Here is a 110,571-nt window from a genome sequence, read left to right on the forward strand (position 1 = left end):
TCGCCCGCCCCCGCCCCCCCGGGGGGGGCCTGTGGGGGGGGGCCCGGGGGTCCCCCCCCGCCGGCGGGGGGCCGCCCGCCCCCGGCCGGCCCCCGGGGCCCCCCGCCGCCCTGGCACCCTGGTCCTCGACAACACCGTCGAGGACGAAAGCCGAGTCATGACCACCGAAAAACTCACCGTAGGCGTCCTGGGCACCGGCATCATGGGCGCCGCGATGGCCCGCAACCTCGCCCGCGCCGGACACACCGTCCACGTCTGGAACCGCACCCGCGCCAAGGCCGACCCCCTCTCCGCCGACGGCGCGCACGTCACCGACACGGTCGCGGAGGCCGTACGCGACGCGGACGTGATCCTCACGATGCTCTACGACGGCGACGCCGTCCTGGACGTGATGCGCGAGGCCGCCCCCGCCCTGCGCCCCGGCGCCGCGTGGATCCAGTCGACGACCTCGGGCCTCGAATCGGTGGGCGAACTGGCCGCGTTCGCGAACCGGCACGACCTCGTCTTCTACGACGCCCCCGTACTCGGCACCCGCCAGCCCGCCGAGGCCGGACAGCTGACGATCCTGGCGGCGGGTCCCGAGGCCGGCCGGGAGACGGTGACCCCGGTGTTCGACGCGGTCGGCGCCCGCACGATGTGGGTCGGCGAGGACGGCGCGGCGGCGACCGCGACCCGGCTGAAGCTGGTCGCCAACAGCTGGGTCCTGGCGGTGACGAACGCGGCGGGCGAGGCGCTGGCCCTGTCCAAGGCCCTGGACGTCGACCCCCAGAGCTTCCTCGGCCTCATCGCCGGCGGCCCCCTCGACATGGGCTATCTGCACGCCAAGTCCGCGCTGATCCTGTCGGGCGGACTGACCCCGGCGAGCTTCGCGGTCACCACCGCGGAGAAGGACGCCCGGCTGATCGTCCAGGCCGGCGCGGCCCACGGCGTCCGGCTCGACGTGGCGGCGGCGGGCGCGGAACGGTTCGCGCGGGCGGCGGCACAAGGGCATGGGGACGAGGACATGGCGGCGGCGTACTTCGCCAGCTTCGACTGAGCGTCACCGTTGCGTCACAGCTGGTGCGTGGGCGAAACCCCGGGTGCGACGGACCTGTCTCTCTCCGCGAGTGCCGGTGAGAGCCGGTCCGCGCACAGTGAGTTCGGGGGACGTCATGCAGAAGAACAGCATTCGTAGGGGCGCGTTGGCGGTGGCCGCGGTGTCGGCTGCGTTGGTGATGACGGGGTGTCAGCCGGGCGACGCGGAGACCAGCTCTCCCGTTTCCTCCGGGTCCACGGGCACGTCCGGGTCCACCGGCGCGGCGGTGAAGGCCTGTGCGGCGGGCTCCCTGAAGGTGAGCGCGTACCAGGCCGCCGTCCGGCCTCAGGGCACCGGAACCGGTGCGGCGATCGTGCGGTTCACCAACATCACCGGCAAACCGTGCGTTCTCCGTGGCCACCCCACCGTCGCCGGCGCCGCGAACGGTTCCCCGGAACTCAACGTCCCGCTGAAGGTCACCCCCACCGGCTCCGCCTCCCCCGTGAAGCTCGCCCCCGGTGGCCGGGCCTGGCTGAAGCTGACGTTCGTACAGGTGCAGGGCGAGGGGGACGGCTACTGCAAGTCCGGTTCGGCGCCGGTCGTCTACCCGACGATGGTGATCGGCCTGCCGGGCTCGGGGGCACACCAAGTCGCGCTGGACGACGGGGAGTTCGCGGAGTGCGACGGCACGGTGACGGCGACGGCCGTATCGGCGGCGAAGCCTGCCTGACCGTAGGGCCACACGGGCCGTACGGGTTACACGGACCGTACGGGCTACACGGGCTGTCGGTCTCCCGCCGTCTCCGCCGCCAGCCCCCGCATCACATGTTCCAGCAGGGCGAGCAGCACCGTCTTCACCGACTCCCGGTCGCGGGCGTCGCACAGGACGAGCGGGATGTCGGGGGCGAGGTCGAGGGCGGTGCGGATCTCCTCGGGGTCCTCCTCGCAGACGCCGTTGAAGCAGTTGACGCCCACGGCGAAGGGGATGCCGCGGTGCTCGAAGAAGTCGACGGACGGGAAGCAGCTCTCCAGCCGGCGGGTGTCGGCGAGGACGACCGCGCCGAGCGCGCCGCGGGACAGGTCGTCCCACATGAACCAGAACCGGTCCTGCCCCGGGGCGCCGAAGAGATAGACCACGAGGGCAGAACTGAGCGTGATCCGGCCGAAGTCCATGGCGACCGTCGTCGTGGTCTTCTGCTCCACGCCGGCGAGGTTGTCGACGCCGACGCTGGCCTCGGTGATGAGTTCCTCGGTGCGCAGCGGGGTCGTCTCGCTGATCGCGCCGACGAGGGTGGTCTTGCCGACGCCGAAGCCGCCCGCGACGAGGATCTTGGCCGTCGCGGCATTGGGCGCGACGGCGATGGCGCGGGAGCGGCTCGCGCGGGGGTCAGATTCTGCGAATGCCATCGATCACTGCCTGGAGGAAACGGGCGTCGGGGGTACCGGCCGCGGCGGGCGGGGAGACGGAGACGAGTTCGTTGTCCAGGAGGTCATCGAGGAGTACCCGGATGACCGCGACGGGCTGGTCGAGCCGGGCGGCGACCTCGACCAGCGCGGTCGGGGTACGGCACAGCGCGAGCAGCCGGTTCTGTTCGGGCTGGAGACGCTGTTCGCGGGTCGGTGGCCGGACGGTGCTGATCAGGGTGATCAGTTCGATGCCGGAGTGGGCGGTCGGGGTCCGGCCGCCGGTCACCGTGTACGGGCGGACGAGCAGGGCGGGGTCTTCGTCCGCCCAGGGATCTTCCTCGGACCAATGTCTCATTCATGCTCACCCGCGAAGGGCGCGCCGCTGTACTCCGGGAACCGCGGGGCCGCACTGAGGAACTGCCCCACCTGCCGTACGACCATGGTCATCTCGTAGCCGACGTTGCCGACGTCCACCTCGGAGGTGGCGAGCACGGCGAGGCGGGCGCCGCCGCCGGCGGTGGTGACGAAGAGGAAGAGGTCGTCCATCTCGATGACGGTCTGCTGCACCCGGCCCCCGCCGAAGTGCCGGCTGGTGCCGAGCGCGAGCGAGTGAACACCCGAGGAAATGGCGGCGAGTTGCTCGGCGTCGTCCTGGGCGAGCCGTTCGGAGGAGCCGACGAGCAGCCCGTCCTCCGACAGGACGATGGCGTGCAGGGTCTCGGGGATCCGCTCGATCAGGTTGTCCAGCAGCCAGGCCAGTCCGCCGTGCGTGGTGTTGGGCGCGGTCATGGGGTGTTCCTTGTCGGACGGGGACGGGTGGGCAACTGACGCCGCTCGGACGAGTCCGCGGGGCGGTCGGGTGCGGGGGCTTCGTCCCGCGGGGACGAAGGCCAGACAGGCATGGGCACTTCCTCCTGGGCACGGGCCCGGCGGGTGCCGTCCCGGAGGGCGGCGAGCATAGAACGCGCCTGCTCCGGCCGCCGCTCCGCCTCCCGCGCCGGGCCGCGGTCACCGTCCGGCCCCGCCAGCCGCTCCCGCAACTGCGGCGCGAGATTCGCCTGCCGCACCCGCCGCGGAAGCCGCCCGCTACCACCGGTCCGGGGCCCGGCAGGCGGCACGGCCGCACTGCGAAAGCCCGTCCAGGACTCGGCCCCGGGACGGGAATTCACGGACGCGCCGACTCCGTCCCGGGACCCGACGGAGGACGCGGTCGCGTCGCGGCGACCACTGGAGGACGCGACCTCGTCAAGACGGCCTGCGGAGGGCGTGCCCCCGTCGCGGAGCCCTGCGGAGGGCGCGACCCCGTCGCGGAGACCTGCGGAGGATGCGCCCTCGTCACGGAAGCCAGTGGAAGGCTCGGTCCCATCACGGAAAGCCGTGGCAGGCGCGGTCCCGTCCTGGAAGCCCGGAGACGGCACGGCCCCGTCACGGAACCCTGCCGAAGACGCGCCCCCATCACGGAAGCCCGTGGCAAACGCCGTCTCGCGGGAGCGCACGGGCGCGGAACCTGTGCCGGTGCCGGTGCTGGTGCTGGTGCCGGAACCGTTGCCGGGGATCGCGGGCGTCACCGGTGCTTCCGGGGCCGTCGAGGCGGGCGCTGCCTGGGGGTGTCGTGTCGGTGTGGTGCGGGTGCGCATCGGCATCCCGCCGGTCGTCACCCCGGCGCGTGGCGGCCCGTTGACCGGGCCGGTGGCCGAACCCGTGGACGACCCGGTGACCGAAGCCAGATGCCGGTCCGCTCGCGCGTCCAGCGGCGGCGGTGCCGCGTCGGCGGCCTGTTCGGTGAGGGCGTGCGGGAGTACGACGACGGCGAGCGAGCCGCCGTAGGACGAGGCCTGCAGGCTGGCTGTGACGCCGTGGCGTTGGGCGAGGTGGCCGACGGTGAAGAGGCCGAGGCGGGGGTCCTCGCCGAGGGTGGTGAAGCTGAAGTCCTTGGGGTGGTGCAGGAGTTCGTTCGCCGCCGCGTACTCGTCCGGCGTCAGGCCCAGCCCCCGGTCCTCCACCTCGACGGCGTACCCCTGCGCCACCGGCAGTGCTCGTACCCGCACTTCGGTGTGCGGCGGGGAGAACGTCACGCCGTTCTCGATGAGTTCGGCCATGAGGTGGATCGTGTCGCCGACCGCGGGGCCCAACACCGCGATGGAAGGCAGGGGTTCGACGACGACCCGGGCGTACCCCTCGATCTCGGACACCGCGCTGCGCAGCAGGTCCGCGAGCGGCACCGCGTGCTTCCAACGGCGCCGGGGTGCCGAGCCCGACAGCACGGTCAGGCTCTCCGCGTTGCGCCGCATCCGGGTGGCGAGGTGGTCGACGCGGTAGAGATCGGCGAGGAGTTGGGGGTCCTGCTCCTTGCGTTCCATGGAGTCGATCACCGTGAGCTGCCGGTGCACCAGCAGCTGGATACGGCGGGACATGTTGTGGAAGACCAGTCGCGCCCCCTCCCGCAGCGCGGCCTGCTCCAACGCGACGCTCACCGCGGTCCGCTGGGCGCTGTTGAAGGCGTCCGCGACCTTGCCCAACTCGTCCGTGCCGTAGTCGAGTTCAGGCAGGTCGTCGAGTTCGGCGCGCTTGCCCTGGGTACGCAGCCGGGTGATGAGTTCGGGCAGTCGTTCCTCGGCCAGTTCGAGCGTCTCCGCGCGCAGCCCGGACATCCGGCCGATGAGGGACCGGGTGATGCGCCAGGACAGAACGGCCACGGCGAGGACGGCGACCAGCGCGAGGGCGCTGCCCCACATCGCCTTGACGAGCACCTGGTGGGTCCGGTCCGCGGAGTCCTTGGTGACCTTGCCCAGGTACTGGCCCTCCACGGCCCGCACCGCGGCGGACACCCGCCCCGGGGCGGCGGCACGGGCGGCCGGGACGCCGGGCACGCCGATCGTGCCGTCGTGCGCGGCGGACGCCGCACCGACGGTCTTCTCGAAGGCCGCCATGGCGGCCCAGTCCCGACCGCCCATGGCCCTGCCCAGCTCCGCGCCCAACTCCGTGGGCAGGTACGGCTCCACCTCGTTGGACAGCACGGAGACCCGGACGGCCTGGGCAGCCGCCAGCGCCGACCGCTCCTGGACGTCCGACTTCCCGGACGCGGCGACCCCGTTGAGGATCGCCTCCTCCTGCGACAGGGCCTCCGCCCCGCGCAGGAACGCCAGGGCGTGGCCGGCGTCGGCCGCGGTGGGCGCGTCGCCGCTGTCGGTGCTGAGCATGCCGAAGAGGTTCAGCGCCGACGAGACGGCGTCGGAGTAGGCGGTGTAGGCCTGCTGCCGGGTGGTCTTCCCGTCGTCGACCGCGGTCCGTTCGTCGGCCAGCCCGGTGAGCCGCTTCCGTACGGTGGCCAACTGGGCCCGGTACTGGGCCGGTCCGACACCGCCGGAGGCGGAGTCCGCCCTGCGGAATCCGGCGAGTACGGCGTCCGTCCGGCGCCGCTGTGCCTCCAGGGCGGCGGGACTGCCGTGCGAGGCCAGCAGGCTGACCGTGAGCTGCCGTTCCTTCTGGAACTCGCCGACCGCCGGCACCAGGGCGTACGTGGTCTTCGCCGCCTGCCCGACGCTGTTGGCGTTGTGCCACTGGTCGAACAGCGCGAACGAGCCGCTGACCCACAGCAGCACCATCGCCGCCGCCGGTACCACCGCGAGGGTGACGAGCGAGGCCCGAATACTGCGCCCCCGGCCGATACCCGCTCCCGCCTGCACGGACGTACCCCGATGTCTGCTCACCTCGCCCGCCGGTATTCGACGGCACGACGGAGAAGAGGAGTTGCGGTGAGGAACTGCGACACCGGCTATTTCCTTTCCGGGGTGGCGCGACGCGTCGACACGGCCAGGCAGACACGTCAACACGCCTGCATACACTGGGGAGTTGACGGCGCAGCACGCCAGGAACGCCAAGGACACCCTGCGGATTTCACGAGGGGCGCCCGAGCCCCCCGCGCAGTTGGTTAGGTATGAAACCGAGCCATCCCACCCGGGTCAAGGGACGCCACAAAAACGCCGGGCACGGAGGTTTAGGCCAGTCAGTACACTATGCGCGTAGACAATCCGACGCCCCTCGTCCCCAACACCCCGCCCACAAACACGTTTTGGCTGACTACCCACGGTGAGGTGCGGGGCAGAGGGTGGCGCGGGTGACGCCGGGGGCACCGGGCGGGCGGTGGGGCGAGGAGCCCAACACCGGGGCGGATGTGACCTAGTTCACAGCATGAACAGCGTTCGAGCACACCAACTCCACCAGCCATCAGGGCCGTTGCGGGGTCGTCGTAGAAGCAGCCCCCCCCGTTCACGCCCGCCCCGGCTCCTCCACCAGCGCCAGACTCTGGCCCCCGAGCCACGTCATCCCGTACGTCTCCGCCCCGCGTGCCGCCTCCCGCAGCAGCCGGACCGCGTGCGGCTCGCTCCCCGGGCCGCCCATGCGGCGCAGGGCGCGGGCCTGGGCCAGGCGGAGGCGGGCGAGTTCCGGTTGGGAGGAGCGGGCCGGGACGGCCGCCCGGCGGAAGTGTTCGAGGGCGGTCTCCGGCTCGCCGGCCGCCAGGGCCAGCAGGCCGCAGGCGCGGGCGGTCGGGCCGACGAGGACGGTGGGCCAGCCGCCGAGGGCGATCTGCTCGCCGTCGTGCGGCGCGAGGCGGGATCGGAGCGCGGGCAGCGCCTGCGCCAGCTCGGCCTCGAATCCGCCCTCCAGGTCCAGCGCCGCGCAGACCTCCGCCAGCAGGACGAGCGCCGGGACCGCCCAGCCCGACGGCGGGAACCGGTCGACGTCGGCGACACAGCCGAGGAACAGGTCCGCCCCCTCGGCGTGCTGCCCGGTCTCGCACAGCGCGAGCGCCAGGCCCGCCCGCCAGACGGGGAAGTAGGCGTGCCGTTCGACGTCGCCGGCCAGGTCGGAGGTGAACAGCTCGGCCAGCCTGCCCTGTTGCCGCAGCAGCCAGTAGGCCTGGCCGAGGCGGGTCTGGGTGAGGTTGTCCGCGGGCACGGCGTAGTCGGCGCGGAGCAGTTCGATGAAGTTCAGGGACTCCACGAAGATCCACTCGGCGGCGGCGTCGAACCGGCCGTGCCACAGGTCGAGCAGGGCGTCGAGGGTGTGGCGCTGCCAGCGGGCGAGGGCACTGTGGGTGTCCGCGGCGTGCTTGCGGTACTGGTTCGCGGTGGCGAGGGCGCTGTAGATCCTGCCGTTGCGCAACTGGTCGATGGCGACGGCCATGAGGGCCTCACCGCGGAAGTACGCCGAGTCCTGCCGGGCGGCGGCCTCGCGCAGCTGCTCGGAGAGCGTCAGGGACTCAGGGGCGGTCATGAAGTCGTAGCGTGCCCAGCGGCATTCGGTGAGGACCTCGCAGCGCACCTCGTCGTCGCCGTCGACGGGTAATCGGCGCAGGGTGTCCTCGGCGAGCCGCGCGCCCTCGGCGGGGCCCGCCAGTCCCGCCGAGGTGTCCTGGCTGACCGCCAGGGACATCTTCTTCGCCAGATGGGCTTCGAGACGCAGCCGCAGCCCCGCGGCCTCGGGACTCCGATCGCCGTCCAGTGCGGTCAGGCACCCCCGGAGCGACTGCAGCAGCTCACGGTCGACCTGCCCGGGATCGGACCAGCGGCGGGCCATGCGGATCACGGCCTCGGCCTGCGCCCGCGGATCGCCCTCGGCGCCGCGGTACGCGGCCGTGTAGTGCCGTTCGGCCTCCCGCATCTCGCCCGCGGCATGGCTGAGGTCACCGCGCCGGAGCAGCCGCCGGAACTCGGCACGGTCCTGCCCGGCGGCCGAACGCCCGCCCCGCCCCGGCGACTTGACCAGCTCGGCCGCCCCGCCCCGGACCGCCTTCGGCACGCTCTCGGCACCGGGCAGCGGCGCCAGCCCGGCCAACGCCCCCTTGGCGTCCAGGACTTCGTCGCACAGCTGGGCCAACTCCAGGGATCCCCTGCGGCGTCCGTTCTCCACGCGGCTCAGGAAGCTGCGGCTGCAGTACACCTTTCCGGCCAGCTCGCTCAGCGACATGCCGGCCGCGATGCGGCGCCTGCGCAACTCGGCACCGAATCCGTCGTGCTCGATGACCATCCCCCCAACGACACCCCACCCGACCGGTGTTGCCAAATACCCGCTGGCAACACCCGGCCCCTCCGACCCGGCACGATTACCGGCGAAGCTGTCTGTGCCGGAGCCTACGGGCACGGGGGCGTGCCCACCGGCGGAACGGGCGCACCGACCATGCCTTCGAGCGAACCAGGGGCGCTCGCGGCGGTCGATATGCCGGGGGCATGCGACCACCGCACTTCCGGCCGCATGCTCCGCAGGGGGCATCGAAGAGCTGAACGACGACGGGGGGATCGGGGGGTCTACGGTCCGGGGCGCGCGGGGGGCGCTCCGGACCCCGGATCCGGGCCGGCAGAGCGCCTCCTCCCCCGCGAACTGAGCGAGCATGCGCTGGAGCAGTATCTCGACGCGCAGATACAGGTGATCGACTCCCTGGACGCCACCGCGACACTCCGGGAAGTGGCGGCGGCGTTCGCCGGGCCGAGGATCCGCGCACTCGCGGCCGGCGGACAGGACCTCGCCGTGATGCGCACCGTCGCGCGCGTCGGCATCGAACTGGCCACCATGCCCGCCGAGCGGATCGAGCGGCAGCTGGTTCCGGTGGTGGTGGCGGGGCGTTTCCGGCGGGATGTCGCGGGCGGCAAGGCTTACGAGGCCGAGGAACAGCAGGGAGTTGCGGGGGCCCGGCCGCAGTGGCTCCGGGCCCCGTGCAGAGGGTGGAGGTCAGGCGTCGCCGTTGAGCATGGCGGCGGTCAGGACGTTGCCGCCGAAGCCCCAGCCGCCGTCGGCGACCTCGTCGACCAGTACGAGGGTGTTGGGGCGGGCCCGCTCACCGTAGATCTCCGCGTACAGGTCGGTGGTGCGGTCGACGATCTTCTTCTTGTCCTCGGCGGTGAGGGTGCCTGCGGGGACCTTGAAGTGGGCGAAAGGCATGGGTGTTTCTCCTTGAGTGGGTTTCTTCCGTGCGGCGGAACCGTGCGTCCGGCGCAGGTGTGCGTCCGGCGCAGGTGTGGCCGGTTGGCTGTTTCTCGACGGCGAGGCCCTCCCGGGCGAGCCGGAGGGAGACCGCCCGGCCGATGCCGCGTGATCCGCCGGTGACGACGGCGACCCGCCCGGCCTCCAGAGGGGGACGGACGGCCGCCGGAGGGGCACTGTCTGTGGGGTGGTCGGTAGAGTCATGTCCTCCACGATGCGCGGACCCGGCCGACGCAACCAGGGGATGTCGTCCCCTGGGTCGGCGACCCGGCCTGACGCAGACTGGCAGGCATGGGTTCTGTGAAATACACCGAGCTGGGAGCCTTCCTTCGCTCGCGGCGTGAACGCATCCGCCCGGCCGACGTGGGACTTCCCCACGGCCCCCGCCGCCGGGTGCCCGGACTGCGCCGCGACGAGGTCGCCCAGCTCGCCGGAGCATCGGTGGACTACTACAACGAACTCGAACGAGGCGCCGGGTCCCAGCCCTCCGCGCAGATGATCGCCGCGCTGTCGAGGGCACTGCGCCTGACCGCCGACGAGCGCGACTACCTCTACCACCTGGCCGACCGCCCGGTGCCCGCGCACGGCGGGCCGGCCTCGCACGTCCACCCCGGCATGCTCGACCTGCTCACCCGGCTGACGTCGACACCCGCACAGGTCATCACCGACCTGCATGTCACCCTCGTACAGAACCCGTTGGCGGTGGCGCTGCTCGGGGACCACTCCGTCCACCGGAACGCCCGGGCCAGCTTCGCCCACCGGTGGTTCACCGACCCCGACGCCCGGCGGCTGTACCCCGAAGCCGACCACGACGGCCAGTCCCGGGCCTTCGTCGCCGACCTCCGGGCCGCCACCGCCAGACGGGACGCCAAGGACACCGAAGCCGGCTCGATGATCAGCTCACTGCTCGACACGTCCTCCGAATTCGCCACCCTGTGGGCCGACCGCGACGTCGCGTTCCGGCGCGACGACCGCAAACGCCTCAACCACCCCGTACTCGGCCTGATCGAGGTCAACTGCCTCAGCCTGTTCAGCGAGGACGGCCGCCAGCGGCTGCTCTGGTTCACCCCCGCGGTAGGCACCGACAGCGCCGACCTCCTCGACCTGCTCGCCGTCCTCGGCACCCAGGAAGTCACCGGGTCTACAGGCTGACGACCATTCCCTTCACCGCACTCGCCGTCGCGATGAAAGCGCCGCTACGACTTGCGCGGCTCCCTTGACGGCTACGTAGGGCACGCTCCCGGGCCGTCCGGGGTCACCAGGTGTGAGCCACGTCCACCACGAGATGGTTGGCCGTCTGGAAGACCTGGAACGGCAGCCGGGCGCGGACGCCCAGTCCGGCCTGGGTGTATCCCTCGGAGCCGCCCGTGACCTTGAACTCCCGGAAGGTCCGGTACCCGGTGACGTCGACGGACGGAAGCGGCGGGTAGGGCTGTCCGGTCGCCGGGTCGTAGCGCGAGGAGAACAGCGAGATCTCCAGAATGGCGCCGCCCTTGATCGGAACCACGACGTCGCTCGGGTCCTGGTGCAGTACGTCGACGTAGCGGACCGTGTAGCCGATCGGGTCGGCCGCCGTGCCCTGGGCGTCGAAGACCAGCCGGTCGAAGCACGCGTGCTGTCCGGTCCTCACGTCGGTCAGCCGCCTGGAGGCAACGGAGTCACCCGTCTTGTCCAGACTCCCCCACGTCACGGCACAGTCCACGGCCGTCGGCGCGGCCACCGCCGGAACCGTGCCGGCCAACAGGCCGCCGCCCGCCAGCATCATCGCGGCCAGTGCAGTACCTATACGTCGCATGACTACCCCCCGGTAGCTCGCCTAGGTGTGTGTCCTTTCAGACCGGCGGCCTTCCGGAAGGTTGTGCGCAGTGGAACAGTCCCTTGCGGCACAGCGGCCCTGCCAGCATCAACTGCCCCGTGAAACCACAGGGTTTCCGCGATCGACCGCAACCTCCTTCCGCCGGATCCACACATCCAGGTCGAAGTACCGGCTACCGGCAACCCCCGCTGAGGGCTCGACGGCATCACTCATCGCCCCCACCTCCCGACATCCCTCCAAGCACACAACGCGTGCACACTCCCACGGGAACTCCCGGGAACCCCCAGGTGGAAGCGGGAAACCCCCAGACAGGACGAAGGGCCCCGACCAGCCCATAAGACCAGGTCAGAGCCCTGCCGACAGACGAGCCGGGCCGTACGCCGGGGAGAGTCACCGCAACGCTATGAACTGCACAAACGTGCAGGTCGGGCGTTTCCATGGCTACCTTGATGGCTAGGTATGGAGGCACCCCGCGCCGGAGCGTTCCGGACGGGGGCTTCACCGTTCTCAGAGAGGCCGGTTCTGGTGGCCACCGAGGCGGACGACACCGCCGACATGGCGAGTGGGGATACCTCCAAGCCGCCCTGGGCGGGACACTCACTGGAATCCGTACTAGAATCTGTACAGAATCAAGCCTCTATATGGGTACGGTGACAGCATGGAGATCCCTGAGGTCGTGACCGTCAGCGACGCGCGCGCGAGACTGTCGCGGATCCTGACCGACCTGTCGGAGTCCGGCGCGGATGCCGACCCTGTCCTGATCGGCGCCCACCGCAAGCCCCAGGGCGTCCTCCTGTCCGTCGAGGCCTTCGAGGCACTGAGCGGCCGAGCGGCACGACGTGCAGCCGTCGCCTCGGCCACCGGCTCCATCGAGGCCGAGGGGCTCCAGGCCTCCAAGGCCTCAGACCGCGACACCGAGGCATACGTGAAGGGCGACCTCGACGCGGACACCCTTGTCGCCCGCGCGATCGCCCGCCACCAACAGACTTCAGAGCGGCGGGCAGGGTGAACGATCCGTACGCCCTGCCCAACGGCGTGCTGCGCAACAAGCTCGGCATCACCGACCATCAGCCGCTCGCGGCAGCGGAGGCGGACATCACCCGGGCGCGCCTCGTCATGCTCGCCGAACGCCCCCTACCCGGCGCGTACGACCTCGGCCTTCTCCAAGCGTTCCGTGCCGCGATCTTCGGTGACATCTATCCGTGGGCGGGCGAGTTACGCACCGTGAACATCGCCAAGCGCACACCGTTCTGCCTGGCGAGAAACCTGGTGCCCTATGCCGGAGAGGTCTTCGGCCGTCTCGCCTCCTCCAGTCGGCTTCAGAATCTCCCCCGGCAGGAATTCGTCATCCAACTGGCCACGTTGTACGGCGACCTGAACGTCCTCCACCCGTTCCGCGAGGGCAACGGCCGTGCCCAGCGGGCGTTCCTGGCTCAACTCAGCGCCGACGCGGGATACGCCCTGAACTGGTCGGGCATGGACCCACAACGCAACGAGGACGCTTCAGTGAAAAGCTTCCTCGGTGACAACAATTTGTTGGAACAGCTACTCGACGAGCTGGTCACCACGAACTGACGCCCGTCACTCCGGCTGGCAAGGATCCTCGAAAGGGCGTTGCGCCCCTCCGCTCCAGGGACTCGTCAGGGACTCTCAGCTCTGCCCGAGGTACTTTTCGCCGCCTGACGCAGCAAGCCCCTTGAGATGCAATTCCCGCCGTCCGTACGGTCGTTGGCGCGACGGAGTCAGCCGAAGCACTGAAGACCGCCCCGCCCCTCGACCGGACTGCAGTCCTCGCCGAGGTCCGCGCTGTCACGGCTCCCCGGCTGGCGGTTCCCGATGTGGCCCTGCCCCCGCAAGGAGCGGGTGATACGCAGGGCTCCGTAGGCGCCCCGGGAATCGGTGTGGATCTCCCGGATCTGCCGCGCCAGTTCTTCTTCCTCATCCGCCCTCTGCTGTCGTGTCTCCTTGTTCTTGTGCCAGGTGTAGTAGCCGGAGCGGTCCCAGCCCAGGACGTCGCACATCCGCTTCACGCCATGGGCGTCCCGGTGTTCGTCGACGAAACGGAAGCGGATCACCGTGTCGTCTCCCGAGCGAAATAGGCAGCGGCTTTCCGGAGGATCTCGTTGTCCTCCTTCAGCCGGGCGTTCTCCCGCCGCAGTCGCCTGAGTTCCTCTTGCTCGCCGGAGGTCATACCGGCTTCACCCCCGCCGTCCAGCGTCCGGGAACGCCGGGTGGCGTCCTCGCGGACCCAGTTCCGCAGGGTTTCCAGATGGATACCCAGGCCCCGAGCGATGTCGGTGAGGGTGCGGTCCTTCGAGGAACGCACGAGGTCGACTGCGTCCCGTTTGAACTCGTCCGGGAAATTCCTTCGCTTTGCCACCATGGATCACTTCCCCTGGATGACGAAACATCCAGCGTCCAGGTGTCGGAATCTCGGGGGTCACTCCACCGCCCGACCACACCCGGCTGCGCCGCATGCTCATCCCCGAGTTCAGCTTCCGGCGCGTGGAGCAACTGCGGCCAGCCATCCGGCACATCACCGCCGAACTCCTCGACGGCCTCGTCAAACAGCGGCAACCCGCCGACCTGGTCGAGCACTTCACCCTGCCGCTGCCCCTCATGGTCATCTGTGAACTGCTCGGAGTGCCGTACGCGGACCGGGAGTTCATCCATCGGCAGGCCGCGGCCTTCGCCACGGTCTCGGCCGGACCGGAGGCGATGCGGGCCGGCTGGGCGGCGCTCTTCGGCTATCTGCAAGAGCTGTTGGCGGTCAAGGCGCACACTCCCGGCGACGACCTGATGAGCAAGCTGGCCACGGAACGGGTCGCCACCGGGGAGGCCACTGCGGCGGAGGCCGCCGGCCTGCTCGTCCAGATACTCATCGCCGGGCACGAGACGACCGCGAGCATGCTCTCCCTCGGCGTCGTCGCACTGCTCCACCATCCCGACCAACTGGCCGCACTGCGCGCCGCCGAGGATCTGGTACCGGGCGCGGTGGAGGAACTCCTGCGTTACCTGACCGTCGTCCACATCGGCCTGCGCCGCATCGCCACCCAGGACGTCGAGGTCGGCGGCGTCACCGTCCGGGCGGGCGAGGGCGTGGTGGTCGCCCTTCAGGCGGCCAACCGGGACCCCGCGGTCTTCGCCGACCCGGACAGCCTCGACCTCACCCGGGACACCGGCCAGCACCTGGCCTTCGGCCACGGACTCCACCACTGCCTCGGCCAGTCGCTCGCCCGGGCCGAACTCCAGATCGCGCTGCCGATGCTGTTCCACCGGCTGCCGGATCTGCGCCTGACGGGCCCCGCCGCGGAGGAGTACGCCTTCGAAGGACGCGCGGTCCACGGGGTGCGGCAGCTGCCGGTCGCTTGGTGATCCCCGCAGCGTGTCGCGGCGCCCTGCCCACGGCCAAGTGCACCTAGCGTCCCGCGAGGTACAGGTCCTCGGCTGTCCGACAACCGGACCGACCGGAGCCGACCACCAGGACGCCGTCCCCGGACAGTTGGGCCACGTTGCGGCAACGCGCGGAGTGGATCTGTTCGACGCCGACGAGCAGCCGCTCGGTCATCCGCGGAGCGGGGGGTGTGTTGCCGGGACAGGTCCGCGTTCCCGCAGGTGCGGATGGCAGCCCTGGTCGAGTGCGGCACCCATGCCGTGCTGGACGCGGAACTGGCCAGCTGCCGGACCGGTGCACTCACCCTCTCCGCCCGCCTGATGGCTTCGCATCCGGGAGCGGGCTCTGGTCCACTTCTTGTGGATGGCTCACCGACAGTGAGGTCAGAGGCATGTGGTGAGACGGCTGCGCTCTATCGGCCGCCTGGTGGGAGATCGTTCCCATGCTTGCGTACCGTCGCTGGTCCTCTGCAAGCGCGTGTTGCTGAGCCTCGGCGTCCCCACCCCCGGGTGGTGGGTGTGGTCCGGCGGGCCGATGCACTGAAACGGGCGGGCCGCGATGGTCAAACCGCCGTACGGCGGTTCCAGCATGGGCATGAGCGTGGTGCGCGAACAGGCAGATCTTCCCCAGGCGTTGGCGGACGCGGCCGGTGAAGAAGGCGATGCCGTACTGGTCGAGGACTGTCTGACCGGCGTATCCCTGACCGTGGGACTCCTCGAACTGCCGGGAGACGCGGTCGTCGTACTTTCCCCGTTGGCAACCGAGGCAACGGAGGCGGAGTTCTACGACGCCGACACCAAGCTCGACGTGGACACCGCAGCGAGTGCGAGCGCCGGCCACGAGAGGGACGAGTCCGTCACGGCGTGGTGGAGTCCTGCGGCCAGCAGCACGGCCGCCACCGCAAGACCGGCCGAGCGGGCGGGGGTGCCGGTCGCGGTGCGGTCGGGTACGAGGTGGCCGGGCATTTCCGGACCATCATGACGCGCTACGGGCCAACTCCGCTGCCGATGTGGCATTCCGATGTGCGGGAGTGACACCGGACTGCGTGTCCGTTCGACGGCGGCCGGCGGCCGGCAGTCAGCAGTCAGCAGTCAGCAGTCAGCAGTCAGGACGATCGGATGGACAGCGCGCACCGCGCCGGCGGGAAGGAACGGCGGATTTCGGGATGAGACGCCTCTTTGGGGATCCCGCCTCCGGCCAGGGCGGACGATGGCCGATGATGGGCGGGCCATGACCACGCTCAGCACGCTCCGTACTTCGACGCATCCCGCGCCGCTGCCCGTTCTGCGGGCGGCGGTGTTCGCGGTCGCCGGGACGGTGCTGGGAGTGATCGCGCATCATCTGGTCGCCGAGGGGCCCGTCCCGTGGCGGCAGAGCGCGACGGCAGTGGCGTTGCTCTTCGCCGTGGGGCTGGTCGGCACGCGGCGCCCGCGTTCCCTCGCCGCGATGGTGGCGGCGTGCGGAGCCGTACAGGTCGGGCTGCACCTGTGGCTGATGACCGCGCATGCGCACGGAGCAGCACCAATGGCCATGTCCGGCCACATGCTTCCCGGCGCCGACGCCCACGGGATGTGGCACGAGCGCCTCCAGGGTTCATCGGCCATGACGGCCGTGCACGCTGGAGCAGCCGTACTCGTCGCGGTACTGCTGCACCGCGCGGACACCGTCTGCTGGTCACTGGCGCGCGGTCTGACGACTGCGGTCGAGACGGTGCGGGATCGGATCGCCCTGGTCCGGTCGCTGCTCGGCGACCACCCGGTCGGCGCGGAGGCCGAGTTGCCGGTCTCCGCCCTCATGTGGCTGGAGCGGCCACCGCTCAAGGACGCGGTGCTTGCCGACGTGGTGGTACGCAGGGGCCCTCCCCAGGCAGGTCTCGCACTCGCCAACTGACCCTGCCGGAGCGGCGGTTCGGCCGCTCCGTGCTACCTCATGCCTGGAGTCACCCATGTTCCGTGCCATCGACAAGCACGCCCGCGTCCGCCGCCTGGCTCTGGCGTCCGCCGCGGCCACGGCCCTCGTCCTGCTCACCGCCGTACCGGCCGCCGCCCACGTGGAGGTCGAGTCGGACAAGGCCCAGGCCCTCGCCGAGAACGTCGAGATCTCCTTCGACGCCGAGTCGGAGTCTTCCACCGCCGGGATCACCCAGATCCGGGTCGTGCTGCCCGAGGGCATCGCCCCGGCCGACGTGACGTACGGCGAAGGACCCACGGGCTGGAAGTTCACCGCCGACGACGACGGCTACATCGTCAAGGGCCCGGCGCTGAAGCCCGGGGTGAACGCCGCGTACTCCGTCGTCGTCAAGCAGTTGCCGGAGGCGAAGGAGCTGGCCTTCAAGACCCTCCAGTCCTACGGCGACGGACACATCGACCGCTGGATCGAGCTCGACGAGAGCGGCGAGAACCCGGCCCCGGTCCTTGCGTTGAAGGCCGCGGCACCGGGCGCGAAGCCGACTTCTTCTTCCTCACCCAGCGAATCCGCATCTACAACGCCGACGCCGACCGCCGAGGAAACCACCGCGTCGCCGTCCACGGAGGCCGTCGCCGACACCGAGAAGGGTGATGACGGCGGCCTGTCCGCCGGCGTCTGGACCGGCATCGTCGCGGTGTTCCTCGTCGTGGCTGCGGCAGTGGTCTTCGCCGTACGGCGCCGGGGCGCCTCTCAGCAGTAACTCGACCCCGCGGCCGGAAAGGGGCCCCTGCACGCCCGAGTCGGCTCGGGTGTGCAGGGGCCCGTTCGTCGGCTCAGTCGTGCGGAGCCTTCCCGCTCACCCGGTGGTCGGCGTGGCTGAGCGCCTCCACGACCAGGCGCCGCAGATGCCCGTCGCTGAGCCGGTAGTGGATGTGCCGACCTTCCCGGCGCGTGTCCACCAGCCCGGCGAGCCGCAGTTTCGCGAGGTGCTGGCTGACCGCCGTACGCGAGGCGTCGCAGCGTTCGGCGAGCGAGCCGACGTCGGACTCCTCCTGCGCGAGCAGCCACAGGAGATGCAGCCGGGTGGCGTCCGAGAGCATCGCGAACACCCCGGTCGCCTCGGCGAGCCGCGCGCTGTCCGGATCACGCAGGTGCACACCGGCCGCAGGTGACATGGGGTGGCTTTCAGGCATGGGCCCAGCCTAGAGCCATCGGGCCGGGCGCCGGGTCGGCCAAGGACCGGCAGGCTCCCACCATCATGTGCGCAGATGCGCACATGATGGCTACACTCGTCGACACCGACCGGCCCGCTCTGCCCCGGGAGCCACCGCATGCTCGCCGTCCTGCGCAACCGCACTTACCGCCACCTCTTCGCCGCCCAGGTCATCGCCCTGGTCGGCACCGGTCTGGCCACGGTGGCACTCGGCCTGCTCGCCTACGACATCGCGGGCGCCGACGCCGGCGAGGTGCTCGGCACCGCGCTCGCGATCAAGATGCTGGCCTACGTGGCGATCGCCCCGGCCGTCGGCGCGGTCGCCGACCGGTTGCCGCGCCGGGCGCTCATGGTGACCGCCGATCTGACCCGGGCATCGGTCGCGCTGATGCTGCCGTTCGTCGACCAGGTCTGGCAGGTGTACGTCCTGGTCTTCCTGCTCCAGTCCGCCTCGGCCGCGTTCACCCCGACGTTCCAGGCCGTCATCCCCGACGTGCTGCCCGAGGAGCGCGACTACACCCGGGCGCTGTCCATGTCGCGGCTCGCCTACGACCTGGAGAGTCTCTTCTCCCCCGCGCTCGCGGCGGCCCTGCTGTCCGTCATCACCTACAACTGGCTGTTCACCGGCACCGTCCTGGGCTTCCTCGCCTCGGCCACGCTCGTCGTCTCCGCCCTCCTTCCGGCACCGGTCGCCGAACCGGTGATGCACACCGGCGGCGCCTACGCCAAGGCCACCGCGGGTACCCGCCTCTTCTTCGCCGTCCCGCAACTGCGCTCCCTGCTCGCCCTGAACCTCGCGGTGGCCGCCGCGAGCGCGATGGTCACCGTCAACTCCGTCGTCTACGTCCGCGACTTCCTGGGCCTGTCGGCGGGCGCGGTACCACTCGCGCTCGGCGCGTACGGCGCGGGCTCGATGATCGTCGCCGTCAGCCTGCCCCGCGTACTGGAGAAGGTCCCGGACCGGGCGGTGATGCTGCGCGGGGCCCTGCTGCTCGTTCTCGTCTTCGCCGGACTCGGCGCCATCACGGCCGCGCAGAGCGGGAGTTGGCGCCGGCCCGCGCTGCTGGCCGTATGGTCCGCCTTCGGTGCCGCGTGCTCGATGGTGCTCACGCCGACCGGACGGCTGATCCGCCGCTCGGCTCCGCCCGAGCAACGTACGGCCGCGTTCGCCGCACAGTTCTCGCTCTCGCACAGCTGCTGGCTGCTGACGTATCCACTGGCCGGGTGGCTCGGTGCAGCGGCCGGGCTCCAGTGGGCCGTGGCCGCCCTGGGCGCCGTCACAGTGGCATCGTCACTTCTGGCGGTTCGCCTGTGGCCCGCGCGCGGGACAGAGCACCTCAGGGGCAGGACCATGGTTTCCGGCGCCGGCCGGGAACACGTGCACAGCGATCTCGAACCGCAACACCCGCATGTGGTGGGAGCCCTGCGGGTTCCGGACGGTTGGCGACACAGTCACGGCCGTATGGCCGACTCCCTGCACGCTCAGCACTGAAGCTGGACAAGCCGCATCACAGGCGTTGCCTGTCCGGGTACTCCCGGCTGATTCGTGTCTCATGAGACACATCCAGCCCGAGCGAGTGGGTATCCGGCCGCCCTGGCCGATGAACAGGGCCAGCGGGTCCGGCCGCCCGCCGCCCGGCTCAAGTCCGCCGAACCCGACGCCCCGGACGAACAGGTACTGATCAAGCTCTCTGCGCCGCACCGGCGGATCCGGCTCACCCCGATCCCGGGTGGCCTCGCCGACGGTCTCCTCTGCGTCCTCGCGCCGCCACGGCCGGAACTCCAGCACGTCGTTCTTGGTCGCCCGCCGCAGGTCCAGGCCTCGCTCAAGGTCACCCGAAGGAGAGCGATCCGTCTCACGGCGCCGCATGGTTCCCGCGCCCGCCGCAGCCCCGCGGGCGGGCTCGAATCGGCCCCCTGGGCCGGATCCGGGCAGGAAATCCATAAGTAACAATCAAGGCATGGATGGGCAATCTACGTGAGTCACTCTCGCCTTGGTCGTCCGGCGATTCACAGTCGGCACTGAGCGCGGAGGGGAACATGATGAGCCTCGTCAGCGGGCGTTTCACGGACCTCCGGTGCCGTGTGCATCAATCGGCCTGGACGCGTGGGCGCGTGGCTCACGGTGTGCATCCGGCCTCCGAGGTCTCTCACGCCTGACCGCGTGCCGATGACCCGCGGCCGATACCCCCGCCCGGCCTGCGGTTCCTCGGTGTCGCTTTCCTGAGATCGGCCCTTTACCGGTCGTCTCTCCCACGCGTTTTCCCACGTCGGTGCCCGGCCCGCGCCTCCGCGCACATGCCGGGTCGTCCGGCGGCGTACCCGTAGAAGGACCTCCGCATGACCACTGCCCTGCCCCGGCCTGCCCTGCCCAGGGACTGCACCTTCGACCCCGACGACTGGGCGATCCTCGCCCGGCACTGGTATCCGGTCGCCCTGTCGAGCGAGATCGGCGACGCCCCCACCGCCGTACGCCTGCCCTTCACCGCGACGCTGGTCGTGCACTTTCCCGGCGGCGGGCTGCTGAACATCATGAACGCCGCCTCGCCGGTGTCGGCCCGCCGGACCCGCATGTTCGCCCCGATCGCCCGCGACTTCGACACCGACCAACCCGTCCAGGTCGTATACGACTTCAACCGCACGGTCTTCGAGGAGGACCGGGCCATCGTCGAGGTCCAGAAACCCGAGAACCTCCCCCTGGATCCCAAGCTCGAAGTGCACATCCCGGCCGACCGCAGCTCCATCGCCTACCGCCGCGGACTGCGCGACCTGGGCCTGAGCCACTTCTTCACCGCGTCGGGCCCTCAGTGAAGAGCCTCGACGTCATCGTCCACGCGATCTCCCTCGCCTCCGCCACCAGCCACAGCTACGAACTCCGGGCAGCGACCGGAGAAGCCCTGCCGTCCTTCGAGGCCGGCGCTCACATCGACGTCCGTCTCGGCCCCTCCCTCATCCGCCAGTACTCTCTGTGTAACTCCCCTGAGGACAGCGACCGTTACCACGTCGTCAGCGGCGTACTCCGCGAAGAGGGGGTCGCGGTCTTCCGGGCCTACGGCGAACGCACCGACGCCGTCGTCTACAACGCACGCGGCGCGATGGCCACGTCATAGCGTGCCCGCCGTGGGATTCCCTGGGCACAGAGGGGGTTCGTCATAGCCTCCCGGCAGGCACCCGCTCGTGGCCTCCTGGCTTCCTCCGCCCCTTGCCCCGCCTCGCAGCGCTCGTCCGGACCACGCACCGCAGCACCCGCCGGGGGCCGGTGATCCCGGCTGTGCCCCGCCTGCGGGAAACCGTGGGGACACGGGCCGGGACAAGGTGGCGCTCCTACCTCCCGACCGTCCTCCCCGCAACCGCCGAGGCCAGCCGCGGTGCCGCGAACTCCGTGCCGCAGGTGAACCTCAGCAGTGGCCCGAAGGTCGCCGCCGCCTGGATGCCGGTGAAGTACAGGCCGGGCACCGACGACTGGAGCCCCGGGTCGAGACGCGGGTATCCGGCGGTGCGGGCCAGCCGGGCGCGCAGTTCGGGGGCCAGGAAGTCCAGCTCGTCCAGGCGGACCCGGTAGCCGGTGGCGGCCAGGACGTGCTCCGTCTCCAGCGACTCGGTGCGCCCCTGATTATCCTGGGTGGTGAGGACGACCCGGTCGCCGTCGCGCCGGGCTTCGGTGATCCGCCGGCCGAGCCGCACGGGCACCACCCCGTCGAGCCGCGGCTTGAGCCACCACGAACCGAACGGCCCCAGAACCCGCCGCACCAGGTGCAACCGGGTAGCCGCCGGCAGGAAGCGGAAGGCCGCCGCCCGGTGGACGACCGCGTAAAGCGCCCACGAGCGACCCAACGGAGTGTCCGGCTGCCAGTGCGGCCCCGGCATGGGCCCGCCTCCGAACACCAACTTCTCGGTCCTGGCGAGCAGTTGGACCTTGGCCCCGGTCTCGCGCAGCAGCGCCGCGCTCTCCTGCGCCGACTGCCCCGCACCCACCACCACGACGTCCCGGCCCGCGAACGTCGCGAGGTCGGCGTGGTGCGAGCTGTGCGACACGAGCCCGTCGGGGACGAGCGGGACGAGCGGCTCGGGAACATGGGTGAACCCGTCCATGCCGCTGGCCACCACGACGACCGCCGCCCGTACCTCCTCCCCGGAGGCGAGCTTGAGCCGGAAGCCGTCGGACTGCCGGTCGACCACCAGCACCCGTACGTCCTCCACCTCGGGCACCAGTTCCTCCGCGAACCACCACCCGTACCGCACGAACATCTCGACCGGAACCTGGTCGTGGCCGGTCAGCCGGGTCTCCCCCGACTGCCGGGCGTAGTCGTCCAGCGTGAACCCCGGCTTCGGGGCGGACAGCATCGACGCGCTCGGCGGCGACTTCAGCAGCATGCCCGCCGGCATGTTCTCGGCCCAGCTCACCATCGGCGAACCGAACACCCTGACGCTCAGGCCGCGTGCCTTGAGATGCGCGGCGGTGGACAGGCCGTACGGGCCCGCCCCGATGACGACAACGGTCTTGGACATGAATTCCCCCCTGGCGCGGCGGCGTTGGGCAGCCGGCGCTGCGGCATGGCAGGTCAGAACCTCGGATACACGCCGATTGCCGCCGCACGTGACAGCCAGGGCACGACGCGGTACGCGCCGTACGACCGTCAGACCGCGAGCGGCAGGGAAGAGCGCGGCGGGCCGCGCCGGACGACCGCATCCGCGAGGAGAACCTGAAGCGGAGTACCGGGAGCCGGCCCGGGTGCCAGGAGTCGCCCGGCGTCGACCACGCTCAGGCCGAGGGGAGTGCGGACCGGCGCGAACAGCCTGCGTACCAGCTCGCGGAGGTTCTCCCACTCGCGTCCGGCCGCGTACAGCACACGCCGCCGACAGGTGTCGATGCCGCGCAGGAGCACCGCGCACAGGACAGTCAGAGCGACGTGACCGACGACCACCGGCCAGCCGGCGTGGACGGAGGACAGCCATGCGGCATGTGCCGGGACGGCGACCGCGTCATCGGCCCGCACGAACCAGTACCCCACGACCGCCTGGGCCCCGAACGCCAGCACCAACTGCCGTACCAGCGGCTTGTCCTGGCCCGCGCCCGGCAGCGCGACGCCGAAGAGCAGACAGGCGGCGAGAGCGCGCACGCCCCAGGACGGGCCGGAGTCGAACGCCAGGTGATGGACCGTGCCCGCGACCGCCGTACCGAGCACGGAGAACAGCCCCGCCCGGACAGCGACCACCGGCACCACACGCGGCACCCGGCCGCGCACACGGGACACATCCACCGAACCCCCCATGACCCGCCCATCATGGGGCACCGGGCGCGCCCGTGTCACCACCGCGTCCACGGTCAACCGGAAGGCGTCACCGGCCCGTTACGCCTTGCCGGGCCGTGTCCCTTGCACGTACCGCAGCCAGGGCCGTACGTCCCCACGCCCTCGCACCTCGAACCCGGTGTCCGTGATCAGCCCGTCCAGCAGGTCCACTTGATAGTTCGTCATGACGTGCCCGGTGATCGCGGCGACGAGATGGCGGACGGGACGGGTGCGCGGCGGCCGGAAGTCGGCGACGAGGAGACGGCCACCGGGCCGCAGCACCCGGAACATCTCGCGCAGCGCGACCGGCCGCACCTCTTCGGGCAGGTGGTGTACGGCGAGAGAGGTGACGACGACGTCGAAGGAGGCGTCCGCCGCCTCCAACGCCTCGGCGACCCCGGCCTCGTACGAGCACTGCGACGCTTGGGTCTTGCGGCGCGCGTACTCGACGACCGGGACGGACGGATCGATGCCGAGCACGGAGCTGCCGACACCCACGGCCTTCGCCATCCGGCGGCTCAGACAGCCGGTACCGCAGCCGACGTCCAGCACCCTGTCCCCCGGGCGCGCGCCGCTCAGCTCCGCCAGTCGCGCATGTTCATGGCGTGCCGCTGGGGCCACCGCGGCGGGTTCGTTATCCTGCGGGGCATGCGGTGCGGCACACATGATCCGGGGCCGCGGGTCCGGCCCGGACGGTCCCGGCAGGCGGCACGACCGCTCAGCAGGGGCCCGCGCCCGCATGTCCGCCGGCCCGGGCCGTGATCGCCCCCGCGGCCGTCGCCGCCGCCGTAGCAGCGCTGATCGCCCTTTACGCCCTGGCACTGCGCCGCACCGCCGGGCTCGCCGCCGCCGGATCGGCCCTCGCCGCACTCGCGGCCGCCGGGACCGGCGCGGTGGCAGGACTGCCCCCGTGGAGTGCCGTGGGCACCGCCCTGGTCGCGGCGGGTGGCACGGCCGTGGCCTGGGTCCTGGGCCGTTCGCAGCGGCGGCGCGGGGCCGAACGGGCCGCCCTGGCCGCGTACCGCACCGGCACGGCCGCGATTCCGCGGTTCGCCGCGCTGGCCGAGCGGGACCGGCTCGCCGTCGAACTGCACGACGTGGCCGCGCACCGGCTCACCGCGATCGTCGTCTCCGCCGCCGCGGCGCAACGGCTCGCCGACCCGGACCTGATCGCCGACGCCCTCCGGCACGCGGCCGACGCGGGCCGCCGGGCCGTGGCGGAACTCGACGAACTGGCCGACCGGAGGGACCGCGCGGGCGCCCCTGCCAGCGGCGCCTCGCTCGCCGACATCGCCGCGCTGGCCGCGGAGTTCGGCGCCGATCTCCACGCCACCCCTGGCGCCATGGACACCGTTCCCGCCACGACGTGCGCGGTCGCGTACCGCATGGTCCGCGAGGCGCTGACCAACACGGCACGTTACGCCCGCGGTTCCGCCGTACTCGTCACCCTCGCCGGCGGCCCGGAACTCCTCACGGTCACCGTGAAGGACGACGGCGGCACCGCCGCCGAACCGAACCTCGGCACCGGCCGCGGCCTCACCGGCCTGCGCACCACGGTCGGCACGGCCGGCGGCACCCTGTCCTACGGCCCGACGGCCACCGGCTGGACGGTCCACGCCGAACTACCGTCACCCGAGGCCCCGTTCCCCGCACCGCCGCACGCGGTACTGCGGGGTGCGGGTTTTCTGCGGCGCGGCCTGACTCCGACCGCTGTATGGAGTCGGGTGTGGTGGCCCGGGTCCGCGCCCTTCGGCTCGCGGACCCGTGGGACGGTCCTGCGCCGACACCCGTTCCGGCGCGGCCCCGTAGTGGCCTTCACTCCCCGCCGCCGTCACCCGCTCTGGCGCGGGCCCACTGCCCTCGACTGGGCCCTGGTCGTGCTGGCTGTGGCGCTTTCGCTCGGTGCGAGTCTGCTGTCGGACGACGTGCCCGGCTCGTTCCGCGGCGTGTTGTCCAGCCTTCCGTTCGTCCTGCTGTCGGGGCTGCACGCCGTGCCGCTGGGCTGGCGGTCGCGCGCGCCCGGCACGGGGCTGGTCACGGTGCTGTCGGCACTCGTGCTGTGGTGGGGCTGCGACCGGGCGGGCTGGACACGGCCGCCGGTCGGCGACATCTTCCTGGTGTACTGGTGGGTCGAGCTGACCTTCGTGTACAGCGCGGGCGCGTATCTGCCGGTCCGGCGCGGCGCTTGGGCCCCCGTCGCGGTGGCCGCGACCGGCGGTCTGGCACTCGCCAGCGGCAGCGGCATCACCGGCAGCCGGGCGGCGGCCTGGGCGGTGCTGACCGTACTGCTCGCGGGCCCTGCGTTCGGGCTGTGGTGGCTGGGAGTGCGCACCGCCCGGCGGCGGGAGCGGCGCAGGGCCGCCGCCGCCCGGAGCCGGGAACTGCTCGAACGGGACGCCGAAACCGCCGTACGCGATCAGCGCCGTCTGATCGCCGCGGGCCTGCTGCGCACCGCGCACCGGCACGCGTGCGACGTGGTCGCCGCCGCAGACGCCGGACGGCTCGACACCGTCCTCGCCGAGGCCCGAGTCGGCCTGGCCGCGCTCAGGGAACTCCTCGCGGACCTGCGCGCCCGCGACGGCGCCATCGCACCACCGCCCACGGTCGCCGGGATCTCCGCACTGGCTGCCCGCTACGGCGCCACCGTCAGCTACCGCGGGCCGCGTGTGGCCGAGCCCGCCGTCGTGGGCGTGGCCGCGTACCGCGTCGCCGCGATACTGCTGGCCGAAGGTGTCACGCTCACTGTGCTGCGCGGCGCCGCGGGCATCGAGGTGTCCGGGCCGCTGCCTGCCGCCCCGGACGCTCGACGGCGGGTACGGGCAGTGGCCGATGCCATGGGCGGTACGCTCACCCGGACCGCCCACGACGCGGTACGCGTCTGGCTGCCGGAGGTGTTCCCATCACGATCAGAGTGATCGTCGCCGACGACCAGGCGGTCGTACGCGCCGGGATCGCGGCGATCCTTGACGCCGAGCACGGCCTGTCCGTCGTCGGGCAGGCCGGCGACGGGGAGTCGGCCGTCGCGCTCGCTCTCCGACTGCGGCCGGACGTCGCGCTGATGGACATCAGGATGCCGGGGGGCGGCGGGCTGGCCGCCACCGCCCGGATCACCGCGGGTGCGCCCGCGACCCGCGTCATCGTCCTGACCACCTTCGATCTCGACGAGTACGTGTTCGCCGCGCTGCGCGCCGGGGCCGTCGGCTTCCTGCTCAAGGACGCGGAACCGGAGCGGGTGGTCGACGCGGTACGGGTCGTCGCCCGCGGCGCCGCGCTGCTCGACCCCGCGGTGACGGGACGGCTGATCGAGCGGTACGCCGCGGGGCCCGTGCCCGCCGACGCCGCCCGGCTGCGGCAGCTCACCCCGCGCGAGACCGAGGTCCTGCGGCACATGGCGCGCGGCTTGGCCAACGCCGAGATCGCCGCCGAGCTCGGCATCAGTCCGGCCACGGTCAAGGACCATGTCGCGGGGGTCCTGGGCAAGCTCGGCGTACGCGACCGGGTGCAGGCGACGATCGCCGCGTACGAGACGGGTCTGATCCGCCCCGGGGTCCGCTGAACCGCCTCCGGCGGCCGGTCGGCACGGGCCTCAGGGGTGTGTCGGGTCCGGGCGGTGGCCGGTGCGGGCCATGGTTTCCACGCCGAAGCGCTTGGGCGCGAGAAGTGCGGTGCGCGCCCCGGACACGCTGAACCGTCGTCCGGCGACGGTCGGCGCAGGCATGGAGGTCACGTGACACTCCGGGTACCGGCCCGAGTGGGCATGGGCCCACTCAACCACGTCCCGCAAAGGCCCCGACCGGGCTCGGGGCAGGGCCATGGCCCCCGCCGTGCGGCGGGGTCCAGCACCCCGCCGACCAGCGGATTCCGCCGCCGGACGGTCGTCCGGCGGCACGACGACCCGGCAAAGCACCTCCACCTAGCCTCGCGGCCATGGCACTCAGGATTTTCCCGTTCGGTCGGTTTCTTCCGCTCGCCCGCCGCCTGTGCGGCGGCCTTCTGCTCGCCCTCACGGTGGCGCTGACACCGGCCGCCGCGGCGGCCGGCTTCGCCGCTGCGGCGGTCGCGACCGCGAGCGTCCCGCTGCTCGTGGTCGCGGGACTGGCCCTCGCTGCGGCGGTCGCCGTACTGCTCGGCGGCGCGGCGTTCACTCTCCTCGGCAAGGGCGGCCCGCGGGCCACGGCCGCCTTCACGGGCGTCCTGCTCCTCGGCGTCACGGCCTTCGCCGCCGCCACGGTCTTCCGCCCGATGCCGACCCCGGCCGCGCGCCCGGTCCCGTCAGACGTCCGCTTCTGGAACCTGCCCACCGGCTCCCGCATCGCCTACGTCCACGCACCCGCCGTCGGCGCCCCCCGGCCGACCCCGGTCATCTTCCTGCACGGCGGTCCCGGCACCCCGGCGGAGGGCATTCCCACCGGCGGCCGGGAACTGGCAGCGGACGGCTTCGACGTCTACTCCTACGACCAGCTGGGCGCAGGCCGTTCCACCCGGCTCTCCGACATCACCGGCTACACCACCGCCCGCCAGGTCGCCGACCTCGACGCCATCCGCCGTCTCCTCGGCGCGGACCGGATCATCCTCGTCGGCCAGTCGTGGGGCGGCTCCCTGACCGCCCAGTACCTGCGGGCCCACGGCGCGCATGTGGCGAAGGCCGTCTTCACGTCACCGGGCGCGCTGTGGGGCCGGCAGTATCCCGGGTCCAGGGCCGGTGATCCCTGGAACGACCTGACACCGGACCAGCGCTCCCGGCGCGACGAGCTGACCGGCAGGCCCCGGCTGATCGCCGCGAGCCTGCTGCTGGAGGTCAACCCGCGCGCCGCGCACGCCCTGGTCGGCGACCGCGAACTCGACCAGTGGATGCACCAGATGGCGCTCCTCGGCAAGGACGCCACGTCGTGCGCGGGCGCGGCACCCACCGAGGCACACCACAACCCGCAGGGCTTCTACAGCAACCAGATGACCGTCAAGGACTTCGAACAGCTCCCCGACCCGCGTCCCGTGCTGCGTACCGTGCACGTCCCCTCCCTGATCCTGCGCGGCCAATGCGACTTCATCAAACCCGAGGTCACCCAGGAATACCGCCAGACCCTGCCCGACTCCCGGCTGGTCCGCATCCCGGGCGCGGGACACGCCATCGCACACTCCCGGCCGGCCCTCTACACCGCGCTCCTGCGGGCCTTCCTGCTGAACAGGCCCCTCCCGGCGCCCGCGTCCTGACCCGGGTCCGGGCCACCCGCCCCGGCCACGCCCAACTGGAGCGACGCGAGGTCCTGCGGCCGGCCGAAGTCCATCACGCCGGATGAAGTCGGCGAGCTCCTGATCGACCATGGCCGGCCGCTACCCACCGTACGGCGGGGCCGACGCCATCACCCGCAGGCCCGTCTCCGCAGCTGCCGGGAGCGGGCCCCGGCCGTCCAGCGCTTGGGTGATCGGCGTCATCATCACCAGGTGGCTGAACGGGGGCTCTTTCGCTGCCGCTGAAAAGAGGTGCTTGACCGGGACTGCGGGGTCTTCGGCCCGGCGTTTGCGCAGGTGCTCGCGGTAGGGATCGGCAAGGCTCGCGCGGTATTTGGGGACGCGGAGCATCCGTTCGGGCCGATCGTCGCGGGCGTAGCGTTTGACGGTGTTCAGAGCCGGCTGCAGACGGCGGGCGCGCACCGAGCAGGCCCACGCCCTGGTCGAGCAAGGCGCGGATCTGGTGCCGGCGTTCCAGGGTGGTCTGTGCGCGGGGGCCGTCGTAGAGGGGCGCGTCCAGGACAGTGGCCTTGCAGGTACTGTGCTCCTTGACCTCGCGCCAGGTATGTCAGCCCGATCCACATGATGATGCGCCGATACGGGTTCGTCGAGGACGGCCTGACGATCGAAAGGCCTGGAGACCGCGCCGGTCGTGGACGAAGTCCGCCGCAATGTCAGGTTGTGGTATCGCGTGGACGCCGCTCCCAGCCGGGGGAAGGTCGATCAGCGGTACGAGGACGGGGCGGGAGAGTCACGCGCTTCTTCGTACTGCGGCGTCGGCCATGCTTGTGAGCGCCGTGGTGACCTCCGGAGGCAGGGCGGCGGTGTCGAGTGCGTGCAGGGCCTGCCGGTGGCGGGTCAGAATCAGGGCCTCCGCCTCGTCGCGGGCCCCGGTGGCGACGAGGAGCGCCCGGATGCGGGCGGCGCCGTCCTCGGTCAGGCCCGGGTCGCCCAGCAGGGTCTGCAGGATGTGGCGCTGTTCGGGGTCGGCTCGGGTGAGGGCCAGGGCGGCCAGGGCGGTGTGTTTGCCGTCGCGGAGGTCGTCGGTGTGCGGCTTCCCGGTGGCTGCCGGGGTGCCCAGGGCGCCCAGGAGGTCGTCGCGGAGCTGGAACGCTTCGCCGAGGGGGCGTGCGTAGGCGGTCAGGACTGCCTGGAGGCGGTGGTCCGCACCGGCGAGTGCGGCGCCGATGTGCAGGGGGCGTTCGATGGTGTAGCGGGCTGTCTTGTAGTCGGCGATGCGCAGAGCCTGGCCGACGTCGGTGGTGGGGCGGCCGGTGGCGGTGAGGTCCAGGTACTGGCCGTAGACCGCTTCGGAGCGCATGGCGTGGACCAGCGGCAGGATGTCGCCCAGTCGGGCCGGGGTGAGGCCCGCGGTGTGCATGAGTTCGTCGGACCAGGTCAGGGCGAGGTCGCCGACGAGTATCGCGGCGGCGTTCCCCATGTGGTCGGCCGTGGCGGGGTCCCGGCCCTGACGGCGCAGCGCGGTGGCGATGGTGCGGTGGACGGTGGGGCGCCCGCGACGGATCGCGGATCGGTCCATGACGTCGTCGTGGATGAGGGCGAAGGCGTGGAACATCTCCAGCGCGGCCGCCACTTGCAGCACCGCGTCGGGCGGTGGTGTGTCATGGCCGCCGCAGTGCCAGCCGATCACGCACAGCAGGGGTCTGACGCGTTTTCCGCCGGCGGTGAGGAAGTCGCCGAGCGTCCGGTGGATCAGGGGCGGCAGACGGTGGTCCGCGGCCTCGTCGGCCTTCGCGCGCAGGAAGTCCGTCAGCCGGGCCTCGACCGCGCGGCGGACGGTCGCCGGGTCCAGGTCCGTGTGCCGGGCAGTCGCCGTGACACTCACCGCTCGCTCACCTCGTTCGTGACGGACTCTCCGGCACGCCGGACGGCGGCCGACAGCCGCAGCCGCCGTCCCGGTCCCCAGTCCAACCCGGAGATCGCCGGGAGGCAACACGGCGCGGACGTCGGGCTGTGCCGCAGGGCCCGCACACGCCCCCGGGTGCCTGCCCGGACCGGTTCGTGGAGAGGGGGAGGGAGGCGGAGAGCGCGGGACGCCGGCCGCCTCCGTTCGGCGTAACGGCGGTGCGTCCCGGCCGGTCGGTGAGTGACGGCGGCGGGCGGCGGGCGGCGCGCCGCGAGGGTGTTCCCCGTAGCCGCTCCTCGACTTGCGTTCGAGAGTGACCGCCATCCCACTGAGGGTGACATCCCGCTCGGGACGGCACCCCACCTGGGGTGGCATCCCGTTTCCCTCCTCCCTGGAGAGCAAATGATCAAGAAGCGATGTGCCGGTGGCCTCGTGGGCGCTTCGGCGCTGATGCTCGCCCTGGTTCCCACGGGCGGTGCCGTCGCCCTCGACACCGATCCGCGTGCGGCCTCCGCGTCGGTCACCCTCCTGACCTGCGCCATCCAGACCGACTCCACGTTCGAGCGCACCGGACACGCCGATCAGGGCCTCAACTACCAGACCAGGGACATCGGCACAGAGGCGGACACCACGACCTCGGGGACCTGCGTGGACGCGAGAACGGACAAGTCCGCGACCGGCGGCCACTCCATCACCAAGTACTCCGCGCATTCCGCGATGTCACTCGCGAACAGTACGTGCACGGCCTTCTCCGGCAGCGGCACCGTGGACGTCACGTGGACGCTGGACAACAACACCACCGTGACGAGCAGCAGGGCGGTGTCGGTGCCCCTGGGCAACGTCCTGGAAACCATCCCGAGCAGCGGAGAGGTCGAGAGCGGCCTCTTCGCGGGCGCCACCGTGGAAGCGGAGTCCCTCGTCAGCGACCTGGGTCTGGTGCAGCTCTCCTGTCTGACCTCGACGGGCCTGCGGTCGATGCACGTCACCTCCCTGCTGGAGCTCGTGCAGTAACCGCGTGGTGCGACAGGGGCTCTTCTCCCGCCCGCCCCGCTGTCAGGGGCGGGCGGGAGCCAGGCGCACCGGCACGCGGTCGAAGCCCAGCAGTGTCGTACGGGTACGGCGCACCGGTGGCCCGGCGAGTTCCAGCGCGGGCCAGTCGCGGTGCAGGTGGGTGAGGACGACCAGCATCTCCAGCCGGGTCAGCTCGGCGCCGAGGCAGGCGTGGATGCCCCCGCCGAACACGGGGTTCCTGGGAGCGCGGCGCCGGGGGACGAACCGGTCGGGGTCGGGGTGGGCGGCCGGGTCCCGGCACGCCGAGGCGGCCAGCAGCCCGACCGCCCACCCCTCGGGGACGGTTCCCGAGGGGAGTTCGGCACCGGACAGGGCGACCGACCAGGTCCGGCTCAGCCACAATGGGGGCGCGTGGCGCAGGCACTCCTCGACGAACATGAGAGCCTCGGCCTCCGAGGCGTCGAGCACCAGGGCTTGCTCGGGATGGCGCAGCATCTCCACGACCGCGTTGTCCATGCCCGCGATGCTGGTCTCGAAGCCGGCCACCCACAGCAGCCACAGCATGGTGATGCTCTCGTCCTCGGTGAGGCGGAGACCGGCCGGGCCGTCCGTCCCCGCCGTGAGGAGACTGATCGCGTCCGGGCGCGCGGAGTGCTGTGGCGGGTGCGCGAGCAGTTCGGCGCACTCCTCCTCGAAGGCCTGCGCGGCGGCGTTGGCCAGGAGCATCCCTTCGTCGCCCTCGGCCAGGTACAGGGCGTCGAAGACGGTGATCATGCGGGCCGCGTGAGTCTCGCGCCGGGCCTCGGGGATGCCCAGAAGGTCCGCGATGACGTGCACGGCGAGCGGGCGGGTGAGTTCGGAGTGCAGGTCGACCGTGTCGCCCTCGTGCAGGCGGGCCAGCAGTGGTGCCGAGAGGGAGGCGCAGCGGCGTTCGACCGCGGCCCGGCGGTCGGCGATATGCCGCGCTGTGAAGAGCGGGGCGACCACCCGGCGCAGACGGGTGTGCTCGGGCCGGTCGACGTTGACCATGGAGCGGGCGACGGCCCGCACGGCGTGGCTGCGCGCCGCCCACGGATCACGGACGGCGATCTCCTCCGGGGTCATGCGCCGCAGGCGCGGGCTGCGCAGAGCCGCGTGGACGTCGGCGTGGCGGCTGAGCAGACACAGCTCTCCGGTGGGGTTGGGGTGCAGCGGAGAGGTCTGCCGGAGCCGGGCGAACAGCGGCCACGGGTCCTCCAGCACCTCGGGCTGCCCCATCTGCGCGAGGACATCGAGCCTCTCCCCTGTCACGAGTGGGTTCATCGGCGCTCTCCTCAGGGTGGGCTGGTCCGGCTGGTCATCCGGCCATGAAGGGAAGGGCGACGAGCACGGCGTCCGCGAGGACCGCCCAGGTCATCGCGTGGACGCGCAGCGAGTCGGCGGTCGGTGCCGCACCCGCTCCATGGGGACGGCCGAGCCGGCGCAGCGCATCGGCGGGCAACACCGCGCACACCGCGGCGGCGGCCAGGGCCCACAGCGGGCCGTACAGCTCCGCAACTGCCCAGGTGATGAGAGTGATGGCCGCGGCGGACGTCCCGCACACCACTCGCAGTGCGTGCCGGGTGCCGTGCGTGGCCGCCGGCGTGCGGTCGCCCGAGGCCGCGTCGGCCGCACGGTCGGGCAGCGCCCAGTACAGGGCCCGTCCGGTCATCAAAACACCGATGCCGAGGAAGAGGCCACGCACCGCGGGCGGCCAGTCGTCGCGCAGAGCCGCGTACGACACCACGCAGGGCAGGGTGCCGAAGCACAGGCCGAGGGCGACCGGGTTGGCGTAGCCGCGCCGCTTCAGCCGTACCGGCTCCAGGTTGTAGAGCAGGTCGAGGCCGATACGCGCGGCAAGGGCGAGGGCGACCACGGGCCGGTCGTACCGCACGGCCACGACGGCACCCAGCGCCAGCGCGGTGCCCATCTCGGCCCCCGCGCAGAGCAGGCCCGCCCCGCCGAGCCGTGCCGCCGCCGCGGAGACGCCCCGCTTGGCGGGTGTGAGGGCGTCGGAGCGGATGTCGAGGGCCGCGTTGAGGGGGTTCTGGGCGATCAGGGCGATCAGGTTCGCCGCCACGGTCAACAGGACGGGGGCCGAGAGCAACCCGGCGGCGCCGGCCGCGGCGTAGCCGACACCCCAGAGGGCGTGGCAGAGATAGGCCACGGGGAAGGGGTACTCCAGGCGATGTACGCGGATCAGGGCACGCCGGCGGGAGAGCGGCTCGGCGGCCAGTACGGCCATCAGGCGGCCACCGCCATCAGCAGTGCCGGGCAGGGGGCCATCGCGGGCCCCGCGAGGCGCGGGCGACCCGCTTCGGGGTTGAGCACCCGCAGGGACGGATGGCGGACGGCCGCCGCGACGACCATGCGCAGCTCCACCAGCGCCAGGTCCGCGCCCAGACAGCGGCGCAGGCCGCCCCCGAAGGGGAAATACGTGCAGGAGGGCGGAGGCCGGCCGAGGAACCGTGCGGGATCGAAACGCAACGGGTCCGGATGGCTGTCGGGATGACGGTGCGCCAGGTAGACGCACGGGGTGTAGACGGTCCCTGGCGCGACCTCCGGGCGCCCGCGCCCGCCTTCGCCGTCCCCACCCGTCGCGGTGCCGCTCCTACGGTGGCCGGCCACGATCGGAGGCGGGGTGAGCCGCAGCGACTCCCGGCACACGGCGTCCAGCAACGGGACCCGCGCGGCGTCCGCGCCGCTCGCGGACGTCGCCGAGAGTTCGTCGCGCACCTGCCCGCCCAGCTCCGGGTCGCGGGCGAGCCACATCAGCGTCCAGGCGACGGCGGACGCGGTGGTCTCGTGGCCGGCGAACAGCAGGGTGAGCAATTGGTCCGCCGCCTCCTGGCGGTCGTACGGGCGCAGCAGACGGGCGACGGTTCCCGGCCCCGCCTCGGCGCGCACGTCGTCCAGCAGACGCTCCAGCCGCCGCCGCTCGCGCAGGAAGGTGCGCCAGGCGGAGGGGAGCGCGGGATGCGGCCGGACACAGCGGTAGCGCAGGGTCCGGGCCGGGGAGCCGAGCGCCGTGTCGACCCAGGCGCGGAACGGGGTGAGGATCTGGTCGCCGGCCGGGCCGAGCACGACGCGGCCGATCACCCGCAGCGTCACCCGGCGCGCCCAGCCGGACACGCTGACGGCCGTGTCCGGCGGCAGCCGCTCCAGTTCCTCGCGTACGACGGCCTCGATGGTCCCGTGGTGTTCCGCGACGAGACGTCCGTGCCGCAGGGGGCCGCCCAGCAGGGAGCGGAGCGCCGTATGCCGCTCGCCCTCGGCGGAGACGACGGAGCGGGCGCCGAACAGGGGCCCGAGGGTGTCGCTGCGCGGATGGCGCATGGCGCGGTCCTGGCGGAACACCTCGCGGACGGTCTCCGGGTCCCAGACCAGCAGCCTGCGCTGCGGATGCGGCCTCAGCTCCACCGCGGCGCCGGGAGCATGGGCATGGCGGTCGAGGAAGGCCAACGGGCGCGTGGTGAGCTGCCATTCGGCGAGATTCACCGGACGCCCGCCGTGCGCGTGTGGCCGCCCCTCGACCGCGACCGCGTCAGATGGATCGCCGCGAGGCGCGCCGCGTGCACGACGGTGTGCGGGGCGTAGAGGTCCTTGTCGTGCCACAGCGGCGGTACGGTCGCGCCCGCGCCGGGACGGGTCAGGAACGCACCGCCCCGTGCGGCGGCGTCGTCGAGGCCGGGCACCGGCGGCGGGTCCGCGGGACCGCGGGGCTCCGTGGTGAGGAGCAGCGTGCGGACGGCATACGCGGTCTCCTCGTCGGTACCCTCCCAGCACCCCCACGACCCGTCCGCCCGCTGGTTGCCGAGGACCCAGTCGACGGCTCTGCGGACGGCCGGCGCGGCCGAGGCGTTGCCGTGGCGGGCGAGTGCCACGGCGCAGCAGGCGGTGGCGTAGAAGGGGGAGGCATGCCACTTGTCGGTCCAGGAACCGTCGGCGTGCTGAGCGTCCAGCAGCCAGGAGGCGATCTTCGCGCGGGCCGCCCGCAGCCACCGCCCCTCCTCCGCGTCGCGCGCCACCGCGGTGCCGAGCGCCTCAAGAATGTGTGCGTTGGTGCTGGTCGAGGGGGTGCGCTCACCGGGGAAACAAGTGAACCAGGCGTCCGACTCGTACGGGCGCAGACAGTCGGCCGGCTGCGGATCGCCGGTGAGCGCCAGCGCGTGGAGCACGGCGGCCGTGTCGTCCGCGTCCGGCGGCAGTCCGGGCCCCGCCGGGGCTCCCCGCTCTCCGAGATCGGCGCGCAGGGCGGTGACGACCGTGTCCGGGAGCGCGCCGCCCAGCCCGGCCTCGGCCAGGGCGGAGACCACCCAGGCCCGTTCGAAGACGGAGATCGGAGACACACCCGGCACGGGTCCGCCGTACCGTCGCTGCGTCGACTCCAGGTAGTCGAGGCAGGGGTGGCCGGCGGCGGGGCACTCGTCGGGACCGGCCAGCCAGGCGGCGGTGGCCGCCGGGGACAGCCCCACGGCCCCGGCAACGGGGGCGACGGCCGCGGACCTTCTGCCACGCGTGCCCAATACCTCCCACGAGTGCGCCACGGTGCCCGGGAGCGGCTGTCCGGCATCGGCGGCGGCGTGAAGGCGGCGCAGCGCACTGCCGTCGGCCAAGGCGGGCGGCGGCAGCCGCAGTGCGAGGGCGTCCCGGGCCAGGGGCGGGGCGCCCGCGGGGGCTTCGGCGAGATGCGCGAGGCGGGCGTTGACCTCCTGCACCAGCCAGGGGATCAGGTATTCGGCCGCGATGGTGTCCGGCAACCCCTCGCCCGCCCGGGCGAGGAGAACAGGCAGCGCTCTCAACACCGCCTCGGCCGCCCGGCTCACCGCACCGGAGGCGAGCCGACGGCCCAGCTCCGCCAGCAGCGCTTCGGCCGCGCTCAGCGCGGGCACCAGACGGTAGTCCTCGGGGCCGCTCCAGGCGCCGTCGTCGAGCTGAGAGGCGACCAGGAAGGCGACCCGCCGCTCATGACCGGCCAGCCACGGAGCGGTGGAGACCAGCCGCGCGGTCTCGTACACGGACGCCGACACCGCGGTCCCGCAGTCCGCGGAGCACAACCACGCGGACAGCGCGCGCACTTCGGCGCCGGCGACGTCGGGCGGTGCGGGAGAGACCGGCGGGGCGGGCGCCCGGCGGGGCGTGGAAACGGGACCGTTCACGGGGCACCGCCCTCGGATCCGCCGGCTTCGTCCCGTACGGCGATGGCCGCCACCGGGCAGAGTCCGGCGGCCTCCTGGACCCGTTGCCGCAGCATGGCGGGCGGACGGTCCTGGCGGAGCCGGACGACGCCGTCGTCGTCCACGGCGAAGAACTCCGGCACGGTGGCGGCACACTGCCCGGTCGCCACACACACCGTACGGTCGACGGCCACGCGCACGGTCAGCTCACCTCGCCCAGGGCGACGGGCAGGCTCGTGCAGGCCCGGAGGTTGGTGGCGGGACGGTACGCCGGAGCACCCGCGAGAACGAGCCCGGGAAAGCGGGCATGGACCCGGGAGAGCGCCACGGAGCACTCCATGCGGGCGAGGTGGGCGCCGAGGCAGTGATGGATACCGTGGCCGAAGGTGATCATCGGAGAGGTGTCACGGCCCGGATCGAAACGGTCCGGATCAGGGAAAGCCTCGGGGTCGCGATTGGCCGCGGCGTCCAGGACACGGACGTCGCCGCCCTCGGGGATCGTGACACCGCCCATCTCCACGTCGCGGGTGGCGATACGGGGCACTGCCCCGAAGACAACCGGCGATCCGTACCGCAGCGACTCGTTGACGAAAGCCTCTACCTCCTCGGCGGTCCCCGCCAGCCACCGCGCCTGCCCGGGATGCCTGAGCATCGCCAGGACGCCGTGGTCGATGCCCGAGGCCGTGGTCTGGAACCCGCCCAGCCACAACCCCCAGACCGCGATGACGAGTTCGGTCTCGTCGAGCCCCGCTCCGTCGGCCGTGTCGCCCTGGAGCACGGACAGCAGATCGTCCTGGGGTGCTCGCCGCCGTTCGGCGGCCAGGTCCGCCAGATGGTCGTTCAGTTCCTGGCTGCTGCGGTTGCCGGTCTCCATCGCCTCGGCGGTGGCGCCGGGATGCAGTGAGCCGAGTGCGTCGTGCATCAGGCGTACAAGTCCGGCCCGGTCGCCCTCCGGGATCCCGAGGATGTCGCCGACCATGTGCACGGTGACGGGTTCGGCCAGCTCGGTGTGCAGGTCGGCGCCGACGCCGTCGTACAGCTTCTCGGACATCGACGTGAGCAGACGGTCGCAGTGGGCCTCCGCGCGGGTGCGCAGGGCGCGGATACGGCGCAGGGTGAAGTACCGCGAGAGGATCCGCCGCACCCGGGTGTGCTCGGGCGGGTTCATGGTGACCAGCGTGCGGGTGAGGATCTGCAGGGCCGTCGACTCCTGCCAGCGCGGGGTCCGGCGGGCGTACTCGTCCGTCTCCAGCACCCTCAGGTCCGGGCTCTGCAGGACCCACCGGGCGTCCGCGTTCCTGCTGACCAGGAAGATCCCGCTCGGACTCGCGTGCACCGGGTCGTTCTCCCGCACCCACGCGCAGAACGGGTGGGGATCCACCAGCGCCTCGGGCTCCTGGAGCCCGGCGAGGACGTCCACCGGACTCACGGACGCCTCCCGCACCGAGAGGTGCCCCGGGCGCTGTGGCCGCGCGGTCTGGCCGCCGCTCACCGTAGTCATGCGATCACCGTGGCCTGTGCCCGAGGTGTGCGCGATCCGGAAGGGCCGAACGGCAGCGGATTTCACCTCGTCGGTCTGCGGCCGAAGAGGGCACGGGCGCATTCGCCGGTGATCACTGATGGGGTTTCGGGTCTGAGGCTGGCGATCTACTCGGTCACGGAACTGGGCGGTCGAGAGGGGCATCCGGTCGGCCGATGCTCGACCGCTGTCTGGCTCGCGACTACTCGGGAGTGTTGCCGGGAACGGCACTCCTCACATGGTCAGTCCGTCTGTCGGGGCATGGGCACCGGCAGGAGCCCCTGTTCGTCGAAGATCCGGCGGGCGAGGAGCAGAGCCTCGGCGGCCTTGAGGAAACCCACGTGGGGGATGGTCTGCATGAGCACCGCGACCATCTGATGCGGGGGCGTGCCCACGCGCAGGCCGATCTGGATGTGGTTGCGCAGGCTCCACTCGGTGTCGAGCGCGGTCAGGGAGGCGATCGCGGCGATCCAGCGTTCCACCGGCGTCAGCCCTGGCCGTATGCAGATCTCCCCGCATCCGAAGTCGAGGATGTGGTCGAGGAAGTCGGGCGTTATGTCGGCGAACGGCTCGTGGACGTGCTCCACCGCTTCCTCGCCGCCGAAGGCGGTGACCAGCTCGGTGCCCTGTTCGCGTGTCATGGTGCGGGTTGCCTGTCGGTGCGGATGGTCCGGGCGAGCTCGGTGAGGGTGGCGCCGCCGATGATCCGCACGGCGGGGAGCTCGATGTCGAAACGGCGCCGGACGGCGACGGAGATCTCAAGCCCCATCAGTGAGTCACCGTCGTGGTTGGTCGTCATCGACCCCAGCTGTGGCCGGTACTGCGCACCCTCGTCGGTCGCACCGTGCGCAACGTGTGGGAAGCCGCCTTCCCCCAGCTCGCCTCCCGCGCCCAGGCAGCCGCGTGACGGAGATGCCGGAGCTGCACACGCGGCTCCTGGCGGATGTGATCTCGCTGGGCTCGCCATATCCCCTGGTCCTCAGCGGCGGATATGCCGTGCGGGCGCATCGCCTCGGGAACCGCCCAGCCAGGACTTTGATGTCGCCACCGAGAACCCGGCGCCCAGGGCCGATATCGCGGCCACGCTCCGCTCCGGCCTGGAAGCCCGCGGCTTGAAGGTGCACGCGCTGGAGACCGCTCCTGTCCGCCCGCTTCACGGTGACTGACCCGGTCACCGGGCGACTGCGAGGTCGACATCCTCAAGGAGATCTTCTGGCGGCCGATCGCTCAGACCCCGTACGGGCCCGTTCTCGCGGAGGAGGACGTGATCGGGACCAAGGTCCGTGCCCTCGCCGACCGCGGAGCGCCCCGCGATCTGATCGACGTGTTCGCGGCCTCCCGCCGCTGGACCAATGCCGAGCTTCAGGAGTTCGGCCGCCGCCACGCCCGTGGCCGCTTCGAACGCGAGGACCTGCAGGCAAACCTCACGGGCGCCGAGTGGACCGACGACGTAGCCTTCGCGGCCTACGGTCTCGATGATGCCACCGTCGCCGCTCTTCGCATGTGGGCCGTGGAGTGGGCCGACGACCTCGCAACCCGCCTCCTCGAAGCGTCCGATGATCCAGACATCGACTGATCACGGTCGGCGGGACCGGATCTCCAAGCGGCCTACGGCGCCGACCAGGGTAGGAGCCGCGGCACAGCTGGGCACCGACTGGGCCGACGGAATGCGGCTGTCCCTGCACCAAGACTCCGCGAAGTTGCGCGCCTTGACGGGGCACGGGGGCGCAGCACTCGCGGCGCCGACAGCCCCCGGTCGGTGAGCTTCCAGGTCGCATCGATCAGCCCAGCGACGCAGTTGCCGCGCGCAGGTCCTCAAGGGCTGCCAGCGCATGAGGCGCGAGCCCTGCTGTGTCATCGCGGTCGCTTTCGGACCACTGGGCGTAGCCCCGCTTGAACGCGAGGACTCCCAGCTCGCCCGCGAGGTGCGCGGTCGGGTCGGGGACACCGCGGGCGATGAGTGCGGCTGTCATGGCGGCCGCGAGACCGACGCTCTTGAGGGTGTCGCGCTCCTGGAGTTCGGTGCTGGCCGCCACGGCGGCTTTGATGCGGGGGCCGAGTTCGCGGTTCGTCGGCCCCATGGCGCTCGATGCGCGCTCAAGACCGGCCGCCACGGCTTGGAGCGGGCTGGCGCTCGCCGGGGCTTCGGTGATGCCGTCGGCGAGCAGCCTGCTGAGTGTCTCCTGGCCGGCGACCAGTAGCTCGCGCTTGTCGGAGAAGTGTCGGAAGAAGGTGCTCTTGGTGACGCCGGCGCGCTCGGCGATCTGCGCCACCGTGGTGGCGTCGTACCCCTGCTCGGTGAACAGGTCGACGGCAGCGACGACGAGTCGCTGGGCCGCCCCTGGTTGCCATCTAGCCATGAGACCAGGATAGGTGATGGGACACCTGTCCCGTCACCGGTGTAGGGTCAGTGACGGGACAAGAGTCCCATCACTTGAGGGAGAGCCATGCACGTCTTCATCACCGGCGGTACCGGCACCATCGGTTCCGCCGTCGTCGCCGAACTGCTCGGCAACGGCCACACCGTTCTCGCGCTGGCCCGCTCGGACGGCTCCGCACAGGCACTGGAGAGCGCCGGCGCCAAGGTGCTGCGAGGGGAACTGGCGGACCTCGACGTCCTGCGGTCCGGTGCTGCGCAGTGCGACGGCGTGATCAGTCTGGCGTTCGGACGCGACTACAACAGCCCGGGCGCGCTCGCGCAGGCCATCGCCGAGGAGAGCGCCGCTGTCGCCGCGTTGGGGCAGGAACTCATCGGGAGCCACCGCCCGATCGTCACGGTCTCGGGTACACCTTGGGTCCCGGGCCGTGCCTCCACCGAGGCCGATCCGCTGCCGACCGACGGACCGGTGGGCGGTCGGGGCCGTTCGGTCACGGCGCTGCTGGATCTCGCCTCGCGCGGTCTGCGCAGCATGGCCGTCCGCATGCCGCGCACGGTCCACAACGAGGGCCAGGGCGGATTCGCCGGCGTGCTGGTCGATGCGGCGCGCCGTACCGGGGTATCCGGTTACCCGGGTGATGGCACGCAGCGCTGGCCGGCCGTGCACGCGCTCGACGCAGCGGTCCTGTTCCGTCTGGTCCTCGAGTCGGCACCCGCCGGGACGTCCTGGCACGCCGTCGGCGACGAGGGCGACGCGGTGCGGGACATCGCGACAGTCATCGGCCGACGACTGGGCCTGCCGGTCGAGGAAGTCCCGCAGGAGAACTTCGGCCCGTTCGGCCCGATCTTCGCCATGGACCAGCCGGCCTCCAGCGCCCGCACCCGCAATGCCCTCGCCTGGCAGCCGACGCACTCCAGCCTCCTCAAGGACCTGGAGAACCTCCAGCTCTGACAGGCTTCGACAGGCCACAGCCCAAGCAACGCATACCCTTGGCCCGCTGATCCGGCCCACCACCGAAGCCCTCCGGCCGATCCGACAGGCTCAGGACGCAATTCCCCCGGACGGTCGATGACGGTCCAGGCCGGCGCCCAACTGTGGGACGGGTCACCGCGCCAGGCACACAGCTCGGCGCCGCCGGCGTCCGGTTGCCGGCAGTCGGCGTGCAGGAAATCCCGGTGAACCAACCACGAGCATGCAGAACCTGCGCGTCAGGGCTTCCGACCGGCAGACCGACGCGCGAGTTCTCGCTCACTCCCCTACAGGAATCCGCGAACCCGCACGCTTCTGACCGCAGCAAGTCCGACCAGGACCCGAGCACTTGGCAGCCGCCCGCCTCTGACTACCACCGCTGGTACGCGACCGACTGGATCGCCGACAAAGCCCGGTCGAACCTGACCGTCGACCCCGCCGAACACGCCGCGCTCGCCGAGGTCTTGAGCAGTTGCCCCGATCAGCCCGTCCCCGTCGTCCTCGCCACCTGAAACAGGTCCGGCCCGTCGCTACGGGGGGAAGCGACGGGCCGGATGACTGCCACGCTCTCATACCGGCCGTCCCCGGCGTGCCGCATCCGGCTGAATTCGCCTCCATGCCATGACAATTGCCCGTTCGGCTGCGCGGCGCCTCAGCCGAGTCCGAGTCGGCTGAGCGCGGTGGTCCAGTCGGTGACGATCGCCTGCTGCGCGGCGGCGAGGGCGACCTGGCCCTTGCAGACCGCGGTGTGCAGTTTCGTCTCCACCGGATCCTTCGCGTTGTTCACCCCCGAGCCCTTCTTGTGACCCGGGTCGGCCGGCTCCAGCCACCGGTTGCGGTAGTCGTTGGGATCCCCGCCCAGCTGCAGGCTGATCAAGTGGTCGTACTCGGCATCCCCCATGCGGCCGGTGAAACCGTAGGAGGCCGCGTTCAGCTTCTTCTCCCTGCCCGTGACCGAGGTGGAGGGACGGATGCCGGAGGTGCAGCCGCCCTGACGGCAGATCGTCGACTTCAGATTCGCCTGCGTGACCGCCGGAGAGACCGCACCCGGCGTGCGCTTCGGATCCTCCAGCGGCTCCCCCTTCAGATGCCGGTAGTGGCAACTGCCCGCGGCCGGCTGCTGTTGGACCGTGTACGTCTTCTGCGGACCGCACCCACCGCGATTACCCGCCCGGCCCCGCCGGCACCCGACGCACGCGACCTGGCACTCGCGCTCCCGGACACCGCGGAACTGCCCAGCGACGTGGGGGAACAGCCCGCGAGCATCAGACAGGTGAGCAGGACAGATGACGCGGCACAGCGGGTGGACGATATGACGACCCCTCACGGGCAGGCGATGGCTGAGCAGATGCTGCCCCACCCGACTGCCGCCCGACCGCACGGGGTCCCGCGCGAAGACGCACTGCCGTCGCACGGCGCACCGCAGGCGGCGTGCAACGCGCGGCCCCCTCCGTCCCGCGCACTGCGGGACGGAGGCCGTGTCCGAGGGGCGGGCAGACCTTGCACCGGAATCTGCCCGCCGGTGGATTTTGATGCGGTGCGACTGTGTGCCGAGGCGGGACACCCTGCGGTCGCCCCCGTTCCCGGGTCCCCGCCGGAACTGAACGCCGACGGGGACCGCTGCGGGTGCGGGTGCGGGTGCGGAGGGATCAGCCGCCGGTGTAGTCGGGGGCGCCGAGGGTGTAGAGGAGGGCGGCGATCGTGGCGAGGGTGAAGGCGGTCAGAACGAGGCGCTGCCAGGTGAGTGTCTTGGACATGGTGTCTCCGCAAGATCGTAGGTGGCCCGGGAAGGGGCGGGCTGGATGCTGTGGTGCATGGCGGTGGAGATGAGCAGCACGACGGCGGCGGCCAGGACGATGTCGCCGATGCTGATCACGGCATGCAGTGCCGGGACGGGGATGGTGTCGCCCAGCACGAGCAGATGCGTGGTGTGCCCGGCGGGTGCGTTCTTGGCCGTCTGGGATGCGGTGGGGAGTCCGGCGGCTGCTGCGGCTGAAGTCCGGTAGGGCATACGGCCGTTGGCGGTGATCGCCAGAGCGTTGAGCAAAGCGCCCACGACGGCCACGCCCACAGCGGCCGTCAACGGCCAGGACCGGCCCCGGATATTGACGCCCAGCCACAGCAGAGAAAGGGCGAACACCAGGACCAGAAGAGCCGTTCCCAGCACGTGGCCGACCGTGGTGGGAAAAGTAGCGGTGACCCGTTGCGTGATCTGTACGGCAGCCGCAAGCCACAGCAGCCACAATCGGCGCAGGCGCACACTCACCAGCCGACTCAGGCGGCCACCGGTGAGGTAGCCCAGCACGGTCCCGACGAGCACGGGGCCGGCGAACAGGACGAACGCCCGCCCCGTCACCCGATACGACCGCGTTCAGCACCGCCGCGCCCCGGCAGTCGCAGGCACGCGGCCATCAGGGCCGCGACGAGCCGACCGCATCCACATCTGCTGTTCACTCCTACCCCCTGGTGATCCACGCGTCCGCACGCCGGACCCGGCCCCGATATCCACGATGGCAGGGCACAGGGGCTTTGTCTCCGGCCTGGCGTCACCTGGTTCTCGGCACTGGGACGCTTTCCCTGCCGCACGAGACGCTGGACATCGCAAACGCCTCCACTCGGCGGTGGATTACCGCCCTCCACGTGAAGTTCACACCGAGTGCGAGAGTTGCGCATCACCGCGTGAAATAGACGGCCAGACGCCTGTCCGGAGAACACGACGCCCCTCAGGCCCGGGAGCGACTTCGACATGAACTGAGCCCTGGACAACAGACTCTCGCCGGCCTTGACTTGGACGAGATGCGGCTGAGGTTCGTGCGCTTCGGCTCACAACGCTTCGACATCGCGAACACACCCGACACAGACGGCCTGCTCTGCCAGTCGGGACCCACGCCTTCGAGGGCCCACCCGTCGTCACACGGGACGTTGCCCGGCAGTTCGAGGTCAACGATGCCTCAGGCGATCATGATCATTACATCCAGCTCCTTCAGCTATGGATCACCCAGGTCCGCACTGCCGATCTACCGCACCTGCATGCCTTCACCCGAGGGCTGGAACGATGCCTCGACGCCGTGATCACCGCGTTCACACTCCGCTACAGCAACAGCCCCACCGAGGGCGTCAACACCAAGACCAAGCGGATCGCCCGCCAGATGCACGGAGGAGCAGGCTTCACCCTCCTCCGCCACCGCATCCTCCTCGGACAGCGACACCCTCCGTCACCGCCGAATGTGAGACAGGGCCTTTGACTCTCCGTGGTTTCGTGCCGACTTCGTGATGGGCGGGGCGGCTGTATGCCTCGCCGGTCGCGAGAACGCGGCCCACGTCGTGACGGGTGGCCGGACAGTGGTTCCTCGAACCAAGTGGCCTTCCCGGTCCGCGTGTTGAGGATTCGGGTGCGCTGGCCGGAGAGCCGGCCTTCGTGTGCAGGTTCCTGAACCCCCGTCGGACGCGAGCGGGCGTGAGTCTGTTCGGCTCGGTCGGTTTCTCCCAGGGCCTGCGGAAGCCGGTGGCCAGTGACCCGGCGAGCCGGAACTGGACGCAGACGGCGATGACCAGCCAGGTCCGCCGCTTCCGAGCTGCGGAGCAGGGGCTTGGTCCAGCCGAGTATCTGCTTGAGCAGGCGGAACGTGTACTCAATGTCGAAACGCCGGAGGAAGGACTGCCAGCAGCGGTCGATGTCCGACGCGCTGACCCCGGTGCCCGACCACCACAGTCGGACCGGCTGGTTGACCCCGCCGGACGGCAGCTTCTCCACGGCGAGGCGGATAACAGTGCCCTCGGCGAGGGGCAGCGGTCCGTCGTACTCGATCCAGGCCGCCCGCCGGGGTGCGGCCGGTCCCCATGCCCGCGCGGTCGCCTTGCCGTAGAGGCGGGTGTCGGTGACCTGCACGGCCTGCTCGATGCCCCAGGTGAAGGGGGCGCCGAAGACGAACTCCTCTCTGAACTCAGAGGTCGCTCGGATAGGAGTGGTGGAGGGCCTTGGCTGTGGGGCGGGCGCAGGTCATAGCGATCATGGAGTTGCAATGCTCTGTGATCATTGAGAGGACCTGTGCCCGCCCTGCCATCATGGGTCACTGAACCACCGTGGGAGCATTTCACGGCGCTGCCGCCCACGAGGCCGGAGTTCCACCCGGGGCATCCGCTCGGCTGTCACCGTCGGCGTGTCAGCGACCGGATCGTCTTCGGCAAGATGCTGCAACTGCCGCGCTTCGGCTGTCCTTACGAGGCGATCGCCGACATGATCTGCTCGGCCACGACGATCCGCAGCCGCCGCGACGAGTGGATACAACTGGGCGTGTTCGCCCGGCTCACGCAGATCGCGCTGGAGTGCTACGTCCGAAATGTCGGCCTTGTTCTCGACCAGATCGCTGTCGCCGCAGCCATCACCAAGGCTCCCGGCGGCGGCGAGGCCGCCGGACGTTCACCGGTCGACCGCGGCAGACAGGAACTGAACCGCTCGGGTATGACGGACGGATACGGCATTCCCCTGGGCCGTGCCCTGGCTGGCGCCAACCGGCACGCTCCCCGCTGCTCGCCCCGACCCTGGACCGCCTCAACAGCCTCGGCCCGTTGCCCGGCGACATCACCGTGCACCTGGACGCCGGCTACGACTCGGACAAGACCCGCGCCCTGCTCGACGAACGCGGAATCCTTGTCCGCATCGCCCAAAAGGGCGAGAAGGCGCCGATCCAAGCCGGCCGACGGTGACACGTCGAACGCACTCACGCCTGGCAGAACGCCTTTCACCGCCTCGCCCGCTGCTACGAGCGCCGCGTCAGCGTCATTGATGCCTCCTTCGACCTCGCCGACACGATCATCACCGTGCGCAGCCTGATCCGACGGGCAGGGACGACGCACCGCTGGGACGAAGGTCCCAACCGTCGACCATGACCACACGCCTACCGGAGCGATCTCTTGACCGAGAGTGTCATCCACTGGCCTGTCCCGGCCGTGCCGGAACAGGCGTGGGACGAGCACGCCGGTCTGAGACCGTGACAGTGCCCGACGATCTCACGGGATGTCGCACAAGACCGGGGTCGACCGGCCCGGGGCGGGCCTGCGCAGCGTGCCGGGGAAGCCGTGTCACTCGGCGGTCAGGTCGGCAGGGGTGATCAGGCCTGTCTCGTAGGCGAGGACGACGGCCTGGGCGCGGTCGCGCAGGGCGAGCTTGGCGAAGATCCGGGCGACGTGGGTCTTCACGGTGGACTCGCTGAGGGTGAGGGCTGCGGCGAGCTCGGTGTTCGACAGACCCCGGCCCATCAGGGCCAGCACCTCGAGTTCACGGGGGGTCAGCGGAGCCAGGTCGCGGTGGATCGCGGGGGTACGGGCCGCGGCAGCCGCAGCGGCGGGGCTGTGTGCCGTGTCGGTCCGGCCGGCGCTGTGGGTCGTCGCGTAGCGCTCGATGAGGCGGCGGGTGATCGAAGGGGCGAGCAGTGCGTCGCCGGTGTTCACCAGTCGTACGGCTGCTGCGAGGTGGGCGGCGGTGACGTCCTTGAGCAGGAAGCCGCTGGCTCCGGCGGCGAGCGCCGCGTAGACGTAGTGGTCGAGGTCGAAGGTGGTGAGCATGAGCACCCGGCAGTTCGGGAGCAGCCCAAGGACGCGCTTGGCGGCTTGAAGGCCGTCCAGGTGGGGCATCCGGATGTCCATGAGGAGGACGTCCGGGCGCAGCCGTTCGGCTTCCGTGACGGCCGCCATGCCGTCGGCGGCCTCGCCTACGACGTCGATGTCGCGCGAGGTGAGGATGAGGCGGAAGCCGGTTCGGATGAGTTCCTCGTCGTCGGCGATGAGGACGCGCGGGGCGCCGGTGTCTCGGCTCGGGTTCGCGTCCGGGTCCGGGGAGTTCGGGACCCGGCTCGGGGCGTGGTGGGCACCGCGGTCGGCGGCGGACTCGGTCACGGGCGCTCCAGGGGGATGCGGGCTCGGACGCGGTAGCCGCCGCCGATGCGGCGCCGGGCGTCGAAACGGCCGCCGTAGACGGCGACGCGCTCGCGCAGACCGAGCAGGCCGCGCCCCGCGCCGTCGTCCCGGTGCTTGCGGGCGCCCGGTTCGGCACCCGTGTTCGCGGGGTCGGCGGACAGCACGCTCGGTCCGCTGTTGAGCACCTCGACCCTCAGACTGTGGTCGGCATAGCGCACCGTGACAGCCGCCTTGCCGCCGTCGCCGTACTTGAGCGCGTTGGTCAGCGCCTCCTGGATGATCCGGTAGGCGGTGACGTCGATGCCGGGCGGCAGCGGGCGCGGTTCGCCGGAGATCCGCACCTCGACCGGGAGGCCGGCGAAGGCGATCCGGTCGACGAGGGTGCCCAGTTGACTCAGGCTCGGTTGCGGTGCGAGTCCGGAGAGGTCTCCTGCGCCGTACGACTCGGCCCGGTCCTCCTCGTCGTCTCCGTCGGGTGACGGCGCCAACAGGCCCAGCAGATGGCGCAGTTCGGTCATCGCGTCGCGTCCGGCACCCTCGACGGCTCGCAGCGCGGTCTCCGCCTCGTCCGGCAGGGTGGCCAGCACCTCGCGTGCGGCGCTCGCCTGGACGACCATCAGGCTGACCTTGTGGCTGACGATGTCGTGGAGTTCGCGGGCGATGCGGGCGCGCTCGGCCGCGACCGCCGTACGGGCGGCGGCCTCCCGCTCGCGTTCCAGCAGCCAGCCCCGGTCCTCCAGGACCCTGCGGTGACGGCGGCGGACCCGCCCCAGCAGTACGACAGCGCACCCGGCCAACGCCAGGCTCACCGTCGCGAGGACGATGAGCAGCCACCCCGTCCTCGATGTCCACACGGCCTCCATCGTGCCACGCGGCCGGCGAGCGGGCGTCCACCTGCGGGTCCACCCCGTACATCCTCAGGATGACCACCGGCACTTGATACTTCCGGGGGCTGACGCCCGGACGGCCCACGCCGCCTACCGTCCCTGCCATGACCACCGAAGACATCAGCGGCACTGCCACCGGGGCCGACCCGGCCGCCGTGCGCGACCAGGAAGTCGTCCGGGTGAGCGGCCTGCGCAAGGAGTACGGCGACACCGTCGCCCTGGACGGGGTGGCGTTGGAGATCGGCGCCGGGGAGGCAGTGGCGGTGATGGGCCCCTCCGGCTGCGGCAAGTCGACCCTGTTGAACATGATCGCCGGCCTGGACCGGCCGAGCGCCGGCTCGGTGCGCGTGCACGGCGAGGAACTGGGCCGGATCAACGAGACCGGCCTCGCGCTCTTCCGGCGCCGCCGTATCGGCATGATCTTCCAGTTCTTCAACCTCATCGACGACTTGCCCGCGATCGACAATGTCGCCCTGTCCGCGCAGCTCACCGGATCGCCGGCCCGTCAGGCCCGGCGCCGAGCACTGGAGTTGCTGGACGAACTCGGCATCGCCGACCGCAGGAACGTCTACCCCGCCGCGCTCAGCGGCGGCGAGCGCCAGCGGGTCGCGGTGGCCCGCGCGCTGATGAACCGCCCCGCGCTGCTGCTGGCGGACGAGCCGACCGGTGCGCTGGACAGCCACTCGGGCGAGCAGGTGATGGACCTGCTCATCGACCTCAACGAACTGGGCCAGACCCTGCTGCTGGTGACGCACGATCAGCGGCTGGCCACGCGCTGCGCCAGCCGCCTGGTGACGATGGCAGACGGCCGGATCACTGGCGAGCGGACCCTGGAGCGGTCGGCATGAGCGCGGTGTGGCGCGCCTCGCGCGCGGCCGTTCGCCGCCGTCGGCTGCAGACCGCCGTGATCGGGGTGGTGGTCCTCGTCTCCAGCATGGCCCTCGTGGTCGCCCTGGGCCTGCTGGACGTCGCGTCCGGACCCTTCGACCGGCTCTTCGGCCAGGCGCACGGCGCGCACGTCGTGGCCACCTTCGACGCAGCGAAGGTCTCCGGCGCGGAGCTGGCACGGACCGCGCACCGTTCGGACGTGCGGGCCTCGGCCGGGCCGTTCCCGGAAGCCGTGGTCGACATGCCGCAGAGCGCCGCCTCCGAGATGCCCGGGATGAGGCCCGGCCCCCTGACCGTGGTGGGGCGGGCGGAGCCAGGTGGACCGGTCGACCGCCTTGACCTCTTCGCCGGGCACTGGGCCACCCGCCCCGGCGAGATCGTCCTGGCGTCCATCGACGGGCCCGGCGCGGGCAAGGGGCCGGACTCGCCGATCGGCAAGCGGATCCGGCTGCCCGGGCTGCCGCCGCTGACCGTGGTCGGCCTCGCGTCCAGCGTGAGCGGGACCGCGCAGGCATGGGTGTCCCCGCAGCAGATCGCGGCCCTGCACCCCACGACGTACCAGATGCTGTACCGGTTCGGCCAGGCCGCGACAGCCCGTCAGATCACCACGGACACCGCCGCGGTGACCGCCGGACTGCCGTCCGGATCGCAGGTCGCCCACCAGTCGTATCTGACGCTGAAGGCGCAGATCGCGTCCAAGCCCAACGCCTTCGTGCCGTTCCTCATGGCCTTCGGCATCCTCGGCCTGCTGGTGGCGGTCCTGATCGTGGCCAATGTGGTGAGCGGTGCCGTGGTGTCGGGATTCCGGCACATCGGGGTCCTCAAGTCCCTTGGATTCACGCCCAACCAGGTGGTCGCGGTCTACCTGGTGATGATCTGCGTCCCGGCGACGGCGGGCGCGCTCTCCGGTACGGCCCTGGGCGCGGTGGTGGCGCGGCCGCTGCTCCACGTGGTCTTCCAGGGTGCGGACCTCGGCACGGTGAACGTCGCGCCGGCGATCGGCTCGTGGGTGTACGCGGCCACGGCGGTCGGCATGCCGGCCGTGGTGCTGCTGGCCGCGCTGATCCCGGCGCTGCGCGCGCACCGGCTGTCCGCGGCCCGTGCGATCAGCGCGGGCAGCGCACCCAGTGGCGGACGGGGGCTCGCGGTGCAGCGGTGGCTGAGCGGGGTGCGGCTGCCGCGCTCGGTGAGCCTGGGCCTGGGGCTGCCCTTCGCGCGGCCCGGACGGACGCTGCTCACTGTCTCCGCGGTCCTGCTCGGGGTGGCGACGGTGACCTTTGCCACCGGCCTGTCGGCCACCATGGTCTCCTACGGCAATGCGGTCGAGGGTGTCGGCAAGGTGCAGGTGATCGTCGGGCGGGGGGAAGCCAGACTCGGACAGACCGTCCCGCGGCACGGCGATGCCGCGACTCAGGCGCTGCTGCGCGGTCTGCCGCACGCGGCGGACGTGTCCGCCATGGGCTTCGCCGACATGCGGCTGCTCGGGCAGAGCCAGGACGTGGCGATCGAGGGCGTGCGCGGGGGACGGTCGGCTCTCCAGGACGACCTGGCCAGGGGCCGGTGGATGCGGGGGCCCCGCGAGGTGGTGGCCTCCGGCAGATTCCTGGCCAAGTACGGTCTGCGGCTCGGTGACTCCTTCGTCCTGGGCGCGGCGGGCGGCCGTCGGGAGCGAGTGACCCTGGTCGGGGAGGTCATGTCCGGGCCGGCGGACTGGATGCGCGCGGACTGGGCGACGGTGACCGCTCTTGCACCGGGCGCGCAGGCCAACCAGTACTGGGTGCGGCTCACCCCCGGAGCCGATGTCGGTGCCTATGTGAAGGCCGTTCGAGCCGCTGACCCCGGTCTCTATCCGGACGTGAAGACTTCGGTGAACGCCGGGGCCGTAACAGTGATCGGTTCCGCGTCCGTGCTGACCCTGATGCTGTCGGTGGTCGCCGCGATGGGGGTGTTCAACACCGTCGTGCTGAGCGCCGGGGAGCGGCGGCGCGACCTGGGAATGCTGAAGTCGATCGGCATGACGCCGCGGCAGGTCACGGTGATGATGGTGGTGTCCATGGCCGGGCTGGGCCTGGTCGGCGGGGTCCTGGGGCTGCCGCTGGGAGTCGCGGCGTACCACGTGGTGGTCCCGATGACCGAGCGCAGCGCCCACCTCACCTTCCCGGACCGGATGCTGGACGTGTGGCACCCCGGGTCGATGACGCTCCTGGCGCTGGCCGGGGTTGCCATCGCCGCACTGGGCGCGGTGATACCGGCGCGGGCGGCGGCCCGGCAGACCATCGCCCGAGTCCTGCACACCGAGTGAAGGCCGCAGCGCATCGGAGGAGAGCCTCTGCCAGAGCCCTGGCGGCCCGGACCGAGCCCGCGGTGGTGCCCACCCCGTCCCTGGTCGCCCTGAGCAGGTCGTGTCGGCGATCGCCTCGTAAGAACAGCGGATCCGACGATCATGGGAGAGACGTCAAGTGACGGACACCGCCGTGGAGTTGGAGACCGTGGAACCTGTCGAGAGCATCCTGTCCGGGCAGCCTGCGCCCGTGTCGGATGAGCAGCTGGTCGCGATGCTGGTGGAACGGGCCCGGTCGGAGGGGCTGCAGTTGACCGGCCAGGGCGGGCTGCTGCAGCAGCTGACCAAGCGGGTCCTGGAATCTGCCCTGGAAGGCGAGATCACAGGTCACCTCGGCTGTGAACGCCACGATGCTGTCGGCCGGGGCAGCGGCAGCTCCCGCAACGGGAGCCGGGCCAAGACGGTGCTGACCGACGTCGGGCCGGTGGAAGTGAAGGTGCCCCCGCGACACCGCCGGCAGCCTCGAGCCGCAGATCGTCAAGAAGCGACAGCGGCGCCGGACGGGCATCGACGAGATGATGCTCTCCTTGTCCGCGAAGGGCCTCACTCACGGGAAGATATCGGCTCATCTCGCCGAGGTGTACGGCGCCGAGGTGTCCAAGCAGACCGTCTCCACCATCACCGACACCGTGATGGAGGGCGTGGCCGAATGGGAGAACCGTCCGCTCGACCGCGTCTCCCCGGTCTTGTTCGTTGACGCCATCAACGTCAAAATCAGGGACGGGAAGGTCGCGAACCGTCCCGTCTACGTGGTGATGGCGGTGAGGGCGCGAAGTACTGGCTGCGCATGTTCACCGAGTTGAAGAACCGCGGCCTGGACGACGTGTTGATGCCGGTCCGCGACGGGCTCAAGGGCCTCCCCGAGGCCGTGGAGACCGTCTGGCCCCGCACGATCGTCCAGACGTGCGTGGTTCACCTGCTGCGGAACTCGTTCCGATACGCCGCCCGCCAGGACTGGGACAAGGTCGCAGGGGCCCTCAAGCCCGTCTGCACCGCACCCGGCGAGGACGCGGCGACGGAGCGGTTCCTGGAGTTCCAGGAAGCGTGGGGCGGGAAGTATCCGGCGATCGTGAAGCTGAGGTCGGACGCCTGGGCCGAGTGCGTGCCCTTCCTCTCCTTCGACGTCGAGATCCGCAAGGTCATCTGCAGCACGAACGCGATCGAGAGCGTCAACGCCCGCATCCGCAAGGCCGTCCGCGCCCGCGGGCACCTCCCCAACGAGGCCGCCGCCCTCAAGTGCCTCTACATGGCACTGATGAGCCTGGACCCGACCGGGAACGGCCGCAGGCGGTGGACCATGCGCTGGAAAGCACCCCTCAACGCGTTTCAGATCGCCTTCGAGGGACACCTGACCCCGAGCAACAACTGACCATCAACAACCAAGATCAGCCATTAAATTGACACACCCCCCGGGGGCCTGTCCCACCCGCCCACTTCTCTTTTTCTTCTGCTGTGGGGTGTGGATGGCTCTGGCCAGGAAAGCCCACTGAACGTGGGCTTCGGCGTGGGACATCAGCTGGTCCGGTCCGGCTCCACCGTTTCCAACCGCTGTCTCGTTCCGGAGTGTGGGACCTTCGGGCGTTGGTGGCTACGAGGGACAGAGGACGGCGGTCATCAGGGCGAGGGCCGCAGGGCTGGCGTCGGCGTCGGTGCCCCAGTCGGTCCAGTCCACCGTGACTTGGCGGGTGCCGTCGAGGGTGTGGAAGGAGATGGTGCGGTAGCCGGGAGTGCCGCCGCCGTGGCCCACGATGGTGCCGCAGGGAAGCGTGGCCATCTCCAGGCCCAGACCCCAGCCCTCTCCGCCGGGGTCGGCGGTCATCTCGTGCAGCTCGGCCGGGCGCAGGAGGCCGCCGCTGAGCAGGGCGCGAAAGAAACGGTCGAGGTCGGCGGTGGTGGAGATGATCTCGCCGGCAGCGCCGGCGATGGACATGTTGACGGTGGTGTAGTCGACCGGGACCAGTGTCCCGTCCTCACTCTCCACCGGTTCGTAGCCGTGGGAATGGGGCCCGGTGAGGAAGGGAGAGGAGCCCGGCAGGCGGGTGTCCCTGAGTCCGAGGGGCCGGATGATGCGCTGGTCGATTTCGGTGCGGTACGAGTGGCCGGTGACCTTTTCGACGATCATCCCGAGCACGATGTAGTCCGTGTTCGAGTAGTGGTGATCGGTGCCGGGCGGGAACAGCAGAGGGCGGTTGCGGTCGCCGTCCTTGACGGCCCGTCGGACCAGCTCGGCGGGTGTCCAGGTACGGAAACGGTCGTGGGGGGCATCGCCGTCGAGCAGTCCGTCGGTGTATTCAGGCAGGCCGCTGGCGTGCTGGAGCAACTCTCGGACCGTGATCCGGTCGCCTCCGGGAGCAGGGACGAGGCCCGGGAGCCACCGCTCAGCGGTGTCGGACAGGTGCAGCCGCCCCTCGCCCACCAGCTGGAGTACCACGGTGGCGGTGAACGTCTTGGTGACGCTTCCGGCGCGAAAGCGGCCGTCGACGGGGGCGGACTGCCGGCCGTTGAGCCTGGCCTTGCCGCTGCTGCCGCGCCATACGGCGCCCCCCTGCCGGACCTCGGCGACCGCGCCGACCGCGCCGGTTGCCGTCACCTGGTCCAGCGCCGCCTGCAACGCAGTGGCGTCCGGTACCACGGCGGACGGTGCGGCGACCGCACCGCCGGCCGCCGGAACCAGCGCGCACACCGTCAGCAGCGCCAACGCCCCGAATCGTGAGCCCGTCATCGTTCTCCCAACCTCAGCTGTTCCCCGTGGTCCCCGTCGTACTGGCGTGGACGATGGTGCCCGTCCAGGCCAGTACGACGGATCCACCCCGGGAACGAGGGGGTATCCCTGAACAAGGAGCCGCCCGCCCCGACACCGGGATCAGGGGATCACCTAGGGGCCATCGGGAACGAGGCCCGTCATCCTTGCCCGCACACCCCTGCGTTGGCTCTCACCAGCGTCCAGGTAGGTGGGCCAGAACGCACCCGTGGAGCCAGATGAGCCCCTGAGCTGCATCACCAGACCACTCGACTTGTCATGCAAGGACCTGACACAGGCGCTCACCGAACGCCGCGCCTGCGGCCGGTGACACGTTCGTCAAATCACCCGACAGCCACGAGCGCCTCGCGCCCCGCTGGCCGCGACCAGCAGCTTGTCCCCGTGCCTCCCGGCGCCGGTCCGCGGCTGTACCAGCCTGTCTTGCCCTCAGCCCGCCTGGCGTTGATGCCGCGTCACACCGCGCCGACCCCCGAGTTCCCTGACCCGCTGCTGACCGCAACCGACACGACAGTCACACCTGCCGCACGTCACGGTGGTCGGGCAGAACGCCGACTTCCGGGACGGCCTGAGTGAGCGGGGCATCGGATATGTCGTGGCGGTCCGCTCCGACGTGACCGTCCACCCGCACGACGCGCAGCCCATCGCCCCGGCACGGTCTGGAACCGGCCGCAGGTCACAGCCCCGCTACCGCGACAAGCCGTCCTCGGCGGCCGCGCTGGCGGCCGGCCGGGGACGACAGGCGTTCGCCGAGGTCACCTGGCGTGAAGGCTCCCGCGGACCGATGCCCTCGCATTGTCTGGCACTGCGGGTGCGGCTGGCTGGCGTCAGGGCCCCCGCCTGGCCCAGGCCGCCGCCATCGCCGAACAGGGCCACGGGGACGGCGTCCTGCCCGGGGGGACGCTGCTGGCCGAGTGGCCCAAGGACGCCCAACAGCCCACGGACTACTGGCTGCGCAGGTAGCGTCTGGTGTCTTAAGCGCGAGGCGCCGGTCGGACTCGTCCGGGAGGGCGGAGCGCAGAACCCAACCGATCCATTCCGGGCTCCGGCGCCGGTCCAGGTGCTGCTGGATGGACTGGACGGACGCCTCACGGTCGCCGATGGATTCTCAGGAGGAGCAACACCTTCGTGTGCGTCCTCTATCGCGCCATGTGACGGCCGCCGACGCCGCCCAAACCCCCGCAGGAGACTCAGTGCCAATGATCCGGCGACGCTACGCCAACGACACCACCCCACGCGCCCTGAAATCCTGATCCCCAGAACCAGCGACTCGTATCTCGGTACCCGCACACAGGTCCGGGGACGTACTCGCATCAGAACGCGAAGGGAAACCATGCGCACTCGACGAATGCTTGCCACCGCCGCGACCGGGCTCACTGCGGCCGCGCTCATCATCGGCATTCCGACCGCCGCATCCGCATCCGCCGGCGGCGGCTGCACCTCGCGCAACGGCATCGAAGCCTGCATCAGCGCCGACAGCACGGGCGTCAAGCCCGACGCGTACATCAACTCCCTCCCCGGCGGGTGCAAGTCGATACTTCTCTACGTCATGAACGACAGCACGGGAGACCTGGCCTATCAAACCGGGCTCCCCTGCGCGACTGGTCACTATGGCCCCTGGCATCTGTCCGCCTCCAATGGGACCGGCTACACCACCTACATCGAATACTCCTCCAAGACGAGCGGCGATTCGGAGGAGGTCATCTCTCCGTCCGAGATATTCAGCAAATAGACGAGCAGTCCCGATTGCCCGGTCAGTGGTAGTAGGCGATCAGTGACCGGGTGGTCCGGGCCGCGACGTTGCGGTGGTGCCCGATGACGCAGGTCAGTGCCAGGATGCGCCGGCCGATGCGGACGCCGACGCGCCGGCTGGAGGCTCGCGTCGCCCGATAGAACTGGCTGGTCATCCGCTCGGCTTTCTGGGAGCGGCGCAGGACGTCGGCGTAGGAGCCGGAAGCGAGGGTCTGCATCGCGTCTTTGTGGATCTCGGTCCAGGTGAACGGCGAGCCGATCGCTGCGGCTGCGGCCTCGGCGCCTTGCTGATACAGCCAGGGAAGCCGGCACTGGACGAAGGCGCGGGCCTCGGCGTCCATGCGGTCGCGGAATGCGGTGATCGCCTGCTTGAACTCCTCCAGCGTCGCCAGGAAGTGCGTGGTGCGCGCGTTGCCCCCTTTGTCACGATGACGATTTGCTGACGGCTTCAAGCCGTTGCCATGCCCCCCGCTACCGGATGCGGCGTGCGAGCACAGGCGGGGCGGTGACCAGCACGGCGATCCCGTCAGCCGGGGTGCTGTCATCGGGAGCGACGGCGGCCGTGACGGCGGTGATCTGCCGCTCGATACCGATCAGATTGTTCGTGTTGTCCATGGCGACGGCGCGCGCGGAGCGGAGCCGGGTGTAGCGGGCCTCCAGGTCGGCGGCGTCGGTGCTGGTGCCGAGCTGGGCGAGCAGCCAGGACAGGGCGGGCTGGTCCATGCGGAGTGTCTCCGGGGCGGGGGAAGCCCGCCCCGCTGCTTCCAACGGGGCGGGCCTCGGCGGTGGTTACTCGGGCGCGGTCGTGCGGGTGCGGGTCCTCGGAGCCGCGGTCGGCGTTGGTGCCGGTTCAGGCTTCGGGGTGTCGAGCGTTGCCGGGCTTGGTTCCTGCGCCAGCTCGGTGACGGCCTGGGGCTCGGGCGCACGAGCGGCGTCCGGCTCTTCAGGCAGGGGGAGTTCGGGCAGGATGCCTTCCTCCCACGCGTCCGGGTCGGTGATGAGCCCGGCCACCTCCGGCTCCGGCTCCTCCCCGGGCTGAAGCACGATCGGTTCTCGGGTCCCGGGGTGCTGGATGCGTACGGCCGGGGCCGGTCGCGCGCCCATCAGATGACCTTCGCAACGACGTGGGCGTCCGGGATCGGATGACAAAGGACGTGCCGCACGTACGTGCAGCGATGGTGCTCGATGGACACAAGGCACGGACCCGGGTCCTGGTCTGCCTTGCTCCGGTTGACGGCAGCGGACATCGCGATGAGAGCGCGATCGTCGTTGTGACCGCTGGTGCAGTCCTGCCGGTGCCTCACCGTCCAGGCTCAGGCGCCCAAGTCCCAGGCCCCGGGGTGGGCCAGGAGATGCCGATGCCGCGCGAACACGAGATTCGCGCGGCATCTCGGGCCGACAGCCGCACGTCGGCCAGGGCCGAGCCGGTGCGCCTACCCGCCGGCTCCACGAGCGAGGCCCTTCCCTGTTCCGGGCTGCCTCCTCCCCCGGGTTCTCAGAAGCGACCCGCGTTGAGTGCTTTCTGCAGCCCTTCCGTGGTCTGCTTCCCCCACTGCCCGTCCTGAGTGACTCCGACGTGTGCCTGGAGGGCCTTGATCGTCTGTGGGCCGATCTGGCCGTCGGCGGGCACGTGGAGGTGGTTCTGGAGAGCCTTCTTGGTGTTCGGTCCGAACTGACCGTCTGGGGTCACGCCCAGCACCCACTGGAGCGCCTTGGTGGTCAGCGTCCCGAAGCCGCCGTCCACGGTGAGCGGGCAGTACGGGTTGTGGTTCGAAGGCGGCGAAGTGGGCGAGCCGGTGCCGCCGCCGGGCAGCCTGAGATAGGTGAGGGGCTCGCCCCGGTGCGAGTTCGCCTCGTCCGCCAGGGTGGTGCGGATCGGGTCGGCCTCCTGGCCGTGGGAGACGCACAGTGCGCCGAGGCCCTTGGCGGCGCTCTCGACGAGGATGACAACGTGCGTACCGGTGCCCGCGCCGAAGACCACGAAGTCGCCGGGCTGGGTTTCGGCAGCGGAGATGTGCTCGCAGTGGCCGAGCATCGTGCCGGTGTAGCCCTGCCCGTTGAACCCGGAGCCGTTCGGGTCCCCCGCCCCGCTCCACTTCGCCATGATCGTGGCGAAGCCGGAGCAGTCCGTCGAGAAGGGAAGCGCGTGCACGGCTATGCCGATGGGCATCGGCCGGGCCTGCGAGTAGTGGATGTCCGCGTTGTGCTGGACCCCCCAGAGACAGTTGCTCACCATCGCCTGCCGGACCTGTGCCGTGGTTGCCTGAGCGGTAGTACTCATCCTGCACTCCTGTTCGTGTACCTGTCGGACACGGTGTCAGTGCGCAGGGAGTGACGTCGTTGGCCCAGCGTCACCCCTTCATTGACGCTGCGTCCACTGCCGTACCGCCCGCTTCCAGGACCTGGCGGCGGTAGTCGCCCGGGGGCATGCCGTGCACGGTACGGAAGGCGCGGCTGAAGTCGGCGGCGTGGTGGAAGCCCCAGCGTGCACCGAGGGCATGGACCGGGTGGTGGCACAACTGGGGGTCGGCGAGGTCGACCCGGGCACGTTCCAGGCGCAGGTGGCGTATCCAGGCCGCGACGGTGAGTTCGCGTTGCCGGAAGAGCCGGTGCAGATAGCCGAGGGATATGTGGTGGTGGGCGGCGATCGCGGCGGGTGTCAACGCCGGGTCGGCGAGGTTGTGTTCGACGAACACCTCGATCCGGGCGAGCAGCGCCTGGCGTCGGGTCTCCGGGGGCAGCCGATCCTCGGCGTCGATGTATGAGGCCAGGGTCGCGGCGGCCAGGTCGAGGGCCACCTCGCCGAGCCGCCGGGCCTCGCGCTCCCCGACTTCTCGCCGCTCGACGGCCCCGGCGACACCGACGAGGTAACGGGCGAAGACGGCACTGATCCCGGTGTCGCCGGACATACCCCGCGCGAGCAGTGGGTTCAGCCGCTCCGGGCGTAACGGCACTGCGGCCCTGGGCAGTTGCAGCATCACCATCTCCCCCTGACCGGCTCCGGGCAAGGCGCGGGTGTCGAAAGGCTGGGAGGTGTCATGGAGCAGCAGCTGGCCCGGGGTCAGCCGGGTCTCGTTGTTCCCCTGGGCGAAGCACAGTTCGTTCGCCATGACGACGCTGAGCCCGTACCGCTCGGGGTCCGAGCGGCGCACCAGGGCCGACGAGCGCACGGACCGCATCTCGGGGTAGTCCAGCGCCGTCAGCAGGACCGGGCCCAACTCCGCCACGGTCACCACGGAGCGGAAGTCGCCGGCGTGCGGGCTGCTGACCATCGACGGCACGATGTCCTGCGCCATCTGCTCGCACCACCACGGAAACCGGTCGGCGGCCGGCAGATCCTCGCTGCGCATGGTCACGATCACGTGCTGTCCTCCCCCGGAAAGCTGCCGAGAAGCAGGACAGCACAGAAGATTCAACGCATCGTCATGGAAGCCCCAAACGGCTTCTTCGCTTTCGCAACCACTGGGTCAACTTGTCGGCGTCTTGGTTCCCGAGTCGGAAGGGGGGTCCGGCGGCACGCGGCAGTGCATGGGGGCCGCAGGTTCCTCGGCGTCGGGCGGCACGCCCTGATCGTCGACGCCTCGAACGACCCCGAACTGGAGGCGACGCGGCAGCTGCTCCTTCGACTCATGAGTCCTCCAAGACGCAGCGCACCCGGTGCGCTGGTGGGGTAGAGGAATCCACGCCTGTTCATGAACACTTTCCGTTCACATGAACAGGTGTGAGCCGTAAAGGCCTAGACCAATACGCCTGTCACTCCCTGCGGCAACAGTTGGCGGACTCTGCGCCCTTGCGCCGACGGCCAGTTGGAGAAGTCGGTCCGTCCCGGACGCAGAAACGGAAGAGGAGAGGACATACCGCGGCCCCGAGGCGATCGAAGCACTCGGGGCCGCGTCTGCGCGTTGCGGGAATGGAGGGCGGTCGCCTACGCGGCGATGCGCTCTGCGGGGCTTCAGCCGGACGATCGTCCCCGCAGGCAATAGGTGAGGCCCGGGGACACTGTCCCCTCCACTCCCACGGTCCTTCCAACCACACCGCCCCACCGTGCATTCCCGGGCGGCAACACGACCCTGGCACTGCCCTCGCCATTGCCGTCAGGGCGAAGACGAGGGCATCCGGCTCGCCCGAACATCCGGACCGGAGTAGGGGTAGGGGTCGGGGTCGGGCACGCTTGCTCTCAGGTACCGGGGCTGTTCTTCGGGTGCGTCTTCCATTCCTCGGCCAGGAGCCCGAGGAGCACCTCGTCGAGGAACTCCCCCATCACCCAGGCCGCCGAACGCAGCACCCCTTCGCGGACGAAGCCGTTGCGCTCGGCGGAGCGCAGCATCGCATCGTTGTCAGTCAGCGTCTCGATCTGCAGCCGGTGCAGGCCCCGGACGACGAAACCGTAGTGGCACAGCACCGCGACCACGTCGGTGCCACAGCCCTTGCCACGGGCGGAGGACAGCAGCCAAAGGCCGATGTGCGCGGTCCGGTTGTGGTCGTCGATGCCCCACAGCACGGCGCTGCCGATCAGGGTGCCGGAGTCCGAGTCCACCACGGAGAAGGGTGCGTTCCCCTGCTCCTTGTCGTCCACCGCGAAATGCGAGTCCTTGGAGCCGGGCGTGATCGGCCGCCATGGCCGACCGTTGGCCCGCGCCTGGGTTGCCACGTCGTCGTAGAGCTCCGACTGCAGGATGGGGATGTCGTCCTCGTGCCGGGCCCTGAGCCCGACCTTGTCACCCTTCAGCATGTGAGATTCCTATCCGAGCAGGCCGACCTGCGGCAAACAGTTATACGGCCTCGTCTGCGGGCGGTTCAGAGGTCGGCGAAGGCCGTATGGACAACGTCGGCGAAGAGGCGGCGTGGGTGCCATCGGGGTAGCGATCGGAATCGAGCTCGGGGTGGTGGACAGTGAGCTCGAAGTCCGCGCGGCGCGGGGCGAGCGTGACCGAACTTGACGGAGCAGCCCTCCCGAACACGGCGCCCAACGGTGAGTGGACGCGGACCGAGTCGACCGGAGCTCGGACTCCTACCGGCCTCGAACTCACCCAGCATGTCGGTGACGACCACGCGCCGAGGCGGCAGCAACGCCCCGCCGCGGGCCCGGGCGAACTCGCCAGTACTCACGCATTGCGCCCAGCGCGTCCGCACGGACGGACGTGCCGTGCAGGGACGGGATGACGACCGTCAAGCCGGCCAGAGCATGCGGCTGCCGCCGTCGATCGCGTGGCAGGGAGGATGAAGCCGGACGACACGAACACGACCGCACGCGGCTCGTGGAGACGACTGCCCGCGGCTCGTGGAGACGACCGCGTCCACGTCGTCCGGCGCCGTCACTCCGAGGCGCCGGCCAAGTCCACCCAGTTCACCCCCGACCTCGGCGACCTGGCCGCGATTCGCATTCGACACCGGCACGGCCCACTTCTCAGAGCCGTGCACGAGGAATCACTCCCCGGCGACCGCGACCGCGACGGCGTCAACGCCGACGTCGATCCACGCGGTCGCCGGGGCTTTCGTACCCTGGCGGCATGCGCATGCGTCCCACTCTCAGCTGGACCCCACCCGGGGACCTCCCTCCGGGCACCACGGATCTGGGCGTGGTCACCGACATGCTGAGCGCCGGTGGTGTGCTGGTGCTCAGCGGCGCGGGCATCTCCACGGAGTCGGGCATTCCCGACTACCGGGGCGAGGGCGGAAGCCTGAGCAGGCACACACCGATGCTCTACGAGGATTTCGTCGGCAGCGTCCAGGCACGGCGCCGGTACTGGGCGCGCAGTCACCTCGGCTGGCGCGTTTTCGGCCGCGCCCGGCCGAACGCCGGGCACCGGGCGGTGGCCGCGTTCGGGCGCCACGGGCTGCTGGCCGGGGTGATCACCCAGAACGTCGACGGCCTCCACCGAAGCGCCGGCAGCGAGGGCGTCGTGGAGTTGCACGGCGGCCTGGACCGGGTCGTCTGCCTCGCGTGCGGCGCCGTCAGTGCGCGCAGTGAACTCGCCCGCCGGCTGGAGGAAGCCAATCCGGGCTACCGGCCGGTGGCCGCCGGCCTGAATCCGGACGGTGACGCGGACCTCACCGATGACCAGGTCGCCGACTTCCGGCTGGTGTCGTGCACGGGCTGCGACGGCGTTCTCAAGCCGGACGTGGTGTTCTTCGGCGAGTCCGTGGCGCCGGAGCGGGTCGAGCAGTGCCGTGAGCTGGTCCGGGGCGCTTCCTCGCTGCTGGTCCTGGGTTCGTCGTTGACGGTGATGTCCGGGCTGCGGTTCGTGCGCCAGGCGGCCGGGGCCCACAAGCCCGTACTGATCATCAAACGGGACGCGACCCGGGGCGACGCGCATGCCGTCGCCCGCGTCGAGCTGCCGCTGGGGTCGGCGCTCACCGCTGTGGCCGAACGTCTAGGTGTCCCGCTCGACGACCGGCCGGAGGGTGACGGTTGAACAGTCCGATGCGGCCGAGGGCGCTGCGGTGACCGAGGGGGTGGTCGAGGCCACCTTCACCGCACACGAACAGACGGTCGCCGTTCCGGGCACCGGTGCTCTTGGTCGCCCCCCTCACCGACACCGGCTTGCTCCTCCTGCCCCCACTCTCACTCCCCCGGACCCCGCCTCTGCTGCACAGCCGCACCCCTCGCCCCCCGTCGAACTCGACTACCAGCGCACATCACTGGAGTCGGTGCCTGTGGCGGCGCCCGCCCGGCGAGCGCGTCCCGGACAGACACGGGCAGGTCGAGGCACCGCCCGAGCGGCAGACGGCGGCCACCACCGTCAACAGTGCCGCCATGGACAGCCGCTCCGTGAAGAGGACGGGGACCTACCGGTCGTGAACCGGTCGTGAACCGGAAATCAACCTGATTGGATAGGCCACGCACCTTTCCTGGTCACGCCCTGGTCCGCCGGGCGGTCGGAGGACGCCGACGAGAGGTCACGCGGCAGGCCGTCACGGTTCGCCGTCCAACTGGCGGGCAGCACAGCACAGTTAGGAACCACGCGATGAGCACCCCGTACGGGTTCCCCCTGAAGCCCGTTCCGATCCATGTGCCCGACGAGGTCCTCGACGACCTCCGCGCCCGCCTCGCAGCGACCCGTCCGCCCCTGGACGAGGGGAACGAGGACTGGTCCTACGGCGTCCCCGACAGCTGCCTCCGCAAGCTCGTCGCCTACTGGCGGGACGGCTACGACTGGCGCGCGGCCGAGGCGGCCATCAACGTCCACGAGCACTACCGGGTGAACGTCGCCGGTATCCCGGTGCACTTCATGCGCGAGCCCGGCCGCGGTCCCCGTCCGATCCCGTTGATCCTGACCCACGGCTGGCCGTGGACGTTCTGGCACTGGTCGAAGGTGATCGGCCCGCTCGCCGACCCGGCCGCGTTCGGCGGCGACCCCGCCGACGCGTTCGACGTCATCGTGCCGTCCCTGCCCGGCTTCGGCTTCCCCGGCCCGCTCACCGGCTTTCCGGACGTCAACTTCTGGAAGGTCTCCGAGCTCTGGCACACCCTGATGACCGAGACCCTGGGGTACGACAGGTACGCCGCCGGGGGCTGTGACATCGGCGGCGTCGTCACCAGTCAGCTCGGCCACAAGTACGCCGACGAGTTGTACGGCATCCACATCGGCTCCGGGCTGCCGCTCGACTTCTTCAACGGCCCTCGCGCCTGGGCCTTCGGCAGCAGAAGGCCCCTCACCGACGACCAGCCCGCCGATGTCCGCGCCCGGATCATCGAGATGGACCGCCGCTCGGCCTCCCACCTCGCCGTGCACATGCTCGACGGCGCCACTCTGGCCCACGGCCTGAGCGACTCCCCCGCCGGACTGCTCGCCTGGCTCCTGGAACGCTGGAACGCCTGGAGCGACAACGGCGGGGACCTCGAGTCCGTCTTCACCAAGGACGACCTGCTCACCCACGCCACGATCTACTGGGCGAACAACTCCATCGCCACCTCGATGCGCTACTACGCCAACGCCAACCGCTATCCCTGGACGCCGGCCCACGACCGCACCCCGGTGGTGCAGGCCCCGGTCGGCCTCACCTTCGTCACCTACGAGAACCCGCCCGGCGTCCACACCGCCGCCGAGCGCGTCGAGGCGTTCAAGAATGGCCCGCAGAGCGCGTGGTTCAACCACGTCAACGTCAACGCCCATGACCACGGTGGCCACTTCATCCCCTGGGAGAACCCCGACGCCTGGGTGAACGACCTGCGCCGCACCTTCGGCGACCGCAGGCCCTGACCGGCGCGGCATCGCCACCCGCCACGAGACACAGCCCGGCCACCAGCTCGACGCCATCACCCCGGCCGACATCCTCATCCGGCCCGACACACGATCGACAAGACGCCCCTGGGGCCCCGCCACGAGGGCCTCGCCGATCCAAGCAGCCCAGAGGATGCCGAGCAGCCGGGCAGCGGACTCTCAGGTCTGCCGCTCCGGTGCGTAGGCACTCGTGTCCAGGCCGAAGGTCCAGGCCACCCCCTCTTTGGCCGTACGGGTCGACGGGGGCACTCGCAGCCAGTAGGTGCGACGGGTGCCGTCGGGTTCCGGTGTGGAGTTGAGGACCTCCACCATGACCACGGACTCATCGCCGGCCAGGTCTATCCACCACCGGGTGCCCGTCGCGTCGCGGTGCAGGGGGCGGGCGCCCGAATCGGTGAGGTAGCGGTCGTAGCCGTAGTACTCAAGCATCACGCGGCCCAGTTCGGTGTTCTCCTCGGCCCGGATGCGGTCGGGGGGCAACGTTGGCAGTTCGGCCAGGAAGGCGGCCGGGACCGGCATGCCGCGCCAGGCGTGCAGGGCGAAGCCGTCCGGGTACGCGAGCGCCGGGCCGCCGCCGTGGTCGAGCCGTCCCGCCTCGTCGCGGTGGAGGGACGAGGGGCGCTCCGACAGCACGGCGACCCGCGCGAAACGGCCACCACCAGCCGGCGCCGCGGCACACCGCGGACAGGGCGTCGATCGCACCGTCGTCGGCCGGGAACGCCGCCGGCCACGGCGCGTCGTGCTGTCCGAGCACGGCGTCCAGGAGGAGCAGCCGGATCTCCGCGGCCTCCTTCCCGGTGTCGCCACCAGCCAGGTCCTCGATCACGCCCGCACGGATCCGGTCCACCAGAGACTGCGGCCACGGCCACGGCCACAGCCGACGGCCGACGGCCGACGGCCGGTCGCCGGTCGCCGCCCAGTGAGCCGACCACCCGGTGGGCCCCAACTCGACGTGCAGCAGCCGTCTCGCCGCCGCCCACGGCGCGCTGCGCACCGCGTCCCGTACGCTCGGGCCCCGGTCCGTCAGCTCCCGGACGAGAACGACCGCCGCGCTCGGTGACCCAGCCCAGACCACACCCTCGGGTTCCGCGAGTCCCGCCAACCGGTAGGCCCGCCGTACGCCCGCGGCACCGCGCCGACGTGGAGGCCGCGCTCGGCCGGATCCGGGACGCCGGCGTCCCCGTCCTCAACATCGACCTCGTCTACGGCATCGACGGCCAGACCGAGCAGACCTGGCGCGACTCGCTGGACGCCGCCCTGGCGTGACGGCCCGAGGAGCTGTACCTGTACCCGCTCTACGTCCGCCCGTCGACCGGTCTCGACCGGCACCAGGGGGACGCCGGAGCCTCTACGGCGTGGGACGAGCAGCGGCTGCGGCTGTACCGGGCGGGACGCGACCGCCTCCTCGCACACGGCTATGTCCAGCAGTCGATGCGGATGTTCCGCCGGGCGGACGCCCCGCCCCAGGGCGCCGACGACTACGCCTGCCAGACGGACGGCATGATCGGGCTCGGCTGCGGGGCGCGCTCGTACCCGTCGGCGCTGCACTACTCCTTCGACCACGCGGTCGGCATGCACGAGATCCGCGGCATCATCGACGACTACGTCACGACGGCCGACTTCGCGCACGCGGAGGTCGGCCACCGCGTGGGCGGGCCCGAGGCGCGCCGCCGTCATCTCCTCCAGTCCCTCCTCCAGGCCGAGGGCCTGTCCGTCGCCGACTACCGCGCCCGCTTCGGGAGTTCACCCGACGACGACTTCGGGACGGAACTCGACCGGCTGGCCGGGCGCGGCTGGCTGACCGACACCTGGGGCGGCCTGCTCGCGCTCACCCCGGAGGGCCTGGCGCACTCCGACGCCATCGGCCCGGAGCTGTTCTCCCCCGAGGTGCGGTCCGCCATGGCCGCCTACGAACGGAGGCGGCGTCCTGGAGCGGGTGCCGTCCGCACTCCCCGGGCAGGGCATCGCAGGCGACCGGTGTGCGGCGTAATGTCGAGATCGTGTCCTCAGTGACGCCGTCCCTTCTCAGGCGTGTCTCAGGACTGTCATCGGCTGAGGGATCGCCCCAGGGGCCCCGTGATGGAGGGAGAACGACCGCGGGGCAACCGCGGATCGGCACTCACGGGGAGAACGAGACACATGATGTTCAAGCGATTCGGGACCATCGCCGCGACCGCGATCACCGGCACCCTGCTCCTGACCGCCTGCAACGGCGTGGACGGTGCGGCCGACGCCACCGTGTCGCATCGGGCGGCGGGGGCGACTCGGGCGGCGGGGGCCATCGGCCGCTACTCCGAGAACGCGCCGGGGGCGCGGTACTTCACCACGATCCTCACCGGTGACAACGAGGTACCCGTCAAGGGCAAGCCGGCCGTGGGTGACAAGGACGGCAGCGCGGTGGCCCTCATGCGCATCCAGGGCGACGAGGTGTCCTTCGCGTTCGCGTGGACGGGTATCGGCACCCCGACCATGGCCCATCTCCACCAGGGTGCGCGGGGCACCAACGGTGACGTGAAGATCCCGTTCTTCATGGAGAAGCTCAAGGGCGGCACGCCGTTCGTGTTCGGCACCGTGAAGGTCAAGGACGCCGACCTGCTGCGGAGCATCAAGGCGCATCCCGACCAGTTCTACTTCAACCTGCACACCGCCGAGTTCCCCGGCGGCGCGGTCCGCGGACAGGCCGTCGCACTGCCGGGCGCCGTCTCGCTGCCCGACGCCGTCCGGCACTCGGCGCTGGCCGGCGTCGTCAAGGGGGCCCAGATCTACGCCTGCACCAAGCAGGACGACGGCTCCTACGCCTTCACCCAGGACAACGTCGACGCCACCCTCCAGGGCGGCATCCAGCACAGCTTCGCCAAGCACGGCCCCGCCGGCCCGCCGCAGTGGATCGCTCCCGACGGCTCCTCGGTGACCGGCACCGTCCTCAACAAGTTCGACAACGGCAAGGGCAACATCCCCCAACTCCTGCTCCGCGCACAGCAGACCGGCAAGAGTGAGGGACTCCTGTCCAAGACCACCGCGGTCCTGCGGCTCAACACCGCCGGCGGCGTCGCCCCGGCCGGCACCTGCAACCCGGCCACGCAGCCCACGGCCCGCGTCCCCTACACGGCCGACTACCTGTTCCTCGCCACGAGGTAGCAGCAGCGAGCGGCACCGACCGAACCGCCGGAGCCGTACCCAGCCAGGCGATGCGAGTCCCGCGCGGACTCGCATCGCCGTGTGTTCGGTCCCGGTGCCGTCAGGTGGCGCTCACCTCTCGACGTCCCCGGTCTCGGGTTCGTCCCCCCTCCTCCGAACGACGCCGGGTCACGACGTCCAGCCACTGGGCGTCGCGCTCCGCCGCCGAGTCGGCGGAACCACAAGAGGAGCCGACAGGCCGGCCGACCGAAAGATCGGCCATGGGTATCACTGCGATAGACGCGGGACAGTAGTCGAGTCGCGTACCACGAGCCGGGAGCCGACACGGATGAGCCGGCCGACGCCCTCGGTGCCGGCGTCGCCGTTGTCGGGGCCGTTGTCGATGCGGCGCAGCAGTTGCTCCGCGGCGAGTTCGCCGAGGTCGCGGGCTCCGTTGTCGACGACGGTGATCGGCGGGTGCCAGTACGGGAACCAGGGTGCCTCCTCGTGGCACACGAGCGAGAGCTGCTCCGGCACCCGGACCCCGAGCTGCACCAGGGCTCCGAGCACTCCGAACGTCGCTTCGTGGTTGGCGCTGTACAGCGCGGTGGGCCGGTTGTCGGCGGCCATCAGCCGCATGGCCGCCTCCGCGCCGAACGGCACGGTGAACGGACCGCGCGCACACAGGGCGGGGTCGGGTTCGAGCCCGGCGGTGGCCAGGGCCGCGGCGAACCCCGCGTAGCGGTCGCGTCCGGAGTCGACGCCCGGCGGGCCACCGATGAAGGCGATGCCCCGGTGCCCGAGGTCGAGCAGATGACGGACGGCCAGTTCGGCGCCGTCCCGGTCGGCGGCCATCACGGAGTCGCCGGGAGCGCCGTCGGGGGTGCGCATCAGGTTGACCACGGGGATACCGGCCGCGCTCACCTCCCGGACCATCGCGGTGTTGTCGCCCGTTCCCACGATGATCAGGCCGTCGACGCGGTGGTCCAACAGCATGTCCAGGTAACGGCGTTCGCGTGCCGGGTCCGAGTCGGTGACGCACAGCAGCACTTGGTAGCCGCGTTCGTCGAGCCGCTGCTGGAGGACTTCGGTAATGCGGTGGAACGAGGCGTTCACGAGGTTCGTTATCACCAGCCCGACGAGGTTGCTGCGTCTGGTGCGCAGTCCGCTGGCGATCCGGTTGGGGCGGTAGCCGAGGCGTTCCGCCGCCGACTGCACCGCGCGCTTCGTCTGCGCGCTGACCCGGCTGGAGCCACTGAGCACCCGCGAGGCCGTGCTCTTGGAAACCCCTGCCGCCTCGGCCACCTGGTCCAAGGTGACGGCCACCGGCCCACCCCCGATCATGAAATCGATCCCATGCGGCCCTTCTCACGCGCCGAGCCGTGATCGCCATCATGTCAGACGCGGTCGAGTCGATGGCGTAAACAATGCGTTTCGCCAGCAGATTCCGGCCAGAACGAGGTTGACCGGCACCTTCGGCCGGTGTCACGGTGCTGTGCAATCGATCCCACAGAGTGGTCCCACAAGGCGACTTCCCAACGGGACGTGCTGACGGGACAGACACTCGATCGGAGCACACACGATGAGCACTTCCGGCGCCGCGCCCTGGCGCGGCTACTGGCCGGCCGCGCCCACCCCCTTCGCCGCCGACGGCTCCCTCGACGAGGACGCCTGGCGCGCACTGCTCTCGCTGTACGCGGAGCACGGCGTCCACGGTGTCCTGGTGAACGGCACGACCGGCGAGTGGTTCTCCCAGACCCCGGAGGAGCGCCGCCGGGTCGCCGAGATCGCGGTCGCGGAACTCTCCGGGCAGCTACCGGTGGTGATCGGCTGCGGCGCGTACACCGCGGCCGAGTCCGCGCGGTACGGCGAGCACGCCCGCTCGATCGGCGCGGACGGCATCCTCACCACCCCGCCGCCCTACGTCCACCCGAGCCAGGACGAGATCCACGCCTTCTACGCCACTCTCGCCGGGACGGTCGACCTGCCGCTCATGGTCTACAACTGGCCGCGCGGCACCGCCGTCGACATCAGCGTCGACACCCTGGCCAGGCTGGCCGAACTGGACACCGTCGTGGCCGTCAAGGACAGCTCCGGCGACGAACTGAAGGTCGCCGACACCTGTGCCGCCCTGGCCGGGAAGGTCCAGGTCTTCGGCCGCTTCATCCACCGCCGGGGCATGGCCGTCATGGCCGAGTTCGGCGGCGCCGGGAACATCGACGGCGGCGGCCTCGGCGCCCCCTTCGCCGTCCCTTTCTACGAGGCCTACTGGGCCGGTGACCTCGACCGGGCCCGGGAATGGTCCGCACGTTACGAACGGCTTGTGAACCTGCTCGTCAACGACGACTACAGCTCACGGTTCGCCTCACCCACCTCGCAGCTCAAAGCCGCCATGCGGCTGCTCGGGCAGCCCGGAGGGCATGTACGCCCCCCGCTGCTCCCCCTGGAGGACCCGTCCGCGCTGACCGCCCTGTCGGCGGCGCTCGACGAGGCCGGGCTGCACCCCTGTTCCACCAGCACCGGAAAAAGGTGAACCGACCGTGCGCAGACTTCTCATCGCGGCCTCCTCCGCCGCCGCCCTGCTCCTGACCGTGGCGGCCTGCGGCAACGAGGACTCCTCGTCGTCCGCCGCCGCGGCCCCGACCGGCTGCACGCCCAAGGTGGCCAAGTCGGACCTGGTCAAGGCGGGCACGCTGACGATCTCCACGAACGCGACCCTGCCGCCCATGCAGTACCTCGACGCGTCCAGCAAGATCGTCGGCATGCGGGTGGACCTCGGCAACGAGATAGCCCAACTCCTCTGCCTCACCCCGAAGTTCGTCAACATCCCCTTCGACGCGCAGATCCCCGGTGTGCAGTCCGGACGCTGGGACATGATCGACACCGGCATGTTCTACACACCGGAGCGCGCCAAGACCATCAAGCTCGTCCCCTACGAGGTCCAGGGCGTCTCCATCTCCGTCGCCAAGGGCAACCCGAAGAAGATCACCTCCGAGGACGACCTCTCCGGCAAGACCATCGCCGTGGAAGCGCCCGGCTACGAGTTCGACACCCTCACCGCGCTCAACAAGGAACTCAAGGCCGCCGGCAAGAAGCAGGTCACCGTCCACACCTTCACCACCACCGCCGACGCCTACCAGGCGCTGTCCGCGGGCCAGGTCGAGGGTGTGGCCATCGTCGAGGCGGTCACCAGCTACTACCAGAAGGACGGCCGCTTCGAGACGGCGGTCAAGGGCATGAACCCCGCCCCGCTCGCGCTCGGTTTCGGCAAGCAGAAGCCCGCCGACGCGGTCGCCGACGCGCTCAACACCCTTCGTACCAACGGCTACTTGACCACGTTGTTCAAGAAGTACGGCGTCACGGCCTACACCGGCGACCTCAAGGTGACCACCGGCGCGATCAGCGCGAAGTAACCAGCGAAGGGCGAGAGCCATGTGGTCCTGGGATGCCTTCTTCTCCTTCCTCACCAATCCCCAGCTCGTTCAGGGAGCTTGGACGACGATCTGGCTGACCACGGTCAGCATGGCGCTCGCCCTGCCGCTCGCCGTACTCGTGGCGCTCGGCAGAGCGTCCCGCTTCAGGCCGGTCCGACTCGTCACGGGCTTCTACGTGTGGCTGATGCGCGGCACCCCGCTCCTGGTCCAACTGGTCATCATCTACACGGGTTTGCCCCAGCTGGGCCTGCGTCTCGGCGTGATCAGCGCGGCCCTGACCGGCCTGGTCCTCAACGAGGCGGCGTACCTGTCGGAGATCGTCCGCGCCGGGGTGATGTCGGTCCCGCGCGGCCAGTCCGAGGCCGCCCGCGCGCTGGGCATGCCGCCGTGGAAGGTGTTCCGGGTGGTGGTCATGCCGCAGGCGCTGCGAGTGATGGTCCCGCCGCTCGGCAACAGCTTCAACGGGCTCCTCAAGACAACGACCCTCGTGTCGGTGATCTCGGTGGAAGAGCTGCTGCGTCGCACCCAGTTCGCCGTCCAGACCAACTTCCGTGTCCTGGAGGGCCTCACCGCTGCGGCCCTGTACTACCTGGCGATGACCACCCTGTGGGGCTTGGTCCAGCGGTGGCTGGAGATCCGGGTGGGCCGCGGTCACGAGAACAGGCCGACTGCTGGCCGCCGCATGAAGAGCGCGGTCCTCGAATTGGAGACCCGATGAGCACCGAGACGGTCGTGGAAGCGCGCCAAGTACGCAAGTCGTACGGCGGAGTCGAGGTCCTCAAGGGCGTCGACCTGACGGTCCGGCAGGGCGAGGTCGTCCTCGTCCTGGGCCCGTCGGGCGGCGGCAAGAGCACCTTCCTGCGCACCCTCAACCACCTGGAGACCCCCGACTCGGGCACCGTCACCATCTGCGGCGAACGGATCGGCTACGGCGAGCGCGGCGCCCTGCGGGAGCGGCGGATCGCCGTCCAACGGCGGCGTACCGGCATGGTGTTCCAGCAGTTCAACCTGTTCCCGAACATGACCGCGCTGGACAACGTGGCGTCGGGTCCGGTGCACGTGAACGGCGTGTCCAAGGCCGAAGCACGCGTCGCGGCAAGCGAGTTGCTCGCGATGGTCGGCCTCGCCGACAAGACCGGCTCCTACCCTTCCCAACTCTCCGGCGGCCAGCAGCAGCGGGTGGCCATCGCCCGTGCCCTGGCGATGCGCCCGGAGCTGCTGCTCTTCGACGAACCCACCTCGGCGCTGGACCCGGAGATGGTCGGCGAGGTCCTCGACGTCATGGTCCGGCTCCGCCAGGAGGGCATGACCATGATCGTCGTCAGCCACGAGATGGGGTTCGCCCGGGCGGCGGCCGACCGGGTCGTGTTCATCGCCGACGGCACGGTGGTCGAGGACAAGTCCCCGGACCTCTTCTTCTCCGCGCCGGAACACCCACGCACCCGCCAGTTCCTGGACCGCATCCTGTGAACCCCCCACCCCTCTTGAGCACTGTGAGCACAGCCATGAGCACCAACTCCCTTCCACAGACGGTCACCGTGACCATCGACGGCACCCCCGGCCGGGCCTGGGCGGGTCAGTCCGTGAGCGCCGCCCTGGTCGCGGCAGGCATCTGGCCGCTGCGCCGCAACCCGGTCAACGGGCAGCTGCGCGGCCCGTTCTGCGGCATGGGTGTCTGCCTGGAGTGCGAGGTGACCGTCAACGGCCGCCCTGGCACCCGCAGTTGTACCGCGCACGTCACTGACGGCATGGACATCCGCACCCACACCGAGCCCCTGCCGACGGCCGCGCATGGCTGACGTCATCGCGGAGTCGGAGGTGGACGTCGCGGTGGTCGGCGGCGGCCCTGCCGGGCTGCACGCGGCGCTGGTCCTGGCCCGGGGCGGGCTGAGCGTCGTACTGCTCGACGAGTCCGACACCCTGGGCGGTCAGTACTACAAGCGCCGGGCCGAGCAACTCACGGCCGCCTTCGGCGACTTCCGCCCACGTGGCACCCAACTGATCCGCCAGGTAAGGGAGTCCGGCGTCGACTGCCGTACCGGCACCCTGGTCTGGGGCGCCGAGGACGCCGGCCGCACCCTCTTCACCTCCGACGTCCGCACGGGCGCCCTCGGTCGCATCAGCACCCGGGCAACACTCGTCGCCACCGGCGCGTACGAACGCTCACTCCCCTTCCCCGGCTGGACGCTGCCGGGTGTGGTCACCCCCGGGTTCGCCCTGCACCTGGCCACGATGGACCGGGTTCCCGTGGGCCAACGGGTGGTGCTCGCCGGGACCGGCCCGTTCCTGCTCCCGGTCGCCTGCGCGCTGCTGGAGGTGGGCGCCCGCATCGAGGCACTGGTCGAGCTGAACCACCCCTACCGGCCCGGGATTTCCTCGATCGCCGGCGCTCTTCGGCAGCCCGCCCGGCTCGCGGAGGCGGCCCGCTATCTCCTCACTCTCGCCCGGCACGGCGTCCGCGTCGAACAGGGCGCGCGCGTGCTGGCCGCACACGGCGACACCCAGGTCACCGCCGTGGACATCGGCCAAGAGAACGGCAGCGTACGGCAGTTGAGGACCGACGCGCTGTGCGTCGGCTTCGGCTTCCGCCCCAGCACCGAACTCCCCCGGCTGCTCATCTGCGACACCGAGCCGGACCCGACGGGCACGGAGCAACTCCCGGTCGTGGACACGGACGGCGCGACCTCCGTCGACGGCTTGTACGTCGCCGGGGACTGCGCCGGTATTGCGGGGGTGCACGCGGCGGGCGTACGGGGAGAGCTCGCCGCCCATGCGATCCTGCGCCGCCTGGCACCCGAACGCGCTCCCGTGCGGGTGGCCGGCCTCCGTCGCCGGGCCCGCGCCCTGGACCGTTTCGCCGAACTGGCCGACCGCCTCTACCCGTTGCCGACCACGGCGGACATCTCCGACGCCACCCAGGTCTGCCGCTGCGAGGGCGTCACCGCGGGCGAGATCCGGGAGTCCGCCGCGACCGGCTGGAACGACGTGCACGGCACCAAGGCCGCCACCCGCGCCGGCATGGGCCCCTGCCAAGGACGCGAATGCGGCCACATCGTGGCGGCGTTGGCCGGGCGGGGCGAGGGCCCGGCGGAGTGCTTCGCGGCCCGGATGCCGATACGGCCGCTGCCCATGGCGGCGACGGTCGAAGGGCAGGAAGTCCCGTGACCCGGCCCGACGTCGTCGTCATCGGCGCCGGCATCCTCGGCGCCAGTGCCGCCTTCCACCTCGCCGAACGCGGGTACCGGGTCGTGGTGTTGGAGCGCGGCGCGCCCAACCGGGAAGGCTCCGGCACCACCGCTGGCAACCTCCACATCCAGGCCATCCACACCCGCCGCCCCGGCCAGGAGATCCCGGTCGACAGTGCGCGGCTGCTGCCGCTGCAACGCCGGGCCTCCGACCACTGGTCGCAGATCGAGGAACGGCTCGGCGCGGACGTGGAGTTGCGGCGCGGCGGCGGCTTCATGGTCGCCGAAACCGCCGTACAGGAAGAGGAGTTGAGGGAGAAACACGAGTGGGAGAAGCGGGCGGGCATCCCCACCGAGGTGCTCACCGGCGACGAGGCCCGCAAGGAACTGCCGTTGCTCTCCGACCGTGTACGCGCGGCCAGTTGGTGCCCGCTCGACGGCTACGCCAACCCGCTCCTGATCACTCCCGCCTATCTGGCCGCCGCCCGCCGCCTCGGCGCCCAAGTGCACGCCTTCACCCCGGTGACCGGCATCCAGCGGGTCGGCGACGACTACAAGGTGCTGTCGGGCGACCGGAGTTGGACGGCTCCCGTGGTCGTCAACGTGGCCGGGCCGTGGATCACCGAGGTCTCCGCACTCGCGGGGGTGGGGATACAGATGTCCCCGGTCGCGATCCAGATGCACGTGACCGTGCGGGTCCCGCCGGTCATGCATCACCTGGTCCAGCACATCGGCGAGGGCATGTCGGTCAAGCAGGTCAGCGCGGGCAATCTGCTGATCGGCGGTGGCTGGCCGGCCGGCGAGCTGGACATGTCGGGCCGCAGCACCGTCAGCGTGCCCAGCATGGCCGGCAACCTCGCCCAGGCCGGGCGCATCCTGCCCTTCCTCGGCGATCTGAGGCTGCTGCGCATGTGGGCAGGGCCGCTGGCCGCGACCCCTGACGAGATGCCGGTCATCGGCGAAATCCCCGGCCACCCGGGCTTCTTCGTCGCGGGCGGCACCTATGCCTTCACCCTCGCCCCGGTGTGGGGCGACACGCTGGCCCGCCAGATCTCCGGCGAGGCCCCGGCCGACCCGGTGGACGACCTGGGCCCCGGCCGCCTGCTGCACGACGACGCCACCACTCCCGTATCACTCCGAAAGGCACTCCCCCTATGACCCTGAGAATGTTCGTCAACGGCCAGGCCATGTCCGGAGGCACCCTCCACCACGCACTGGGCGAGGCCCGTCTGCTCGGCCCCGCTCGCACGGCACCCGCGTACCGCTTCTTCTCCGTACGCGACGAGTTCCCCGGCCTGCACCCGGTCGCGCAGGGCGGCGCATCGATCAACGGCGAGGTGTACGAGGTCAGTTACGAGGTGCTGCGCGAGCGGCTCCTCCCCGAGGAGCCCGCGGAACTGGAACTGGGCGTGATCGCGCTGGCGGACGGCTCGGGCTCCTTCTCGATGCGGATGCGCGCCTCCGCGCTGACAGCCCCCGACGTCGTCGACATCACTGCCCACGGCGGCTGGCACGCCTACCTCGCCACTCTCTGACACCTCGTCCTCGCTGGAGGTTCGCCATGTCCCACCACCCCTCATCGATCGAAGCCGTTGCGCCCGTCCAACCCGTCGACCTCGTCGTGCGAGGCGGCACCGTGGTCAACGCCGACTGGCAGGGCGCCGCGGACGTCCTGGTGGGCGGCGGCAAGGTGCTCGGGGTGGTGGAGCCGGGCGCGTACCGCACCGTACAGGCGCCCGGCACCACCGAGTTGGACGCCTCCGGGCGCCTCGTACTGCCCGGCGGAGTGGACCCGCACTGCCATGTCGGCTTCACCTCGGGGGACTTCACCTCCCTGGACGACTACCGCCAGGCCACCACGGCGGCCGTCTTCGGCGGTACGACCACCATCGTGGACTTCGCCATCCCGCGCTCCGGCGAGAACCCGGCCGACGTCGCCGCGGTCCAACGCGCCAAGGCGGAACAGGGGTTGTGCGACAGCGCACTGCACGGGTGCGTGGTCGAGTGGGACGACACCGTGCCGGAACAGCTGCGGTCAATGGCCTCCGACGGCATCGTCACGGTGAAGATGTTCACCACCTACCGCGGCGAGACCATGGCCGACGAGAAGACCATCCTCAACGTGATGACCACGCTGCGGGACCTCGGCGGCATGGTGGTCATCCACTGCGAGGCCGACCACATCATCGCGGACACGCAGGAGCGCAGCGCGGCGGCCGGGGCAATCAGCTCGGGCCATCACGCCGGTACACGGCCGGAGTTGGCCGAGAACGCCTCGGTCGCCGAGATCCTCGCCATCGCCGAGTCGGTGTCGGCCCCGGTGTACTTCGTCCACCAGTCGACACCCGAGGCGGTCGACCTGGTGGCCCGCGCCCGGAGCCGGGGAGTGCGGGCGTTCACGGAGACCGTGGCCCACCACCTGGTCCTGGACGACACGGCGTACGCGGGCCCGCACCCCGAACGCTTCGTGTGCTGCCCGCCGTTGCGGGACGCCGGCACGGTCGCCGGACTGCGCTCCCGGCTGCTGATGGGCCAGGTGGCGACGATCGGCAGCGACCACTGCTGCTACGACACGGCCCAGAAGGAGTCGGTGAGCCACGACGTACGGGCAATGCCCAACGGTCTGCCGGGAGTTGAGACCCGCATGCCCGTGATCTTCAGCGAGCTGGTGGTCAGCGGCGGCCTGCCGATGGGCCGCTTCGTCGAGTTGATGTGCGCCAACCCGGCCAGACTCAACGGCCTCTATCCCCGCAAGGGAGTCATCGCGCCCGGCTCGGACGCGGACCTGGTGATCTGGAACCCCACGGCCACCCGCACCGTCCGCAGTACCGGCCTGCACATGGCCACGGACTACACGCCGTACGAGGGCATGTCCGTCACCGGCTGGCCGGAGACCGTCGTGGTGGGCGGCCGTCCCGTCGTCGAGGCCGGCCGGCTGACGGACACCGAGCCCCGGGGCCGCCACCTGCGCTCGGGCCCGCTGAGCCGGTCCCTGGTGTGCTGATCGCGCAGTTCAAGGACGACCCGGATCTGCGATGCCGGCCTCCTCCACACCGAGTGCCAGGAGGCGCGGGCCTGCGTCCTGGATGAGGCGTGACACCTCGCCGAAGGTGACGTACGACCCACGCCGCGCTCAGAATCCAGATGCCCCGCGAGGAGAAGACCGCCCTACTGATCGGACTGCGGGCCTGGAACGGCGATGGCATCGTGCGGCTGCTCGACCACGACCAGCAGAGCGGTCCCGTGCTGCTGGAACGCCTGGACAGCTCACGCACCCTGGCTTCCGTCGAGGACGACGACGTGACCAAGAGCGCCTTGGCCACGCTCACGGTCCGGCTGCACTCCGTCCCGGCACCCGAGGTCCTGCGCGGCCTCGGTGAGATCCCGCGCGACCCGCCGACGGCCGCCGCCACCCTGCCAAACCCCGAGGACCAGCGGCAGCTGGGCGTCGGCAGTCGCCGCGCCGGCCGGCGAGCCCGGCGAGCCCGGCGAGCCCGGCGAGCCCGGCGAGCCCGGCGAGCCCGGCGAGCCCGGCGACCGGATGCTGCACTGGGACCGGCACTACGGCAATGTTCTCGCCGCCGGGCGCGAGCCGTGGCCGGCCATCGGCCCTGAGCCGCTCGTCGGCGATCCGGGCTTCGACCTGTAGCCCGCGCTGGACAGCGGCTGGGAGAGACTTCTCGCCACCGGGGACGTCCCCGGTGGCCCGGCGCCGCTTCGACCTCTTGACCAGGCACTCGGGCTGGAGCGCCGACGTGCGGCCGGCTGGACCCTCCTGGCAGGGGACGCCATAGTCGGGGGGCGTCGATGCAGTTCAGCAGCAGGGACGCCGCCGTGCGGGCGATCTCCCGTTTGTCGGGCGAGACCGTGGGGAGGCTGGGCCCACTGAAGCCGGTCGGTGGTCGGTGGTGCGATCCGCGGCCAGCAGGGCACCGACCGGCTGTACGGGGTGAGGTGAGCCAAGTCTCTGGAGATGACTGCGGTCCGGACACCTGGGCGCCCGGACCATGGCCCGTCACGGGGCTGAAAAAGCCACAGGTCAGCCACCCGGCGCCGCCCGAACCGTCCCAGTGCGCGGCAGCCGCGCCTGTTCCGAGTACGGCGCCGGCGACCACGTCGCCCTGATAGCGCACCCCGGTGTGGACGCGCGAGAGCCCACGGCACAGGCCCGCCTGCCGAGAGGGCCGTCTACTACGGTGCGTCCACGGCTGGGTGTCCGACCTCTGAGCGACGCGCGCATGGTCTCCGTAAGGACCGCAAGGAGTGCCGACGAGATCGCGGCACAGGCATGCGTGAATCCTCCTCAGGAGGGCGCGACGGCTGAGCGCTTGTCCGTCGCCCGACCCTGGATCCGTGCGGTGAGGAGATCATGAGGCCATGGATGTTCGGCAGCTGGAGTACTTCCTCGCGATCGTGGATCACGGCGGTTTCAACCGGGCGGCATCGGCCCTGTACCTCTCACAACCGTCGTTGTCCCAGGCCGTCCAAGCGCTGGAACGGGACTTGGGCAGCAGTCTCTTTCACCGGATCGGCCGCCGTGTCGTACTCACCGAGGCGGGGACCGCGCTGATCGAACCGGCCCGGGCGGCAGTGCGCAGCCTGGAGACAGCCCGCGCCAGCGTGGCGGCCGTGCACGAGCTGCGCGAGGGGTGTCTGGACATCTCCGCCATGCCGTCCCAGGCGGTGGAGCCGCTGACCACCATGATCCGGGCGTTCACCGCCCGCTATCCCGGGGTGTCGGTGAACATCCGGGCCGCCTTCACGTCCCGCGATGTCGTCGACATGGTGCGCACCGGCGCCGCCGAACTGGGCCTGCTCGCCACGCCGCAACCACTCACCGACAAGGAGGTGGTATCGCACGCCGCCAGGGAGCAGCGTTTCGTCCTGCTCGCCCCTCCGGACGGGCCGTTCCGGGCGGGCCGACCGGTCACCTGCGAGGAGTTGGCGGGACAGCGGCTGATCGTGGGGCAGCGGGGCACCGGGATGCGGGCCTACGTCGACAGCCTGCGCGAGCGCGGCATCGACTTCGCCATCGCGGCGGAGACCGAACACCGGGTGGCGATCCTCCCGCTGGTCCTCGCGGGCGTCGGGCTCGCCGTGGTGACCGATTCCTGGCGCTCCGCGGCCGAGCGGGCCGGGGCTCTGGTCCTGGACATCGAGCCGAGGACGACGCTGCGCGTCGCGCTCATCAGCCGCCACGCCGAGCAGTCGCCGGCCGCACGCACCTTCGTAACCTGCGCCCTTGAGGCCATCAGGCACTGATCACGCGCCTTATAGGCCAGTCCTATAAGGCAGATCGACAAAGTGTCTTGGACGTGTCCGTGCCCGGATTGCTGCAATCGGGGACATGACCCATCACCACATCGCACTCATCCCCGGTGACGGCATCGGCGCTGAGGTGCTGCCACCCGCTCAACAGGTCCTCGACGCCGTCGGCGCGCGCCACGGCTTCGGTTTCTCGTACACCTCCTATGACTGGTCCTGCGCGCGGTACGTCCGCGAGGGCGCGATGATGCCCGCCGACGGTCTCGACCGACTTCGGGGCAAGGACGCGATCCTGCTCGGCGCGGTCGGACATCCGGCCGTGCCGGATCATGTCTCGCTGTGGGGACTTTTGATCCCGATCCGGCGCGGATTCCGGCAGTACGTCAACCTGCGGCCGATCCGCGTCTTCGACGGCATCGACAGTCCGGTGCGCGGAGCGTTGCCCGGGAAGGTCGACCTCGTGGTCGTGCGGGAGAACGTCGAGGGCGAGTACAGCGAGATCGGCGGGCGCCTGCACCGCGGTTTCCCGTCGGAAATGGCCGTACAGGAAGCCGTGTTCACCCGGGCCGGCGTGACCCGGGTGCTCGACTACGCCTTCGAGCTGGCCGCGCGCCGGGACGGGAGGCTGACCTCGGCGACCAAGTCCAACGGCATCGTCCACACCCTGCCGTTCTGGGACGAGCTGGTCGCCGAGCGAGGCGCCGGGTATCCGCAGGTGGCCTGGGACCAGGAGCACATCGACGCGCTCGCCGCCAAATTCGTGCTCGACCCGGCCCGTTTCGACGTGGTGGTCGCCTCCAACCTCTTCGGCGACATCCTCAGCGACCTCGCCGCGGCCGTGGCCGGCTCCATCGGCATCGCCCCGTCCGCCAATCTCAACCCCGAGCGCGAGTTCCCCTCGATGTTCGAGCCGGTGCACGGCTCCGCACCCGACATCGCGGGGCGCGGCATCGCCAACCCGCTGGGCGCGATCTGGTCCGCAGCCCTCATGCTCGACCACCTGGGCCACTCCGAGGCGGCCAAGGACATCACCGACGCCATCACCGCGGTGCTCGCCAAGACCGACATCCGCACCCCCGACCTCGGCGGCAGCGCCACCACCACCGAGTTCACCGAGAAGCTCCTCGAACTCCTCTGACCGCGACCAGGAGTGCTCCAAGGGGGAACGCGATACCGTCTGCCCGGGTTTCTTGGGATTCCTCGCCCCAGGCGTTCGTCGGGGACGACCGTCCCCTATGAGGAGTCCTCTAGGGTCCTATTCGCTCCGCCGCTCCTGCGGGCCGCTCCGCTCCCTCGGTGGGCGCATGCCCCGGGCTTCCGGCGAGGAACTGCGCTGCGATCAGCGCAGCCACAGCAAGCGTGGTGACTCGTGCCAGGTGCCGGGGTGAACGTGTCGCACGGGCTTCCCCACGCGGCTTCTCCTCTTGCTCCGCAGACTTCCGCATCCGCAACTCCTCGTTCTCCCTGTTCGGTTCAACGATGTGTACGGAACGGGTGTCGCGTTCTCTCACGTTCCTGGTGGAACCACGCGACGAGCACCAGCGGGTAGACGAGATACCCGAAGCGCGTCGCGGGCATCAGGCACATGGCCAGGGCGAGGCCGAGCGCGAGTCGGTCCGCGGCGGCGGTGACGGTCCGCGGCGGACGTATGAACAGCGAGGCCGCCAGCGCGACGACGCTCACCGTCAGCGCCCCTACGGCGATAGCACGCCCTCCCGGCACGTTATGGGCCAGCAGATAGCCGGGCAGCGGACTGGTGGCGGGCGATCCGGTCCCGGCGGCGCCGAGCGGGAACAGCACCACGTGTTCGACGAAGGCGTGCGGATCGGCGACCACGGACGGCACGACGGCGACGGCCGAGACGAGAAGTGCCGTAGCGGCGGCCCGTATCGCTGCTCTGCGACCCGAAGTCACCGCGATCAGCGCCAGGCCCACCGCGAGCAGCGGCCACGCGGTCCACTTCAGCGCCGCCGCGGCCCCCATGACCTCCCCGGACGCCGTGCTCCTTCCGACCCGGCCCGCGAGGGCCAGCCCCAGACACATCAGCCCGACCACCGGCAGATCGACGCCCCCAACCACCAGAGGCAGGGCAACGGCGGGGCAACTCGTGAGCAGCAGGGCCGAGTTGACGCGGGGCACCAGCCTCCGCGCACTCCCCCGCGCCACCTCAGGCACGTTCGTCACGTATCGGGCGGCCAGTGTCATGGACAAGAGGAACACCGCTGCGAACCAGAGCCGGGCGTCCGCGAACGGGGTGTCGCCCAGCAGGGCGTGCGGGAGTCCGAAGACCGCCATGCCGGGCAGGTACGGGTTGAAGTCACCCACACCGACCGGGTGCGCGGCGTAGGGAGTGCCGGTGTTCAGCAGCAGGTCGGCGGAGCGTTCGACGACACCGACCTCGGACTGGGCAGTGCCCAGCACCATCAGCAGCGCCAACGGCACGAGCACCGCCCCGGTGACCGCGGCGATCGCGCTGTTCCTCGCCCAGGGACGGGGCTCCCTGCCGGCCAGGAGCGCCGCGCCCGCATACGCGGCCGCCGCGCAGACACCCCACACCCGGTGCGAGGTGAGTGTCGTGGTGGCCGCCAGCAGGAGGGCGAAACCGGCGCACACCAACCAGTACGGGCCTTCCCAGCGCACCTCGGAACACCGCGACCGCAGGGTGGCCTTGGATGCTCGGGCGCGCGAAACCGGTTGTGAAGCAGGGCGGGGATCGCCGGGTTCCGCTGCCGGGGCCACTGGAACTGTGGCCCTGGGGTACAACCGCTGTGGCATGACGGGCTCCTACAAGGAGGGGAGGGAGGCTCACCTCCAATCTCCCGTCACACCAGGTGCAGCCACCTCAGCCGAACGGCCAGCGCTCGCAGGCTGCGGCAATGGCCTGCTCAGCCGAACGGCCGAGGCCGCGTGATTCCGGCGTTGCGCGATTCAGACGTCAGTGAGTGCTGTCCCGCCTCTGCGGTGACGGCCCGTTCAGTGGCCTGGCGGGGTGGGTCCCGAGGCGCCCCGGGGTGGGAGGGCCCTGGACCTCGCCGATGTAGAGCGTCATCTGCTGGCGGAGGCGCTCGGCCGCGGCGCGGTCCCGCATGAAGGCGGGGAATCCGTCGAGGGCGGCGTTCTTGTACTGCCAGATCCTCTTCAGGCCGGTGGGCGGGGCGATGTCGGTGCGAACCGACCAAGCGTCGCTCGTCTGACGCTCCTTGGAGAGCTGCCAGTTGAGGAACAGCTTGGCGGCGGCGGGGTACTTGGCCTTCTTGAGGATCGCCTCGCGCTGACCCCAGGCGACAAAGGGGTCGGTGGTGTTGGGGAGCATGCCGACGGTCGCTGCGGAGGGGTCGTTCCCGGCGTCGGGCGTGACCCAGCCGCCCAGCCCGACGGCCTTCTTCCCGTCGGCCATCTGGTTGCCCGCGGAGTCGGAGCCGCGCAGGAACTCCGTGTTGCGGGCCATACCTGCCAGCCAGTTCCATCCGAACTTCTGCACGTAACGGCTGTAGAGGTAGAGCGTCGCGTCGTCGTCGTTCGGATAGGCCGAGGCGATCCTGCCCTTCCACTTCGGGTCGGCGAAGTCCCGCACGCTGTGCGGCGCGTCCTTGCCGACGAGACCCTTGTTGTAGCCGGCGCCGAAGGCCAGGACGTCGGTGGCGACCCAGGCACCGTCCGCGTCCTTGAACGTGTCGTACACCTTGCCGAAGCCGGCCGGCCGGTACGGGAGCAGCACGCCCTGCCGCTTCCACCGCTCGAAGTCCTGCAGGGTCTGCAGTTGGACCACGTCGGGGACCAGGGTGCCGGTCGCGAGCTGGTTGTCGATGCGGGCGTCCTGGTACTTGCTGTAGTCGACGACCATCTCGACCTTGACGCCCGGGAAGCGCTTCTCGAACGCCTGCTTGGTGTCGTCCTGCTGGTTCTTCCAGTCGCCGCCCGCGTACACGACGAGCCGACCGCCCTCGGCCTCCGCGGCGCTGTACAGCTGGTCGAGCGTCCTGCCCTCCTCTCCCGCGGTCCTGGCGTCGGAGCGGGTCGCAGCCCCCAGCGCCAGTCCGGCGACGGCCACGGTCGTGGCGAGGACGGCGGACATCAGGACCCGGGACGCTCGGGGCGGCGGGTCATGGCTCCGGTTCGTGTTCTGCAACGGGTTGAACAGCATCGATGAACTCCGATCGGCGAACCGTGGAAGGAGGTGAGGGCGCGATCAGTTGTGTCCGACGACGGCGGTGACGAGCTGCTGCGTGGCGGTGGCGTAGAGGTCGGGCCGCAGGACAGCCAGGACGCCGATCGCCGCGGCTGCTGTCAACCAGCACATCTCGCGGACGCCGCCGGGGGGGCCGGGTCACCGTACGAACTCCGCGGGCTTGGTGGCCTTGCCCAGCAGCCATTCCAGAGGCCCGCGCCGGAGGAACCGGGACCAGATCGTCGCGAACACGGTCACGGCCACCAGGAAGCCGAGCAGTACGTGCACCGGGGAACCGGGCAGCTCCTCGATACCGAGGAGGCGAATGCCGACGACGTGGAAGACGTACGCCGTCAAGGACATCGAACCGACCGCGATCACCGGCCTGGCGAGACGGTGGAAGCGCGGGAAGGCGTCGACGGCCGCGAGGCAGCCGACCAGAACCGCGATCGCCACACCGGCATTGGCCAGGATCGACAGAGTCGTCTCGCTGTGCGGCGAGGCCACCAGCAGACCGGCCGGGGTGGCTCCGCTCGGGTAACCCCAGGTGTCCGACCACCAGGCCGATGCGGCCGAGCCGCCTTCGCCCCACCCGCTGGAGTTCAACGCCGACACAGCGCCGGGGACCAGGTGCAGGGCCAGGAAGGAGCCGCCGTAGCCGAGCACCGCCAGTGCGACACCGGTGACGGCGAGGCGAACGCGTACGACGGTGGAGGCCAGGTCGAGACGGGCCACCGCCATACCGGCGATCACGAAGGGGATCCAGGTCAGGGCGGGGTAGCTGCCGGTGAACAGCAGGGAGACGATGCCGTCCGCGTTCGCCGGCCACACCCAGATACCCTCGGCGCCATCGGCGGGGAGAGCGTGCTGGATGACGTACAGCAACTGCGGCAGGATCAGGGCACCGGCCGCGGCGATGACCGCCAGGGGGCCGGCGCTGAGCCGGTACAGGGGCAGGACCAGCAGGAAGTACAGGCCGTAGAAGGCGAGGATCACCTCGACGGGGATGCCCGTCATTGTGAGGGCAGTGCCCAGCACCAGCAGCACCAGTGCCCGGATCACCACCTTGACGACCGCCTGGCGGCCCGCGCGGCCCGTCTTCGGACTGCGGCGGCCGGTGATCAGCATGATCGAGAAACCGGCCAGGAAGGCGAACAGGGCGGAGGCCCGGCCGTGCGCGAGTTCCATGAGGTGGCCGGTGACGCCGCCCTGGGACGGGTCGGGGCCGACGTGGGCGGCGTACATCCCGAAGACCGCGAGGCCTCGGGCAAGGTCCACGCCTATCAGGCGCCCCACCGGGGCCCGTCCGCCGTCCGGAACCTTCGCCTGCTCTCCCCCGGCGGGTTCGGGCCGGGGAGAGGTCGGTGCCGCGAGCACCGTGTCGTCCGCGTTCTGAGTCATGTCTCCAGGCTGGAGAGCAGCGAGGGCCACGAGTACCCGGCAGGTGTCCGGTCCACCCCCGCCACCCGGCGGGTCCGTACCCCGCTGGGCAAGGCCGCCCCGGCCGAAGGCCTCGCATGCGATGCCCGCGGAGTGCCGTACGTACGACCCGGCCCTCGCCGAGCAGTACAACCGCCCACCGACCGGAACCGGTCCTCCCCCGTCCGGCTGGAACGCTCCCCCCAGGTGGCGGGAGTGCCCAGCCCAGCCGTCTCGTGAGGCGTCCGCTGTCTTACGGTCAATGTGGTGACAACAAGCATCACGTGCGCTCGGAAACGTACGCACAACAACGACGAGGCGGAACGCGCGTGATCCGGGTGGTAGTGGTCGACGACGAGGCTCTGGTTCGGTCCGGCTTTCGGCTGATCCTCAGCGCGGCGGACGACATGGAGGTCGTCGCGACCGCGACGGGTGGCGAGGCGGTCGACACCGTACGGCGCGAGCGCCCGGACGTCGTGCTGCTCGACATCCGTATGCCTGACGTGGACGGTCTGACCGTACTGCGGCAGTTGAGCGAGCTGCCGCAACCGCCGGTGGTGGCGATGCTGACCACGTTCGACGCCGACGAGTACGTCCTGACCGCACTGCGTTCCGGCGCCGCGGGGTTTCTCCTCAAGGACACGGAGCCGGACCAACTCCCCCAGCTGGTGCGCACGCTGGCCGCGGGCGGCGTGGTGATGTCACCGAAGGCATCCCGGGCCGTCTGGCAGAGCCATCCCGGATCCGCCGGCGCAGTCGACCACGCCGACGTCGCCCGCGTCGGACGGCTCACCGAACGCGAGCGGGAGGTGCTGGTGCTGATCGCTGAGGGATTGTCCAACGCCGAGATCGGAGGCCGGATCCATCTCAGCCCAGGCACCGTCAAGGACCACGTCAGTGCCATCCTCACCAAGCTGCGGGTGACCAGCCGAGTGCAGGCGGCGCTGCTCGCGCAGCGTGCCGGGCTCCTTGACGACGGACAACAGCGCTCGGAGTCCGGGCGATGACCACGCGCCGGGCGTGGTGGGCCCGGATCCCCGCCCCGGTCGTCGACGCCGTGGTCGTGGCGATCGCGGTCGCGGACCTCTCGGTCAACCTGTGGGACGAGTCTCCGTTCGCGACGGCGGTTGCCGCCGCGGGCTGCGCCGCGCTCGCGTTCCGCCGCCGCTTCCCCCTCCCGGTGTTCCTGCTCACACTCCCCGCTGCGCTGATGCAGGACGTCGTCTTCGCCCCGTTCGCGGCCCTGTTCACTTTGGCGGAACGCTCCCGCGACCGCCGACTGCTCACGGTCTGCGCGGTGCTGTTCGCTCTGGCCTCCGCAGCGCCCTGGCCGCTGAACGACCTCGCCTCACGCGACCGCACCTGGACCGTCGTCTACTTCTTCTACACGCTCGCCACTGCCGCGGCCCCCGTCCTCATGGGGCAACTCGTCCAGGCCCGCGGCGACTTGGCACGCCGACTCGTCGAGATCGAGGAGGCACGCGAACACGAGCGGCTACTGCACTCCCAGGCCGTGCTCGCCCGCGAACGCGCCCAGCTGGCACGGGAGATGCACGACGTCGTCTCCCACCAGGTCAGCCTGATCGCCGTCCAGGCCGCAGCCCTCCAAGTCGCCGCCAAGGACCCGGCCTTCAAAGAGGGCGCACAGACCATCCGCTCCCTCAGCGTCGACACCCTCGACGAACTGCGCCACATGGTCACCCTGTTGAGAGCCTCCGGCGGCCGGGCCACCGAACTCACCCCGCAGCCCACCCTCGCCGATCTCCACCGCCTCGTCACCACCAGCGGCATCGACACGGACCTCACCGGCGAACTCCCGCCGGACATCAGCACCCGCGCCCAGCGCGCGATCTACCGCACCGTGCAGGAGGCACTCACCAACGTCCGTAAACACGCTCCCGGCGCCAGCGCAACCGTCCAGCTCTGGGGCGGCAACGGCGGCGCCGCGTACGGCGTCACGGTCACGAACACACCCCCCACCCGTCCCGCCCTCCCCCTGCCCGGTTCCCACCAGGGCCTCGTCGGTCTCAAGGAGCGCGCGGAGCTCATGGGCGGCACCTTCGAGTCCGGAAGCACGTCCGATGGAGGCTATGCGGTACATCTGCGGATTCCGAGCCACGCGGACTGACGACCGGAAGAATCCGAAGAACAAGCACGCCGAGGACCCCCGCAAGCACCCCGCCCGCGGTTCTCGCGAGCGCGGGGTCTTCTCCCCCGCTTTCCCTCATTGGTGCGCGGGTCCACGGCTTCGCCGGGGGCGCCTTCCCGCTACAGGCCGCCGGGAGGCTGTCGCGGTCGTACGGGAGAAAGAAGAAGACACGCCGCTTGTACAGACCGCTGCCGGGTCGGATTCGGCCTGGTCGTCGAGGAGGGCGTAGCCGATCATGCGGCCATCACGCGCGTAGGGGCGTGGTGTTGCGGCCCCGGGTCTTTCTCGAGGGCCTGGCGAACGTAGTCGAGGTGTTCGGGGTCTTCCAGCCACACAACGTGCTCTTCGTAAGTGAGATCGCCCTCGGCCAGTAGCGAACTCATGGCTGTAGCCCCTCCTTCGTCTGCGGGACCCGATCGCGGCCCGCCTCGTGGTGTGGTGAGCCGCCCGCTGCGGAATGTGGCCCTGCGGCTCCACGGTAAGTCGGACAGATGCGGGTGGGCGGGCACTGCCGGGCCTGCCGATGGTCTTCGCCGGCGTACGGCACTCCGCCGCAATGGCGCGGGAGTTGGCTCATGACGGGGCAACCAGCAGGGCAAGGCCGGGGCAGTACTGGCGGCCTTTCGATTTGATCATGTCGGCGGGTGAGGTGAGGCCGGCTTCCTGCCTGCCCCGGGTGGCGAAAGCGCGGGTACCGGCCGGGCGGATGCCTTGCAGAGCCGTAGGTCGTCAGCCGCAGTCGAACCAGCTCGCGAGCGGCATGTCCGGGCAACTGGGGCAGTAGAACACGTAGAACCCGCCGACGTCGCCGAAAGTCATGTCAAGTGGATGCCTGTTCGTTTCGGCGGCCTCTGTGCCGCCGGCCGCCTCCGTGATGCCGCCGCTGTAGCCGGCTGTCGCCCATTCCTCGCGGGGGATCCACATCCGTCCGCCCTCGTCGCCGCTGAGGGTCAGGAGGTGGTGCATGCCCTGGCCGCACTTCGGGCAGTCCGGCCAGTTCGGGGGCTGCGTCCAACTGGGGTAGCCACCGACTTTGCACCCGGGCATCACCAGCAGGTCCCACATGCTCCAGCCCTCCCTGTCCTCCTCGATGAAGGGCTCGTCGTGCTCTCTGAAGCGTTCGTACAGACTCTCCGGCGCGTCCGAATACGGGTAGTCGGTCATCTCCTCGGGATCGATGACGCACGGACGGGGGATGAGTTCCCCGTCCGCTTCCGGATGCGGGTCGGGACTGACATCGAGGGGCGCGTCGACCGACGCCGCATCGCGCCACAGCAGGAGCGGCTCCTCGAAAGCCTCTACCTCGTCGAGGGGGCACCACAGGATCTGCAGCAGGTCGGCGCCCGCCGGATGCGGAAGCCCGGGCACGTCGCGGACATAGAGCTGGAGCGCAGGGACCAGCGGTGACTGTCCGGCATGGACACCGCGATACGACTCGTGCCGCGTCCTCGGGCAGACCGGCCAGGCTTCTCCCGCAGGCCACAGCAGCGGGCCGCCGATCGAGCTCTGCGCCGCCGCCGGAATGCCGCGCCGCGGGTGCAGCCTGGTCGCGGTGCGAGCCAACGGCCCGAGCTCGGAATACAGAGCCACGACGTCGACTGGGCGCGGAGGTGTGGTGCGGGTCACGGACTGACTCCTGACGGCCGGTCTTCAGGACACTTTTCGCTAGGACGCTTTTCGCTCAGGAGGCAGAGTAGTCGGCGGTACCGACAGCGCCCAGAAGGAGTCCTGACCGGCAGACCAGCCAGTGCGAGCATTTGGGTCTGCCGTATGATCGGGTGACATCTTGACCTGCACCAGACCCGATCCCGCCGGAGGCTGTGGCGGTGGCTCGATGACACCGATCACGAACGGCTCGGGCTCCTCCTCGCCGAGACCGCCCTCCACGGCGGGGACTGGATCTTTGCGGGTTGGGCCAGTGGGTCGGAAGCGACTTGCTGGAACGACCATGTCCAACGACTGATGGGCCGCTGGTAGTTGTAGGCGGCCACCCATTCATCGACCGCCTGCTGGGCCGCTTCCTGCGAGGCGGACCGACTCGCCGCCGTGGTCCTGGCCGAACTCCTCACCACCAAACCGGCCGGCAGCGAACGTCAGCCACCACCAGAACAGCAACCGGATCAGGTCGGCCAGTGACTGCACCAATCGGCGGGACACGATCCTCGACGCCCTCAGTCAACGACCCGTAAGCCAGTCCACCAAGTCGTAGACCGCACGGCAGTAGGGGTCGTGGACGTCCCTCCGCATGCGCTCCAACTCCCCCGTTTCCAGGAGGACCGGAAGCACGGCGTGCGCTCCTGTCACGCCAACGACAACAGAGCCGCCTTCGTCGCGAAGAGGAAGGTCGACACCGAACGGCGGAGCGTCCTGTGATGTGGGGGTGTCCAAGTAGAGCCGACACGTTGCCTGATCGAGAAGCAGGAAGCCGCGCAGGCGAAGCTCCGCGGGCTCGTCCAGCTCCCCGGAGACCGAGAAGGCTGCCGCCGCGGCCCGCAGCGCATCCGAGAGACGGAACCGCGGCTGGCCGACGAAGCCGTGAACAGTGGCGGAGGCGTCGATTACGGGGATCCCGAAGGCATCGCGCGGCGCCCCCTCGACCTCACGTTCAGAGCAGGCGGCCAATGCGCTGCGCAGGGCAGCCGCGAGGTGCCCCGAGGGAATGTTCCCGCCGTGTGTGTCCGTGAGTGGCATGTCGAAGGCGACCGACGTGTCCAGTTGCTCTCCGTCCCACAGAACGACGCGGCCGACACCGCGCCGATCCGGGGCATTCACGACACCACGCACCAGCAGAACTCCCTGCCCGGCCGCGAACGTCGTGACCCTGCTCAGCAGTTCATGTACCAGCTGCGCCTGCAGACCTGAAAGTCCCATCTCGTCCCACATCATCGATTGATCCGTCACACTTGGTTCAACGCGTAAGGGCACCTGCTGACACCCCGGTGTGGTCATCGATCTCCCAGTGGTACTGCGCAACGACCTTCACACGACCGAGAATGATGCCGAGGCGGTCGACAGCACCGCGCCGTACAGCTTCCGGGTCGTCGTACTCCCCCTCTCGGGGTGCTCGCCGACCGCTGCCTCCGGAAGAGTGGACCCACCCGAACGTTCCGTTGCCCTGCCGGGTGCGGATGCAGCGGCCGTCCGCGGAACATCGGGCACGCCCGGCCAGGACACCTCGACAAGATCGCGTGACGAGCTCTTATGAGAATGGGCGCATGTCACACCCTGTGGATCTGTGACGCGGCCAAAGCGAAGGGCGCAGGCTGGATTGTTGGCTCCAACCCTGATACATCATCTTGTCATGGCCATGAGTGCGATTGAATTGCACAGCATAAATCGTTGGGAGGCGTCCTTCCTCCGCGAGGAGGTGAACGGCTACTTCGCCCACGGCATCGAGTGCACGCCGGGCGCGACGGTACTCGACGTGGGCGCCAACATCGGTGTGTTCTCAGCCGCCGTCTATGAACGGCTGGACGGAGACGTGCGGATCTACGCCTTCGAGCCGGTGCCGCCACTCCACGCGACACTCGAACGCAATGCTCGCGAGTTCTTCAACGGACGTCTGACCGTGCTCCCCTACGGCTTGGCGTCCCGCGACGACGAGCTCGAATTCAGCTACATTCCGGCCGCCACGATCTTCTCGTCCTCCTCCCGGGATCAGGGGAACATCGAGGACGAGCGGCGCCGGGTCACCGCCAGCGTTGTCGAAATGATCCGCCAGGGCGGCCTGGGACCGGTCCTGCGCCGCGTACCCGCCCCCGTCCTCACTCTTCTCATCAGCCGCAAACTGCGGGTGCTGCGCCGGCTTGAGACGCACCGAGTGAAGGTCAGGCCCCTGTCATCGGTGCTCGACGAGCAGGGCATCGCCCACATCGACCTGCTCAAGGTCGATGTGGAAGGCGCCGAACTTGAGGTACTCAGAGGCATCGAGGAACGGCATTGGCCGCTGGTCCGCCAGGCCGTCGTCGAGGTGGAGCACTGGCAGCAGAACCGCGACACGGTCTGCGAGGTCCTCCTCACACACGGCTTGACAGTCAGCACCGAGCAGGACTCGGTGCAGCGGGCCGGTGACATCGGCATGGTGTTCGCGGTCAGGCCCTGACCACGGGCAGTACCCGGCACTCAAGGCGGTATCAACGGCTGGCACAAAGAGGTGGATCGGTCCGGATGGCCCTGTCCGGGGCGGGAGTTGAGCGTTCCGCTGAACGTGGGGCATCGCCGTGGACCGTGTCGGATGAGCTGTGGGACCGTCTGGAACCGCTGCTGCCGCAGCGCGAGCGCAGGTTCCGGTCTCCGGGTCGCAAGGCCTTGCCGGACCGAGAGGTACTGTGCGGGATCCTGTACGTGCTGCGCACCGGGATCCAGTGGGATTGCCCGCCGCAGGAGTTGGACTTCGGCTCGGGCATGACGTGCCGGCGGCGGTTGCGGGACGGAACGAGGTCGGCGTCTGGCAGCGGCTGCACGAGGTCCTGCTGGCCGAGTTGAACGACGTGTACGTCGGGGCGAGAAGCGAGGGAAGGGGTCGTCCGTTCATGCCACCGCGGCGTGTCCGCGTGCGCAGGCTTGTGACGTCGCTTCAGCCGGCCCTGGGGAGGCTGGCCTGTGCGTAGTCGCGGAGTGCCTCGATGGCGGGATGGGAGCGGTGTGCGGTGATGTGGTCGCCGGCGGTGCGGACGAGGGTGACGCAGCGCCTGGCGTCGGTGGCGAGGGCCGTGTGCGCGTCGGCGGCGGCTGCGTAGGTCGGGTTGGGCGAGCGCTGTTTCGGCTCGGTAGGCGGTAGGCCAGGGCGAGTGAGCGGGTGCGTTCTCGGGACGCCGCCAGCAGTGCCACAACGTCGTCGAGGCGGTCGTCGCCATCACCGCCGGCACCGTCGCCTCCTCCACCACCCTGATCGGCCTCGGCCTGGACTCGACCATCGAGGTGCCCTCGGCTGCGGCCGTCGCCTGGCAGTTCTCCGCAGCCGACCACGCCGTCCGCGAGGCCCGCGAGGCCCGCGAGAAGACCGTGCTGCGCGTCAGCGCGCTGTCCTTCTTCGCCCTCGCCGCCTACGTCGCGATCGACTCGGCCCACGCCCTGACCGGCACCGGCGAGGCCGGACACTCCACCCCCGGCATCGTGTTGGCCGCCCACGCCCTGGCAATCACGCCCTTCCTGTCCGCCGCCCAACGCCGCGCCGGACGCGAACTGGGCTCCGCCTCCACCGTCGCCGACTGCAAGGAGACCCTCCTGTGCACATACCCGTCGGCCGTCCTCCTCGTCGGGCTGCTCGCCAACTCCCTGCTCGGCTGGGGCTGGGCGGACCCGATCGCAACCCTGGTCATCGCCGGCGTCGCACTCAAGGAAGGCCGCGCGACCTGGCGCGGCGACGGCTGCTGCGCACCCGCCGGCCTTACGGCGCTCAAGGAGGCTGACGGCGCGGTAGATCCATGCGGTTGCGTGCCTGGGTGCTCGTGCTGTTGAGGTGACCCCGACCTGCGACCATCCCCAACTCCCCTGACGGACAGCCACCTTGGCCATGGCCACGGGCCTCGACGCGGTTTCCGCGCCCACGTGATGAAGATCGACTCTCGCTGGCACAAGCTCCGGCCTGGCCGGACCACTCTGATCGTCCTCGCAGTCCTCCGCCGCCACCGGCGGCTTTCCGATCGGGCGGGCGGCGACACCGTATCCGCGTCCCACCGCGCGCCGCCGGCTGCCGGAAGTGACCGAGCTACTGTCACCCCGTGCCCCAGGCGACTCACCCGTGGGTTCAGGGCAGTACGTCGTAGGCGTAGATCGCGGAGATGTCCATCACGCCTCGGGGCGTGCCGCCCGTGCCGAGCGGGGAGACGATCGGGTCGTCGATGCGCTCGCCCTTGTAGGTGGCCGCGGGGGCTGTCATGTCGGGGGCGTAGAGGCGGCCGTAGCGGTGCATCCAGCCTTCCCAGATGCGGTCCACGTTGCAGTGGTGCAGGAAGAACACCGGGTCGTTGGGTGAGGTGGCGGGTGCCATGTCGCCGCCGACCCAGAGATGGACCTGGTTGTGCAGATGGACCGGCTGTGTCGGCGTGCGCGGGATGAAGCCTTCGAGCCGGTTGCGGAAGCCCTCCGAGGAGGAGTTGAAGGCGAGAGCGTCGTAGCGGTCCACCGGGTTGCCGCCGGCCGGTGTGAAGGCGAGGGCGTTCTTCACGTCCGCACTGGTCGGCAGGGTCGGCCAGCCGGCCGGGAAGGTCCGTGCGAAGGTCCGGTTCAGGCCCCGCTCGGTCTGGGCGAGCATCCCGTTGAGGTCGCTCTCGATGCGGACCGTGAAGCTGGTCGGATCGGCCGGGTCGAAGACGAAGGGGCCGTCAGTGACCGGAGTGCCCTGCCCGCCCAGGTATGCGGGCGTCCAGATCGGGGCGCCCGTCCGCGAGCCGAGGTCGCCGTCGGCCGACCAGTCCCAGTAGGGCAGCGCGAAACCGGCTTTGCCGAGCACCCGTTGGAGGTTCGCCTCCAGGACTGCCAGCATCACCCGGTGCCACGGCAGGAAGATCGGCCCGCGGTGGGCCGCGTTCCGCACGAGCGCGTTCCCGCCCGGCGGGACGGGGGTCATCATCGTCAGGCCGTGCCAGATCACGAACAGGTCGTAGGTGTGCACCGCCGCGGTCGGACCCGGGATGTTGAAGTCAGCGGTGGTGAACTGACTCGCCTCCTGCTTGAGCAGGCCCACGCCGTGGACGTAGTCGTCGCGCGCGCTCCGGTCGGTCACGATGTTCTTGCGGACCACGGGCATCTCAGGCACCTCCCCCGAAGCGGTCGGGGTAGTTGGCGATCAGCGCCCGGACGGTGTCCAGTGCCGAGGCGAACTGGTAGTTGGGCAGGCCGTGGCAGTACAGCGTGCCGTTGTCGTCGACCTGGAGGTCGGCCTTCACCGGCTTCCCGTCCACGGTGACCTCGTACGTGGTGGTCACCACGATCCGGTGCCCCTCGTACTCCGTCGTGCGGACGGTCTTGGCCGGGCCGTGCGGGTGGTGCATGGGCGGCATGGGCAGTCCGGCCAGATATCTTCCGAGCCCGTCAGGCGCGGCGGCGGCGGTCAGTTCCGCCGGGTCGATGGCTGGGTCCATGGCGATCTCCCTGGCGGTGGCGGCTCCTGCGAGACCCGCTGCGGGCATCCCCCGCTTCCACCATCACGCCGGAACCCGCCCTCCGCATCCCCACCTCCTCTCCCGCACCGGCCGTACCAGATGACGGCCGAGGCCGACGGGGCAGGGCCCGATGAGCACAACCGTCATGGCCGAAGACCCGGCACCTGTGCCGCCGGCGGGGCGCCATCCAACAGCGGTCGTCTGCACCTTCGGGATCTTCTCGTGCGCTGCTGCCAGAAAACCCCTCGCCGACGGACGGCAGCACTGGGAAAGAGCCGATCCGCGGATGGATTCACCCGTTTCGGCGATCGGCCTGTGGTGTCGGTCCTGGCATCGAACACCGGCGGAGGGCTTGCAGGGCAAGCGCCTGGAGGACGTCGACCCCCGTGTGGGCGCACGTCGGCCGCACCTCCCTTCACGCACTTTATGTACATGATCGCTTACCTTCTGTATTGATGAGGGTCTGGTCGGTACGCCGCAACGTCCGCCCCGGGGCACGAACCGGGGCGGTTCTCGTGGTGTTGCTGGCCGCGCTGATGCACCTGCTGGCGTGCGCCCACGGACCCGGCCCGGCGGGCGCCGACGCCATCCGCGTCGTCTCCACCGCCTCTCTGGGCCAGTCGTCCCGGTCGGCTGCCGAAGCGTCCACCGAAGGGCGGGGGCCCGCCGAAGGTGGCGGGCACCACTGCTCGAACCTGGACGAGCCGACGACGCAGCCGCCGCGTGACATCACTCCGCTCGCCGAAGCGGTCGATCATGTGCTGCCCGCTGAAGGCATCGACGCGCTGTCCGGTGGCGCACAGAGGCGACCACCACGGTTCCCGGATCCCGCAGCGTCCGCCATCGAGCAAGAACGGTCCCAACTGGGCGTGTGGCGGACCTGATCGGCCTCTGAGCCGCAGCCCTGGACGGCACCCGCACGCCTGGCTACGGCTCCCGATCAGTCCAGCCTCCTTCCACCACTCAACGGCCGGCAGCTGACGCCGTCGGCCGCGGGAGAAGCACGCCATGAACCGGACCACCCCCACCGCAAGCCCCACCTCGCCCGCCCAGTTCCTCGCCGACGCCAAGCGCCCGACGCTCACCCCGGCCGGACTGGTCGGCGACACCCCCGTCCTGTGGATCGGCACCCCCTTCACAGCCGCCGGCCGCGGCTTCTGGGCCAAGCTCGAAGGCCACAACCCGGGTGGCATCAAGGACCGCACAGCCCTGCACATGGTGCGCGCCGCCCACGAACGCGGACAGCTGTTGCCCGGAGCCCGCATCGTCGAGTCCACCTCCGGCACCCTCGGCCTCGGACTGGCCCTCGCCGGTGCCACCTACGGCCATCCGGTCACCGTCGTCACCGACCCCGGTATGGAACCCCTGATGACCGGACTGCTCACCGCGTACGGCGCCGAGATCCACCTCGTCGACACCCCGCACCCCACCGGAGGCTGGCAGGAAGCCCGCCGCCGACGCGTCGGGGAACTCCTCGCCGCACACCCCGCCGCCTGGTGCCCCGACCAGTACAACAACCCCGACAACGTGGCCGCCTACGCCCCACTCGCCCACGAACTCATCGCCCAGCTCGGCCGCATCGACACCCTCGTCGTCTCCGTCGGCACCGGCGGCCACTCCGCCGGCATCGCCTCCGTCCTGCGCGGCTACTTCCCTCGCCTGCGGGTGGTCGGCGTGGACACCACCGGCTCGACCATCTTCGGCCAGCCCCCGGCGACCCGTCTGATGCGCGGCCTGGGCAGCAGCATCTACCCCCGCAACGTCGCCTACGACCTGTTCGACGAGGTCCACTGGGTCGCCGCACCCGAGTCCGTGTGGGCCGCGCGCCAACTCGCCCGACACCACTACGCCACCGGCGGCTGGAGCGTCGGAGCGGTCGCGCTCGTCGCCCGCTGGCTGGCCCGCACCCAGCCCGCCGAGGACCGGATCGTCGCCGTCTTCCCCGACGGCCCGCAACGCTACGTCGGCACGGTCTTCGACGACATCTACTGCCACGAACACGGCCTCCTGGGCCACCTGCCCGTCGACGACCCGGACGAGATCGCCCACCCCGGCGACCGGACCGTCACCCGCTGGACGCGCTGCGCCCACATCATCGACCCCCTCGCCACGGCCGACCGAAGGGACGTCGGCACCGGCGCCCTGGCAGGAGCCGCCTGATGAACAACACCCTGTGGCGGCAGACCCGCTCCTTCCCGCCCGCCGCGCGGATGTTGATGGCCAACCAGTTCGCCATCAACCTCGCCTTCTACATGCTCATGCCCTACCTCGCCGCCCACCTCTCCGAAGGGCTCGGCCTAGCGGCCTGGGCGATCGGACTCGTCCTGGGCGTACGCAACTTCTCCCAGCAGGGCATGTTCCTCATCGGCGGCACCATCGCCGACCGCTTCGGCTACAAGGCCCCGATCATGGCCGGCTGCCTGCTGCGCACGGTCGGCTTCGGCCTTCTCGGCTGGGTCGACAACCTGCCCGCCCTCATCGCGGCCTCGGCGGCCACCGGCTTCGCAGGCGCCCTGTTCAACCCCGCCGTCCGCGCCTACCTCGCCGCCGAAGCCGGTGAGCGACGCGTCGACGCCTTCGCCACCTTCAACGTCTACTACCAGGCCGGCATGCTGCTGGGCCCGCTCGTCGGACTCGCCCTGCTGGCCGCCGACTTCCGCCTCGTCTGCACGGTCGCCGCCGCGGTCTTCGCCGTACTGACCGTGATGCAGTGGCGCGCACTGCCCGCACGTCGCGGCGACGCCACGGCGTCGACACCGGGTGGCGTGCTGGGACAATGGCGCACGGTTGTGGCCAACCGGCCCTTCCTGCTTTTCGCCATCGCGATGACCGGCTCGTACGTACTGACCTTCCAGGTCTACCTGGCACTGCCCCTGGCCGCGACGAACGCCCTGGGATCCAAGGGGACTTGGGCGACGAGCGGACTGTTCGTCGTCTCGGCGGCCGTCGCTGTCCTGGGTCAGCTCCGGCTCACCGGCTGGGCACAACAACGGTGGAGCCCCGCGCAGGCGCTGGTCCGAGGCCTGGCCGCGATGGGCCTCGCCTTCCTGCCCTTGGCCCTCACTCCGCCGGCCGCCACCGCCGCTGTCCTCACCGCACTGGTGACGGCGGTGGCGCTGCTCGCGGCCGGCAGTGCGGTGGTCTACCCGTTCGAGATGGACACCGTCGTCACGCTCTCCGGCAACCGCCTCGTCGCCACCCACTACGGCCTCTACAACACCGTCTCCGGCCTCGGCATCACCCTCGGCAACCTGGCCACCGGCGCCCTCTGGGACTTCGCCGGACGGCACGAGGCCCTCTGGCTGACGTGGTGCACGCTGACCGCCACCGGGCTCGCCTGCGCAGCCTCCGTCGCCGCTCTCGCCCGCAGCGGACGCCTGACTGTGCGGAAGGAACCCCAACTCACCCCCGTCTGACGCCTCGGGTGGAAGGCTGACCGGACCTCCGCGACCCGGTGAGCGGGCGGACAGGTGCGGCCGACCGGTCTCCCGGGTCGGCCGCACCCACTCCTGCCGATACGTCAGCTCTTGCCGAGCATCTTGTTCATTTCCTTGACCTCGGCGGTCTGGGCCGTGATCACGCCGTCCGCGAGCTTGGTGGCGGGACCGTACGTGCCGTCGGCCTTCTCGGTCGTGGCCATCTTGATGGCGCCCTGGTGGTGCTGGACCATCATGTCGAGGAACATCTTGTCGAACCCGGTACCGGAGGCCTGCTTCAGCTTGTCCATGTCGTCGCTGCTCATCATTCCAGGCATGGAGGACGACATGTCGTGGCTCATGCCGGGCATGTCCGCGGGGACCTCCTCGCCCCACGACGTGAGCCAGCCGGACATCGTCTTGATCTCCGGGTCCTGCGCCCCCTTGATCTTCGTGGCGAGGTCCTTGACCTCCTGCGAGGAGGCGCGGCTGCGAGCGAGATCGGCCATCTCGATGGCCTGACGGTGGTGCTGGATCATTTCCTTCGAGAACGAGACGTCCGCGGCATTGTGGGCGCCGGCCTTCGCCGAGGCGGTCACGGACGGGCTGGAGTCGGAGTTCATCGACCCCATGTCGTGACCACCGCCGCCGCCACAGGCGGTCAGCACGAGAGCGGCCGCAACGGCGGTGACGGCGAGGGCGGTACGACGGACGAGCTTGCTGTGCGCGGTCATGGTTGAGCTCCTGTGTTCGGATCTGTGAAGGGCATGCCGAGGCACGGCGCCGCATCCACAGGGCGGGCGGCGACGCGCGGGATGGCCTAGATCCGCAGGAGTTGGAGTTCGGAGAGGGAGGGCGGGGCCCGGCCGCCGTCAGGACCGCTGCCGAACGGCGAGGTACCGACGTCCGTCGGCTCGAAGCACTCCACCACGTCGGGCAGCAGTACCGGCACCAGCACAGGGGCTCCGGCGATGGACGCGGACGCGCAGGTCGGGTCCGCGTGACCGACATGGCCCGGGCAACCGCCGCCACCCGGATCGCATTCGCCCGGCATCGAGGCCATGACATCGGTGTGCCTGGTCGCCGTCATCCCGCCGTGCCCGGAGTCAAGGGCCGCAGGAACCGGCCCCAGACCGTGCATGCCGAGCAGGCCGAACAACAAGGCGCACACGAGCAACACGCAGAACCGCAACGTCGGTTGCGGTCGGGCGAGCTGTGCAGAGCCTGTCACGCCTCCATCGTAGACATGGATCACCGACCCCTTGCATCCCCTGATGGGGAGGAACCCGTGCCCTACGCACCGGCAACCCGGTACTACGTGTCCGGCATGACGTGCGGCCACTGCGCGAACGCCGTGAGATCCGCAATCGCGCTCGACGACACCCGGATGCGCGAGGCGATCGACGAGGCGGGCCACGACCCGACCGGGCGACTGCGACCTTCCGCCTCCGCCCTGCAAGCCTCACAGGGCAGCCGTCTACTATGGGTTTGCGTATTCGGTGGCGAAAGGAAGTCAGGTCCATGCGACGGCTGGGGGATCTTGAGGCGGAGATCATGGATCGCTTCTGGACGTGGAACCGTCCGGCGACCGTGCGTGAGGTCGTCGACGACATCAACAAGATCCGTCCGGTCGCCTACACCACCGTGATGACCGTCACCAACATCCTGTACAACAAGGGCTGGCTGCTGCGCGGCAAGCACGGTCGCGCCTGGCTGTACTCGCCGGTCCGCAGCCGTGAGGCCTACTCGGCCGCACTCATGGAGGACGGTCTGGGCGAGAGCAAGGACCGCCCGGCCGCGCTGGTCCACTTCGTCGAGAACATGTCCGAGGAAGAGGTCGCCGCCCTGCGCAGGGCCCTGCGGAACGTGAGCCGACAGGCGAAGCCGTGAACGCGGCCCCCGCCCTGGTCGCCTATACGGCAGCGGTAGGCTTCGCCGCCCCGCACCTGCTGCTGCGCAGCAGGTGGACGCACCGGGCCCCCGCCCTGGCCGCGGCGGTGTGGCACGCGCTGGCGGTCTCGTTCTCGATCGCCATCGCGCTCACCGCGGCCACCCTGGCCACTCCGACCGAGCACCTGCACGCGGGACTCCTGGGTCTGCTGCACACCTGTGGACTGACCGAGGGGGCGGGACAACCCAGTCCCGACACCGCCGACCGGCTGGCCACCGGCATTCCCGCCGCCATCGGGATCGCCCTCGTCGCGAGCTTCGTCTTCCACGTCGTACGAGCCCGTCGGGCGCGGACACAACACCGGGAAGCCGTGGACCTGGTGGGGCGTCACTCGGCCCGCCTGTGCGCCACCGTCCTGCGGTACGACACCCCGGCCGTGTACTGCCTTCCCGGCCGTCACCCCCGGATCGTGATCAGCGACGCGGCCGTACGCCGGCTGACGCCCGAGCAGCTCGACGCCGTCCTGGAACACGAGCAGGCCCACATCGCGGGCCGCCACCACCTGGTCCTCGCCGCCGTCGAGGCCTTCCATACGGTCTTCCAGTGGGTGCCGCTCGCCCGCCACGCCCGGGAGCAGACGGCACTGCTGCTGGAGATGATCGCCGACGACCGGGCGCTGCGCCGCCACTCCCACGAGGTGCTGGCCACCGCCATGTACGAGATGGCCGCGGCGCGCGCCCCGAAGGGTGCCCTCGCCGCGGGTGGCCACACAGTACTCATCCGCCTGCAGCGGGTCCTCGGTCCGCGCAGGGCTGCGCACCCCGCCCTGTGGGGATCCGTGGCCGCTGCGGCCTTGGTGGTCCCGCTGCTGCCGCTGTTGGTCGCCTGCCCGCCCGGCTTCGGCTGACCCACTCCGCAGCCTTGACCAACGGGCCGCGTGCGTGATCACTGTGCCGCAGACCTGATTGCGACGACCTAGGAATCTACTAAGTTCTCACCGACCTCCCGCTGCCATGGCACCGACCTGACGGCAGGAACCGCCCGGCCGCGCCCGGATCGCCACCCTCGGCGGAGAGGCCGGCGCCATGAGCCGACTGCCGCCGCAGAGCCAGGCGGCGCCGGAGCCCTCGGAGGACGAGGTGCGCGAGCGGGTGGAGAAGCTCTACACGGAGACCGAGCCTCCCAACGAGGAGTGCAACGGCATCCGCGAGAACCAGACGAACCTGCTCCGAGAGGTCGACGGCGCGCACGACCGCGCAGTCCGCAAGCAGTAGGAGATCAACGAACTGCCCGAGAAATTAGGACCGTTGGCTGCCTGAGCAGCGCGGACGACGGCAGGGCACGACAGCAGCTCACGGCCGTGCCCTGCCGGCAACCCGAGATACTCCCTCCCGTCCCAGCCGCAGCACGGGTCGCGGACCTGAAGGTGCGGCACCTGCCCTACCGCGAGCTCCAGGCCAACCGGGAGGCGATCGTGCGGTTCGGCAAGGGGCTGCACCCCATCGGGGCCCTGGCCCGCGACCTGCACTGAGCCGACTCAACGGCGACCCACCAGCCGGGCGCGGTCAAGAGTCAAGAGTGGGTCATGTGACATCAGCGCCTGAGCGGACCGGAGTTACCCGACGTACTAAGGGAGTAAGTAGAACCAGCTCCCAACGAAGGGAAACGCCGTGATCCGGCAACGTATCGTCCTCGCCGCGGCCGCAGGGCTCGCCTCGACGCTCCTGCTGGCGGCGTGCAGCGGCTCGAAGGAGAACTCCTCCAGTACGAGCCCGGCCAACGTCGCTCCGGTCGCCACGGCCACCTCGGCTCCCGCGACGTCGACACCGGCCGCCACGGGTGACTCCGCCAGCGGGCACATGGCCACCACGACCATGCTGATGACCAAGACCGTCCAGGGCATGGGCAGCGTGGTCACCGACGACAAGGGGATGACCCTCTACCGCTACGACATGGACCAGGCGACTCCGTCCATGTCGATGTGCACCGGCGACTGCGCGAGGACCTGGATGCCGGTCATGGCACAGGACTCCCTCCAGACGGACGGGGTGGCGAAGACCCTCCTCGGCTCCGTCGCCCGCACGGACGGCATGAAACAGCTCACCCTTGGCGGCTGGCCGCTGTACCGGTACATGGGCGACACGAAGGCCGGGCAGATGAACGGCCAGGCCAAGGAAAAGATGTGGTACGCCGTCACCCCGTCCGGCAAGAAGTCCACCATGACAGGCTGACCGAAGTTCCGCGGCCACGGGGCGGGCGCTGCACGAGTCATCAGAGGACCGTCCGCCCCTCGTTGACGACGGGCTTCTGCCGGAGAGCCGGCGGAAGCTCCGTTTCGTGCGGCGATCTCGCCCCACCGGTGTCGCACTCCCCGCCCCGGGCTACTTGACGACGGTCGTCCAGTCCGGCGACTGGACAGGGTCCAGGCCGCGCAGTCGCTCCAGGGTCTCCGGCTTCTGTACGTCCATCCAGTCGGCCAGTTCACGGAAGGACACGCAGCTAACGTCCTTGCGGACGCAGACGTTCTTGGCAACCTCGTCGACGGCCTTCATGTAGATGCCGCCGTTCCACAGTTCTCGAAGTGGTTACCGATGATCATGGGCGCCCGGCTGCGCTGGACAGGCTCTGAAGTAGGACCCGTCCCCGTCCTCCCACTCCTTGCAGTCCTCCGCCCCAGGAGAAGGCGACGAACTGCGGCGGCTTCCGGCCGGGCTTGAGCGGCGCCTGCTGAGCCTGGTCGGGCCGCCGTCCGGTGTACGACATGGAGCCGTCTCCGAGCACCTTGGTCCTGCCGTCCCACCTGGGCTCCTGCTTCCCCCTGGCGGCTCCGACCCGTCGGAGAACTTGGCAGGCATCGACCTGGCACCGGCCGCATCGTCGCCACTCCCCAGCACGAGTGAGGGTACGGCGGTGCCCACGATGACGACGGCGAGTGTGGGAGTTCAACTTCATCGGTGGCGCATTTCGCGAGAGGGGAGAGCACAGAGGGCCGCTGTTGATGGACGAGGAGGCGGACGACGCGGCCACCGCACAGTGGGGACCTGCGGGTCGGCAGCCGCTTAAGCGCTGATCACGGCAAACACACAGGACGCTCCGATTCGCGAGACCCGTCATGCGACGCAGCGTCACCACGCCAGCGCCTCCAGTGAGTTGGATGTACAGAATGCGGCCTGGGACAGAGACGCCCTCACGAGGATTTGAACTACTAGTAAGAAGGTTAGTAGATTCAGGCGTCGAACCTCCGTCCGGGTGTTCACTCATCAGGAGTGACGGCGGAGGGTCCCGCCCGCCGGCGCGTTGGCAGGCGGCTGAAGGAAGAAGGAGCTCGCCTCCATGGCGTCACACCGTCGACCCAAGCAGCCGAGCCGCACCCGTGTGACCGTGCTCACCGCGACCGCCGCAGCAGCCGTTGCCCTCACATCCCAGGCCGCCCAGGCCGCACCGAAACCGAGCAAGGACCAGGTCAAGGCGAAGACCGACACCCTCTACGAGCAGGCAGAGAAGGCAACCGAGGAATACGACGGGGCCAAGGACAAGCAGAAGAAGCTCGAGAAGGAGATAGCCGATCTCCAGGACAAGGTCGCGCGCGGACAAGGCGACTTGAACACCCTGCGAGACGGCCTCGGTTCGCTGGCCAGCGCCCAGTACCGAACCGGCGGCATCGACCCGTCGGTCCAGCTCTTCCTCTCCTCCGACCCGGACGACTACCTCGACAAGGCGTCCACACTCGACCAACTGAGCGCCCAGCAGATCGAGCAGTTGAAGAAGGTCCAGGAGAAGCAACGTGTGCTCGCCCAGCAGCGCCAGGAAGCCTCCACCAAGCTCAAGGACCTCGCAGACACCCGCACGGAGCTGGGCAAGAAGAAGAAAGAGGTCCAGGCGAAGCTCGGCCAGGCGCAAAAGCTCCTCAACACCCTGACCGCCCAGGAGAAGGCCGCGCTGGCCGCCAAGGAGGAGCGGGCCAGTCGCGCCAGCGCACGCAGCGTGATGGGCGACACGAAGCCGGCCTCCGGTCGGGCAGGTGCCGCCTTCCAGTCCGCGCAGACCAAGATCGGTACGCCGTACGTGTACAGCGCCTCCGGCCCCAGCTCCTTCGACTGCTCGGGGCTCACCTCCTGGGCGTACGCGCAGGCCGGTGTCTCCATACCGCGCACGTCGCAGGCGCAGGCCAACATCGGTACGCGTATCTACTCACAGAGCGACCTCCAGGTGGGCGACCTGGTGTTCTTCTTCGGCGATCTGCATCACGTCGGCCTCTACGCGGGCAACGGGCAGATCCTGCACGCCCCCCGGACCGGCACGGTCGTCCGGTACGAGTCGATGAGCACCATCGGCGGCCCGTTCGAGTTCGGTGTCCGGGTCTGATCCAGGTCCGCTTGCAGGGACGTACAGATCTGCCGGGTCCCCAGTGCCGCTACCGATCACCCCGGAGACGCTCTGACCAGAAGGCCCCTTGGGGGGGACTGGGGCAGCGCCTCGATCAAGGACGTCGCCGGTCCCCGCTCGCGCCGGCGCCGGGCGGGACCTGGGGCCCACAGGGCGGAAGTCGCGCGATCCCGCCATTTGCGAGACACCACGTCCATTGACTCGACAGGATGTATCGACACCGCCACCCCGTACACTGATGCGATGCCGAAGCTGTGGAACGAGACGATCGAGGCGCACCGGCGTGCGGTGCGCGACGCGATTCTGACCACCACGGCCGAGCTGGCCGCCGAGCACGGAGTGCGGTCGGTGACCATGTCGCAGATCGCCGGACAGGTCGGCATCGGCCGGGCCACGCTGTACAAGTACTTCCCGGACGTCGAGGCGATCCTGCTCGCCTGGCACGACCACCAGGTCTCCGAGCACCTGGAACAACTGGCCGAGATCCGCGATCGGACCGTCGGAGCCGGCGCCCAACTCGAGGCGGTCCTGCGGGCGTTCGCCCACATCTCACGCCACTCGCGCGGACACCACGGCAACGAACTCTCAGCGTTCCTGCACCGGGACAAACGGATCGTCCAAGCGGAACAGCAGCTCCACGAGATGATCCGGGACCTGCTGGCCGAAGGCGCACAAGCCGGCGACTTCCGCGACGACGTCGCACCCGACGAGCTCGCGACCTACTGCCTGCACGCTCTGGCGGCAGCCACCACTCTGCCCTCTGACGCGGCAACCGACCGTCTGGTCACGGTGACGTTGTCCGGGCTGCGCACCATGCACCCCGGTCCGGAACACCCGTTTTCGCCACACCAGCACGATCACGGCCCGCGGCACTCCGGCCACTGAGCGCGCCCCGACGTCCCGATCGTCCGGCCGACGGAGACGAGTACGCGCATGTTCCCCAGCAGTCCCAGAACTGCCCCGGCGATGAGTCCGGCGCGGGGCGAGGGGGCACATTCACATGGATGGCTCCTCTTCTTCGCAGACACCTCTCCTCAACCCGGCGTCGCGGAGTGGGCGACTCACCAATCTACGTATCTCCTAAGGAATTTAGGCAGACGAGCGTCTGAAGATCACCCGATCAAGGGACCCTGTCCGGCACTGCTGACCCGGGCCACGGCCCGCACTCCCGCCGTCGGCCTCGGGGCAGGCGGATCAACGGCCGCCGTACGAGTGCGCCGCCTGATCCGTCTGTCGCGCCTGCACCGCCGTAACCGCGACCACAGTGACCGTCTCGCTCACGCTGCCCGCGATCGGCCCAGCTGTCCCGACAGGTGTCGGCCACCCGCCCTCCGGCCCGCCCGGATCCACGACCGCGACGTCGCGTTGACCCGGTCGGAAGGCGGGGCAAGGGCTCGGCCTGTTGCTGGCCTTGGAACTCGGGACGGTGCCCAAGAGACGTGCGGGGCGACGCCGGGCCGTTGGTGACTGTCCGGACAGCGTGCCCACTCCGCACGGGCGCGGCCTGGGTGCCTGTGAGCCTGTGAGCCTGTGAGCCCACCCTCGGACAGCAGGCGCCCACGCACCCGCTCCCGTCCCCCTCAGTTGCTCCTCCTGGTTGCTGTCCGAAGCGTGGTGGGCGCCGTCACGAGGGCGTGGCGACGGGGCCGCGGAAGTCGAGCGGCAGGGCCTGATTCACGCGAGCCGCGAGGCCGGGCGCGCAGTCGCGCAGCCCCTGCCGGGTGACCAGGAGCAGGGAGAGGGTGGTGCCGGTCTCGCCGTCGATCGGAAAGCGGGCGTCGGGATAGCGCCGGGAAAAGGTGATGACCGTGTCGACGTCCCGGGCGAGCGACATCTGCTCACTTCTCTGGCCCTTGGTCCGGCAGACGGAATCGATGTCGTGCAGGGCCTTGTGCACGGGTCGCACCTGGGCGACGGGAGGCGTGACGGCGGGGGCGGCGCTGCTCGCGACCGCGCCGAAGGCGACCCCACCACCGCCGCCAGACCGGTCCCGCAAGGCCATCACAGCCGCAACGGCCAGGGCAAGTGCCACCGTGACGGCCATCGCCGACAGCAGCGGGTCCAGCCTGCGGCGGGAGGTCCGGCCGGTTTCCTCGGCTGCCGTGGCGGATTCCGGACCGGGGCTGCCGTCCAGAGCGGCGTCTCGCCCGGTCGGTGGTGTCGTCACGCCGTGGCCTTCCAGGTGGTGGCGCCGTCGGTGCTGCGGTCGGTGCGGGCGTTCTGGTCGTCGAGCACGCCCGCGTACAGGGTGCTTCCGGTGGCGTCGTAGCCGATCGCGCTGGCGCCCTTCGACAGGTCGACCTGCTTCCAGGTCTTTCCGCCGTCGGTGCTCAACTCGGCGCCGTTCATGCCCACGGCGACGATCTGGTTGATGTCCTTGGGATTCCAGGCGACGGTCATCACGCCAAGTGGGCCGCCCAGGCTCTTCCAGGTCTTGCCACCGTCACTGCTGGTCTGCAGCCCACTGGCCATGTCGGGAGCGATCAGCCGTTGCGGGTCCTTCGGGTCGACGAGGATGGTGCCCATGACCGAGCGCCCCGCCTGAGCGTTGACCGTTCTCCAGCTCTTGCCACCGTCGCTGGAGGCGAGCAGCCCGGACACAGGGGAAGCGATGTAGGCGGTGTTGCCGCTGGCACCGATGCCGTGCACATCGCTCACCGCGCCCGCGCCGGTCACCTTGGTGAACGTCGCTCCGCCATCGGTGGACCGGTAGAGCCCCGGGTGCCCGCCCACGAGTACGCTGCCCGGAGTCCGCGCCCATCCCATGGGGTCCGCCCCGCGCAACGACGGCACCTCCCGCCAGGTGCGGCCGCCGTTCCCGGAAGCAGCAGCCGCCTCGTGCCCGCCGACGAAGAGACGGCTGCCCACGACCGAAACGGTGTGCAGGTCCCCTCCCACGAAGGGCCGGCTCGCCGACCCGCTGGACGAGCCGCCGGAACCGCCGCGGGTTGCGAAGAAGATCCCGCCGGCCGCGACCACCGACACGGCCAGGGCCGTACCGCCCCAGCGCAGCCGCCGCGCCCGCTGCTCGGCACGCCGTGCTGCGGCGGCTTTCTCGGCCGCCGCGACACGGCGCCTCTCGATCTTGGTCGCTCCTGCTGCCGGAGCCTTGCGGGAAGGTGTGGAGGTCATGAACAGGCTTCCTTCACATGGGGCGAGACAGGGAACGCCGAGAGGAATTGCCACCGTCAGTCCGCCTGCCGCCGCGGCGCCGGGCCGTCGCCGAAGCCCGTGAGTGGACGCCCCGTCGGGGAGAAAGCCCAGGACGAGGAGTCCGCGAGGCACACCTGAAAGGGGAACCGCCGAAGCACCAGCAGAGGGCGTCGGCGGGATGCGGTACAGCCTCAGCAAGGCCACCGCCCCGCCGAGACACGGTGTCCGAGGCTGGGCGGTCGCAAAGGGGCTCGCCATTCACCCGGCCTTCCGCACGCATAGCCGATCACCATCGACATCCTACTAATCAACTTAGTCCCTAAGATACATAGGCTGTCTGCCGTGCGTTGACAGGGGGGCTCGAAGGCCTCTTCAGCCCGATGGACCACTGGGACGGGAGCAGATCGCCCCACGGAAAGGTGCGGTCGACCGGTCAGGCGCGGCCGGCCCAACACCCGTGTCCTTGAACGCTACGGCGAACTCGATGGAGAGCGTCACCAGATCGGCGGCGTTGCCCGCGAGGCGCTTGAGTTCGTGGACGGTGAAGACGACCGGCGTCTCGGGGAGAGCCTCCTTGAATCGGCGGCCCGGGGCGAGCGGTCGCTCGGTGCGGGGCGCGGGCACGACGGTGAGCGCGGGCCCTGCTTCCACGCGTGGCCGGGGAGCCGGCTCGGCGGGGATATGCCGTTTCTCTCGGAGCGCGGAGACGAGGACTACTCGGGTGCGGCAGGCGCTCCCGGCGGACGCGTCACAGTCAGGGCGGTCGTGACGTCATACCGCCCATGCGGCCTGATCGGGCGCAAGATCCATGGCGGCATCCTGTCGGAACCCCGACGCACAACGTGGAGGTTCCGAGGGGACTCATGTGAACGGTGACCTGCGGAAACGCGACCACTCCGGGCCTGCCGCAGCACTCTCACAGATGTTCATTTGTGAGAGCCGCCGGACGTGACCGCCTGCCGTCGCTCCGCGACCGGCTCCGTTTCGGCCGCGGGGACATCGCGCAGGCCGAGCCGCAGGTGCTCGACGTGGAAGAGGGCCTGTTCCAGGAGTTCGGCGACGTGGTTGTCGTAGAGGGTGTAGACGATGGAGCGGCCCCGGCGTTCTCCGGTGACGAGCCCGAGGTTGCGCAGCAGGCGGAGTTGGTGGGAACAGGCGGAGGCTTCCATGCCCACGGCCTCGGCGAGGTCGCCGACCGCACAGGGGCCTTCCTGGAGGCGGGCCAGGATGTAGAGGCGCGAAGGGGTGGCCAGGGCCTGGAGGGTGGCGGCGACGTCGGTGGCCCCCGCCGCGTCAAGGCGCTCGCGGGGGCTGGCGTGGTTCTTGCCGTCGGCTCCGTGACCCATGTCCCCATCCTACCGGTGACATGTGAAGACCTGTTCAGATGTTCCTGTACGGTGGAGGTGTCGCCGCCTTCCGCCCTGAAAGGGTTGTTTTGTCATGCCTTCCGATCTGCTCCAGCGCCCCGTTCGGGTCACTGCGGCCGCCTCACGTACGGCGCCGAAGCGGCGTACCCGGGTGTTCGCCCTGGCCGAGGCGCGCTGGGCGGCCGCGGCGCTGGTGCTGTTCCTGATCGCACTGCCGCTCCAGCTGACCGGCGCGCCCGCCTGGGCGTCGGGCCCGCTGTACGCCGCCATCTACCTCACGGGCGGCTGGGAACCGGCGTGGTCCGGGCTGATCGCACTGCGGGAGAAGACGCTGGATGTCGATCTGCTGATGATCGTGGCCGCGATCGGTGCCGCCTCGATCGGGCAGGTGATGGACGGTGCACTGCTGATCGTCATCTTCGCGACCTCCGGCGCGCTGGAGGCGCTGGCCACCGCCCGCACCCAGGACGCGGTCCGCGGGCTGCTCGATCTCGCCCCGGCCACCGCGACCCGACTGGCCGACGACGGGAGCGAAGAGAGCGTCGCGACCGAGGACCTGGTGGTCGGGGACACCATCCTCATCCGCCCCGGCGAGCGGGTCGGCGCGGACGGCCGCGTCGTCGCCGGGGCCGGCGAGGTGGACCAGGCCACCATCACCGGCGAGCCGCTGCCGGTCGCGAAGGAGACCGGGGACGAGGTCTTCGCCGGCACCCTGAACGGCACCGGCGCCCTGGGGGTCCAGGTCGAGCGGGACGCCTCCGACTCGGTGGTCGCCCGGATCGTGGCCATGGTCGAGGAGGCTTCCGGGACCAAGGCGCCCACCCAGCTGTTCATCGAGAAGGTCGAGCAGCGCTACAGCCTCGGCATGGTCCTCGCGACCCTGGCCGTCTTCCTGGGCCCCCTCGCGTTCGGCGCCGATCTCACCGGCTCGCTGCTGCGCGCGATGACCTTCATGATCGTGGCCTCGCCGTGCGCGGTGGTCCTGGCGACGATGCCGCCGCTGCTCTCGGCCATCGCCAACGCCGGACGCCACGGCGTCCTGGTGAAGTCCGCCGTGGTCATGGAGCGTCTCGGGCAGGTCGACGCGGTCGCACTCGACAAGACCGGCACCCTCACCGAGGGCACCCCCCGCGTCACCGACATCCGTACCCTGCCCGTGCACGGCTCCCGACTGGACGAGGACAGCCTGCTGGCACTGGCGGCCGCCGCCGAGCGCCCCAGCGAACACCCCCTGGCCCGCGCCGTCGTCGACGCCGCCCGCACCCGGGGCCAGGCCATCGCCGACATGCGGGACTTCACCTCCGCTCCTGGTGTCGGTGTCACCGCCACCGTCGACGGCCACACGATCGCGGTCGGCGCACCCGCCCGTCTCCTCGACGGCAGCGACGACACCGCTTCGGTACGCGCGGCCGAGATCGCGGCCGACCTGGAGGACTACGGCCGCACGGCCGTCGTGGTCCTGCGTGACGGTGTCCCGGTCGGCGTGCTGGGCGTCGCCGACCGGCTGCGGCCTGACGCCGCCGCGACCGTCGCCGCCCTGACCACTCTGACCGGCAGCACCCCGATGCTGGTGACGGGCGACAACCCGCGCGCCGCCGCCCGCCTGGCCGCCGAGGTGGGCATCACCGGCGACGAGGTCCACGCCGGCCTCCTGCCCCAGGACAAGGTCGACGTCGTACGGCGCCTGGAGGCCCGGGGGCGCAAGGTGCTGGTCATCGGCGACGGTGTCAACGACGCCCCCGCCCTGGCCGCCGCCCACACCGGCATCGCCATGGGCCGTGCGGGCTCCGACCTCGCCCTGGAGACCGCCGACGCTGTCATCGTCCGCGACGAACTCGTCACCGTCCCCACCGTCGTGAGCCTGTCGCGAACGGCCCGCCGGCTGGTGGTGCAGAACCTGGTCATCGCCGCGGTGTTCATCTCGGGCCTGGTCGTCTGGGACCTCGCGGGCCATCTGCCGCTGCCCCTCGGCGTTCTCGGCCACGAGGGCTCGACCGTCATCGTCGGCCTCAACGGACTGCGGCTGCTGCGCGACGCCGCCTGGAACCGCGCCGCACAGGACACGCGGTGAGCCGCCGCGCCAAGAAGGCCGCACCCACCCCGAATACGTCCCGGCCCACCGTCACCGTCTGCCGCGGGTGCTGCTGCGGCACCCCGGCCAAGGTGCCGCGCCTGGACCACGAAGCCCAGCTCACCGACCTGCGCACCCAACTGTCCGGAGTCGCGATGGTGCGGCGCACCGACTGTCTGGACGCGTGCGAGCGCGCCAACGTCATCGTCATCCAGCCCTCCGCCGAAGGCCGCAAGGCCGGCGGACGCCCGGTCTGGCTCGGCCAGGTCAACGACCCCGACGCCGCTGCCGACATCACCACCTGGGTCAGGAACGGCGGCCCCGGCCTCGCCGAGGCGCCCGACACCCTCGACCTCTACACCTTCAGCCCATCCCGGCGCGTCCGCCACGAACTCGAAGACTGACCGACCCAGGCCGGGTTGCTGTCGCATCCGGCCGCCGGCCCATTCCTCCTCGCCGTCGGGTTCGACCGCCTGGGACCGGA

Annotated in this window: 100 protein-coding genes and 13 pseudogenes; 59 read left to right on the forward strand and 54 right to left on the reverse strand. The window is 70.7% G+C overall.

The genetic code is table 11. The annotated features are described in order from the left end of the window. The first annotated feature begins 118 nt into the window (after positions 1-118). A complete protein-coding gene (locus tag ACIQBL_RS15855; RefSeq protein ID WP_401942519.1) occupies positions 119-1,036 on the forward strand; it encodes an NAD(P)-dependent oxidoreductase in 918 nt (305 codons plus the stop codon). 115 nt (positions 1,037-1,151) lie between these two features. Then, positions 1,152-1,745, forward strand: a complete 594-nt coding sequence (locus ACIQBL_RS15860) for a DUF4232 domain-containing protein (RefSeq protein WP_401941601.1) — start codon at positions 1,152-1,154, stop codon at positions 1,743-1,745. Positions 1,746-1,789: 44 nt separating this feature from the next. Here ACIQBL_RS15860 and ACIQBL_RS15865 read toward each other — a convergent pair whose 3' ends face one another. From ACIQBL_RS15865 to ACIQBL_RS15890, 6 genes are all read right to left on the reverse strand, one after another. Beyond that, on the reverse strand, positions 1,790-2,422 hold the full coding sequence (locus tag ACIQBL_RS15865; protein WP_401941603.1) for a GTP-binding protein: 633 nt from the start codon (positions 2,420-2,422) through the stop codon (positions 1,790-1,792). Next, positions 2,403-2,777: a DUF742 domain-containing protein gene (locus ACIQBL_RS15870; RefSeq protein WP_401941606.1), complete on the reverse strand. Its 375-nt coding sequence runs from the start codon at positions 2,775-2,777 to the stop codon at positions 2,403-2,405. Before ACIQBL_RS15870 ends, ACIQBL_RS15865 begins: the two co-directional genes overlap by 20 nt. Continuing rightward, a complete protein-coding gene (locus ACIQBL_RS15875; protein ID WP_401941609.1) occupies positions 2,774-3,211 on the reverse strand; it encodes a roadblock/LC7 domain-containing protein in 438 nt (145 codons plus the stop codon). The genes ACIQBL_RS15870 and ACIQBL_RS15875 overlap by 4 nt, the downstream gene beginning before the upstream one ends. Beyond that, entirely contained in the window at positions 3,208-6,132 is a 2,925-nt protein-coding gene (locus ACIQBL_RS15880) for a nitrate- and nitrite sensing domain-containing protein (RefSeq protein WP_401941611.1), read from the reverse strand. The genes ACIQBL_RS15875 and ACIQBL_RS15880 overlap by 4 nt, the downstream gene beginning before the upstream one ends. Before the next feature lie 559 nt (positions 6,133-6,691). Further along, positions 6,692-8,452: a helix-turn-helix domain-containing protein gene (locus ACIQBL_RS15885; protein ID WP_401941613.1), complete on the reverse strand. Its 1,761-nt coding sequence runs from the start codon at positions 8,450-8,452 to the stop codon at positions 6,692-6,694. Between the two features lie 699 nt (positions 8,453-9,151). Further along, complete coding sequence (locus ACIQBL_RS15890) at positions 9,152-9,361, reverse strand: 4-oxalocrotonate tautomerase family protein (protein WP_401941616.1); 210 nt, start codon at positions 9,359-9,361, stop codon at positions 9,152-9,154. Between the two features lie 333 nt (positions 9,362-9,694). On the opposite strand from ACIQBL_RS15890, the gene ACIQBL_RS15895 reads away from it, so the two are divergent. Next, the gene (locus tag ACIQBL_RS15895) at positions 9,695-10,555 is read left to right on the forward strand and encodes a helix-turn-helix transcriptional regulator (protein WP_401941617.1); all 861 of its coding nucleotides are present in this window, start codon (positions 9,695-9,697) and stop codon (positions 10,553-10,555) included. A 103-nt stretch (positions 10,556-10,658) separates the two neighbouring features. On the opposite strand, the gene ACIQBL_RS15900 is transcribed toward ACIQBL_RS15895, so the two are convergent. Further along, a complete protein-coding gene (locus tag ACIQBL_RS15900) occupies positions 10,659-11,198 on the reverse strand; it encodes a hypothetical protein (RefSeq protein ID WP_401941619.1) in 540 nt (179 codons plus the stop codon). Between the two features lie 679 nt (positions 11,199-11,877). Here ACIQBL_RS15900 and ACIQBL_RS15905 point away from each other — a divergent pair. Further along, positions 11,878-12,228: a type II toxin-antitoxin system Phd/YefM family antitoxin gene (locus tag ACIQBL_RS15905; RefSeq protein ID WP_401941621.1), complete on the forward strand. Its 351-nt coding sequence runs from the start codon at positions 11,878-11,880 to the stop codon at positions 12,226-12,228. Between the two features lie 26 nt (positions 12,229-12,254). Further along, positions 12,255-12,794: a Fic/DOC family protein gene (locus ACIQBL_RS15910; RefSeq protein ID WP_401941624.1), complete on the forward strand. Its 540-nt coding sequence runs from the start codon at positions 12,255-12,257 to the stop codon at positions 12,792-12,794. A gap of 167 nt (positions 12,795-12,961) precedes the next feature. Here ACIQBL_RS15910 and ACIQBL_RS15915 read toward each other — a convergent pair whose 3' ends face one another. Together ACIQBL_RS15915 and ACIQBL_RS15920 are read right to left on the reverse strand one after the other, a co-directional pair. Next, positions 12,962-13,294: an IS3 family transposase gene (locus ACIQBL_RS15915; protein WP_401941626.1), complete on the reverse strand. Its 333-nt coding sequence runs from the start codon at positions 13,292-13,294 to the stop codon at positions 12,962-12,964. Continuing rightward, a complete protein-coding gene (locus ACIQBL_RS15920) occupies positions 13,291-13,602 on the reverse strand; it encodes a transposase (protein WP_401941629.1) in 312 nt (103 codons plus the stop codon). The genes ACIQBL_RS15915 and ACIQBL_RS15920 overlap by 4 nt, the downstream gene beginning before the upstream one ends. 92 nt (positions 13,603-13,694) lie before the next feature. Between ACIQBL_RS15920 and ACIQBL_RS15925 the strand changes: the two genes are divergently transcribed. After that, positions 13,695-14,594, forward strand: a complete 900-nt coding sequence (locus ACIQBL_RS15925) for a cytochrome P450 (protein ID WP_401941631.1) — start codon at positions 13,695-13,697, stop codon at positions 14,592-14,594. Between the two features lie 43 nt (positions 14,595-14,637). On the opposite strand, the gene ACIQBL_RS15930 is transcribed toward ACIQBL_RS15925, so the two are convergent. Next, on the reverse strand, positions 14,638-14,787 hold the full coding sequence (locus tag ACIQBL_RS15930; protein WP_401941633.1) for a hypothetical protein: 150 nt from the start codon (positions 14,785-14,787) through the stop codon (positions 14,638-14,640). 384 nt (positions 14,788-15,171) lie between these two features. Here ACIQBL_RS15930 and ACIQBL_RS15935 point away from each other — a divergent pair, with 384 nt between their 5' ends. The 3 genes from ACIQBL_RS15935 (at position 15,172) to ACIQBL_RS15945 (ending at position 17,281) form a co-directional block, all read left to right on the forward strand. Then, complete coding sequence (locus tag ACIQBL_RS15935) at positions 15,172-15,594, forward strand: hypothetical protein (protein WP_401941635.1); 423 nt, start codon at positions 15,172-15,174, stop codon at positions 15,592-15,594. 249 nt (positions 15,595-15,843) lie between these two features. After that, positions 15,844-16,503: a hypothetical protein gene (locus ACIQBL_RS15940; RefSeq protein WP_401941638.1), complete on the forward strand. Its 660-nt coding sequence runs from the start codon at positions 15,844-15,846 to the stop codon at positions 16,501-16,503. 55 nt (positions 16,504-16,558) lie between these two features. Continuing rightward, complete coding sequence (locus ACIQBL_RS15945) at positions 16,559-17,281, forward strand: DUF1775 domain-containing protein (protein ID WP_401941641.1); 723 nt, start codon at positions 16,559-16,561, stop codon at positions 17,279-17,281. A 73-nt stretch (positions 17,282-17,354) separates the two neighbouring features. Here ACIQBL_RS15945 and ACIQBL_RS15950 read toward each other — a convergent pair whose 3' ends face one another. Next, positions 17,355-17,714, reverse strand: coding sequence for an ArsR/SmtB family transcription factor (locus ACIQBL_RS15950; protein ID WP_401941644.1), 360 nt, complete (start codon positions 17,712-17,714; stop codon positions 17,355-17,357). Between the two features lie 138 nt (positions 17,715-17,852). Here ACIQBL_RS15950 and ACIQBL_RS15955 point away from each other — a divergent pair, with 138 nt between their 5' ends. The 3 genes from ACIQBL_RS15955 to ACIQBL_RS15965 all read left to right on the forward strand — a co-directional run bounded on the left by ACIQBL_RS15955 (position 17,853) and on the right by ACIQBL_RS15965 (position 20,844). Further along, a complete protein-coding gene (locus tag ACIQBL_RS15955) occupies positions 17,853-19,226 on the forward strand; it encodes an MFS transporter (RefSeq protein WP_401941647.1) in 1,374 nt (457 codons plus the stop codon). Between the two features lie 848 nt (positions 19,227-20,074). Next, entirely contained in the window at positions 20,075-20,545 is a 471-nt protein-coding gene (locus tag ACIQBL_RS15960) for a hypothetical protein (protein WP_401941649.1), read from the forward strand. After that, complete coding sequence (locus ACIQBL_RS15965) at positions 20,542-20,844, forward strand: hypothetical protein (protein ID WP_401941652.1); 303 nt, start codon at positions 20,542-20,544, stop codon at positions 20,842-20,844. Before ACIQBL_RS15960 ends, ACIQBL_RS15965 begins: the two co-directional genes overlap by 4 nt. 214 nt (positions 20,845-21,058) lie before the next feature. Here the strand turns inward: ACIQBL_RS15965 and ACIQBL_RS15970 are convergent, their stop codons facing one another. The 3 genes from ACIQBL_RS15970 to ACIQBL_RS15980 form a co-directional block, all read right to left on the reverse strand. Beyond that, a complete protein-coding gene (locus ACIQBL_RS15970; RefSeq protein ID WP_401941655.1) occupies positions 21,059-22,243 on the reverse strand; it encodes an NAD(P)-binding domain-containing protein in 1,185 nt (394 codons plus the stop codon). A 128-nt stretch (positions 22,244-22,371) separates the two neighbouring features. Continuing rightward, entirely contained in the window at positions 22,372-22,995 is a 624-nt protein-coding gene (locus ACIQBL_RS15975) for a hypothetical protein (protein ID WP_401941658.1), read from the reverse strand. A 90-nt stretch (positions 22,996-23,085) separates the two neighbouring features. After that, the gene (locus ACIQBL_RS15980; protein ID WP_401941661.1) at positions 23,086-23,766 is read right to left on the reverse strand and encodes a class I SAM-dependent methyltransferase; all 681 of its coding nucleotides are present in this window, start codon (positions 23,764-23,766) and stop codon (positions 23,086-23,088) included. 17 nt (positions 23,767-23,783) lie between these two features. Between ACIQBL_RS15980 and ACIQBL_RS15985 the strand changes: the two genes are divergently transcribed. Continuing rightward, positions 23,784-25,940: a histidine kinase gene (locus ACIQBL_RS15985; RefSeq protein ID WP_401941663.1), complete on the forward strand. Its 2,157-nt coding sequence runs from the start codon at positions 23,784-23,786 to the stop codon at positions 25,938-25,940. Beyond that, on the forward strand, positions 25,937-26,581 hold the full coding sequence (locus ACIQBL_RS15990) for a response regulator (protein WP_401941666.1): 645 nt from the start codon (positions 25,937-25,939) through the stop codon (positions 26,579-26,581). The genes ACIQBL_RS15985 and ACIQBL_RS15990 overlap by 4 nt, the downstream gene beginning before the upstream one ends. Positions 26,582-26,611: 30 nt before the next feature. Here the strand turns inward: ACIQBL_RS15990 and ACIQBL_RS15995 are convergent, their stop codons facing one another. Beyond that, positions 26,612-26,752 (reverse strand): hypothetical protein, encoded by a 141-nt coding sequence (locus ACIQBL_RS15995; protein ID WP_401941669.1) that lies wholly within the window; start codon positions 26,750-26,752, stop codon positions 26,612-26,614. Between the two features lie 200 nt (positions 26,753-26,952). Between ACIQBL_RS15995 and ACIQBL_RS16000 the strand changes: the two genes are divergently transcribed. Further along, on the forward strand, positions 26,953-28,236 hold the full coding sequence (locus ACIQBL_RS16000) for an alpha/beta fold hydrolase (RefSeq protein WP_401941672.1): 1,284 nt from the start codon (positions 26,953-26,955) through the stop codon (positions 28,234-28,236). 264 nt (positions 28,237-28,500) lie between these two features. Here ACIQBL_RS16000 and ACIQBL_RS16005 read toward each other — a convergent pair. Beyond that, a pseudogene (locus ACIQBL_RS16005) lies at positions 28,501-28,810 on the reverse strand (ISL3 family transposase); the annotation flags it as partial. Positions 28,811-29,005: 195 nt separating this feature from the next. Next, complete coding sequence (locus tag ACIQBL_RS16010; protein WP_401941675.1) at positions 29,006-30,100, reverse strand: polyprenyl synthetase family protein; 1,095 nt, start codon at positions 30,098-30,100, stop codon at positions 29,006-29,008. Positions 30,101-30,523: 423 nt separating this feature from the next. On the opposite strand from ACIQBL_RS16010, the gene ACIQBL_RS16015 reads away from it, so the two are divergent. Next, complete coding sequence (locus tag ACIQBL_RS16015; protein ID WP_401941678.1) at positions 30,524-31,132, forward strand: hypothetical protein; 609 nt, start codon at positions 30,524-30,526, stop codon at positions 31,130-31,132. 42 nt (positions 31,133-31,174) lie between these two features. Here ACIQBL_RS16015 and ACIQBL_RS16020 read toward each other — a convergent pair whose 3' ends face one another. The 8 genes from ACIQBL_RS16020 to ACIQBL_RS16055 all read right to left on the reverse strand — a co-directional run bounded on the left by ACIQBL_RS16020 (position 31,175) and on the right by ACIQBL_RS16055 (position 38,645). Then, positions 31,175-32,434: a cytochrome P450 gene (locus ACIQBL_RS16020; protein ID WP_401941681.1), complete on the reverse strand. Its 1,260-nt coding sequence runs from the start codon at positions 32,432-32,434 to the stop codon at positions 31,175-31,177. A 34-nt stretch (positions 32,435-32,468) separates the two neighbouring features. Continuing rightward, the gene (locus tag ACIQBL_RS16025; protein ID WP_401941684.1) at positions 32,469-33,395 is read right to left on the reverse strand and encodes a UbiA family prenyltransferase; all 927 of its coding nucleotides are present in this window, start codon (positions 33,393-33,395) and stop codon (positions 32,469-32,471) included. Next, positions 33,395-34,648: a cytochrome P450 gene (locus ACIQBL_RS16030; RefSeq protein WP_401941687.1), complete on the reverse strand. Its 1,254-nt coding sequence runs from the start codon at positions 34,646-34,648 to the stop codon at positions 33,395-33,397. The genes ACIQBL_RS16025 and ACIQBL_RS16030 overlap by 1 nt, the downstream gene beginning before the upstream one ends. After that, positions 34,645-36,309: a prenyltransferase/squalene oxidase repeat-containing protein gene (locus ACIQBL_RS16035; protein WP_401941689.1), complete on the reverse strand. Its 1,665-nt coding sequence runs from the start codon at positions 36,307-36,309 to the stop codon at positions 34,645-34,647. The genes ACIQBL_RS16030 and ACIQBL_RS16035 overlap by 4 nt, the downstream gene beginning before the upstream one ends. Then, complete coding sequence (locus tag ACIQBL_RS16040) at positions 36,306-36,527, reverse strand: ferredoxin (protein ID WP_401941691.1); 222 nt, start codon at positions 36,525-36,527, stop codon at positions 36,306-36,308. The genes ACIQBL_RS16035 and ACIQBL_RS16040 overlap by 4 nt, the downstream gene beginning before the upstream one ends. Positions 36,528-36,529: 2 nt before the next feature. Continuing rightward, positions 36,530-37,828: a cytochrome P450 gene (locus ACIQBL_RS16045; RefSeq protein WP_401941694.1), complete on the reverse strand. Its 1,299-nt coding sequence runs from the start codon at positions 37,826-37,828 to the stop codon at positions 36,530-36,532. A gap of 260 nt (positions 37,829-38,088) precedes the next feature. Next, on the reverse strand, positions 38,089-38,487 hold the full coding sequence (locus ACIQBL_RS16050) for a carboxymuconolactone decarboxylase family protein (protein WP_401941696.1): 399 nt from the start codon (positions 38,485-38,487) through the stop codon (positions 38,089-38,091). Continuing rightward, positions 38,484-38,645 (reverse strand): acyl carrier protein, encoded by a 162-nt coding sequence (locus tag ACIQBL_RS16055; RefSeq protein ID WP_401941697.1) that lies wholly within the window; start codon positions 38,643-38,645, stop codon positions 38,484-38,486. Before ACIQBL_RS16055 ends, ACIQBL_RS16050 begins: the two co-directional genes overlap by 4 nt. Positions 38,646-38,758: 113 nt before the next feature. Here ACIQBL_RS16055 and ACIQBL_RS16060 point away from each other — a divergent pair. Further along, a pseudogene (locus ACIQBL_RS16060) lies at positions 38,759-39,422 on the forward strand (nucleotidyl transferase AbiEii/AbiGii toxin family protein). Positions 39,423-39,627: 205 nt separating this feature from the next. Here the strand turns inward: ACIQBL_RS16060 and ACIQBL_RS16065 are convergent. Continuing rightward, positions 39,628-40,206 carry a TetR/AcrR family transcriptional regulator gene (locus ACIQBL_RS16065; RefSeq protein WP_401941699.1) on the reverse strand — a complete coding sequence of 193 codons (579 nt, stop codon included), beginning with the start codon at positions 40,204-40,206 and terminating at the stop codon, positions 39,628-39,630. 87 nt (positions 40,207-40,293) lie between these two features. Here ACIQBL_RS16065 and ACIQBL_RS16070 point away from each other — a divergent pair, with 87 nt between their 5' ends. Both ACIQBL_RS16070 and ACIQBL_RS16075 read left to right on the forward strand, forming a co-directional pair. Then, complete coding sequence (locus tag ACIQBL_RS16070) at positions 40,294-41,175, forward strand: SDR family oxidoreductase (protein ID WP_401941701.1); 882 nt, start codon at positions 40,294-40,296, stop codon at positions 41,173-41,175. A 224-nt stretch (positions 41,176-41,399) separates the two neighbouring features. Next, positions 41,400-41,705 (forward strand): hypothetical protein, encoded by a 306-nt coding sequence (locus ACIQBL_RS16075; protein WP_401941702.1) that lies wholly within the window; start codon positions 41,400-41,402, stop codon positions 41,703-41,705. A gap of 140 nt (positions 41,706-41,845) precedes the next feature. On the opposite strand, the pseudogene ACIQBL_RS16080 reads toward ACIQBL_RS16075, so the two are convergent. Continuing rightward, positions 41,846-42,459 (reverse strand): annotated as a pseudogene (locus tag ACIQBL_RS16080) (hypothetical protein). Between the two features lie 454 nt (positions 42,460-42,913). Next, positions 42,914-43,549, reverse strand: coding sequence for a DUF5317 family protein (locus ACIQBL_RS16085; RefSeq protein WP_401941705.1), 636 nt, complete (start codon positions 43,547-43,549; stop codon positions 42,914-42,916). Positions 43,550-44,174: 625 nt separating this feature from the next. Here ACIQBL_RS16085 and ACIQBL_RS16090 point away from each other — a divergent pair. From ACIQBL_RS16090 to ACIQBL_RS16100, 3 genes and pseudogenes are all read left to right on the forward strand, one after another. Continuing rightward, positions 44,175-44,438, forward strand: a pseudogene (locus ACIQBL_RS16090) (transposase); the annotation flags it as partial. Positions 44,439-44,828: 390 nt separating this feature from the next. Continuing rightward, positions 44,829-45,059, forward strand: coding sequence for a hypothetical protein (locus tag ACIQBL_RS16095; protein WP_401941708.1), 231 nt, complete (start codon positions 44,829-44,831; stop codon positions 45,057-45,059). Between the two features lie 182 nt (positions 45,060-45,241). Further along, positions 45,242-46,083: pseudogene (locus tag ACIQBL_RS16100) on the forward strand (IS5 family transposase). A gap of 192 nt (positions 46,084-46,275) precedes the next feature. Here the strand turns inward: ACIQBL_RS16100 and ACIQBL_RS16105 are convergent. Further along, on the reverse strand, positions 46,276-46,977 hold the full coding sequence (locus ACIQBL_RS16105) for a response regulator (RefSeq protein WP_401942522.1): 702 nt from the start codon (positions 46,975-46,977) through the stop codon (positions 46,276-46,278). 107 nt (positions 46,978-47,084) lie between these two features. Continuing rightward, positions 47,085-47,972: a sensor histidine kinase gene (locus tag ACIQBL_RS16110; RefSeq protein WP_401941711.1), complete on the reverse strand. Its 888-nt coding sequence runs from the start codon at positions 47,970-47,972 to the stop codon at positions 47,085-47,087. A gap of 128 nt (positions 47,973-48,100) precedes the next feature. Between ACIQBL_RS16110 and ACIQBL_RS16115 the strand changes: the two genes are divergently transcribed. The 3 genes and pseudogenes from ACIQBL_RS16115 to ACIQBL_RS16125 all read left to right on the forward strand — a co-directional run bounded on the left by ACIQBL_RS16115 (position 48,101) and on the right by ACIQBL_RS16125 (position 52,594). Beyond that, positions 48,101-48,844: an ABC transporter ATP-binding protein gene (locus tag ACIQBL_RS16115; RefSeq protein ID WP_401941714.1), complete on the forward strand. Its 744-nt coding sequence runs from the start codon at positions 48,101-48,103 to the stop codon at positions 48,842-48,844. Next, the gene (locus ACIQBL_RS16120) at positions 48,841-51,186 is read left to right on the forward strand and encodes an FtsX-like permease family protein (RefSeq protein ID WP_401941717.1); all 2,346 of its coding nucleotides are present in this window, start codon (positions 48,841-48,843) and stop codon (positions 51,184-51,186) included. The genes ACIQBL_RS16115 and ACIQBL_RS16120 overlap by 4 nt, the downstream gene beginning before the upstream one ends. A 253-nt stretch (positions 51,187-51,439) precedes the next feature. Further along, positions 51,440-52,594 (forward strand): annotated as a pseudogene (locus ACIQBL_RS16125) (transposase). Between the two features lie 219 nt (positions 52,595-52,813). On the opposite strand, the gene ACIQBL_RS16130 reads toward ACIQBL_RS16125, so the two are convergent. Then, the gene (locus ACIQBL_RS16130) at positions 52,814-53,947 is read right to left on the reverse strand and encodes a serine hydrolase domain-containing protein (RefSeq protein WP_401941720.1); all 1,134 of its coding nucleotides are present in this window, start codon (positions 53,945-53,947) and stop codon (positions 52,814-52,816) included. A gap of 577 nt (positions 53,948-54,524) precedes the next feature. On the opposite strand from ACIQBL_RS16130, the pseudogene ACIQBL_RS16135 reads away from it, so the two are divergent. Beyond that, positions 54,525-54,937, forward strand: a pseudogene (locus tag ACIQBL_RS16135) (transposase); the annotation flags it as partial. A gap of 394 nt (positions 54,938-55,331) precedes the next feature. Continuing rightward, positions 55,332-55,715: a hypothetical protein gene (locus tag ACIQBL_RS16140; protein WP_401941723.1), complete on the forward strand. Its 384-nt coding sequence runs from the start codon at positions 55,332-55,334 to the stop codon at positions 55,713-55,715. 22 nt (positions 55,716-55,737) lie between these two features. On the opposite strand, the gene ACIQBL_RS16145 is transcribed toward ACIQBL_RS16140, so the two are convergent. The 6 genes from ACIQBL_RS16145 to ACIQBL_RS16170 all read right to left on the reverse strand — a co-directional run bounded on the left by ACIQBL_RS16145 (position 55,738) and on the right by ACIQBL_RS16170 (position 60,467). Then, positions 55,738-56,187, reverse strand: a complete 450-nt coding sequence (locus ACIQBL_RS16145; protein WP_401941726.1) for a hypothetical protein — start codon at positions 56,185-56,187, stop codon at positions 55,738-55,740. 19 nt (positions 56,188-56,206) lie between these two features. Then, positions 56,207-56,458 (reverse strand): hypothetical protein, encoded by a 252-nt coding sequence (locus ACIQBL_RS16150; protein WP_401941727.1) that lies wholly within the window; start codon positions 56,456-56,458, stop codon positions 56,207-56,209. Between the two features lie 66 nt (positions 56,459-56,524). Continuing rightward, the gene (locus tag ACIQBL_RS16155) at positions 56,525-56,839 is read right to left on the reverse strand and encodes a hypothetical protein (protein WP_401941729.1); all 315 of its coding nucleotides are present in this window, start codon (positions 56,837-56,839) and stop codon (positions 56,525-56,527) included. Between the two features lie 391 nt (positions 56,840-57,230). Further along, on the reverse strand, positions 57,231-58,016 hold the full coding sequence (locus ACIQBL_RS16160) for a hypothetical protein (RefSeq protein ID WP_401941732.1): 786 nt from the start codon (positions 58,014-58,016) through the stop codon (positions 57,231-57,233). Positions 58,017-58,086: 70 nt separating this feature from the next. Further along, complete coding sequence (locus ACIQBL_RS16165; protein ID WP_401942524.1) at positions 58,087-59,085, reverse strand: AraC family transcriptional regulator; 999 nt, start codon at positions 59,083-59,085, stop codon at positions 58,087-58,089. A gap of 827 nt (positions 59,086-59,912) precedes the next feature. Continuing rightward, entirely contained in the window at positions 59,913-60,467 is a 555-nt protein-coding gene (locus ACIQBL_RS16170; RefSeq protein ID WP_401941735.1) for a GNAT family N-acetyltransferase, read from the reverse strand. A gap of 778 nt (positions 60,468-61,245) precedes the next feature. Here ACIQBL_RS16170 and ACIQBL_RS16175 point away from each other — a divergent pair. Then, positions 61,246-62,151, forward strand: coding sequence for an NAD-dependent protein deacetylase (locus tag ACIQBL_RS16175; protein WP_401941738.1), 906 nt, complete (start codon positions 61,246-61,248; stop codon positions 62,149-62,151). A gap of 552 nt (positions 62,152-62,703) precedes the next feature. Beyond that, positions 62,704-63,939, forward strand: a complete 1,236-nt coding sequence (locus ACIQBL_RS16180; protein ID WP_401941740.1) for an epoxide hydrolase family protein — start codon at positions 62,704-62,706, stop codon at positions 63,937-63,939. Between the two features lie 180 nt (positions 63,940-64,119). Here ACIQBL_RS16180 and ACIQBL_RS16185 read toward each other — a convergent pair. Then, a pseudogene (locus ACIQBL_RS16185) lies at positions 64,120-65,101 on the reverse strand (DUF6745 domain-containing protein); the annotation flags it as partial. Here ACIQBL_RS16185 and ACIQBL_RS16190 point away from each other — a divergent pair. Both ACIQBL_RS16190 and ACIQBL_RS16195 read left to right on the forward strand, forming a co-directional pair. After that, positions 65,068-65,973: pseudogene (locus ACIQBL_RS16190) on the forward strand (coproporphyrinogen III oxidase family protein); the annotation flags it as partial. The pseudogenes ACIQBL_RS16185 and ACIQBL_RS16190 sit on opposite strands and share 34 nt — an antisense overlap. A 126-nt stretch (positions 65,974-66,099) precedes the next feature. Further along, positions 66,100-67,098 carry a CHRD domain-containing protein gene (locus tag ACIQBL_RS16195; protein WP_401941742.1) on the forward strand — a complete coding sequence of 333 codons (999 nt, stop codon included), beginning with the start codon at positions 66,100-66,102 and terminating at the stop codon, positions 67,096-67,098. A gap of 267 nt (positions 67,099-67,365) precedes the next feature. On the opposite strand, the gene ACIQBL_RS16200 is transcribed toward ACIQBL_RS16195, so the two are convergent. Then, entirely contained in the window at positions 67,366-68,403 is a 1,038-nt protein-coding gene (locus ACIQBL_RS16200; RefSeq protein WP_401941745.1) for a LacI family DNA-binding transcriptional regulator, read from the reverse strand. Between the two features lie 256 nt (positions 68,404-68,659). On the opposite strand from ACIQBL_RS16200, the gene ACIQBL_RS16205 reads away from it, so the two are divergent. The 12 genes and pseudogenes from ACIQBL_RS16205 (at position 68,660) to ACIQBL_RS16260 (ending at position 80,099) form a co-directional block, all read left to right on the forward strand. Continuing rightward, positions 68,660-69,610 (forward strand): dihydrodipicolinate synthase family protein, encoded by a 951-nt coding sequence (locus ACIQBL_RS16205; RefSeq protein ID WP_401941747.1) that lies wholly within the window; start codon positions 68,660-68,662, stop codon positions 69,608-69,610. Positions 69,611-69,617: 7 nt separating this feature from the next. After that, the gene (locus ACIQBL_RS16210; RefSeq protein ID WP_401941750.1) at positions 69,618-70,490 is read left to right on the forward strand and encodes an ABC transporter substrate-binding protein; all 873 of its coding nucleotides are present in this window, start codon (positions 69,618-69,620) and stop codon (positions 70,488-70,490) included. Between the two features lie 19 nt (positions 70,491-70,509). After that, a complete protein-coding gene (locus tag ACIQBL_RS16215) occupies positions 70,510-71,229 on the forward strand; it encodes an amino acid ABC transporter permease (RefSeq protein WP_401941753.1) in 720 nt (239 codons plus the stop codon). Beyond that, a complete protein-coding gene (locus ACIQBL_RS16220) occupies positions 71,226-71,981 on the forward strand; it encodes an amino acid ABC transporter ATP-binding protein (RefSeq protein ID WP_401941756.1) in 756 nt (251 codons plus the stop codon). The genes ACIQBL_RS16215 and ACIQBL_RS16220 overlap by 4 nt, the downstream gene beginning before the upstream one ends. A gap of 35 nt (positions 71,982-72,016) precedes the next feature. Beyond that, complete coding sequence (locus ACIQBL_RS16225; RefSeq protein WP_401941759.1) at positions 72,017-72,310, forward strand: (2Fe-2S)-binding protein; 294 nt, start codon at positions 72,017-72,019, stop codon at positions 72,308-72,310. Continuing rightward, complete coding sequence (locus ACIQBL_RS16230; protein WP_401941762.1) at positions 72,303-73,676, forward strand: FAD-dependent oxidoreductase; 1,374 nt, start codon at positions 72,303-72,305, stop codon at positions 73,674-73,676. Before ACIQBL_RS16225 ends, ACIQBL_RS16230 begins: the two co-directional genes overlap by 8 nt. Beyond that, positions 73,673-74,854: an NAD(P)/FAD-dependent oxidoreductase gene (locus tag ACIQBL_RS16235; protein WP_401941765.1), complete on the forward strand. Its 1,182-nt coding sequence runs from the start codon at positions 73,673-73,675 to the stop codon at positions 74,852-74,854. The genes ACIQBL_RS16230 and ACIQBL_RS16235 overlap by 4 nt, the downstream gene beginning before the upstream one ends. Next, a complete protein-coding gene (locus ACIQBL_RS16240; protein ID WP_401941768.1) occupies positions 74,851-75,231 on the forward strand; it encodes a gamma-glutamylcyclotransferase in 381 nt (126 codons plus the stop codon). The genes ACIQBL_RS16235 and ACIQBL_RS16240 overlap by 4 nt, the downstream gene beginning before the upstream one ends. A 26-nt stretch (positions 75,232-75,257) precedes the next feature. After that, positions 75,258-76,700, forward strand: coding sequence for a dihydropyrimidinase (hydA, locus tag ACIQBL_RS16245; RefSeq protein WP_401941771.1), 1,443 nt, complete (start codon positions 75,258-75,260; stop codon positions 76,698-76,700). 140 nt (positions 76,701-76,840) lie between these two features. After that, positions 76,841-77,471: pseudogene (locus ACIQBL_RS16250) on the forward strand (aminoglycoside phosphotransferase family protein); the annotation flags it as partial. Positions 77,472-78,073: 602 nt separating this feature from the next. After that, positions 78,074-78,958, forward strand: a complete 885-nt coding sequence (locus tag ACIQBL_RS16255; protein ID WP_401941773.1) for a LysR family transcriptional regulator — start codon at positions 78,074-78,076, stop codon at positions 78,956-78,958. Positions 78,959-79,043: 85 nt separating this feature from the next. Further along, the gene (locus tag ACIQBL_RS16260; protein ID WP_401941775.1) at positions 79,044-80,099 is read left to right on the forward strand and encodes a tartrate dehydrogenase; all 1,056 of its coding nucleotides are present in this window, start codon (positions 79,044-79,046) and stop codon (positions 80,097-80,099) included. 335 nt (positions 80,100-80,434) lie between these two features. Here the strand turns inward: ACIQBL_RS16260 and ACIQBL_RS16265 are convergent, their stop codons facing one another. The 3 genes from ACIQBL_RS16265 to ACIQBL_RS16275 all read right to left on the reverse strand — a co-directional run bounded on the left by ACIQBL_RS16265 (position 80,435) and on the right by ACIQBL_RS16275 (position 84,530). Continuing rightward, the gene (locus ACIQBL_RS16265) at positions 80,435-81,601 is read right to left on the reverse strand and encodes a glycosyltransferase 87 family protein (protein WP_401941778.1); all 1,167 of its coding nucleotides are present in this window, start codon (positions 81,599-81,601) and stop codon (positions 80,435-80,437) included. 295 nt (positions 81,602-81,896) lie between these two features. Further along, positions 81,897-83,105 (reverse strand): ABC transporter substrate-binding protein, encoded by a 1,209-nt coding sequence (locus ACIQBL_RS16270; protein ID WP_401941780.1) that lies wholly within the window; start codon positions 83,103-83,105, stop codon positions 81,897-81,899. Between the two features lie 183 nt (positions 83,106-83,288). Next, the gene (locus tag ACIQBL_RS16275; RefSeq protein ID WP_401941782.1) at positions 83,289-84,530 is read right to left on the reverse strand and encodes a DUF418 domain-containing protein; all 1,242 of its coding nucleotides are present in this window, start codon (positions 84,528-84,530) and stop codon (positions 83,289-83,291) included. Positions 84,531-84,877: 347 nt separating this feature from the next. Here ACIQBL_RS16275 and ACIQBL_RS16280 point away from each other — a divergent pair, with 347 nt between their 5' ends. Both ACIQBL_RS16280 and ACIQBL_RS16285 read left to right on the forward strand, forming a co-directional pair. Next, positions 84,878-85,555: a response regulator gene (locus ACIQBL_RS16280; RefSeq protein ID WP_401941785.1), complete on the forward strand. Its 678-nt coding sequence runs from the start codon at positions 84,878-84,880 to the stop codon at positions 85,553-85,555. After that, positions 85,552-86,676, forward strand: a complete 1,125-nt coding sequence (locus tag ACIQBL_RS16285) for a sensor histidine kinase (RefSeq protein WP_401941788.1) — start codon at positions 85,552-85,554, stop codon at positions 86,674-86,676. The genes ACIQBL_RS16280 and ACIQBL_RS16285 overlap by 4 nt, the downstream gene beginning before the upstream one ends. A 254-nt stretch (positions 86,677-86,930) precedes the next feature. Here ACIQBL_RS16285 and ACIQBL_RS16290 read toward each other — a convergent pair whose 3' ends face one another. The 3 genes from ACIQBL_RS16290 to ACIQBL_RS16300 form a co-directional block, all read right to left on the reverse strand. Further along, the gene (locus tag ACIQBL_RS16290; protein WP_401941791.1) at positions 86,931-87,080 is read right to left on the reverse strand and encodes a DUF6009 family protein; all 150 of its coding nucleotides are present in this window, start codon (positions 87,078-87,080) and stop codon (positions 86,931-86,933) included. Between the two features lie 346 nt (positions 87,081-87,426). After that, positions 87,427-88,323, reverse strand: coding sequence for a DUF1963 domain-containing protein (locus ACIQBL_RS16295; RefSeq protein ID WP_401941794.1), 897 nt, complete (start codon positions 88,321-88,323; stop codon positions 87,427-87,429). Positions 88,324-88,872: 549 nt separating this feature from the next. Next, the gene (locus ACIQBL_RS16300) at positions 88,873-89,583 is read right to left on the reverse strand and encodes a hypothetical protein (RefSeq protein ID WP_401941797.1); all 711 of its coding nucleotides are present in this window, start codon (positions 89,581-89,583) and stop codon (positions 88,873-88,875) included. 421 nt (positions 89,584-90,004) lie between these two features. Between ACIQBL_RS16300 and ACIQBL_RS16305 the strand changes: the two genes are divergently transcribed. The 3 genes and pseudogenes from ACIQBL_RS16305 to ACIQBL_RS16315 all read left to right on the forward strand — a co-directional run. Further along, complete coding sequence (locus ACIQBL_RS16305; RefSeq protein ID WP_401941799.1) at positions 90,005-90,799, forward strand: FkbM family methyltransferase; 795 nt, start codon at positions 90,005-90,007, stop codon at positions 90,797-90,799. A gap of 105 nt (positions 90,800-90,904) precedes the next feature. Next, positions 90,905-91,181 (forward strand): annotated as a pseudogene (locus ACIQBL_RS16310) (transposase); the annotation flags it as partial. A gap of 343 nt (positions 91,182-91,524) precedes the next feature. After that, positions 91,525-92,157 (forward strand): annotated as a pseudogene (locus tag ACIQBL_RS16315) (cation transporter); the annotation flags it as partial. A gap of 289 nt (positions 92,158-92,446) precedes the next feature. Here ACIQBL_RS16315 and ACIQBL_RS16320 read toward each other — a convergent pair. Together ACIQBL_RS16320 and ACIQBL_RS16325 are read right to left on the reverse strand one after the other, a co-directional pair. Then, positions 92,447-93,448 carry a tyrosinase family protein gene (locus ACIQBL_RS16320; protein ID WP_401941801.1) on the reverse strand — a complete coding sequence of 334 codons (1,002 nt, stop codon included), beginning with the start codon at positions 93,446-93,448 and terminating at the stop codon, positions 92,447-92,449. A 1-nt stretch (position 93,449) separates the two neighbouring features. Further along, a complete protein-coding gene (locus tag ACIQBL_RS16325; RefSeq protein WP_401941804.1) occupies positions 93,450-93,782 on the reverse strand; it encodes a hypothetical protein in 333 nt (110 codons plus the stop codon). 476 nt (positions 93,783-94,258) lie between these two features. On the opposite strand from ACIQBL_RS16325, the gene ACIQBL_RS16330 reads away from it, so the two are divergent. The 3 genes from ACIQBL_RS16330 to ACIQBL_RS16340 all read left to right on the forward strand — a co-directional run bounded on the left by ACIQBL_RS16330 (position 94,259) and on the right by ACIQBL_RS16340 (position 97,219). After that, positions 94,259-94,687, forward strand: coding sequence for a hypothetical protein (locus ACIQBL_RS16330; protein WP_401941807.1), 429 nt, complete (start codon positions 94,259-94,261; stop codon positions 94,685-94,687). Between the two features lie 124 nt (positions 94,688-94,811). Further along, complete coding sequence (locus ACIQBL_RS16335) at positions 94,812-95,963, forward strand: PLP-dependent cysteine synthase family protein (protein ID WP_401941810.1); 1,152 nt, start codon at positions 94,812-94,814, stop codon at positions 95,961-95,963. Next, a complete protein-coding gene (locus ACIQBL_RS16340) occupies positions 95,963-97,219 on the forward strand; it encodes an MFS transporter (protein WP_401941811.1) in 1,257 nt (418 codons plus the stop codon). The genes ACIQBL_RS16335 and ACIQBL_RS16340 overlap by 1 nt, the downstream gene beginning before the upstream one ends. A 104-nt stretch (positions 97,220-97,323) precedes the next feature. Here ACIQBL_RS16340 and ACIQBL_RS16345 read toward each other — a convergent pair whose 3' ends face one another. Then, on the reverse strand, positions 97,324-97,953 hold the full coding sequence (locus tag ACIQBL_RS16345) for a DUF305 domain-containing protein (RefSeq protein WP_401941814.1): 630 nt from the start codon (positions 97,951-97,953) through the stop codon (positions 97,324-97,326). Between the two features lie 86 nt (positions 97,954-98,039). Beyond that, positions 98,040-98,450 (reverse strand): DUF6153 family protein, encoded by a 411-nt coding sequence (locus ACIQBL_RS16350; RefSeq protein WP_401941816.1) that lies wholly within the window; start codon positions 98,448-98,450, stop codon positions 98,040-98,042. A 290-nt stretch (positions 98,451-98,740) separates the two neighbouring features. Here ACIQBL_RS16350 and ACIQBL_RS16355 point away from each other — a divergent pair, with 290 nt between their 5' ends. The 4 genes from ACIQBL_RS16355 to ACIQBL_RS16370 all read left to right on the forward strand — a co-directional run bounded on the left by ACIQBL_RS16355 (position 98,741) and on the right by ACIQBL_RS16370 (position 101,341). Next, entirely contained in the window at positions 98,741-99,109 is a 369-nt protein-coding gene (locus ACIQBL_RS16355) for a BlaI/MecI/CopY family transcriptional regulator (protein ID WP_362974169.1), read from the forward strand. Continuing rightward, on the forward strand, positions 99,106-100,017 hold the full coding sequence (locus ACIQBL_RS16360; protein WP_401941818.1) for a M56 family metallopeptidase: 912 nt from the start codon (positions 99,106-99,108) through the stop codon (positions 100,015-100,017). The genes ACIQBL_RS16355 and ACIQBL_RS16360 overlap by 4 nt, the downstream gene beginning before the upstream one ends. 178 nt (positions 100,018-100,195) lie before the next feature. Further along, a complete protein-coding gene (locus tag ACIQBL_RS16365; protein WP_401941820.1) occupies positions 100,196-100,384 on the forward strand; it encodes a hypothetical protein in 189 nt (62 codons plus the stop codon). A 396-nt stretch (positions 100,385-100,780) separates the two neighbouring features. After that, positions 100,781-101,341, forward strand: a complete 561-nt coding sequence (locus ACIQBL_RS16370; RefSeq protein ID WP_401941822.1) for a hypothetical protein — start codon at positions 100,781-100,783, stop codon at positions 101,339-101,341. Between the two features lie 150 nt (positions 101,342-101,491). Here the strand turns inward: ACIQBL_RS16370 and ACIQBL_RS16375 are convergent. Next, positions 101,492-101,721 (reverse strand): annotated as a pseudogene (locus ACIQBL_RS16375) (hypothetical protein); the annotation flags it as partial. Between the two features lie 722 nt (positions 101,722-102,443). Between ACIQBL_RS16375 and ACIQBL_RS16380 the strand changes: the two are divergent. Both ACIQBL_RS16380 and ACIQBL_RS16385 read left to right on the forward strand, forming a co-directional pair. Beyond that, positions 102,444-103,475 (forward strand): NlpC/P60 family protein, encoded by a 1,032-nt coding sequence (locus ACIQBL_RS16380; RefSeq protein ID WP_401941825.1) that lies wholly within the window; start codon positions 102,444-102,446, stop codon positions 103,473-103,475. 264 nt (positions 103,476-103,739) lie between these two features. Then, entirely contained in the window at positions 103,740-104,381 is a 642-nt protein-coding gene (locus tag ACIQBL_RS16385) for a TetR/AcrR family transcriptional regulator (RefSeq protein ID WP_401941828.1), read from the forward strand. A gap of 739 nt (positions 104,382-105,120) precedes the next feature. Here the strand turns inward: ACIQBL_RS16385 and ACIQBL_RS16390 are convergent. From ACIQBL_RS16390 to ACIQBL_RS16405, 4 genes are all read right to left on the reverse strand, one after another. Further along, positions 105,121-105,663, reverse strand: a complete 543-nt coding sequence (locus ACIQBL_RS16390; RefSeq protein WP_401941830.1) for a hypothetical protein — start codon at positions 105,661-105,663, stop codon at positions 105,121-105,123. Further along, complete coding sequence (locus ACIQBL_RS16395; RefSeq protein WP_401941833.1) at positions 105,660-106,628, reverse strand: WD40/YVTN/BNR-like repeat-containing protein; 969 nt, start codon at positions 106,626-106,628, stop codon at positions 105,660-105,662. Before ACIQBL_RS16395 ends, ACIQBL_RS16390 begins: the two co-directional genes overlap by 4 nt. Before the next feature lie 393 nt (positions 106,629-107,021). Further along, entirely contained in the window at positions 107,022-107,300 is a 279-nt protein-coding gene (locus ACIQBL_RS16400; protein WP_401941836.1) for a hypothetical protein, read from the reverse strand. Between the two features lie 275 nt (positions 107,301-107,575). After that, a complete protein-coding gene (locus ACIQBL_RS16405; RefSeq protein ID WP_401941838.1) occupies positions 107,576-107,995 on the reverse strand; it encodes an ArsR/SmtB family transcription factor in 420 nt (139 codons plus the stop codon). Positions 107,996-108,089: 94 nt separating this feature from the next. Here ACIQBL_RS16405 and ACIQBL_RS16410 point away from each other — a divergent pair, with 94 nt between their 5' ends. Continuing rightward, positions 108,090-110,087, forward strand: coding sequence for a heavy metal translocating P-type ATPase (locus tag ACIQBL_RS16410; protein WP_401941841.1), 1,998 nt, complete (start codon positions 108,090-108,092; stop codon positions 110,085-110,087). Further along, the gene (locus ACIQBL_RS16415; RefSeq protein ID WP_401941843.1) at positions 110,084-110,491 is read left to right on the forward strand and encodes a (2Fe-2S) ferredoxin domain-containing protein; all 408 of its coding nucleotides are present in this window, start codon (positions 110,084-110,086) and stop codon (positions 110,489-110,491) included. The genes ACIQBL_RS16410 and ACIQBL_RS16415 overlap by 4 nt, the downstream gene beginning before the upstream one ends. Positions 110,492-110,571: the final 80 nt, after the last annotated feature.

This window comes from Streptomyces sp. NPDC088350 (assembly GCF_044753545.1).
GTDB lineage: Bacteria > Actinomycetota > Actinomycetes > Streptomycetales > Streptomycetaceae > Streptomyces.

What these genes read in the sequence shown, in the direction of transcription:
- ACIQBL_RS15860 (WP_401941601.1), top strand. Translation starts at nt 1,152, where the DNA reads ATGCAGAAGAACAGCATTCGTAGGGGCGCGTTGGCGGTGGCCGCGGTG.
- ACIQBL_RS15865 (WP_401941603.1), bottom strand. Translation starts at nt 2,422, where the DNA reads ATGGCATTCGCAGAATCTGACCCCCGCGCGAGCCGCTCCCGCGCCATC.
- ACIQBL_RS15870 (WP_401941606.1), bottom strand. Translation starts at nt 2,777, where the DNA reads ATGAGACATTGGTCCGAGGAAGATCCCTGGGCGGACGAAGACCCCGCC.
- ACIQBL_RS15875 (WP_401941609.1), bottom strand. Translation starts at nt 3,211, where the DNA reads ATGACCGCGCCCAACACCACGCACGGCGGACTGGCCTGGCTGCTGGAC.
- ACIQBL_RS15885 (WP_401941613.1), bottom strand. Translation starts at nt 8,452, where the DNA reads ATGGTCATCGAGCACGACGGATTCGGTGCCGAGTTGCGCAGGCGCCGC.
- ACIQBL_RS15890 (WP_401941616.1), bottom strand. Translation starts at nt 9,361, where the DNA reads ATGCCTTTCGCCCACTTCAAGGTCCCCGCAGGCACCCTCACCGCCGAG.
- ACIQBL_RS15895 (WP_401941617.1), top strand. Translation starts at nt 9,695, where the DNA reads ATGGGTTCTGTGAAATACACCGAGCTGGGAGCCTTCCTTCGCTCGCGG.
- ACIQBL_RS15900 (WP_401941619.1), bottom strand. Translation starts at nt 11,198, where the DNA reads ATGCGACGTATAGGTACTGCACTGGCCGCGATGATGCTGGCGGGCGGC.
- ACIQBL_RS15905 (WP_401941621.1), top strand. Translation starts at nt 11,878, where the DNA reads ATGGAGATCCCTGAGGTCGTGACCGTCAGCGACGCGCGCGCGAGACTG.
- ACIQBL_RS15920 (WP_401941629.1), bottom strand. Translation starts at nt 13,602, where the DNA reads ATGGTGGCAAAGCGAAGGAATTTCCCGGACGAGTTCAAACGGGACGCA.
- ACIQBL_RS15925 (WP_401941631.1), top strand. Translation starts at nt 13,695, where the DNA reads ATGCTCATCCCCGAGTTCAGCTTCCGGCGCGTGGAGCAACTGCGGCCA.
- ACIQBL_RS15930 (WP_401941633.1), bottom strand. Translation starts at nt 14,787, where the DNA reads ATGACCGAGCGGCTGCTCGTCGGCGTCGAACAGATCCACTCCGCGCGT.
- ACIQBL_RS15935 (WP_401941635.1), top strand. Translation starts at nt 15,172, where the DNA reads ATGGTCAAACCGCCGTACGGCGGTTCCAGCATGGGCATGAGCGTGGTG.
- ACIQBL_RS15940 (WP_401941638.1), top strand. Translation starts at nt 15,844, where the DNA reads ATGACCACGCTCAGCACGCTCCGTACTTCGACGCATCCCGCGCCGCTG.
- ACIQBL_RS15945 (WP_401941641.1), top strand. Translation starts at nt 16,559, where the DNA reads ATGTTCCGTGCCATCGACAAGCACGCCCGCGTCCGCCGCCTGGCTCTG.
- ACIQBL_RS15950 (WP_401941644.1), bottom strand. Translation starts at nt 17,714, where the DNA reads ATGCCTGAAAGCCACCCCATGTCACCTGCGGCCGGTGTGCACCTGCGT.
- ACIQBL_RS15955 (WP_401941647.1), top strand. Translation starts at nt 17,853, where the DNA reads ATGCTCGCCGTCCTGCGCAACCGCACTTACCGCCACCTCTTCGCCGCC.
- ACIQBL_RS15960 (WP_401941649.1), top strand. Translation starts at nt 20,075, where the DNA reads ATGACCACTGCCCTGCCCCGGCCTGCCCTGCCCAGGGACTGCACCTTC.
- ACIQBL_RS15970 (WP_401941655.1), bottom strand. Translation starts at nt 22,243, where the DNA reads ATGTCCAAGACCGTTGTCGTCATCGGGGCGGGCCCGTACGGCCTGTCC.
- ACIQBL_RS15980 (WP_401941661.1), bottom strand. Translation starts at nt 23,766, where the DNA reads ATGCGGGCGCGGGCCCCTGCTGAGCGGTCGTGCCGCCTGCCGGGACCG.
- ACIQBL_RS16000 (WP_401941672.1), top strand. Translation starts at nt 26,953, where the DNA reads ATGGCACTCAGGATTTTCCCGTTCGGTCGGTTTCTTCCGCTCGCCCGC.
- ACIQBL_RS16015 (WP_401941678.1), top strand. Translation starts at nt 30,524, where the DNA reads ATGATCAAGAAGCGATGTGCCGGTGGCCTCGTGGGCGCTTCGGCGCTG.
- ACIQBL_RS16020 (WP_401941681.1), bottom strand. Translation starts at nt 32,434, where the DNA reads ATGAACCCACTCGTGACAGGGGAGAGGCTCGATGTCCTCGCGCAGATG.
- ACIQBL_RS16025 (WP_401941684.1), bottom strand. Translation starts at nt 33,395, where the DNA reads ATGGCCGTACTGGCCGCCGAGCCGCTCTCCCGCCGGCGTGCCCTGATC.
- ACIQBL_RS16045 (WP_401941694.1), bottom strand. Translation starts at nt 37,828, where the DNA reads ATGACTACGGTGAGCGGCGGCCAGACCGCGCGGCCACAGCGCCCGGGG.
- ACIQBL_RS16050 (WP_401941696.1), bottom strand. Translation starts at nt 38,487, where the DNA reads ATGACACGCGAACAGGGCACCGAGCTGGTCACCGCCTTCGGCGGCGAG.
- ACIQBL_RS16055 (WP_401941697.1), bottom strand. Translation starts at nt 38,645, where the DNA reads ATGACGACCAACCACGACGGTGACTCACTGATGGGGCTTGAGATCTCC.
- ACIQBL_RS16065 (WP_401941699.1), bottom strand. Translation starts at nt 40,206, where the DNA reads ATGGCTAGATGGCAACCAGGGGCGGCCCAGCGACTCGTCGTCGCTGCC.
- ACIQBL_RS16070 (WP_401941701.1), top strand. Translation starts at nt 40,294, where the DNA reads ATGCACGTCTTCATCACCGGCGGTACCGGCACCATCGGTTCCGCCGTC.
- ACIQBL_RS16095 (WP_401941708.1), top strand. Translation starts at nt 44,829, where the DNA reads ATGTCGAAACGCCGGAGGAAGGACTGCCAGCAGCGGTCGATGTCCGAC.
- ACIQBL_RS16110 (WP_401941711.1), bottom strand. Translation starts at nt 47,972, where the DNA reads ATGGAGGCCGTGTGGACATCGAGGACGGGGTGGCTGCTCATCGTCCTC.
- ACIQBL_RS16115 (WP_401941714.1), top strand. Translation starts at nt 48,101, where the DNA reads ATGACCACCGAAGACATCAGCGGCACTGCCACCGGGGCCGACCCGGCC.
- ACIQBL_RS16120 (WP_401941717.1), top strand. Translation starts at nt 48,841, where the DNA reads ATGAGCGCGGTGTGGCGCGCCTCGCGCGCGGCCGTTCGCCGCCGTCGG.
- ACIQBL_RS16130 (WP_401941720.1), bottom strand. Translation starts at nt 53,947, where the DNA reads ATGACGGGCTCACGATTCGGGGCGTTGGCGCTGCTGACGGTGTGCGCG.
- ACIQBL_RS16140 (WP_401941723.1), top strand. Translation starts at nt 55,332, where the DNA reads ATGCTTGCCACCGCCGCGACCGGGCTCACTGCGGCCGCGCTCATCATC.
- ACIQBL_RS16150 (WP_401941727.1), bottom strand. Translation starts at nt 56,458, where the DNA reads ATGGACCAGCCCGCCCTGTCCTGGCTGCTCGCCCAGCTCGGCACCAGC.
- ACIQBL_RS16155 (WP_401941729.1), bottom strand. Translation starts at nt 56,839, where the DNA reads ATGGGCGCGCGACCGGCCCCGGCCGTACGCATCCAGCACCCCGGGACC.
- ACIQBL_RS16160 (WP_401941732.1), bottom strand. Translation starts at nt 58,016, where the DNA reads ATGAGTACTACCGCTCAGGCAACCACGGCACAGGTCCGGCAGGCGATG.
- ACIQBL_RS16165 (WP_401942524.1), bottom strand. Translation starts at nt 59,085, where the DNA reads ATGCGCAGCGAGGATCTGCCGGCCGCCGACCGGTTTCCGTGGTGGTGC.
- ACIQBL_RS16170 (WP_401941735.1), bottom strand. Translation starts at nt 60,467, where the DNA reads ATGCTGAAGGGTGACAAGGTCGGGCTCAGGGCCCGGCACGAGGACGAC.
- ACIQBL_RS16175 (WP_401941738.1), top strand. Translation starts at nt 61,246, where the DNA reads ATGCGCATGCGTCCCACTCTCAGCTGGACCCCACCCGGGGACCTCCCT.
- ACIQBL_RS16180 (WP_401941740.1), top strand. Translation starts at nt 62,704, where the DNA reads ATGAGCACCCCGTACGGGTTCCCCCTGAAGCCCGTTCCGATCCATGTG.
- ACIQBL_RS16195 (WP_401941742.1), top strand. Translation starts at nt 66,100, where the DNA reads ATGATGTTCAAGCGATTCGGGACCATCGCCGCGACCGCGATCACCGGC.
- ACIQBL_RS16205 (WP_401941747.1), top strand. Translation starts at nt 68,660, where the DNA reads ATGAGCACTTCCGGCGCCGCGCCCTGGCGCGGCTACTGGCCGGCCGCG.
- ACIQBL_RS16215 (WP_401941753.1), top strand. Translation starts at nt 70,510, where the DNA reads ATGTGGTCCTGGGATGCCTTCTTCTCCTTCCTCACCAATCCCCAGCTC.
- ACIQBL_RS16220 (WP_401941756.1), top strand. Translation starts at nt 71,226, where the DNA reads ATGAGCACCGAGACGGTCGTGGAAGCGCGCCAAGTACGCAAGTCGTAC.
- ACIQBL_RS16225 (WP_401941759.1), top strand. Translation starts at nt 72,017, where the DNA reads ATGAGCACCAACTCCCTTCCACAGACGGTCACCGTGACCATCGACGGC.
- ACIQBL_RS16230 (WP_401941762.1), top strand. Translation starts at nt 72,303, where the DNA reads ATGGCTGACGTCATCGCGGAGTCGGAGGTGGACGTCGCGGTGGTCGGC.
- ACIQBL_RS16240 (WP_401941768.1), top strand. Translation starts at nt 74,851, where the DNA reads ATGACCCTGAGAATGTTCGTCAACGGCCAGGCCATGTCCGGAGGCACC.
- hydA (WP_401941771.1), top strand. Translation starts at nt 75,258, where the DNA reads ATGTCCCACCACCCCTCATCGATCGAAGCCGTTGCGCCCGTCCAACCC.
- ACIQBL_RS16255 (WP_401941773.1), top strand. Translation starts at nt 78,074, where the DNA reads ATGGATGTTCGGCAGCTGGAGTACTTCCTCGCGATCGTGGATCACGGC.
- ACIQBL_RS16260 (WP_401941775.1), top strand. Translation starts at nt 79,044, where the DNA reads ATGACCCATCACCACATCGCACTCATCCCCGGTGACGGCATCGGCGCT.
- ACIQBL_RS16270 (WP_401941780.1), bottom strand. Translation starts at nt 83,105, where the DNA reads ATGCTGTTCAACCCGTTGCAGAACACGAACCGGAGCCATGACCCGCCG.
- ACIQBL_RS16275 (WP_401941782.1), bottom strand. Translation starts at nt 84,530, where the DNA reads ATGACTCAGAACGCGGACGACACGGTGCTCGCGGCACCGACCTCTCCC.
- ACIQBL_RS16285 (WP_401941788.1), top strand. Translation starts at nt 85,552, where the DNA reads ATGACCACGCGCCGGGCGTGGTGGGCCCGGATCCCCGCCCCGGTCGTC.
- ACIQBL_RS16290 (WP_401941791.1), bottom strand. Translation starts at nt 87,080, where the DNA reads ATGAGTTCGCTACTGGCCGAGGGCGATCTCACTTACGAAGAGCACGTT.
- ACIQBL_RS16300 (WP_401941797.1), bottom strand. Translation starts at nt 89,583, where the DNA reads ATGATGTGGGACGAGATGGGACTTTCAGGTCTGCAGGCGCAGCTGGTA.
- ACIQBL_RS16305 (WP_401941799.1), top strand. Translation starts at nt 90,005, where the DNA reads ATGAGTGCGATTGAATTGCACAGCATAAATCGTTGGGAGGCGTCCTTC.
- ACIQBL_RS16320 (WP_401941801.1), bottom strand. Translation starts at nt 93,448, where the DNA reads ATGCCCGTGGTCCGCAAGAACATCGTGACCGACCGGAGCGCGCGCGAC.
- ACIQBL_RS16325 (WP_401941804.1), bottom strand. Translation starts at nt 93,782, where the DNA reads ATGGACCCAGCCATCGACCCGGCGGAACTGACCGCCGCCGCCGCGCCT.
- ACIQBL_RS16330 (WP_401941807.1), top strand. Translation starts at nt 94,259, where the DNA reads ATGAGGGTCTGGTCGGTACGCCGCAACGTCCGCCCCGGGGCACGAACC.
- ACIQBL_RS16335 (WP_401941810.1), top strand. Translation starts at nt 94,812, where the DNA reads ATGAACCGGACCACCCCCACCGCAAGCCCCACCTCGCCCGCCCAGTTC.
- ACIQBL_RS16340 (WP_401941811.1), top strand. Translation starts at nt 95,963, where the DNA reads ATGAACAACACCCTGTGGCGGCAGACCCGCTCCTTCCCGCCCGCCGCG.
- ACIQBL_RS16345 (WP_401941814.1), bottom strand. Translation starts at nt 97,953, where the DNA reads ATGACCGCGCACAGCAAGCTCGTCCGTCGTACCGCCCTCGCCGTCACC.
- ACIQBL_RS16355 (WP_362974169.1), top strand. Translation starts at nt 98,741, where the DNA reads ATGCGACGGCTGGGGGATCTTGAGGCGGAGATCATGGATCGCTTCTGG.
- ACIQBL_RS16365 (WP_401941820.1), top strand. Translation starts at nt 100,196, where the DNA reads ATGAGCCGACTGCCGCCGCAGAGCCAGGCGGCGCCGGAGCCCTCGGAG.
- ACIQBL_RS16380 (WP_401941825.1), top strand. Translation starts at nt 102,444, where the DNA reads ATGGCGTCACACCGTCGACCCAAGCAGCCGAGCCGCACCCGTGTGACC.
- ACIQBL_RS16385 (WP_401941828.1), top strand. Translation starts at nt 103,740, where the DNA reads ATGCCGAAGCTGTGGAACGAGACGATCGAGGCGCACCGGCGTGCGGTG.
- ACIQBL_RS16395 (WP_401941833.1), bottom strand. Translation starts at nt 106,628, where the DNA reads ATGACCTCCACACCTTCCCGCAAGGCTCCGGCAGCAGGAGCGACCAAG.
- ACIQBL_RS16405 (WP_401941838.1), bottom strand. Translation starts at nt 107,995, where the DNA reads ATGGGTCACGGAGCCGACGGCAAGAACCACGCCAGCCCCCGCGAGCGC.
- ACIQBL_RS16410 (WP_401941841.1), top strand. Translation starts at nt 108,090, where the DNA reads ATGCCTTCCGATCTGCTCCAGCGCCCCGTTCGGGTCACTGCGGCCGCC.